Genomic DNA, 102,377 nt, shown 5'->3' with positions numbered 1-102,377 from the left:
CCCCCAGATGGATGCCTCCGAACGCGACCGCCAACTCCGCAACTGGAAGAAAGCCGTCACCAAAACCCTTGACTGGGTAGACGAGGACGTGCAGTAACCCCACGCGCATCCCCTGAGCCGCGATCCGCCAGAAATCCTTCCCCGACACCCGGGAGAGGAGGATTACTGGCGGGTCGCGGTTCTTCTCTTTCGACGGGTGTGGTGTCACAGTGGAGTCACTTGCACTTCGACCGTGATCGGGGACACAGATGAGCGACCGCCCGAACGACGACCTGCCGCCCTTTCCGGTTCCGGAGGAGCCCGAGACCCCCGCAGCGGGCGCGGGCGACGCGGATGCGCCGGCACCGGATGCGCAGGCCACGACGAACGGGCTCCCCGCGTTCCCGCCCGGCGGGGCGGGGGCACCTGCGGCTCCGCTCACGCCGCCGGCTCCGCCGCCCCAGACGCTGCCGCCCACGCAGGTGCTCTCCCAGCCACCGGCGCAGCCCACGCAGCCCACGCAGGTGCTCAACCAGCAGCCCAACGGCAGGCACCCCGGCTACGGCCCGAATCCCGGCCAGACCCCCGCGCCGCAGGCGGGGCAGGGCGGCCGCGGCCCGCTCGTGCCCGGCGGCCCCGGTGGACGCCCACCCGGCGCCGCCCCGAAGAAGAGCCGGCGCTGGATCTGGATCACCGCCATCATCGCCGTGCTCGCCATCGCCGTGATCGTGCTCGCGGTGATGCTCTTCACCCGTGGGAGCGGCACTCCCGTCGTGGCCACGCCCACCGCATCCGCTTCACCCAGCCCCACGCCGACACCCACCCCCACGCCGACCATCACCCCCACCCCGACGGCGACCACGCCCGTCACCCCCGACGAGCCGGACACCCCCGACCAACCCGACACCCCCGACCAGCCGCCGGCGGGCCCCGCCCTGGCCATCACCTCGTTCTCGGTGAGCCCCGGCACCGTCACCTGCTCCCGCCCGCAGCCCGACGCCCCCGCATCCGGGTTCACGAGCACCCCGCTCACCATCTCGTGGTCGAGCACCGGCGCCATCAAGGGCTGGATCGGCATCGACACGAGCGACGCCCAGGCCGCGCCCTACCAGGAGGTCAACGCCGCCTCGGGCACCATCACGATCGACTACACCTGCTACGACGACCACGTCTACACGCTGACCGTCATGGCCCAGGACGGCACCACCACGAGCTCCACCCTCCCGGTGAACAACGTGGGCGACCGCTGATGTCCGGCCCGGCCCGCCGCTATCCGCGGGGCGTGTCGTGCTGGGTCGACACCGAACAGCCCGATCCAGTGGCCGCGAGCGGCTTCTACGGAGCGCTGTTCGGATGGGAGTTCGAGAACGCGATGCCCCCGGGGGCACCGGCCGTGTACCTCATTGCGACGCTCCAGGGCAGTGACGTCGCGGCCATCGGGTCGGCCTCTCCCGAGGCGGGCGGGGCCGGCTGGAACACCTACTTCGCCGTCGACGACGCCGACGCCGATGCGACCGCCGTGGTGCACGCGGGCGGCACGCTCGTCTCGGCCCCCGAAGACGCCGGGCCCGGCGGCCGGGCCGCCGCCGGGCGCGACCCGCTGGGTGCCGAGTTCGGCCTGTGGCAGGCCAGGCGCCGGCTCGGCGCGCAACGGGTGAACGAGCCGGGCAGCTGGAACTTCAGCAACCTGCGCAGCACCGATCCGGCGGCGTCGAAGGCGTACTACGCCGAGCTGTTCGGGTGGAGCTACCTCGACCTCGGAGACACCGTCGAGGCCATGATCGCGGTCGACGGCTACGGCGATCACCTCGCCGCGACCGTCGATCCGGGCATCTTCGACCGCCAAGCCGGTGCACCCGCCGGGTTCGCCGACGTGATCGGAGCCGTGCAGCGGGCGGCCGACGGCGAGACCGACCACTGGGAGGTCGTGTTCAGCGTCGCCTCGCGCGCCGAGTCGCTCGCGCGCGCCGAAGGGCTCGGGGCCACCGTGGTCTCCACCGTCGACACCCCCTGGAGCCTGCTCGCGCGCATCCGCGACCCCCAGGGTGCCGAGCTCACGCTGAGCGAATTCCGCGACCCGCGCTGAGCGCGCGACCCGCACCAGCGCCCTCAGCTGAGCAGCGTCAGCAGCTTCTTTCCGGTCGCCGCGAAGCCGCGCGAGGCGAACTCGCGGGCGACGGCGGCGCGCTCGGCGGTGGGCCGGCCGTAGGTGGTGGTGCGCTGCACCGGCGTGCGGCCGATGCGGCGGATCATGCTCTCCAGATCGTCGACCGTCTTCTCCGAGCCGTTGTCGGCGCCCGCCATGCGGCTGATGGTCTCCTCCATGAGGGTGCCGCCGAGGTCGTCGGCACCGCCCTGGAGCATCTGCTGCGTGCCGCCCTCGCCGAGCTTCACCCACGAGGTCTGCACGTGATCGATGCGCCCGTGCAGCATGAGCCGCGACACGGCGTGCAGCGCCCGGTTCTCCTGCAGGGTCGGGCCCGGTCGTGCCACGCCCGCGAGGTACACCGGCGCGTTCATGTGGATGAACGGCAGCAGCACGAACTCGGTGAACCCGCCGGTCTCGTCCTGGATGCGCGAGAGCGTGCGCAGGTGCCCCACCCAGTGGGTGGGGTTGTCGACGTGCCCGTACATCATGGTCGACGACGACCGCAGCCCCACCTGGTGCGCCGTGGTCACGATCTCGATCCACTGCGCCGCCGGCAGCTTGCCCTTCGTGAGCACCCAGCGCACGTCGTCGTCGAGGATCTCGGCGGCCGTGCCCGGGATGGTGTCGAGCCCCGCCGCCTTGGCCTCGGTGAGGAAGTCGCGGAACGACAGCCCCGTGCGGGCCGACCCGTTCACGATCTCCATCGGGCTGAACGCGTGCAGGTGGATCTCGGGCTGCCGCTCCTTCACCGTGCGCGCGAGGTCGAAGTAGGCGGTGCCCGGCAGGTCGGGGTGGATGCCGCCCTGCATGCAGATCTCGGTGGCGCCGATCGACCAGGCCTCGTCGACCCGGTCGCCCACCTGCTGCATCGACAGCGTGTACGCATCCGCGTCGTTGCGCCGCTGCGCGAAGGCGCAGAACCGGCAGCCGGTGTAGCAGACGTTGGTGAAGTTGATGTTGCGGTTCACCACGTAGCCGACCTCGTCGCCCACGGTGTCGTGCCGCACCTGATCGGCCAGGGCCGCCAGGGCGTCGAGGTCGCGGCCGTCGGCCCCGAGCAGGGTGAGGTACTCGGCGTCGGTGAGCCCGGCGGGGTCGACGGATGCGCGCCGCAGCGCCGCCCGCACGGCCGGGTCTCCGGCGACGCGGGTCTCGTTGGCCGCGTTCGCCCCCACCTTCTCGCGGAGCTCGGCCCAGTCGCCGTAGACATCGTCGAAGTCGCTGCGGCGGTCGCCCGTGCGGCCCACGGTGTCGATCTCGGTGTGCAGCTCGGTGCGGCCCGAGGAGGCTCCCCAGTCGGGCTCCTGCCAGGGCGAGCCGACCGGGATGCGGCCCTCCACCGCGAGCCCGTCGGCGTCGGCCAGGGCGCGCACGTGGGGCATGACGCGGGGGTCGATCCAGGGCTCTCCCGCGCGCACGTAGTGCGGGTGCGCGGTGAGCCGTTCGCGCAGGGTGAAGCCCGCCTCGGCGGTGAGCCGGGCGAGGTCGTCGATGTGCGGCCACGGCCGCTCGGGGTTCACGTGGTCGGGCGTGAGCGGCGAGACGCCGCCCCAGTCGTCGATGCCGGCGCGCACCAGCAGGGCCAGCTCCCGCGCATCCGTGAGGTTCGGCGGGGCCTGGATGCGCGCCTTGGGCCCCAGCACCAGCCGGCTCACGGCCACGGCGGCGGCGTACTCCTGGGTCTCCAGGTCGTCGGCGCCCATCATGGCGGTGGCGGGCTTGGCACGGAAGTTCTGGATGATGACCTCCTGCACGTGCCCGTGCCGGCGGGCCGCCGCGCGGATGGCGAACAGGCCGTCGACGCGCTCCTCGTAGTTCTCGCCGATGCCGAGCAGCAGCCCCGTGGTGAACGGCACCGTCGACCGGCCGGCGTCTTCGAGCACGCGCAGGCGCAGCGCCGGATCTTTGTCGGGCGAGCCGAAATGGGCGTTGCCCTTCTCGGCCCACAGGCGCACCGAGGTGGTCTCGAGCATCATGCCCATCGAGGGCGCCACGGGCTTCAGCCGCTGGATCTCCTCCCAGCTCATCACGCCGGGGTTCAGGTGCGGCAGCAGCCCGGTCTCTTCGAGCACCCGGATGGCCATCGCCCTGAGGTAGGCCAGCGTGGAGTCGTAGCCGTGCGCATCCAGCCACTCCCGCGCCGCCGGCCAGCGGTCCTCCGGCCGGTCGCCGAGGGTGAACAGGGCCTCCTTGCAGCCGAGCGCCGCGCCCTCGCGGGCGATCGCGAGCACCTCGTCGGGGGAGAGGTAGGGAGCCTTGCCCTGCTTGGCGAGGCCCCCGGGGGTCTCGACGAAGGTGCAGTAGTGGCAGCGGTCGCGGCAGAGGTGGGTGAGCGGGATGAACACCTTGCGCGAGTAGGTGATGACGCCGGGCCGGCCCGCGATCTCGAGCCCCGCATCCCGCACCCTCGAGGCGGCCGTCAGCAGGCGCTCGAGGTCGTCGCCGCGGGCGTGCAGCAGCGTCTCGGCCTCGGTGGCGTTGAGCGCGACACCCTCGTCGGCGCGCTTGAGGGCGCGGCGGATGGCCGAGGCGTTCGGGATGAACGACTGCACCACCGGCTGCGGCTCACGCTTGCGGCGGGTGGGGATGGGCAGATCTTCGGGCACGGGGAGACCTCATCGGAACGTGGAGCGTCGTCAACAGGAGAGGAGGGCCCAAAGCCAGACCCGGAATCGAAGTACCCCGAGCCTACCCCCTCCTTTGGGGCGGTCCGTGCAGGTCCGGTGCGAGGCGGCCCTGTGGGACGATTGCGGCACAGACCGAAATAAGGAGTTCCTCCGTGGGCACGAAAGCAATTCGCGGCACCTTCCTCGACTTCATCGACGACCCCTGGAAGCACGTCGGCGACGAGGCCGCGGCGACCCGGTTCCACCGCGACGGACTGCTCGTGATCGAGGACGGCATCGTCGCCGACTTCGGTGTCTACGACGAGGTCGCGCCCCGCCACCCCGGTGTCGAGATCACCGAGATCCGCGACCGCATCATCCTCCCCGGCTTCATCGACGGGCACATCCACCTGCCGCAGACCCGCGTGCTGGGCGCCTACGGCGAGCAGCTGCTGCCGTGGCTGCAGAAGTGGGTCTTCCCCGAGGAGCACCGCTACTCCGAGCGCGCCTACGCGGAGGAGGGCACGAAGCACTTCTTCGACAACCTGCTGGCCTCGGGCACCACCACCGCGCAGACCTTCACCACCGGCAACCTCACCTGCAACGAGGTGTTCTTCGAAGAGGCGAGCAAGCGCAACATGCGCATGATCGGCGGGCTCACCGGCATCGACACCCACGTGCCCGACTACTTCGCCAACACGCCCGAGCAGTTCTACACCGACTCGAAGGCACTCATCGAGAAGTGGCACGGCACCGGCCGCAACCTCTACGCCATCACGCCGCGCTTCGCGTTCGGCGCCTCGGTGGAGCTCATGGAGGCCTGCCGCCGGCTGAAGCAGGAGCATCCCGACCTCTGGGTGAACACCCACATCTCCGAGAACCCCGCCGAGATCCACGGCGTGCTGGCCCTCCACGACGACTGCACCGACTACCTCGGGGTGTACGAGAAGTTCGACCTCGTGGGGCCCAAGTTCACCGGCGGTCACGGTGTGTGGCTCTCGAACAGCGAGTTCCGCCGCTTCAGCGAGAAGGGCGCCGCCGTGGCGTTCTGCCCCTCGTCGAACCTCTACCTCGGCTCGGGCCTGTTCCGGCTGGGCCGGGCGCTCGACCCCGAGCATCGCGTGCTCATCTCGGTGGGCACCGACATGGGCGGCGGCAACCGCTTCAGCCTGCTGAACTCCCTCGAAGACGCCTATAAGGTCGGGATGCTGCAGAACACCATCCTCGACGGATCGATCGTGCCGAGCGATCAAGACCTCGAGGAGTCCGAGCGCAACAAGCTCTCCTCGCTCCGCGCGTTCTACCTGCTCACCCGCGGAGGTGCGGAGTCGCTCTACATCGACGACAAGGTGGGCACCTTCGACATCGGCAAGGAGGCCGACTTCGTGGCGCTCGACTGGACCGCCGGCCCGCCCGCGGCCCCGTGGCACGCGTCGCTGCTGCTCGAGAAGGGCGGCGACGAGCTGTCGCTCGAGACCGTCACCGACCTGCTCTTCGGCATCATGATGGTGGCCGACGAGCGCGCCGTCGACCAGACCTGGGTGATGGGCGAGCTCGCCTACCAGAAGGCCTGACGCCCGTGACCTCCACAGCGGGCGCTCCACCCGCCCTGGGCCAGGTGCCCGGGGCGGTCTCCCTCGTCGTGCACCGGCGGCTGGCCGAGTCCAGTTACGCGAAGTACGCCGCGTGGCAGGAGAAGGTGGGCGCGCGCATCTCGAACTGGCCGGGCTATCTCGATCGCCAGGTCATCCCGCCGAAGCCGCCGCTGCAGGTGGACTGGGTGATCGTGCAGCGCTTCCGCGACGTGGAGTCCGCCCGCGGCTGGCTGCAGAGCGCGGAGCGGGCGCGGCTGATGAACGAGATCAAGGGCGAGTTCGTCGGGAACGACGACGTGCACCTGTTCACCGAGGAGGCGAAGCACCCCTCCGAAGCGGCGTCGGTGCTCATCTCGAGCCGGGTGCCGGCCGACCAGGAGGAGGAGTTCCTCGACTGGCAGCGGCAGATCATGGCGGCCGAATCGCGCTTCGACGGTTTTCTCGGCCACAAGATCGAGCGTCCCGTTCCCGGGGTGCAGGACGACTGGGTGGTGGTGCTGAGCTTCGACACCGAGGAGCACCTGAACGCCTGGATCGACTCGCCCGAGCGGCGCGAGCTGCTCGACGAGGGCAAGGCCTACAACGAGCAGCTCACGCTCACGAAGGCCAGCTACGGCTTCGGCTTCTGGACCGGCAACCGCACGGCGCTGCCCGACCCCATCTTCAAGAGCAATCTGCTCGTGCTGCTGATGCTCTACCCGATCGTGTTCCTCTGGGGCTACTTCATCGCCGACCCGCTGCTGGCCAACCACGGGGTGCCGTTCTGGCTGTCGCTGTTCATCGGCAACGTGGTGTCGACCCAGCTGCTCGGGTGGATCCTCGTGCCGTGGGCGTTCAAGCTGTTCGGCTGGTGGGTGAAGCGCGACCGGCCGCCGCGCGTGCACTTCTACGGCTACGCGATCGTGGTGGCGCTGTACGCCGTCTCGATCGCCGTGTACGCCTGGCTCATCTCGCTCGGGCCCGTCTGGTACAGCTGAGTGACCGTCGCGGCGTCCGTCTGAGGGACAGTCCAAGTATCCGTCGCGCGGGGGATGCGCTGCTCGCGCGCCCGTCGTAGCGTCGGGGTGTGGGACGACTGCAGAGATTGCTGGAAGGCGACCGGCGCGACCCCCGGGTGGCGCTGGCCGAGATCGAGTGGCCCGAGGGCGACGCCGACGCGTTCGCGTGGGGTCGCAGAGTGCTCGCCGAGAGGCGGGTGGATGCGCGCCGCGAGACCGTCGCGGCGGTGCGGGCCCTGCGTGAGGCCGAGCCGCGGCTCGAGCTGAAGCCCGCGACCTATCTCGCCGAGAGGCTCGCGGCGGGAGCGGGGGCGGGCGCCTCCGCCTAGCGCGGCACCCGGGCCAGCGCGAGGGCGTCGGCGGCCAGCTGCGCGCTCGTGTCGGCATCGCGCATCCACAGGGGAACCGCCCGTGTGGGCAGGCCCGATGCCTCGAGCACCGGCACCGCCACTGCATCCGCCTCATCGACCAGCCACCCGTCGAGCAGGCCGCCGCGGGGGCGCGCTCCGTAGTGCTTCGCCACGGCCACCGCGCTGGTCTCCACCCCGATCGCGGTGAGGCAGGCGTCGGCGTAGCCGCGCACGGCGGCACCCGAGATGATGGGGGAGACCCCCACGATCGGTGCCCTCGTCGCCCGGAGCGCCTCGCGCATCCCGGGCACCCCCAGGATGGTGCCGATCGACACGACCGGGTTGGACGGGGCCAACAGCACGACGTCGGCGTGCGCGATCGCACTCAGCACCTGGGGTGTGGGATGCGCCGCCTCGACTCCGACCTGGATGAACCGCTTGGCCGGAACGGCGGCGCGGTGCTTCACCCACCACTCCTCGAAGTGCACGATGTGCCGCTTGCCGTCGAGCATGAACTCCACGTGCGTCTCCACCGGCTGGTCGCTCATCGGCAGGAGTCGCACGCCCGGGTTCCAGCGTTCGCAGAGGCGCGCGGTGGCCTCGGTGAGCGTGAGCCCGTCACGGAGGAAGCTGGAGCGGGCGATGTGCGTGCCGATGTCGAGGTCGCCGAGCGTGAACCACGGCCAGCCGATGCCGTAGGCGCTGAGTTCGGCGCTCACCCGTTCGGTCTCGCCGGCGCGGCCCCAGCCGCGCTGCTCGTCGTTGCCGCCGCCGAGGGCGTACATGATGGAGTCGAGGTCGGGGCACACCCGCAGGCCGGTCAGCCACATGTCGTCGCCGGTGTTCACGACCGCGGTGATCTCGGCGGTCGACCCGCCGTCCCCGTTCGGGTACGCCCTCCGCAGCTCGGTGCGGAGCCCCTTGAGGAACCGTGCACCCCCGACACCACCCGCGAGAACCGTGACCTTCACGGTCCCCATTCAACCGCATCCGCGGCGGTCACCCCGCCGTCTGCCGCTCCACCACGGTCGCCACGATCGCGGGAAGCCACTCATCGGGCCCCTCGACCGAGATCCAGGCTCCGTCGAGGGCGAGGTCGACCCGGGAGGCGCCGTCGCCGATCACCGTGAGGTAGGCGTCGCCCGGGTAGTCGGGTGCGGGAGCCGAGGGCAGGTCTGAGCGTGTGAGCCCCTCGGCGAGGTACGCCGCGCCGCCGGGCAGGACGGCGACTCCGGTGGGCAGCGGTTGCTCGCCGGTGAGGTAGCGGCAGTAGTAGGCGCCCACCTGACCGGAGCTGGCGAACGGAGCGATCGTGTTCTCGCCGCCCTCCTGCCGGTAGACGCCAGCCACGTCGCCGGTGATGGACTGGAGCTCGCTCGGCGTGATCAGTCCGTCGCAGTCGACGGCACCGGCCACGCCGGGGCCGTCGGGCTGCCAGAGCGGTGCGGGCGGGTCGAAGTTCGAGGCCGCATCGCGTGCGGCGACGAACACGTCGCGGAGGAGGGGCTGCGCGGCCAGCAGCGTCGCCGGATCGGCGCCGGCCCAGGCCGTGACCCCGTAGCCGTTCACCCGGCCGAGGTAGCTGCAGAACGACAGCGTGCCATCGCTCGGCGGGCACGAGCTGTACGTCTCCGGGCCGATCGACGCCTCGACGTTCTCGGGCCCGAGGTAGGCTCCGTCTTTCTGCACGGTCTGCTCGAACTGCTCGTCGGAGACGCCGGGCACGATCTGCACCGACACTGTGGCGTAGCCGTCCCCGGGCTCGCCGGTCGAGAACCAGCATCCGAGCCCGCCGACGCGCTCCAGCGTGAAAGTCAGCGGGTTCGGTGGACCGTTCGTCTCCGCGTCCGGGATCGTCGACTGGAGCGGCACCCCCAGGATCTGCTCGGCGGTCGCCTGCGGCAGCACCTCATCGCAGCTCGTCGGGACCCGGCTCGGCTGCTCGGTCTCGTCGGGCGCGCTGGTGGGTGTCGGCTCTGCCGGGGTCACCGACGCGGTCGGCACCGCCGTCGGCCCGGTCGGCGCTGTCGCCGGCCCACCGAACAACCCGCCTCCGGTGAAGGCGACCACGATCGCCCCGACCACCACCACTCCCACGAGCGCCGCCAGCACGACGGTCACGACCACTCGCCCGCGCCGCGACCCCTTCGGGCCCCCGCCCGCGCCCTGCTCACTCACCCTGCCAGTCTGCACCCCTTCGGCCGTCTCCCCACGGATTCACGACCTCGACGCCGTCGTGGTCGAAATGGGCGGTGTTGCGAGTGGCGATGGTGGCGGAGTGCAGCTTGGCGATCGCGGCGATCTGCACGTCGGGCTCGTCGCACGGTCGGCCGATCGCGACGCGGCGGGCCTGGAGGTCGCCGAACTCGACGGCCGCCAGGTGGTCGTAGGGCAGGATGCGGCCGCTGAAGGCCTCCGTGAGGATCTCGGCGAGGGTGGCCGCGTACTGGGCCCGGCGGCGGCTCGCGGGAAGCCGTGCCACCCCGTAGGCCAGTTCGCCGATGGTGATGGCCGTGGTGTAGAGCTCGTCGCGAGGCTGCCGGTCGAGCCACTCGGCCGCGGCGCTGGTGGCGTGATCGCGACCGAGCTCGGAGATGACGTTCGTGTCGAGGATGATCACGGGCTCGGCTGTGCGCCCGGGGCTGACGCCCGCTGCTGTTCGAAGTACCGCTCGGTGGCCCGCGGAGGGATCTGGTCGACGACCTCGTCGATGAACCCGATCTCGGCGAACATCGAGCGGATCTTCGTTCCGAGCCCGGAATCGTCGGAGGGCTCGGCGGCGACGGCGTGATCGAGGATCGACCTCGCCTCCGCCTCCATAGAGCGGCCGTTGCGCGCCGCTCTGACGCGCAGCTTGTCGCGAGTCGCGTCGTTCAGGTCTCTGATGGTGATGGTGGCCATGTCCTTCCTCGTCTCTCGTCGCGATGATGCTAGCAATGCTGTCGACGCTTCACAAGGGGAAAGAGAAGAATGCTCAGGTGGCGCGTACCGCGGCGGCGAGGAGGGCCGCGAGGTCGTCGAAGTCGTCGCGCACGCGCCCCGCGGTGAGGCGCAGGTGCGGTGCGAGCGACCCGTCGGGCGAGGCGTCGAAGGTCGACCCGGCCGCGGCCCGCACGCCCCCCGCGGCGAGCGTGAGCATCGACGCCTTCTCGTCGGCGACCGGGATCCAGGTGTTGATCCCGTCCGACACCGTGTGCTCGACACCCTGCCGCACCAGTGCCTCCGCGAGCAGCCGCTGCCTGGCCTGATAGATGCGCCGCGCGTCGTGCACGGCGGTGAGCGAGGGCGTGGCGGTGAGCAGCTCGAAGAGGATGGTCTGCAGCATCCTCGAGGTCCAGCCCGGCCCGAGCATCCGCCTGGCCACGATGCGGTCGACGAGCGCCTCGGGCCCGCCGAGTGCCGCGATGCGGAGGTCGGGCCCGTGCGACTTCGCGTAGCTGCGGATGTGCAGCGTGCGCTGCGGCAACCAGGTGCCGAAGCTGTGGGCGGGCGCGCTCGAGATCTCGCCCGAGTGGTCGTCCTCGATGACGACGGGGGCCCCGATGTGCTCCGAGGCGCGCAGCACCCGGGCGAGCTCCCGCGCCCGGTCCGCGCTCATCGAGATGCCGGTGGGGTTGTGCGCACGCGGCTGCAGGATGATCGCGACCGGCTCCAGCCGCAGGGCCCGGGCCAGCTGCCCGGGCACGAGGCCCTCGCCGTCGACGTCGACCGGGATGCGCGTAACGCCGAGGTGCTCCAGCAGGTCGAGGAACGGCGGGAACCCGGGGTTCTCCACCACCACCCGGTCGCCGAACCGCACGAGCGAGTCGAGCGCCCGCGACACCGCGTCGAGGGCGCCGTCGACGATGGTGATGGCGCCGACGGCATAGGGCCAGGACGCGCGCAGGTGGAGTTCGAGATCGGGGAGGACGGGGGAGCTGAGGTAGCTCGCCGTGTCGGCCCGCGTGGGCGCCTTGGTGAGCGCGGCCGAGAGGTCGGGGAGCAGTTCGGGGTCGGGAGTACCGGTGGAGAGGTCGAGCCTCGCCTCGACGTGCGAGCCGGCGAGCCCGCCGAAGTGGGGCGGCATCCAGGTGGTGGAGGCCTGCAGCACGAAGCTGCCGGCGCGGCCGCGCGAGGTGATGAGACCCACACCGGAGAGCGCCTGCCAGGCGTTGCTCACGGTGGCGGGGCTCACGCCGAGCGAGGCGGCGACGTCGCGCACCGTGGGCAGCCGGTCGCCCGCGCCGAGCGCACCGGTGCGGATGAGGCGGGAGACGGCGGCCGCGATCCCCTCCGGTGTGCGGATGTCGACGGCAGCGGTGATGCGGTCGAGCACGATGCCCCCTCTTGACATATTTACTCTCGCGTCACACGCTGAAACACACGAGAAATGTTCAAGCCGAATAATAACAAAACCGGTGAGGAAGGACATGAGCCGATGACGACAGTACGAGCCGCGATCACGCAGGCGACCTGGACGGGCGACAAGGAGTCCATGATCGCCAAGCACGAGCAGTTCGCGCGCGACGCGGCCGCTCAGGGCGCCCAGGTCATCAGCTTCCAGGAACTGTTCTACGGCCCCTACTTCGGCATCACGCAGGACAAGAAGTACTACGCCTACGCCGAGGCCGCCGACGGCCCCATCGTGCAGCGCTTCGCGGCGCTCGCGAAAGAGCTCGGCCTCGTGATGGTGCTCCCCATCTACGAGGAGGACCAGCCCGGCGTCTACTACAACACCGCGGTGGTGGTGGATGCCGACGGCACGATCCTCGGCAAATACCGCAAGCACCACATCCCGCACGTCGATCGGTTCTGGGAGAAGTTCTACTTCCGCCCGGGCAACCTCGGCTACCCGGTGTTCGACACCGCGGTCGGCAAGATCGGCGTCTACATCTGCTACGACCGGCACTTCCCCGAGGGGTGGCGCGAGCTCGGCCTGAACGGCGCGCAGATCGTGTTCAACCCGAACGCCACGAAGCCCGGCCTCTCGAACCGCCTCTGGGAGATCGAGCAGCCCGCCGCCGCCGCGGCCAACGGCTACTTCGTGGCCGCGCCCAACCGCGTAGGCCGGGAGGACAACGAGTACGGCGACCTCGCCGTCACCTTCTACGGCACGAGCCAGTTCGCCGATCCGCAGGGCAACATCGTGGGCGGTTACGCCTCCGGCGACGCCGAGGAGCTGGTCATCCGCGACCTCGACCTCGACATGATCCGCGCGGTGCGCGACGATTGGCAGTTCTACCGCGACCGCCGTCCGGAGTCGTACACGAGCATCCCGAAGCCCTAGCGCCGACCACCACCACCGACCACCCAGCTGAACGGAGCGACAACATGGCGAAGACCCTCATCACCGGTGGCACCGTGGTGAACGCGACCGGAACGGCCGAGGCCGACGTGCTGCTCGACGGCGACACGATCGCCGCAGTGCTCGCCCCCGGCAGCACCCTGCTCGGGTTCGACGTGGCCGCGAACGTCGACGAGGTCGTCGACGCCACGGGCAAGTACGTCATCCCGGGCGGCATCGACGCGCACACCCACATGCAGATGCCTTTCGGCGGCACCGAGGCCAGCGACACCTTCGAGACCGGCACGCGCGCGGCCGCACACGGCGGCACCACGAGCATCATCGATTTCGTGGTGCAGTACGCAGGCGAGAACATCCTCGACCAGTACCAGCTCTGGCACGAGAAGGCCGCCGGTCAGTGCGCCGTCGACTACGGCTTCCACCAGATCCTCTCCGACGTGCAGGACTCTTCGCTCACCGCGATGGACGAGCTCATCAACGAGGGCGTCACGAGCTTCAAGCTGTTCATGGCCTACAAGGGCGTGTTCCTCAGCGACGACGGCCAGATCGTGAAGGCCATGCAGAAGGCCAGCGACAACGGCTCGCTCATCATGATGCACGCCGAGAACGGCTCCGTCATCGACCTGCTCGTGCAGCAGCACCTCGAGCGCGGCGAGACCACCCCCTACTACCACGGCATCTCGCGACCCTGGCAGGCCGAGGAGGAGGCCACGCACCGGGCGATCATGCTCGCGAACCTCACCGGTGCGCCGCTCTACATCGTGCACGTGAGCGCGAAGCAGGCGGTGGAGCAGATCGCGGCGGCCCGTGACAACGGGCAGAACGTGTTCGCCGAGACCTGTCCGCAGTACCTGTACCTCTCGCTCGAAGACCAGCTGGGCGCGGTGAGCGAGCAATGGGGCGACTTCGAGGGTGCGAAGTGGGTGTGCTCCACGCCGCTGCGCTCGAAACACGAGGGCCACCAGCACCACATGTGGCAGGGGCTGCGCACCAACGACCTGCAAGTCATCTCCACCGACCACTGCCCCTTCTGCATGAAGGGCCAGAAAGACATGGGGATCGGCAACTTCGCGAAGATCCCCAACGGCATCGGCTCGGTGGAGCACCGCATGGACCTCATCTACCAGGGCGTGGTGATGGGCGAGATCTCGCTGCCGCGCTGGGTGGAGCTCACCTCCACGACTCCGGCGCGGATGTTCGGCATCCACGGCAAGAAGGGCGTCATCCAGCCCGGTGCCGACGCCGACGTGGTGATCTACGACCCGAAGGGCCACACCTCCATCGGCGTCGACAAGACCCACCACATGAACATGGACTACTCGGCCTGGGAGGGCTTCGAGATCGACGGCCACGTCGACACCGTGTTCTCGCGCGGACGCAAGATCGTCGACGACAACGCGTATCTCGGCCGCAAGGGCGACGGCGCCTACTTCAAGCGCGGCCTCAGCCAGTACCTCATCTGACCCATCCGCCCCGCACCAAGGAGACACAGCATGGAATTCGGCGCGGTCGTGCAGACCAATCCTCCCGCAGCCCGGACGGTCGGGCTCGCGAAGCTCAGCGAGCAGTACGGTTTCGACTACTTCTGGACCTTCGACTCGCACCTGCTCTGGCAGGAGCCCTACGTCATCTACAGCCAGATCCTCGCCGAGACCCACAAGATCAAGGTCGGCCCGATGGTCACCAACCCGGCGACCCGCGACTGGACCGTGACGGCGTCGACCTACGCCACCCTCAACGAGATGTACGGCAACCGCACCATCTGCGGCATCGGGCGCGGCGACTCGGCGGTGCGGGTCACCAACGGCGCGCCCACCACGCTGAAGACACTCCGCGAGTCGATCCACGTCATCCGTGAGCTCGGCAACTCGCGCCCCGTGGAGTACAACGGCTCCACCCTGCAGTTCCCGTGGAGCCACGGCTCGCAGCTCGACGTGTGGGTGGCCGCGTACGGACCTCTCGCCCTGAAGCTCACCGGCGAGGTCGGCGACGGCTTCATCCTGCAGTGCGGCGACATCGACATCGCGAAGTGGATGATCGACACCGTGCGCGCGGCGGCGGTGAACGTGGGCCGCGATCCCGACGAGATCGCCTTCTGCGTGGCCGCGCCGTTCTACATCGGCGACGACTGGGAGCACATGCGCGACCAGTGCCGCTGGTTCGGGGGCATGGTGGGCAACCACGTGGCCGACATCGTGGCGAAGTACGGCACCGAGGGCGCCGTACCGCAGGCGCTCACCGACTACATCAAAGACCGCGAGGGCTACGACTACAACGAGCATGGCCGGGCCGGCAACAGCCACACTGCGTTCGTGCCCGACGAGATCGTCGACCGCTTCTGCGTGCTCGGCACCGCCGAGCAGCACATCGAGAAGCTCAAGCAGTACGCCGAGATCGGGGTGACCCAGTTCGCGGGCTACCTGCAGCACGACAACAAGGAGGAGACCCTCCGCGTGTACGGCGAGACGGTCATGCCCGCGCTCCGCGACCACATCACGGCGAAGGCGTAACGCGCGTGCGGAAGGTCCTTCTCGGCGCGGGCGGCATCGTGCTGCTCGTCGTCGTCTGGGAGCTCTACAAGGCGCTCGGCCCGGCCACGGGTGTGATGATCGGCGACCTCACGGTGCTGCCGCGCACCACCGACCTGGCCATGCCGCACGTGTGGGACATGGTGGCGCGCCTGTTCGAAGAGGGCGGCACCGGCCGCAACCGGGCGCCGATCTGGCTGCTGGTGGGTCAGGCCGCCGTGTTCACCCTCGGGGTCGCGGCCGTCGGCTGGGTTGTCGGCGTCGTCGTCGGCCTGGCGCTCGCCGTGCTCATGCAGCGCTTCCGCACCGCGGAGTCCGCCGTGCTGCCGTGGATCATCCTCAGCCAGACCGTGCCCCTCATCGCCATCGCCCCGCTGGTGCGCCGCTGGGGCTCGCAGATCGAGCTCGGCGACTTCACCTGGGAGAACTGGATGTCGGTGGCGGTCATCGCCTCCTACCTCGCCTTCTTCCCGGTGTCGATCGGGGCGCTCCGCGGCCTCAACTCGCCCGACGCCATCCACGTGGAGCTCTTCCGCAGCTACGGGGTCGGCTGGTGGCGAACCCTGTTCACGCTGCGGTTCCCCGCCAGCGTGCCCTACCTGCTTCCCGCGCTCCGGCTGGCCGCCGCCAACGCGGTCATCGGCACGGTCGTCGCCGAGGTGTCGATCGGCCTGCGCGGCGGCATCGGCCGCATGATCATCGAGTTCGCCCAACAGGCCTCGGGCGACCCCGCCCGCACCTGGGCGCCGATCTTCGGCGCCATCGCCGTGGGCCTCGTGGCCGCCGGCTTCATCGCCCTTCTCGGAGTGCTGCTCCGTCGCTACCGCAGAGGAGAGGTGCCCGCATGAGCGACGCATCCGCCGCATCCGTCCCCGCCCCCCAGGTGCCCGCCGTCGAGGTGAAGGGCGTCGACAAGCTCTTCACGGCCAAGCGCAAGCCCACCGTCACGGCGCTCCAGGCCGTCGACCTCACGGTCGCGCCCGGCGAGTTCGTCTCGCTCATAGGCCCCTCGGGCTGCGGCAAGTCGACCCTGCTGCGGCTCATCGCCGACCTCGACACCCCCAGCACCGGCACGGTGAGCGTGTTCGGCAAGACCGCCAAGCAGGCGCGCATCGACCAGGAGTACGGCATCGCCTTCCAGCAGGCGGGCCTCCTGCCGTGGCGCACCGTCACGAAGAACATCGAGCTGCCGCTCGAGCTGCACGGGATGAGCGGGGCCGCCCGCAGCGCCCGCTCCGCCGAGCTGCTCACGCTGGTGGGGCTCTCCGACTTCGCCGAGAGCTACCCCGACCAGCTCTCCGGCGGCATGCAGCAGCGGGTGGCCATCGCCCGCGCGCTCGCCGAGAGCCCGCGGCTGCTGCTCATGGACGAGCCGTTCGGTGCCCTCGACGAGATGACGAGAGAACGGATGCAGACGGAACTCGTGCGCATCGCCGGCGAGACCGGCGCGGCCGTCGTGTTCGTCACCCACTCCATCCCTGAGGCCGTCTTCCTCTCGAACCGCGTCGTCGTCATGTCGCCGCGGCCCGGGCGCATCCGCGACATCCTCACGGTCTCGCTCGGCAGCAGCACCGAGCGCGGCGAGGCCCTGCGCGAGGACGAGTCGTTCTTCGAGAACGTGAGCAAGGTGCGCGAGCTGCTGCACGGCGAGGCGCCCGTGGGCATCAAGGGGGTCGAGAACCGATGAGGTCCACGCGCGCGAACCCCGTGCGCACCGTGCTAGCGCCGGTGCTGCTCGGCCTCGTGGTGCTCGCGCTGTGGCAGACGGCCGTGGTGGCCTTCGACATCAAGCCGTTCATCGTGCCCGGGCCCGTGGCCATCGGCGGCGAGTTCGGTGCGAACATCGCCACCGTCGTGCAGGGTGCCCTCGTCACCGGCGGCAATGCGCTCGTCGGCCTCGTGCTCGGGGGAGTCGCGGGAGTGCTGCTGGCCATCCTGGCCGCCCTGGTGCGGGTGATCGACGAGCTCAGTGCCGCGATCGTCGCCGCCATCGCGGTGGTGCCCATCGTCGCCCTCGCGCCGGTGCTCTACAACATGTTCGGGGCCGGAGCCGAGACCGCACGCCAGCTGGTGGCGGCGATCGCCGTGTTCATCCCGGTCTACATCAACACCCTCCGGGGCCTGCGGCAGGTGCGGCCGGTGCATCGCGACCTCATGCACGTGTACGCGGCGACGCCCTGGCAGCTCACGCGTACGGTCACCGTGCCCGGGGCGCTGCCCTTCATCTTCACGGGCCTCCGCATCGCCTCGAGCCTCGCCGTCATCTCCGCTCTCATCGCCGAGTACTTCGGCGGGCCCGTCGGCGGGCTGGGCAAGTCGATCACCTCGGCCGCCTCCAGCTCGAACTACAACCTCGCCTGGGCCTACGTGCTCGGCGCCATCATCGTCGGCCTCGTCTTCTACTGCGCGACCCTCGCGATCGAGACCGTCGCCACCCGGCACTACAAGCCGGCCACCTGACCCGCACCACCTTCCCCGTCCACGCACCACCTCATCGCACATTCAGGAGGAGCACACATGAAACACAGCACCAGGCTCATCACCGGCGTCGGGGCGCTCGCCGTCACGGCGCTCGCCCTCGCGGGCTGCTCGAGCGGAGGCTCGGGCGACACCACGTCGACCGACTCGGCCGACAGCGGAGAGCTCACCCCCGTTACCCTGCAGCTGCAGTGGTACGCCCAGGCGCAGTTCGCCGGCTACTACGCCGCGATCGACCAGGGCTTCTACGAAGACGAGGGACTCGACGTCACCATCCTCGAGGGCGCGGCCGACATCGTGCCGATCGACGTGCTCACCGGCGGCGACGCCGACTTCGCCATCTCGTGGGTGCCGAAGGTGCTCGGCTCGATCGAGCAGGGCGCGGCCGTCACCGACATCGCGCAGATCTTCGAGCGCTCCGGCACCACGCAGGTCTCGTTCAAGGACCAGAACATCACCACCGCGGCCGACCTGGCCGGCAAGACGGTGGGCAGCTGGGGCTACGGCAACGAGTGGGAACTCTTCGCCGGCATGAACAAGGCCGGGGTCACCCTCGACGACATCTCGCTCGTGCAGCAGGCCTTCGACATGACCGGCCTCCTCTCCGGCGACATCCAGGCCGCCCAGGCGATGACCTACAACGAGTACGCGCAGGTGCTCGAGACGGTCAACCCCGCCACCGGCGAGCTCTACACCGAAGACGAACTCAACGTCATCGACTGGAACGACGAGGGCACCGCCATGCTGCAGGATGCCATCTGGGCCGACAGCGACCGCCTCGCCGACGACGCCGACTACGCCGACACCGCGGTGAAGTTCATCAAGGCCTCCATCAAGGGCTGGGCCTACGCCCGCGACAACCCCGAAGAGGCGGCGACCATCGTCACCGACGCGGGATCGCAGCTCGGCGAGAGCCACCAGCTCTGGATGACCAACGAGGTCAACAAGCTCATCTGGCCCTCCACCTCCGGTGTGGGCACGATCAACCAGGACCAGTGGGACCAGACGGTGGAGATCGCGATGGACACGCCCAACGAGACGGGTGCGACGGTCATCACCGAGGAGCCGCCGGCGTCGGCGTTCACGAACGAGTACGTGGAGAAGGCGTTGGCTGAGCTCGAGGAAGAAGGGGTCGATGTGAAGGGGGCGGACTTCGCGCCGATCACGGTTGAGTTGAAGGAGGGCGGGGTCTAGGTCCTGTCCGGTGACTTCAGGGGGTTCTCGCCCCCAGCCTAAGGGTTGAGCGGAGCTCAAAGGCGGCTGGGGTCGAGAACCCCCTGAAGTCACCTCCGAGAGATACATGCGGTACTGAGAGAACGGCAAGAAGATGGCACTGGATGCTGCGGATCAGCAGTTGGCGTTGGAGCTCGATCGGGCTCATGTGTTTCATTCGTGGTCGGCGCAGGGGGCGTTGAAGCCGATGGTCATTGCGGGGGGCCTCGGGTCTACCGTGTGGGACTTCGAGGGGAATGAGTGGCTCGATTTCTCGTCGATGTTGGTGAATACGAATATCGGGCATCAGCATCCGGCGGTGGTGGCTGCGATCAAGGAGCAGGCGGAGGTGCTGACCACCGTGGCGCCTGCTCACGCCAATCTGACGCGGGGTAAGGCGGCTCAGCGCATCCTCGATCGGGCCGGCGGGTCGTTCAGCAAGGTGTTCTTCACCAATGGGGGTGCGGATGCGAACGAGAACGCGATCCGGATGGCGCGGTTGCACACGGGGCGGGACAAGGTGTTGTCGACATACCGGTCGTATCACGGCAACACGGGGGCTGCCGTGGTGGCGACGGGGGACTGGCGGCGGGTGCCGAATGAGTATGCGCGGGGGCATGCGCACTTCTTCGGGCCGTTCTCGTACCGGTCGGAGTTCTGGGCGGAGTCGCCGGAGCAGGAGTGCGAGCGGGCGCTGCACCACCTGGAGCGGGTGATTGTGTCGGAGGGGGCGGCGTCGATCGCGGCGATCCTCATCGAGACCGTGCCGGGCACGGCGGGTGTGCTGGTGCCGCCGCCCGGGTACCTGGCGGGGGTGCGGGCGCTGGCCGACAAGTACGGCATCGTGCTCATCTTCGACGAGGTGATGGCCGGGTTCGGTCGTACGGGTGGGTGGTTCGCGTTCCAGTCGCTGGCCGAGCAGGAGGGCGGGCTCGTGGAGCCCGATCTCATCACCTTCGCCAAGGGCGTCAACTCGGGCTACGTGCCTGCGGGTGGCGTGATCATCTCGCCGGCGATCGCCGAGGACTTCGACGACGCCGTGTTCCCCGGCGGGCTCACCTACTCGGGGCACCCGCTGGCGATGGCGGCGATCGTGGGCACGCTCGACGCGATGGCCTCGGAGGGCATCGTCGAGAACGCGGCTCACGTGGGTGCCGACCTGCTGGCGCCGGGGCTCGCGGAGCTCGCGGCGAAGCACCCGATCATCGGCGAGGTGCGAGGGCTCGGCGTGTTCTGGGCGCTCGACCTCGTGAGCGACCCGTCCACTCGGGAGCCGGTGGCTGCATCCGTCGTCGGTGCGCTGAAGTCGGCGCTGTTCTCACGGGGGCTGCTGCCGTTCGTGGCCGACAACCGCATTCACGTGGTGCCGCCGTGCGTCGTCACCGACGCCGAGGTCGAGAAGGCGCTGGCGATCTACGACGAGGCGTTCTCGTCGGTGGCGGTGGGCACGGGGCGGTAGCCGTCGCGGGCGATCTCGACGACGGTGGCGATGACTCCGGATGCGGCGAGTGCGCCGGCGATGACGAGTACGGTGATCATGTGCCCACCGTGGCAGCGCCGGTAGTGAAGATCAATCGCAGAGATCTGTGGTGTCGATGTAGTATTTCTTCATGGATGTGCGCAGGCTCGAGCTGCTCCGCGAACTCGCGGAGCGTGGCAGCATCACCGAGGTCGCCCGGGCCACCCATCGCACGCCCTCGGCCGTCTCGCAGCAGCTGAGGGTGCTCGAGCGGGAGGCCGGGCTCCCGCTCACCGAGAGGGCCGGGCGCGGCATCGTGCTCACCGATGCCGGCCGGGCGCTCGCCCGGAGCGCCACCGACGTGGCCGTGGCCATCGAGCACGCCACGGCCCTGTGGGACGAGTTCCGCAACGATCCGACCGGCGAGGTGTCGCTGGCCACCTTCCCGACCGGCGGGCAGATGCTGCTGCCCGGCGTCGTGAAGCGCCTCGACGCCGTCGGAGGACTGCTGCTGCACTGCTCCGACCGCGATCCCGAGAGCGACGACTTCCCCGACCTCACGGCCGACTACGACATCGTGCTCGCCCACACGCCCACGCCCGCCGCCACCAACTGGGGCGAGCGCGACGTGGTGATGGTGAAGCTCATGACCGAGCCGCTCGACATCGCCCTGCCGCCCGGACACCGGCTGGCCGGCAAAGACCTGCTCGACCCCGAAGACCTCGTGGGGGAGCGCTGGATCGGCGTGCCCTGGGGGTACCCGTTCGAGCGCACCATCCACGACATCTCGGCGGCGGCCGGCTCGCCGATGAACGTGGTGCAGCGGTTCGGCGACACGCGGGTCACCGAGGCGTTCGTCGCCGCCGGGCTCGGCATCGCCATCCTGCCCTGCTACACGGCCGGTGGCGCCTACCGCAGCGAGATCGTGCTGAAGAACCTGCGCGGTGTGGTGGCCGAGCGGCACATCTTCGCGCTCATGCGGCCCGACCGGGCCGAGCGGCTGGCGGTGCGCACGGTGATCGACGCGCTCCGTGCCGAAGCTGCGGCTGTGGTGGAGGCCAACGCGCACCGTAACCCGCCCGCATCCTGAGCATTCCGGGCCCCGCGCATCCTGACCCGCGCATCCTGACACCGGTGCGCCCGGGCGCGAGTACACTCTCGTGGTGAGCACATTCAAGAAGACCCCTTACACGGTCAACGTGCGCGACCTCATCCACAAGCCCGGTGAGATGCGGGAGCACTCGCTCGACATCCCGGTCACCGAGAAGCTGGGCGAGGGTCTCATCGCCGTCGAGAAGGGCGAAGAACTGCACGTCGAGCTGCGGCTCGAGTCGGTGCACGAGGGCGTTCTGGTGAGCGCCGAGGTCTCCAGCGAGGCCGTCGGAGAGTGCGGCCGGTGCCTCCGCGACATCCGCGAGCCTGTCGAAGTCGAATTCCAGGAGCTTTTCGCGTATTCTTCTGACGAAGCTTTCGATCATGAGGTTCACGACGACCATGTCGATCTCGAACCGCTGATCAGGGATGCGGTGGTGCTGTCACTGCCGTTCCAGCCGGTGTGCACGCCGGATTGCCCAGGCCTCGACCCGGTGACGGGGGAGCGTCTGGTCGATCGTCCGGTGGCCACCGTGGCCGAGCCGATCGACCCGCGATGGTCGGCGCTGGCAGGCCTGGCTGCCCCGGAGGGTTCGGGAGCTTCCGAAGACACGGACACGCAGGGCGACAACCCGGTGTCATGACCGCCGGTGCCGCGCGAGAGCGCGGCCCGACAGAGAAGAAGAGAGAGACACATGGCTGTTCCGAAGCGGAAGAAGTCTCGGTCGAACACCCACGCGCGCCGTTCGCAGTGGAAGGCCGAGGTCCCCACGCTCGTCAAGACCGTCGAGAACGGCAAGACCACCTACAGCCTCCCGCACCGCGCCAAGGTCGTGGAGGACTCCGCCGGCACCGCTCTGTTCCTGGAGTACAAGGGCCGTAAGGTCGCCGACGTCTGAAAAACGCCTGAAAGGTGCGACCGTGACCTCTGAATCCGGAGATGTGCGGTCGCACCTTTTGGCGACCCTGCAGATCGAGCTCGACGCCGATCTGCTCGACCTCGCGCTCACGCATCGCTCGTACTCCTACGAGCACGGCGGCGTGCCCACCAACGAGCGTCTCGAGTTCCTCGGCGACTCGGTGCTGGGGCAGGCCGTCACGGTGATGCTCTACCGCGACTTCCCCGACCTCGGGGAGGGTGAGCTCGCGAAGCGGCGGGCCTCCCTCGTGTCGACCGTCGCGCTCGCCGACATCGCGCGCGGCATTGGCCTCGGAGAGCACCTCAAGCTCGGCCGCGGCGAGGAGCGCACCGGAGGCCGTGACAAGGCCTCCATCCTCGCCGACACCATGGAGGCCGTCATCGGGGCGACGTACCTCGATCGGGGCCCCGAGATCGCGACCGCACTCGTGCTGCGCCTCGTCGCTCCGCTGCGCAACGACCCGCGCCGGTTCGGGGTCTCGATGGACCCGAAGACCTCCCTGCAGGAGCGCGCCGCACTGAGCGGCTATGCCGCGCCCGTCTACCTCATCGCCGAGAGCGGGCCCGATCACCGCAAATCGTTCTCGGCCACGGTCACCGTCACTCCGGCGCCCGGGGCGAAGAAGTCGCTGGTGGAGCTGTCGTCGAGCGGGGAGGGCTCGAGCAAGAAGCAGGCGGAATCCGTGGCCGCCGCGGAGCTGTTCGAGAAGCTCGCGCCGTTCGTGCCGTCGGCGCCGCTCGCGCCGTGAGCGCCCGTGCCTGAACTGCCCGAGGTCGAGGTGGTGCGCTCGGGACTCGACCCCGCCGTCACCGGTGCCGCCATCCACGGCGTGGAGGTGTTCGACCGCCGTTCCCTCAAACGGCACTCGCCCGTCGAGGGCGACTTCGAACGACTGCTGCAGGGCCGCACGGTGCTCGGAGCGGTGCGGCGCGGCAAGTTCCTGTGGTTTCCGCTCTCGGAGTCACCGCAGTCGGGCCCTCAGGCGCTGGTCGCCCACCTCGGGATGAGCGGCCAGGTGCTGCTGCGCACGCCCGGGTTCGAGGAGGCGGGGCTGTTGCGCATCCGGTTGCACATCGAGCACCCGCAGCACGGGGAGTTCTGGGTGAACTTCGTCGACCAGCGCATCTTCGGCTCGATGGCCGTCGACCGCCTGGTGCCGACCCTCGACGGAGCACCCGCCGGCTTCGCGGGAACGGCGCGCACCGCGGCCGCGCTGGTGCCGTCGCAGGTGGCGCACATCGCGCGTGATCCACTCGACCCGGCGTTCGACGAGCGCGCGTTCTTCGCGGCGCTCGCGCGCAAGCGCACCGGCATCAAGCGGGCCCTGCTCGATCAGACGCTGGTGTCGGGCATCGGCAACATCTACGCCGACGAGGCGCTCTGGGCGGCCCGGCTGCACTACGAGCATCCGGCCGACCGGCTCTCCAGGCCGCGCGCCCGCGGCCTGCTCGCCGAGGTGCGGCTCGTGCTCGAGAAGGCCCTGGCCGAGGGCGGCACCAGCTTCGATGCGCAGTACGTCAACGTCAACGGCGCCTCGGGCTACTTCTCCCACAGCCTCAACGCCTACGGGCAGCAGGGAAAGCCGTGCGCGCGCTGCGGCACCCCGCTCGTGCGCGAACAGTTCATGAACCGCGGCTCGCACCTCTGCCCCCACTGCCAGCGCCGTCCCCGCGCGCGCCCCGTCGCTCCCGTCGAGTAGTCGCGAATGGTCGGATTGCGGGCCTCGAGGCGGCAGTTTGCGCCTACTCGAGGCGCGCACTCCCGGTGCGAGCGCCCGGAGCGCCCTCCAGTCGTCTAGCTCGCGGCGGGGGTCTCCGCGGCTGTGGCGGGGGTCGCGTGCTTGACGTGGGCGGCGATGTGGCCGAGGAGGGCGGCCAGGAGTGTGATGATCGCGGCGGCGGCCACGCCCCATCCGATGTGCAGGAGCAGCAGCAGCGCGCCGACGGCCGCGCCCGCCGCGATGAGCACGATCGCGGCACCGCGGCGGAACCACGGCTGCCCCTTGCCGCCGGCGAGACGCGAGTCGGCGGCGAAGCCCGTGATGGTGGAGGTGACCACCACCGTCGTCACGTCTTTCACGGCGATGTGGCGCGCGGTGGCCGCCTGCAGGCCCATCGCGGCGGCGAGGAAGAACGTGACCACGAGCTCCCACGGCTGCGGCGGCCGCCCCGCCGTGACGAACAGGGTGACCGCCAGCGCCGCGAGCACGATCCCCACGACGAGGAAGAGCCAGGTGGTACGAGTGGTCCAGCCCGCCTTGACGGGGCGCAGCACCCGCCCGCCGATGACCGCGCCGAACATGAACGCGAACAGCGCCAGCAGCGGCCCGACCCAGGGCAGGTCGTCGGCGCCGGCGATGGCCATGCCGAGGATGACCACGTTGCCGGTCATGTTGCCGGCGAACACCTTGTCGAGCCCGAGATACCCCACCGCGTCGACGACGCCGGTGGAGAAGGTGAGGGCGAGCATGAGGGCCAGGTGGAGGTTCTCGCGATTCGCGCGGAGGTTGGTGAGCACGGGATCACGATACCCTCGCACCAGGGCGGTGCTCGCTCGCACCCGAGCGGCGCCCGCCACCTGACGACCTTCGAGATGGGACACGATGTCGATGCTGGCCGCTCTGCAGCCCGGCGCGGGGGAGATCCGCGCCACCGAGTACCTCGCCGCCACCCGGGACAACGTGCTCTGGGGCCGGCTGCCCTGCGCCACCGACCGGCCGGTGCTCGAGATCGACCCGGGCACCGAGGTCACCATCGACACCATCAGCCACGAGGGCGTGCTCGACGACCAAGGCCGCGACCCGATCGCGTTCTTCGCCGCCCACGGCGTCGACCGCGACTTCGTGCTCGACGACGCGGTCGCGCTCGCCGCCCACCACCCGCGCGCCGCCACCGACGGCCCCCACGTCATCACCGGCCCCATCGGGGTGCGCGGCGCGATGCCGGGCGACCTGCTCAAGATCACCGTGCTCGAGACCTCGCCGCGCGTGCCCTACGGCGTCATCTCCAACCGTCACGGCAAGGGCGCCCTGCCGGGCGAGCTGCCCGCGGTCGACGGCACGGTGAGCGTCTTCGCCGAGCTTCAGGATGCGCTCGACGGCACCCGGCACGGCACCCTCCCGCTCGTGCCGGGAGGTGAGCGCTCGGTGCGCTTCCCGCTCAACCCCTTCCTCGGCATCATGGGCGTCGCGGTGGCGGGCGATGAACGCCCGCACTCCGTGCCGCCCGGCGCCCACGGCGGCAACATCGACATCAACCTCCTCACCGTCGGGTCGTCGCTCTACCTCCCGGTACAGGTGCCCGGCGCGCTCGCCTACGTGGGCGACCCGCACTTCGCGCAGGGCGATGGCGAAGTGGCGCTCACCGCGATGGAGGCGTCGCTGCGCGTGACGCTCCGCTTCGAGCTGCTGTCGCAGGCGGATGCGCTGAACGAGTTCGGCTCCGTGGCAGGCCCTTTGGCCGAGACCAGCGAGTTCCTCGTGCCGACCGGGCTCGACGAAGACCTCGACGTGGCCGTGCAGAACTGCGTGCGCGCATCCCTCGCCCTCCTCGAGGCGCGCTACGGCATGGACCGTGCCATCGCCTACGCCTACCTCAGCGCCGCCACCGACTTCGACATCTCGCAGGTCGTCGACATCGTCAAGGGCGTGCACGCCCGCATCCGCGTCTCGGACTTCGCGGGGGTGCGCCGTGGGTAGGCACTCCGCACCGCTCGGCGTCACGAGCATCGACGGCGAGCTCGACGAGAACGTGCTGCTCGAACTGCTCGACGCCTTCCACGGCTACGAGGCCGCGCTCATGAGCAACGACCTCGAGGCCCTCGACCTCTACTTCGCGCCCGGGCCGTCGACGCTCCGCGGCGACCCGTCGGCGTTGCTCGTGGGTCACGACCGCATCAGCGCCTTCCGGGGTCTGCGCGGGGGCGTGCCGCCGCGCACGATCACCGAGGTGCACCTGCGGGTGGTGGCGGGGTCGTCGCCGCTCGCCGTGCTGGTGGTGTCGGTGAGCGTGCCCGCCAAGGGCGGCTCGGGCCTGCAGACGCAGCTCTGGACGAGAACGGCGGATGCGGAGGAGCGCGCCGCCGACACCGCCGGTGCGATCGCGGCGGGGCCGGCCTGGGTCATCTCCGCCGCCCACGTGCACGGGGCGACACCCGCCGTCGACGGGCGGGTGTGGCGGGTCGCGGGTGCTCCGCTCGTGCCGGCCGCCGCATCCGGACCCCTCGACGGAGCGACCGTGGCCGTGAAAGACCTGTTCGCCGTGGCCGGGTTCGCTATCGGCGGCGGCGTGCCGCAGTACCTCGCCGAGGCGCCGCTCGAGACGGTCGACGCCGACGCGGTCGCAGCCCTGCGGAGGGCGGGAGCCACTGTGGTGGGCATCGCGCAGACCGACGAGTTCGCCTACAGCATCGCGGGGCGCAACGTGCACTCGGGCACGACGCCCAACCCGGCCGTGCCCGGAGCCATCGGCGGCGGGTCGTCGAGCGGCCCCGCCTCGGCGGTGGCGCTCGGGCAGGCCACGATCGGACTGGGCACCGACACCGGGGGGTCGATCCGGGTGCCGGCGTCGTATCAGGGGCTGTGGGGCATCCGCACCACGCACGGTGCGGTGTCGGCCGAGGGTCTGCTGCCGCTCGCGCCCAGCTTCGACACGGTGGGGTGGCTGACGCGCACGCCTGAGATGTTGCGGGCGGCCGCGGCGGCCACGCTCCCGTCGGGCGCGGGGGCCGCGCTCGACGCCCGCTTCGTCGTGTCGCACGACCTGGTGGCCTCGTGCGCGCCCGAGGTGCAGGAGGCGTTCGACGAGCTGACCGACGAACTCGTGTTCGGGCTCGTCGAAGACGTCGACCTGGGTGACCTCGACGAGGTGTTCGCGGCGTTCCGCACGGTTCAGGGCGCCGAGGCGTGGCGGGTGCACGGCGAGTGGATCACGGCGCACCCGGGGGTGCTCGGGCCCGACATCGCGGAGCGCTTCGAGCTCGGCTCCCGCATCACCCCCGACGCCGAAGCCGCAGCGCGTCAGGTGCTGGCCGCGGCGCGTGACCGTTTCGACGAGGTGCTCGCCGGCCGCGTCCTGCTGCTGCCCTCGGCCTCGTCGGCCGCCCCGCAGCTCACGGCCTCGGCCGACGAGATCGCCACGGTGCGGGCGGCCACGCTCCGCATGACGTCGGTGGCCGGTGCCGGAGGCTTCCCCGCCGTCTCGGCGCCGCTCCTGCGGGTTCCCGCCCCCGGCGGCACGGCACCGGTGGGCCTCTGCCTCGTCGGCCCCCGGGGCTCCGACCTCGCCCTCATCGACCTCGCCACCACCGTCGCCGCCCAGATCACCGCCTGAGGCTGCCGCCCGCGCCGGTGCGCGGAGACCCGGTCTCCACGCACCGGTCGGCTCATGCGGCGGTGACGGTGAACGTCACGGTGACGACGTTCGACGCGGCTCCGGCAGGACCGCTCAGGCGGTAACGGAAGCTGTCCGTGCCGACGTACCCGGGGGCAGGGGTGTACGTGAACCGCCCTGTCTTCGTGTCGAGCGCCAGTGTTCCGTGCGCCGGCGGGGTGGTGCCCTGTTGGATCATCCATCCCTCGGTGGGTGGCACCGCGTCGTTGGCCAGGATGCTCGGCGCGGTCGTGAGGCTGGTGCCGGACACCACGGTGTACGCATCGTCGGAGGCCTGCGCCTGAGCGACGATGTTCACGGGAATGGTGGCCGGCGCGCTCGTCGCGCCTCCCGATCGCGCGTGAGACACGACCGAGACGGTGTCGGGCCCGATGTACCCGGCGGTCGGCGTGTAGGTGACCCATCCGTAGTCGTCGACCGTTGCCGTGCCATGCAGTGCAGTCGCCGACATGGGCAGCCCACCGGCGTTCTTGCACAAGCGGGTGAGCTTCGTCGCCGTGCCGGTGAGCACGTTCTGATCGGACTCCGTGCCCGGGAGAACGGTCGCACCCGGCGCGGTCTCCGTGACGCACACCGGAGTCGTCGGCGCCTCTTCGATCACGACCGGCGCCGGCCGCACGAGCGAGTAGAGGTTGGTGATGGGGCGAGCCAATCTCTGGGTGCGTACGAGACCTTCGGTGAACTCGATAGGTGTATCCGCCAAGCCGAGATTGGAGACCGTGACGGGGAGTTCTGCGTCGGCAGCCACACCGGGTTTCGCTCTGGCGGTGAACAGGAATGACCTCGTCGCACCTCCGTCGAGGGCGCCCACCGAGCACTTCTCGATCGCTCGAGCCGCGAGGTCGCACTCGGCATCTCCGGGAATCGAAGCGATCGATTCCAGGTCGAACGCGCCGCCGAACTCGGCGAGAACCTCGGCGGGTGTCGCAAGCGCGCCGGCAGGATTGGTGAGGTCGATGCGCACGAAGTATCGATCGCTCGATCCCGGGATCGGAGTGAGTGAGCCTCTGGTCTCCAGCCTTCCCAGCAGTGGTGTAGTGGGCGCGCCGGGCGCGGCGAGGTGCTCGCGCACGTCACCGGACCCTGACGGCGCCGTTGCCGGAGTCGGTTCGATGTAGGTGTATCCCGTTCCGCACGGCTGCGTGGACGAGTAGATCGCCTGGCTGACCTTGCCGCCCTCGTAAAGCGAATAGATCATCAAGAAGGAGATTCGACCGTCTTTGAACTGACGATAGAACTGGAGCGATCCGTGCAAGCGATTGTTGAGGTAGTTGCGAACCGTCGTCGTGCCGGCACCGGTTGCGTGATCGACCCAGTTCGAATAGCTGGTGCTGTCGCCCCGCGTAGCGTTCTCAAGGAAGAACGGGGGCAGCAGGTTCTGGTGAGGCTGACAGTTGGTCCCGTTCTTCGAACCTCCGCTTCCGCTTGAACCGGATGAGCCTGTCGAAGAACCGCTGCCGCCTGATCCTCCCGAGCCGATGCACTTCGTACCCGGGGCGCCGCCAGCGTCGATGAAGTCCTTCAAGCCCGGGCTGTAACTGCAGTCGATCTGGAGTGCTGAGGCAGGCCCTGCCGGCGCCGCGAGAGCAGGGAGGGCCGACAAGGAGAGTGCGGCCGCGGTGATCACGGCGAGCCTTCGCCAAGGGGAGGTGGTGCGGGATGGATTCATGGGTATGGTCCTTGGGTCACAGGGAAACCATGTGAGAATACGTCAGCTTGCCGCGGTTGTCGACTCGAAACACGGTTGAAACACGCGTTTCGTAGGGTGGGGGGAGAGAAACAGCGATTTCGAGGAGCCGTCATCAGCGCGCAGCCCATCAACCCGCCGCCCCGCCTGCTCATGGGCCCCGGTCCCATCAACGCCGACCCGCGTGTGCTGCGCGCGATGTCGGCGCAACTGGTCGGTCAGTACGACCCCGCGATGACGGCGTACATGAACGAGACCATGGAGCTCTACCGCACCGTCTTCCAGACCCGCAACGAGCAGACCCTCCTCATCGACGGCACGTCCCGCGCCGGCATCGAGGCGGCCATCGTGTCGCTCGTGGCCCCGGGTGACCGCGTGCTGGTGCCGATCTTCGGCCGGTTCGGGCACCTTCTGCGCGAGATCGCCGAGCGTGCAGGAGCCGAGGTGCACGTGATCGAGCGCGAGTGGGGCACCGTCTTCACCCTCGCCGAGATCGAGGCCGCCCTCGAGAGCGTGAAGCCGAAGCTGCTCGCCGTGGTGCACGGCGACACCTCCACCACCGTCGCGCAGCCGCTCGAGGGCCTCGGCGAGCTCTGCGAGAAACACGGCGTGCTCTTCTACACCGACGTCACCGCGAGCCTCGGCGGCAACGCCTTCGACACGGATGCGCTCGGCCTCGACGCGGTCACGGCCGGCCTGCAGAAGTGCCTGGGCGGGCCGTCGGGCTCCGCGCCCGCCACCTTCTCGGCGAAGGCGGTCGAGGTGATCGACAGCCGCAAGAGCATCGAGGCGGGCATCGCCGGTGACGCCTCCGAGATCCATGCCACGCGCATCCGGTCGAACTACTTCGACCTCGCCATGATCTTCGACTACTGGGGCGAGAAGCGCCTCAACCACCACACCGAGGCCACCTCGATGCTCTACGGCGCGCGCGAGTGCGCCCGCCTGCTCGTGGAAGAGGGCATGGGCGCCGCCGTCGAGCGGCACCGCCTGCACGGCGCGGCGATGCTCGCCGGGGTGCAGGGACTCGGGCTCGCCACCTTCGGCGACCTGGCGGTGAAGATGAACAACGTGGTCGCGGTCGTCATCCCCGACGGCGTGAACGGCGACGCCGTGCGCGGCGAGCTGCTGAATGATTTCGGTATCGAGATCGGCACGAGCTTCGGCCCGCTGCACGGGAAGGTGTGGCGAATCGGCACCATGGGCTACAACGCCCGCAAGGATGCGGTGCTGACGACGCTCGCGGCGCTGGAGCAGGTGCTGAGGCGGCAGGGCGCCGCGGTCACCGGTGGCGGGGGAGTGGGAGCGGCCTACGAGGTGTACGCCGACGAGTCGGCCGCATCCGAGCCCGCCGCATCCGTCGCTGCCGCATCCGTCACCGCCCGACCCGAGGGGAGCATCCGATGACCGTGCTCGAGACCACCAGCGCCCGCACCCTGCTCGACCGCTGCGACGAGCTCGCCACGCATTCCTCCATGCCTGACGGGCTCATCGAGCGCGTCTACCTCTCGAAGGAGCACGCCGAGGTCAACGCCATCGCGGCGGTCTGGATGGAAGCGGCCGGCATGACCACGTGGCAGGACGCCGCGGGCAACCAGTGTGGCCGCCTCGAAGGAGCCGTTCCCGGGCTGCCCGCGCTGCTGCTCGGCAGCCACCTCGACACCGTGCCGGCGGCGGGCCGCTACGACGGCATCCTCGGGGTGCTCAGCGCGATCGCGGTGGTGGAGCGCATCCACGCCTCGGGTCGCGCGCTGCCGTTCGCGCTCGAGGTGGTGGCGTTCGCCGACGAGGAGGGCACCCGCTTCGGCCGCGCCCTGCTCGGCAGCCGAGCGCTCGCGGGCACCTGGGATGACGCGTGGTGGCAGCTCGAGGGCGAGGACGGCGTGAACCTGCGCGATGCCTTCGTGGCCTGGGGGCTCGACCCCGAGCGCATCGGCGAGGCCGCGCGCAAGCCCGAGGAGCTGATCGGCTACCTCGAGGCCCACATCGAGCAGGGCCCCTACCTCGAAGACGAGAACAAGGCGCTCGGCATCGTCTCGTCGATCGCGGGGGCACGCCGCTTCATCATCACGGTCACGGGCCGTGCAGGGCACTCGGGCACCCCTTACGAACGGCGACGGGATGCGCTGGCCGGCGCCGCCGACGCCATCGTCGCCATCGAACGGCTCGCGCGCTCGGCCCAGCTGATCGCGACCGTCGGGCACCTGCAGGTGTTCCCGGACGCGGTCAACGTCATCCCGGGCAAGGTCGAGTTCAGTCTCGACCTGCGCGGCGAGTACGACTCGGAGCGCGACCGCATCTGGACGGTCATCCAGGGGCTGCTCACCGATATCTGCCGTCAGCGGCGGCTGCGCTGGGAGAGCGTGGAGACGCACAACGCCCCGGCGGCCGCGTGCTCGGCGAGGCTCCGCGGTGTGATCGCGGAGGGAATCCGCTCGACCGGCGACCGGCGGCCGATGTCGCTGTTCTCCAAAGCGGGGCACGACGCGATGGCGGTGGCCGAGATCTCCGAGATCGGGATGCTGTTCGTGCGCTGCGAGGGCGGGGTGAGCCACAACCCCGAGGAGCACGTGACGGAGGACGACGTGGCGGCCACGATCGACGCGTTCGAGCGGGCGGTGCTCGCCCTCGCCGACGCGCACGAGGCGGAGGCCGCGGCCGGGAGATGAGGACCACCGACGTCGCCGCACCTTCTGCACCCTCAGGTCGCTCCGCCCCGCTCAGCATCGGGCAGCGTATCGACCGCTCCTACGGCGAGCTGTCTCCGCAGGAGCAGCGGGCGGCCGACTTCATCCTCGACCACCTGAGCGACCTGGCGGTGTACTCCGGCACGGAGCTGGCCCAGCGCAGCGGGGTGTCGAAGGCGACGGTCTCGCGGTTGTTCCGGCGCCTCGGGTTCGAGAACGCGCAGGAGGTGCGGGAGCACGCCCGGTCGCTCCGGTCGTCGGGGGTGCCGGTGGGGGGAGGGCCCGCGGGGGCTTCTGCGGATCTCTCGGCGCACCTGGTGCGCGAGGTCGAGAACCTGCGGCGCTGCCTCGACGCGCTGACGCCCGAGCGGCTGGAGCAGGCGGTGAACCTGCTCGTGCGGGGGCGGACCGTGACGGTCGTCGGACTCCGCAACAGCTACTCGGTGGCCGTGCACCTGCGGGAGCAGCTCGCTCAGGGTCGCGACGGCGTGCTGCTCGCCCCGCAGCCGGGCCAAACGCTCGGCGAGGAGTTCGCGGGCCGGGATGCGCGCGACACGGCCGTGGTGTTCGGCTTCCGTCGCCGTCCGGCCGGGTTCGGGCGCCTCGTCGCCGGTATCGCCGCGCGCGGGGTGTCGGTGGTGCTCATCGGCGACCCGTCGGCGCGCCGCTACGCCGAGTTCGCGTCGGTGTGGCTGGAGTGCCCCATCGACAGCGTCTCGCCGCTCGACAGCTACGCGAGTGCGATGAGCCTCGCGAACGTGCTCGCCTCGGGGGCGCTCGCCGCCCGCCCCCGCGAGGCCCGCACGCGCATCGCCGCCATCAACACCCTCTACGACTCCCTCGGCGAACTCGAGCCTTCAACTCCCTAGCGTTCGCCCGCCGCCGCGAGCTTCGCCGGGATCTCGGCCGCGTTCATCCGAACCACGTAGGCGGGGCGGTCGCGCTCGAAGCGCCAGCTGTCGTCGAGCCCTCCCGCGTCCACCGCGTCGAAGCCGAACTCGTCGAGCAGGGTCGCCACGGTGGCCTTCGCCGCCGCGTCGTCGCCCGCGATGGGCAGCGCGCGCCGGTCGGCCGACCCGGCGGGCGACCCGGTGGTGGTGAGGTCGGCGGCCATGATGTTGTTGAACGCCTTCACGACCGAGGCTCCCGGGAGGTGTGCCTGCAGCAGCCCGGAGACGGTGGCCTCGCCGGCGTCGAGCACCGGGATGCGGCCGTCGCGCTCGAAGTAGTAGTTGTTCGTGTCGATCACGATCTTCCCTGCGAGTGGTGCGGCGGGAACGGCTTCGTAGGCCTTCAGCGGCACCGTCACCACGACGAGGTCACCGGCCGCGGCCGCCTCCTCGGGCGTGGCCGCGCGCGCCTGCGGCCCGAGTTCGGCCACGAGCGCCGCCAGCGTCTCAGGCCCGCGGGAGTTGCTCACCACCACGTCGTAGCCGTGCGCCACCGCCAGCCGCGCCAGCTGCCCGCCGATGTTGCCCGAGCCGATGAATCCGATCGTGGAAAGTCCTGTTGCAGTCATGTCCGATGCAACCGGCGGCACCCCTCAGCTGTTCCCGGATGCGGGGTGGAAGGTGTCGACGTCGTCTCCGCCGCCGAGGTCGGTGCAGTCGATCGCGAGGGCGGCGTGGGTGCGCAGGTAGGGGCGGGCGCCGCGGTCTCCGTGGAGGGTCGCCTTGAGCGCGCCGACATGGTCGGAGCCGATGAGTACTGGATGCCCGGGCCGGCCGTCGTAGGTGGCCTGGGCGAGGGCGGTGGCCGGGCGCTGGGCCGTCGCGAGCACGCGGGCGACCGATGCGGCGGTGAGCCCGGGCAGGTCGACCAGTGTGACGAGCGCTGCGGCGGCGCGCATCCGCTCCGCAGCGTCGAGACCCGTTCGCAGCGAGGCGGAGAGGCCGTCGGCCCAGTCGGCGGCAGTCACGGACGTCACCGGGGCCGGGCCGAGTTCGGCGAGGAGCGCGAGAGCCCGGTGGGCTTCGGCCCCGAGCACGACCACGACCTCGTCGCACCCACCGGAGAGGAGCGTGCGGACGCCCTGGTGAAGCCAGGGAACCCCGGACTCGGGGTCGCTCACGAGGGCTTTCGGCCGCCCCATCCGCCGCCCGGCTCCCGCGGCGAGCAGCATCCCCACGACCGGCCGCGCTGGGCGCTCGGCGCCGGATGCGGGCGCGGGATCGGGCATGCTCACATCGTAGACTGGGGATCATGAGCGAGAGCCCCGAGCCCGTCGACAGCCCGGAGTTCCGGGAGGCCCTGCGATCGTGTCTCGGGGTGGAGCGCTTCGTCGACGAGGTGGCCGCGGCGGCGCCGTTCGGCAGCCGCGCCGAGTTGCTCGAGACGGCCAGCCGGGTGGCTCGCACGCTCACTCCCGCCGAGGTCGACGCTGCGCTGGCCCACCACCCCCGCATCGGCGAGCGGGCCAGCGGCGAGGGTCGGGCCCAGCGTTTCAGCCGCTCCGAACAGTCGGCCGCCGACGCTTCAGACTCCGAGCTCGCCGCGGCGATCGCGGCCGGGAACGCCGCTTACGAGGAGCGGTTCGACCGGGTGTTCCTCATCCGGGCCGCCGGCCGGGGCCGGCCCGAGATCCTCGCGGAGCTCACCCGGCGCCTCGAGCTCGACGACGCGACCGAGGCCGCCACGGTCGCCTCCGAGCTGCACGACATCACCCTGCTGCGGCTGGGGTCGCTGTACCCCGACGGCGACGACACCGCCGAGTCGCCCGCATCTGACGCATCCGAAGGAGCCGCATGAACGCCCACTCCCGCAGCAAGGTCACCACCCACGTGCTCGACTCGAGCATCGGCCTCCCTGCCGCCGGCGTGCCCGTGCGGCTCGAGCACGACGAGCTCGGCAATTGGGTGATGATCGCCTCCGCCGAGACCGACGCCGACGGCCGCGCCTCGGCGCTGGGCCCGACGGAGCTGCCCGAGGGCCGCTACCGGCTCACCTTCGACACCGCGGTGTACTTCCACGAGCAGGAGATCCGCGCGTTCTACCCCGAGGTGCAGATCGTGTTCGAGCTCACCGACCCGGCCGCGCACTACCACGTGCCGCTGCTGCTCAGCCCCTTCGCCTACAGCACCTACCGCGGCAGCTGACGGAGCCGCCTGAGGGAGGCGCGCCCGCCGAGCGGCGCGTGCCGGCCGAGCGAGGTGCGCCGCCCGCGCGGCCTACGCGAAACCGCCCGCGATGTCCCACGCCGGGCCCGCGTCGGGGGCGTCCGACCGCAGTACCGAGGCCTGGATGAGGCCGTAGGGCCGGTCGTCGGCGTTGAAGACCTCGTTGTCGTTGGCGACTCCGAACGGCGACAGGTCGTAGAGGAAGTGGTGCTTGTTCGGCGCCGACAGCCGCACCTCGCCGATCGCGGGGAAGCGCTCGAGCACGGCCTTGCCCATCTCATAGAGCGTCTGCTGCAGGGCGAGCGAGTGCAGCGTGGCGAACACCTCGATCATGGTCTGCTTGATGCCCGCGTAGGTGCCCTCCCAGTCGAAGCCCTCCCACGCCGCGGCCCCGGTGGCCCCGCCCTCGGTGGGCGTGATGAAGCGCCACTTCGCCACCAGCGACGTCGCCATGATGCGGTCGCTCGTGGGCTGCAGCACGGTGTACTCGTCTTTCAGGAAGCCGTGGAACTCCGACCCGGTGGTCTTCAGGATGACGAGGTCTTTGAGACCGCCCACCACCCACGTCTTCTGCTCGTCGCCCTTGCCTTCGACCGTGATGGCGGCGGTGCGCACCTCCTGGCCCTTGCGCACGAACGCGAAGTCGTGCTCGGCGCCGTCGACCACGGCGCGCTCCCAGGCGTACTCCTCGATCTCGATGCGGGCGCCGCTCACGGGCTCCACGTCGTCGACGAAGTGAGTGCCGAGCTCGAGTCCGTACTTCTCGATCGAGGTGAGGCCCTTCTCCTTCGCGTAGGAGTAGGCGGTCTGCTTCTGCGTGTCGGTGGGGAGCACGGCACCCTGGTCGCCGACGAGGTGCGCGGGATCGAACGCGCCGCGCAGCGCCGTCGACACGTTCACGTCGTGGATCTCGTGCCGTGGCGAGTCGCGGTACACCCGCACGATGCGGTTCTCGGCTTTGCCGTACTGATGAGGTCCGAGCACGATCGACATGGTTTCCCTACTCACTGCGCGGGTCTGACTGGGGCGCGCGACACCAGTCTCCCGCCCCGCGCGGAGACGGGTGAACGGATGCGCGGGGCCGGCCCCGGAATTTACGATCTGTTTACGTGGCCGGTCACCCGGTGGAACGGCTCAGCAGCTTTCCGGCCGGCGCACCCGGCGCCACGCCGAGCTGGTGCACGACCGTGCCGCCGAGCCACGTGGTGTGCACCACGCCGTGCAGGGTGCTGCCGTCGTAGGCGCTCACCGGGTTCTTGTGCTCGAGTGCCCGGGCGTCGACCGCGAACGACTCCTCCGGCGCGAACGCCACGAGGTCGGCGTCGCCGCCCACCTCGATGGAGCCCTTCTGCCCCAGACCGACGAGTGCGGCGGTCGACGACGCCATCCAGCCCAGCACCCGCTCGAGCGGGATGCCCCGCTGCCGCGCGCCGCTCCAGACGGCGGGGAAGCTCAGCTGCAACCCCGAGATGCCGCCCCACGCCTCCTGGAAGTCGCCGTCGCCGGCGAACTTGAGTTCGGCGGTGGAGGGGGAGTGGTCGCTCGCGACCAGGTCGATCGTGCCGTCGAGCAGGGCCTCCCAGAGCAGTTCGCGGTTGGCCTCGTCGCGGATGGGCGGGCAGCACTTGTAGGCCGTGGCCCCGTCGGGGATGTGCTCGGCCGAGAAGCTGAGGTAGTGCGGGCAGGTCTCAGCCGTGATCGGCAGCCCTTCCGCCTTGGCGGCGCGGATGGCCTCGAGCGCCCGGCCGCTGGAGAGGTGCAGGATGTGAGCCCTGGCCCCGGTGGCGCGCACGCCTTCGATGACGTGACCGATCGCATCCTGCTCGGCCAGCTCGGGGCGCGACGCGACGAACGCGGCGTAGTCGGTGCCGCCCTGGTTGACGGAGGCCTCGAGCACGTCGGGGTCTTCGGCGTGCACGATGAGCAGGCCGCCGAAACCCGCGATCTCCTCGAGGGCCGCCCGCAGCTGCGCGGTCGACAGGTGCGGGAACTCGTCGACGCCCGAGGGGGAGAGGAACGCCTTGAACCCGAACACCCCCTCGTTCCACACGGGTTCGAGCGCGCCGAGACTCGCGGGGACGGCTCCGCCCCAGAACCCCACGTCGACGCTCGCCTGCGGCGAGGCGGCCTCGCGCTTGACCGCGAGCCCCTCCACGGTGGTGGTGGGCGGGATGCTGTTGAGCGGCATGTCGACGATGGTGGTGACGCCACCGGCGGCGGCAGCGCGGGTGCCGGTGCCGAAGCCCTCCCATTCGGTGCGCCCCGGTTCGTTCACGTGCACGTGCGTGTCGACGATGCCGGGGATGAGCACCTGACCCTCGGGCAGGGTGACCACCTCGTGGGCGGGCACCTCCTCGTCGTAGTCGGCGACGGCGGCGACGATCCCGTCGCGCACCGCCACGGTGGCCGGCCGCCATCCGCCGTCGACGAACACGGATCGGGCGCGCACGGCCAAGTCGTAGCTGGTCATGCGACCACCCTAGACGCCGCCGCCGACAGCGGTGCGCGCCTGAAACACCCCCGACACTCACCGTGGATAGCATGTGCGGATGAGCGTGACACTCGAGCGCCGCACCGCCTGCCCGAAGCACATGGAGTACGGCCCCTGCGGCGGGGTCGACTTCGACGGCAGCTGCGAGGTGGGCGACTTCCGCTGCGTCTTCCTCGACACGCCCACGGTACTCTGGCACGGAGTCGCACCTCCTGTGCGCGACGCCTCCACGGTCACGGGCGATTCCTCTGCCTCAGGGATCGAGGTGCACCACCTCGGCGATGCGCACGAGATCGCGGTCGCGCCGCAGCCCGGTGCCGCCCGCCTGCGTGAGCTCCTCGCCACGCGCCAGATCGTCATCGCCGACTTCCCCGGCCGGCCCCTCGACCGCGCCTCCCTCGCGGAGTGCGCCGACGCCCTGGCAGGCCGGGTCGACGCGACCCTCGCCGGCGACTCAGGCCGGAGCCGCGTGCAGTTCCCGCCGGCCTACCGCGCTCTGCTCATCCAGGAGCGCGGTCTCGCCGTCTGGACCGGCCTGAACTGCCGCGACCGCAACCGCGTGGCCCTCGAGGGCGAGCTCGCCGGGCTCGCCGACGTGGGCGTGGCCGGTGTGCACTGCGTGACGGGCGACCACACCGCCACGGGCAACCGGCCGGATGCGCTCCCGGTCTTCGACCTCGACAGCACCCAGGTCGCCGCTCTCGCCCGCCAGGCCGGCCACCTCGTGTCGGTGGGCGAGTCGCCCACCACCCCGCCCACCGACCGCCGGGCCGCCCGTCTGGCCGAGAAGGTGCGGGCCGGGGCCGACCTCTGCTTCGTCAACCACGCGGGCGGGGTCGAGCCGGTGCGGCGCTTCATCGCGGAATCGCACGATCTCGGGGTGGCGCCCGGCTTCATCGCGTGCGTACCGATGGTGGTCGACCACGGCAGTGCGGCCCTGCTGAAGTCGTTCACCACCCTCGTGCTGCCGGAGGGGTATCTCGACGGCATCCTCGCCTCGGCAGACCCGTTGCGCGCCGGCCTCGACGCGGCCACCCGGCTCTGCGAGCAGCTGCTCGAGCTCGAGGGCGTCGTGGGCGTCGACCTCTCGGGGGGTGCGAACCCGGGCGCCGAGGTCGCCTTCGCCGAGGCCATGGGCACGGTCGCCGAACGCCTCGCACTCCAGTCGTGACCGCCGACCCCGGCGGTCGCCCATCAGCGCCACAAGCGCTCCGTCCTCGAACGAAAGGCTGACGGCATGACCGACCAGCACACCACCGCTCCCACCGCACCCACCGTCACGGTCGGCCAGTACCTCGCCACGCGTCTCGTGCAGCTCGGCGCCGACCACGTGTTCGGGCTCCCGGGCGACTTCAACCTCAGCCTGCTCGACCAGATGGTGACGGTCGACGGCTTCACCTGGGTGGGCACGGCCAACGAGCTCAACGCCGCCTACGCCGCCGACGGCTACGCCCGCCTCACCCGCGGTATCGGCGCGCTCGTCACCACCTTCGGTGTGGGCGAGCTCTCGGCCATCAACGGGGTGGCCGGCAGCTACTCCGAAGACGTGCCCGTGGTGAAGATCACCGGCATGCCGTCGACCAGCGCCAAGGCGGCCGGCCTCCACCTGCACCACACCCTTATCGACGGCGACTACGAGCACTTCTACCGCGCCTACCGCGAGGTCACCGCCTCGGCCACCCTCCTGCGCGCGGCGTCGGCCACGCGCGACATCGACGCGGCCCTCATGACCGCGCTCCGCGAGTCGAAGCCCGTCTACCTCGGCATTTCCGCCGATGTCGCGATCGCGCCGGTGCACGCCGCCAACCTGCGCACCCCGCTCGTGCCCGCCCGCTCCGACCTCGGCGAGCTGGAGCGCTTCACCGAGGCGCTCGCCGAGGCCGTGGCCGCGCAGTCGCGGGTGACCCTTCTCGTCGGACCGCAGGTGCACCGCACCGGACTGGAACCGCTCATCCGTTCGATCGCCGACCACGACGGGGTGTACGTGGCCGCCCAGAACATGTCGAAGGCGGTGCTCGACGAGTCGCACCCGGCCTCGCTCGGCACCTACATGGGTGCCTTCACGCGCATCGACGAGGCTCGCGAGGCGGTCGACGACGCGCCCCTGCTGGTGCTCGCCGGCACGGTGATGAGCGACTTCCTCACCGGGTTCTTCACCCAGCGCTTCGACGAAGACGCGGCGATCGAACTGGGCCTGACCACCGCCCGCATCGCCGACACCACCTATTACGGGGTGCGGCTCACCGACTCGCTGGCGGCCCTGCACCGGGTGCTCGGCGACTCCCACCGCCCGGCGGTCGAACCTGTCGGCCACCCGCCCGTGCCCGAGGCGCCCGAGGTGGTGCCGGGCCGCGCACTCACCCAGGCCCACTTCTGGGCCGCCGTGCAGGAGTGGCTGCAGCCCGGCACGACGGTGGTGGCGGATGCGGGCACCTCCTTCTACGGCGCGCTCGACCTGGTGCTGCCCGACGACTCCGCCCTGCTCGGCCAGCCGGTGTGGTCGGCCATCGGCTACACCATCCCCGCCACGCTCGGCGCCTGCGTGGCCCAGCCCGACCACCGCGCCGTGCTCTTCGTCGGCGACGGCGCGGCGCAGCTCACCGTGCAGGAGCTCGCGACCATCCTGCATCGCGGCCTCACCCCGGTGGTGTTCGTGCTCAACAACGACGGGTACACGGTCGAGCGCAAGATCCAGAGCCCCGAAGCGGTCTACCAGGACATCACGCCCTGGAACTGGACCCTCGTGCCGGCGGCGTTCGGGGCGGCCGACCGGATCGTGACGGCCACGGCGCGCACCGACGACGAGCTCGCGGCCGCACTCGCCACGGCACAGGAGACCACGGGTAAGGCGGTGTTGATCGAGGTCGTGCTGCCGGCGCTCGACTCCCCGCGCCTGCTCACCGAGCTCACCCAGGCGATCTCTGCCGCTGCAGCGAAAGCGGCGTCTGTCAAGCCCTAGAATCGCATCCGGGGGACCGATTCAGGAACCCGGGGGAGCACCCGCACCCGACCGTGGGCGCACTGAAAGGTTCATCATCATCATGAGCTTCTGGGGCAATTTCTGGGACGTCATCGGCTGGTTCCTGTGGGCGTTCGTGTTCATCGCCTACCTGATGGCGCTGTTCGCGATCATCGGCGACCTGTTCCGCGATCACAAGCTGAACGGGTGGTGGAAGGCGCTGTGGATCCTGTTCCTCATCTTCGTGCCGTTCCTCACCGCGCTGGTCTACCTCATCGCGCGTGGTCGCGGCATGGCCGAGCGCCAGAACAAAGAGGTGAAGCAGGCGCAGACCGCCGCCGACGACTACATCCGCACCGTGGCGGGCTCGAGCCCGTCTGACGAGATCGCCAAGGCGAAGTCGCTGCTCGACGCGGGCACCATCACGCAGGACGAGTACGAGCTGCTCAAGGCGAAGGCGCTGGCCCACCAGGCCTGATCGCGAGGCGCACCCGGGGGTGCGGGGTCGTCCGGCTCAGCCGGCGATGACCCCGCACCCCCAGCTGTCTCCGGCACCGGATGCGCGGGTGAACTCGGTGCGGATGCCCGCGGTGTCGGGACGGCCCTCCCAGAACGTGATGCGCACCGGCGAGACCACGAAACCCGCCCAGGTGCCGGGGGCTTCGAGTGAGCCGTCAGGATGCTGCTCGCCGAAGGCCGCCCAGGTGGCGAGTCGCTCCTCGAGCGGCAGCGCCGCGAAGTCGTCGGTGTTGAGCCACGCGAGCATCTGCAGGTAGCGCGAACGCCGCCCGTAGGCCGCGGTCTGCTCCTCGGCGGAGGCGCGCGACACGTCGCCCTGCACCACGAGCTGTCGGCCGGGCCACACCATCGTCAGCGCCGCACGCGGCGTGGCCGTGACGTCGAGCACCTTGCGCGATCGCGAGTCGGTGTGGAAGTACAGGCCCTCGGGGCCGAACTCGCTCAGCAGCACCGTGCGCGCATCCGGATACCCGCTCGACGCGACGGTCGAGAGCGTCATCAGGGGGCGCGCGGGGTCGTCGTTGGCGGGCAGCCAGTCGGCGAGCAGGGCGAAGGGGTCGGGCGCCATACCGGTCGACGCGGCCTCGGCCGAAGGGCTGCGGGTGACGACGGGTGCCGCGGTGGTGTCGGCGAAGACGCCGGCGGCACCGGGACGCGGGGTGTCCGTCGCCTCGCCGCTCATCGGGCGCTCCCGTCGTGGCTGAACCGGGCGATCTCCTCGAACGCGGCCACGGCCTCCACCACGGCGGCGTCGAACAACTGCTCGCCGTAGGCCGCCGTGGCACCCGTGGGGTCGCCGAGCGTGCCGTTGGTGCCGAAGTCGTTCGAGAGCCAGCCGAAGGTCACCCGCTTCTTGAAGCCGATGTGTTCGAACTCCGCGAGGTGCTCGGGCACGCTGCGCTCGGCCAGGCCGAGGTCGACGAGCTCGGGCCGGAGGTGCATCACGAGCGAGGTCTCGGCGTGCCCGGCGTGGATGCCGAGACCGAGCTCCTCGGGTCCGTCGTGCGATCCAGCGGGGACGGTCGCGCCCATGAGGAAGGTCTCCAGCCCGAAGCGGCGGCGCAGCTCGCGGCACGCCACCTGCAGCAGGGCCACGTTGCCGCCGTGGCCGTTGAAGAAGACCAGCTTCTTCGCGGGCGTCGCGGCGATCGAGTTGCCGAGCTCCACGACCGTCTGCATGAGGGTGTCCCAGCTGATCCACATCGTGCCGGGCGCCCAGTGGTGCTCGTCGGACTTGGTATAGGCGAGGGTCGGGAGGATCCAGACGTCCTGCCCGGCGGCGGCCGCGGCGTCGACGGAGGCGTTGGCGATGCTGTCGGCGATGAGGAAGTCGGTCATGAGCGGCAGGTGCGGGCCGTGGAACTCGATCGCTCCGGTGGGCAGCACGACGACGGAGTCAGGCGAGAGCGCTGCGGCGGCGGCGGTGCCGGAGAGCTCGACGAGGCGGCGGCTCATGCCTTCTTCCCCGCGGTCGACTCAGTGCCGGGCTCGGGCAGCTTGCCCGGGTTGAGCAGGCCCGAGGGGTCGGTGGTGGCGGCGAGGTCGCGGGTGCGCTCGACGTTCCAGTCGACGAACCACTGGTGCGGGCTGTGGTAGCCCACGTCGATGGCGGTGAGGCGGTCGAACCCGGCGTACACCTCCTCGGGGCTCACGTAGGGGGCGGCGAGCATCCCGATCGGGTGGTCGCGCTGCGCCTCGATGTGCAGCATGGCGCCGGGGTAGGCCTGATGCACTTCGTCGAGACGCTCGACCAGGGCGGCACCGGACACCTCCACGTGGAAGTACGTCTGGTCGGAGGACTTCTGCAGCCACTCGATCGGGTGGTTGTAGCTGATCATCGAGATCTTGACGGTGGCCTGCGGGCCCTCGCGCACCTCCTCCACGCGGCCCCCGGCGCCCTCGACGAGCGCCGTGGCGGCCTCGATCGTGGCGGGGTCGAGGATGGCGCGCAGCGACGCGCGGTCCTTCGGGATGGCGGTGTCGGCGGGGAGGGCGTTGGCGATGGTGGGCAGGTCGGCCGAGACCAGGCGCGGGGTGGGCTCGAGCCAGCCGATCTGGCGGATGACGCTCGTGGCGTCGTCGAAGGCGGGGAAGCTGGCGTAGAAGCCCACCCACTCCTGCAGGGGCTCCAGGGCGATGGTGGCGCGCGCGATGATGCCGGCGGTGCCGTAGGTGTGCACGTAGGGCTGGGCCTCTTCGCCCTCCACGTGCACCAGGCCGGGCTCGCCGTCGGCGTAGACGACGTCGAGGGCGAGCACGTAGTCGCCGCTCATGTTGCTGCCGTGCTTGATCGAGCCGGTGCCGCCGGAGCCGCCGGAGAGGAATCCGCCGATGGAGGACTGTGCGGTCGAGGGGTACATCAGAACCTGCTGGCCCGCGTCGCGGGCGGCCTGCTCGATGGTGATCATGGGGGTGCCGGCCTCGGCGGTGAGGTAGCCCTCGCCCACCTCGACGATGGCGCGGGCCTTCGACATGTCGAGCACCAGGCCGCCCTGCATCGGGATGGCCTGGCCGTAGTTGCCGGTGCCCTTGCCGCGCGGCGTGACCGAGACGCCGTGGCGTACAGCGGCGGCGACGGTCTGGGCGATCTGCTCGGCGTCGGCGGGGAAGGCGACCAGGTCGGCGAGCCCCAGGGGGAGCTGCTCGGCGAGGATGGGCGACATCTTCGCGCCGTCGACCGACGCCTTCTCGCGGCCCCGGAGTTCGGTGGTGACACCTCGCGGTCCGAGGATTCCGGCGAGTTCCTCGGCGAGTGCGGCGATCTGGTCGGCGGTGGCGGTCATGGCGCTTCCTTTGGTACGGGTGGTACGGGGTGGTGCGGGCTGATGCGGATGGTGCGGGCTCTCGTGGAGCGAGGCACCGGCTCACGGGGAGCCGATGCCTCGCTCACGGGAATCGGACTACTGGAGGCCGATGGAGGTGTCGATGAACTCGTTGGTGTAGAGGTCTTCGGCGGTCAGACCCTCGGCCGGAGCGGTGCCCAGACCCTCGAAGATCGGAACGACCTTGTCGAAGAGCTCGGAGACGCGGGCGTCTTCGAAGTCACCGATGGTGTCGTTCGGGCCGTTGCCCACGATGCCCTCGGAGAGCATGGTCTCCACCGAGTAGTCGGCGACGCCCTGCGAGTACACCCAGCCGGTGTCGAACTGGTCGACCAGGTCGAGGATCAGCGCGTTGGTCTTGGCGGGGTCGGCGAAGTAGTCGACCTCGGCCTGCTGCAGCACGGGCACGAGAGCCGAGAGGCACTCGCTGTTGGCCTCGAGGTCACCGGTGCGGGTGACCATCGACGACATGTAGAAGGGGTAGCCCGTGTCGTTGATGAGCTCGTAGTTGACGGGCTTGCCCCAGTCGGCGACCTCGTTCTCGTAGATGTACGGCTCGGCGGAGGCGAAGCCCTGCTGCGCATCCTTGCCGCCCGCGGCCACGAAGGAGGCCGGGGTGCCGTCGTACGAGCCGTCGGCCTGAGCCTGCGGCACGATGCCGGCGGCGAGGAGGTACTCCATGTAGGCCGAGCCGCTGAAGTAGCGGATGACGGCGCCGTCGGCGACGATGTCCTGCACGGTCTCGGCGTCGGGGTAGGTGGCCGGGTCCCACATGATCATCAGCGGGCTGATGTCGAGGGGCGCGAACACGGCGGTGGTGGGCATGTCGGCCGACAGCTGGATCGACTCGTCGGTGGAGACGTAGCCGAGCAGGATGTCGTCGTCGGTGTAGAGCTGGCTCGACACGGTCTGGAAGCCGATGGCCGGGCCGCCGGAGCGGATCTCGACGTCGACGCCGGTGTACTCACCGGCCGACATCAGCGGGCCGGAGACCAGCTTGTTGTCGGCGTCGATGGTGTAGTCGTCACCGAGCATCTGGTACAGGTGACCGTGCTCGGCCTCCGGGTTCCAGTCGGTCTGGATGACCACGGTGGCCGGACAGCCGGCGGCCGCCAGGTCGACCGAGCCCACGGTGAGGTCGGCGGATGCGGTGGACTCGGTGTCGGCCGAGGTGCCACTGCTGCAGGCGGTCAGTGCGACCGCGGTCGTGGCGACCAGTCCGGCTGCGAGGACGAGCCGGCTTCGGGTGCTGCGCATGTCATCTCCTTGAGATCTGTGATGCAGGAAGGGTGGTGCGGGGTGATGCGGGATGGAACTGCTGTGGGCGGTTCCGGACGACCGTCAGCTGGCGCTGAAGTCGTACCACTTTCCGACGACTCGCTTGCCGAGCCAGCCGAAGAAGATGAAGATCACGACGCCGAACAGCGACGCGGTGATGATGGCGGCGAACAGCTCCGCCGACTGCACCCGGGACTGGTAGTTCGAGATGAGCGAACCCAGGCCCGGCTCTCCACGACGGAAGAAGTAGTCGCCGACGATCGCGCCGACCACCGCGAGTCCGGCCGAGATGCGCATGCCGGCGAAGATCGCGGGGAGCGCGGCGGGGAACTCGAGCTTGCTGAGCACGGTCCAGCGGCCGGCCTTCTGCAGCTGGAACAGCTCGCGCTGGCCCTTGTCGACCGACTGGAGGCCGAACAGCGTGTTCGACACCATCGGGAACAGCGCGATCATCACGCACACGATCACACGGGCCGGGTAGTCGAAGCCGAACCAGAAGCCGATCAGCGGCACGAGCGCGAGGATCGGGATGCACTGGAGGATGACGGCGTAGGGGAAGGTCGAGCGCTCGATCCAGCGGGCCTGCGACATGGCGACCGCCCAGGCGACACCGATGACGATCGCGATGGCGAGACCGACCAGCGCGACGATCGCCGTGCGGCCGAGGGCCACCATGATGTCGCCGAACACGTCGGGCTGGAAGAAGGCCTCGGTGAACACCTCGTGGGGCGGGGGCAGCAGGAAGCGGCGCTGCGCGTCGAGCACGACGTAGGAGACGAAGTACCAGATGGCGATGATGCCGAGGGCGACCAGGATGGGCGGAACCCAGGTGGCCGACTTCTTGCGGGTCGACTTGACCGTCGCGGGCCGCATCAGGGTGCGGTTCTTCGGGGGAGCGGGAGGCGTGGTGGTCATCAGTGGTGTCCCTCTCGGAGAGCGTGGGAGACCTGGCCGCAGAGCTCGGCGAACTCGGCGGTGAAGCGGATCTCGGGGTCACGGGGGAAGGAGAAGTCGACCGGGAAGGTGTCGACGATCTTGCCGGGGCGACCCGACATGACGACGACCTTGGTCGAGAGGTAGACGGCCTCGGAGACCGAGTGCGTGATGAAGAGGCCGGCGAACTGCTGCTCGGTGAAGAGCTTGATGAGCTCGTCGTTGAGACGCTCGCGGGTGATCTCGTCGAGCGCGCCGAACGGCTCGTCGAAGAGGAACAGCTCGGGGTCGAGGGTGAGGCTCCGTGCAAGGCTCGTGCGCATCTTCATACCGCCCGAGAGGGTCTTCGGCAGGTGCTTCTCGAAGCCGGAGAGGCCGACGAGGTCGATCGCCTCCTTCGCCGTCTTCTTGCGGGTGGCCTTCGGGATGCCGTTGAGCTCCGCGAGCAGCTCGACGTTCGACTGCACGTCGCGCCAGGGCAGCAGCGTGGCGTCTTGGAAGACGTAACCGATGCGGCTGGTGTCGACCTGGGTCACGCCCTCGGAGGCGGGGGTCAGGCCGGAGGCGATGCGCAGCAGCGTCGACTTGCCGCAGCCCGAGGGGCCGACGACGGTCACGAACTCACCGCGGTTGACGGTCAGGTTGACTCCCGAGAGCGCCGTCGTGCCGTTCGGGAACGTCATCGCGACATCCTCGAAGTGCAGCAGCTGATCGGTCTTCGTAGAAGGAGCGACAGGGCTGGTGGCGATGGACATGGAGCTTCTCACCTCGTTTCGAAAAGGGGCTCGGTGGTGGACAGGTTTCCGGATGCGGCGGCCGGTGCGATCCACCGGGTCACCTCGCTCTGCGCGACCAGCCGCCCGCCGTGGATGACGTAGCGGTCGGCCGGCGCGTTCGCGATCACGTCGGACAGGTTCGAGCCGCGGACGGCCAGCAGTTCGGCCTTGGCGCCGACGGCGACCCCGGCCGGTGGAAGACTCATCACACGGCGCGCCCCGTCGCTGACAGCAGTGTAAGCCTCGTCGAGGGTGAGGTGCCCCGCGGTCACGAGCAGCGACGCCGTCTCGAGGGCGTCGCTGCGGCCCACGGGGTTGAACGGGTCGCGCACGTTGTCGGCGCCCGCGCCGAGCTTCGCGCCCGCGTCGAGCAGCGCCCGCACCGCGGTGAGCCCGCGCGGCGTCGACACCGGGTGCTCCCAGCCCTGCAGGTAGAGGTTGGTGATGGGGAGCGTGACGATTCCCACGCCCGCGGCCACGACGGCGTCGACGATCTCGTCGAGCTCGGCCCGCTCGAGGGTGCCGAGCCGCACGCAGTGGCCGGCGGTGACAGGCTGGCTCTCAGGCCAGTCGCGCACGATCTCGGCGAGGAGGCCGAGGGTGATCGCGCCTCCGAGGCTCTCGTCGGTGTGCAGGTCGGCACCGATGCCGCGCTCGGCGGCCACCGCGAGCAGGCGCCGCAGGTCGGCCTCGGGGTCGTCGGCCATGTGCGGGGCGCCGCCCACCAGGTCGACGCCGAGGTCGATCGCCTCGAGCAGGTGCTCGGTGGGGGAGTGCGGGCCGTTGAGGGCCGTGAGCTCGATGTCGACCAGCCCGCGCAGCTCGTCGCGCACCGCGACCAGGGCGCGCACCCCGCGCATCGGGTCGCCGCCGTGCAGCACGTCGACGTGGCACCGGATGCTCGTGGTGCCGTTCGCGAGCATGGCCAGCGCCTGGCGCCGGGCGCGGTCGGCGATGTCGTCGGTGGTCGTGATGGCCGAGTAGGCCTTCCACGACTCCACCGCGAGGTCGAGGTCTCCCATGGGCGGGTTGATGACGTCCCACGAGAGCGCCTTGTCGAGGTGCGCGTGGGGCTCGGCGGGAGCGGTGAGCAGCAGGAAGCCGTCGAGGTTGATCGTCGATTCGGGCGCTGCCGTGAAGTCGGTTCTGGCCCCGTCGGCCGCCGCGGGCGAGACCGAGACGACGGTGTCGCCCGCGATCTCGACGTCGACGCGGGAGCCGTCCGGAAGCGTCGCATCCGTGAGCCTCGTGATCGGGCGGGGGAGAGCGTTCATGCTGCGGATCTCCCTGCTTCTTGGCATGCTCGGATGTTGATGGGCTCAACATGGGCCACGCTACGGACGGCTCGTTTCGGGCGCGTAACGCAAACATTTCCCTCTGTAAATTTCACCTCGTCGCGATTTCGCACCTGACGTCTGCTGTGGTTACTGTCGGTGTGGATTCCGAGCCGGACCATGATCGAGAGGGGTGCGCCATCACGTCGGGAAGCGTCGCCATCGATGAGCAGACCGTGCGCCTCGGCGCGCGCATCCGCTCGTTCCGTCAGGCGCGCGGACTCACCCTGGTGGAGCTGGCGGGCATGGCCGGACTCTCGCATCCCTTCCTCAGCCAGCTCGAACGCGGGCAGGCGAGACCCTCGATGGTGTCGCTCGAACGTATCGCGCGGGCCCTCGGCTCGAGCCAGATCGAGCTGATCGCCGCGGCGACCGACGACCTGGTGCCCGGCCATGGCACGGCGCGCGTGTCGCTCGTGCGGCAGATGGAGGGTCCTCAGGGGCCGTTCGGCGGCGGTGAGGCGCGCATCCTGGTGCGGGGCGAGGTGAGCTTCGTGCCGATGGAGTTCCGGGGAACGAACCGGTCGCTCGGGGAGTTCTACCGCCACGACGAAGACGAGTTCCTGCACGTCGTGAGCGGGTCGGTGCTGGTCGACCTCGCCGACGAGGGGCAGTACGAGCTGGAGTCGGGGGACTCGGTGCACTACGCGGGCGGCACGCTGCACCGCTGGTGCTCGCGGGGCGAGGGGGAGTACCACCTGTTCATCGTGAAAGAGCGGAGACCCTCGTCATGACCGGCGTGACCCTCACCGAGATCGATGCGATCGTGACCGAGGCGAGGGTGGTGGCGACCGATGTCGTGCTGCTCACCCTGCGGGCCCGCGACGAGTCGCCGCTGCCCGCGTGGACGCCCGGTGCGCACCTCGACGTGGTGGTGCAGCCCGGGGTCGAGCGGCAGTACTCGCTCTGCGGCGACCCGGCGGATCGCACCCGGTACCAGATCGCGGTGCTGCGCGAGCCCGACGGGCGAGGCGGCTCCGAGCACCTGCACGCCCACGTCGTGGAGGGCAGCGAGCTGCGCGTGCGGGGCCCGCTCAACCATTTCGAGCTGTCGTTGCCGCCCGCTTCGACGCCGCTGCTGCCGCACTACGTGTTCGTGGCCGGCGGCATCGGCATCACGCCGATCCTGCCGATGGTGCGCGCGGTCGCCGCGGCCGGGGTGCCCTGGGAGCTGCACTACGCCGGGCGCTCGCTCGAGAAGATGCCGTTCGTCGACGAGCTCGTGGCCGAGTACGGCGACCGGGTCACGGTCTACAGCTCCGACGACGGCCGCCGTGTCGATCTGTCGTCGATCTCGGGAGGTTCGGTGTCGAAGCCGGTGGCGGTGTACTGCTGCGGTCCGGCGCGCATGCTCACCGAGCTCGAGGCGGTGTCGTCGGCGGCGGCCTGGCCGAGCGGCACGCTGCACCTCGAGCGCTTCGAGGCGCGCGAGATGGCCGAGCCCGTGCGGCACGAGGCGTTCGAGGTGGAACTCGAGATCTCAGGGCTCACGCTCGAGGTGCCGCCCGACCGGTCGATCCTCGACGTGGTGGAGGACGCCGGGGTGCTCGTGCTCTCCTCCTGCCGGGAGGGCACCTGCGGCACCTGCGAGACCCCCGTGGTCTCGGGCGAGGTCGACCACCGCGACTCCGTGCTCACCCCCGACGAGCAGGAGGCCAACGAGGTCATGATGATCTGCGTCTCCCGCGCCGCCTGCCCCCGCCTCGTGCTCGAACTCTGACCCCGCGGCGCCCCGCGCTCGCGCATCCCGCCCACCCTCACCCCACCCCACTTCATCGAGTGGGCGCAATCGGTCGCCACCAGCGCGGCGAAGCGACTGATTGCGCCTACTCGAGGGAGAGGGAGGGGGGATGCGCGGGTGGGTCAGGAGGCGCGGCGGGCGGTGAGGAGGGCGTCGAGTTCGGAGGCGACGGCGCGCTGGTCGGCGGCGACGAGCTCGTAGTCGCGCACGACCACGCGGCCCGCGACGACGACGTGCTTGGGGCGGCGGCCGGGGTTGGCCCAGAGCAGGCCGGCCACAGGGTCGGCGACGCCGGCGTCTGCGGCACCGGTCACGTCCCACACGCAGAGGTCGGCCGCGGCGCCGGGGCGCAGGTGGCCGAGCTCTGTGCGGCCGAGGCCGAGCGCCGACCCTTCGCTCGCCATCGACAGGATGCTGCGGGCATCGATCGGAGGGCCGGCCAGCGGGGCGACCTGCATCGCCAGGCGCGCGTCCGCCAGCAGGTGCCCGGCGTCGTTGCTGCCGCCGCCGCTCGTGCCCAGGCCCACCGGGATGCCCGCGGCACGCAGCGCGGCGACCGGGGCGATGCCCCAGCCCATCGGCAGGTCGCACCCGGGCGCGTGGGTGGCGGTCACGCCGCGCGCCGCGAGGAGCGCGATCTCGTCGTCGGTGACGGCGCAGAGGTGGGCGAGGGTGACGTCGGAGGCGAGCCAGCCCCACTCCTCGAGCAGCTCGATCGGACGCTTGCCGTACTTCTCGAGCGCGATCGCCACGTCGACCTGCTCATTGGCCTGGGTGCGGCGGCGGAGTCCGCGACGGGCCGCGACCTCGCCCAGCAGGCGGAAGGTCTGCTCGCTGTCGCTGTGCACGCCCGCCGGGCCGACCGCGAGCTGCAGCAGGCCGTCGGCGCTGATGCCGCCGGGCGCATCCGGAACCAGCGCCTGGGCGATGGCCTCGGCCGAGGCCGCGGCCTCTTCGGGGTCGTCGCGGGCCGAACCGCGCACGAAGGCGAGGCGGCCGCCGAGCTCGCGGGCCGCCGTGGCGGTCGCGGTCGCGATGCCGACGGTGTCTGAGCCCGAGGGCCAGGTGAGGTGGTGGTCGGCAACGGTGGTGACGCCGCTGAGCAGGCCCTCCGCTACGCCGACGAGGGCGGCCGCGCGGGCGAGCTCGGGGTTTATGCCGATCGCGGCATATTCGGCGGCCATGGTGGGCAGCCACACGTGCATGGGCACGCCGCGGGTGCCGGGAAGGGTGCGGAACGCGCTCTGCAGCAGGTGGTGGTGGGCGTTGACGAGCCCGGGGGTGACGACGCAGCCGGAGGCGTCGAGGCGGTCGACGGGAGTGCTCGCACCGCTCTCCGCCGCCTGGGCGGAGGCGGCCTGCTCGGGGGTGAGAACGACGTCGGAGACGGCGAGATCGGCGTCGCTCGCCTCGGTGGTGGAGTCGATGACCAGGTGGGCGGCGTCGTGGATCAGGAGCATGGTGCAGTTCTAACACTTTCATGTGTCAGGCTGATGACGCAGACGTTCGACGGAGGGAGGGGCCGGTGCTCGAGCTCGCCGCGCCACTGCTGACGACTCTCGCCGACGGTCGCAGGCTCGCTGTGGCCACGGTGATCGAGGTCGACGGCAGCGCCCCGCGCGCCCTCGGCACCTCGATGGCGGTCGACTCGGCCGGGAGCGTGATCGGCAGCATCTCGGGCGGGTGCGTCGAGGGTGCGGTCTACGACGCCTGCACCCGGGTGCTCGAGAGCGGCGACGCCGAGGTGTGCTCGTTCGGGTTCAGCGACGACGACGCCTTCGCGGTCGGGCTCGCCTGCGGCGGCCGCATCACCGTGTTCGTGCAGGAGCTGGGGCTGCCGGGAGAGCGGGGCGAGCTGTCGTCAGAGGTGCGGGACGCGCTCGAGCGCGCGGCGGCACGGCGCGCGGCCGGCCTGGCGCTGGTGCTCGACGACGACGATTCGGTGCGCATGCTGACCCCGCACGAGTTCGCGGTGACCGACGGGCCCGCTTTGCACGACGTGGCGGTCGCGCTCGACGGCGCGCTCGCATCCGGTCGCCCGCAACGGCGCGAGCTCTCCTGCGACGGCGCCCTGCGCACCGTGGTGCTGCTCGTGAGCGCTCCGCCGCCCCGGCTCATCCTCTTCGGCGCGGTCGACTTCTCGGTGGCGCTGTCGGCGGCCGCCCAGCTGCTCGGCTACCGGGTGACCGTGTGCGACGCGCGGCCGGTGTTCGCCACGGCCGAGCGTTTTCCAGGTGCCGAGGTGGTGAACCGCTGGCCCGCCGACTACCTCGCCGAGACCGAGGTCGACGAGCGCACGGTGGTGTGCATCCTCACCCACGACGACAAGTTCGACGTGCCGCTCATCGAGACCGCGCTCGCGCTGCCGGTGGCCTACGTGGGCGCGATGGGATCGCGGCGCACGCATGATCGTCGGGTGGCGGCGCTGCGGGAGCGGGGACTGGGTGACGACGCCCTGGCATCGTTGCACTCGCCCATCGGGCTCGACCTCGGGGCCTCGTCGCCCGAGGAGACGGCGGTGTCGATCCTCGCCGAGGTGCTCGCGACCCGCACGGCGTCGTCGGGCCGCCCCCTCCGCTCCGTCGAAGGACCCATCCACCGCCTCGCCGCCGCACCGGCCGGCCGACCCACCCGGAGCATCCCGTGACCCCTGTCGTCCGCACCGTGATCGAGAACGCCTACGTCGCCACCGTCGACCCCGCCGGCACCGAGCATCCGACGGGACACGTGGTCGTGGAGGGGACGGACATCGTGGCCGTCGGTGCCGGACCTGCACCTGCCGCGCTGCGCGACGACGACGACGGCGGCGGACGCGTCGCGATCGAACGCGTCGACGGCACGGGCCACCTGCTGACGCCGGGGCTCATCAACACCCACCACCACCTCTACCAGTGGCTCACCCGCGGCATCGCGCAAGACGCCATCCTGTTCGACTGGCTCACCGCGCTCTACCCCACCTGGTCGCGTATCACCGCCGACACGGTCGGGCCCGGCGCGCTCGGTGCGATGGCCGTAGGGGCGCTCTCGGGCTGCACCACCATGGGCGACCACCACTACGTGTTCCCGCGCGGTGGGGGCGACATCCTGGGCTCGATCGTCGACGCGGCCTCCACGCTGGGGCTCCGTCTGCACGCCACACGCGGCTCGATGGACCTCGGAGCCTCGCAGGGCGGCCTGCCGCCCGACTTCGCCGTCGAGACCACGGCCGAGGCGCTGCAGGCGAGCGCGGATGCGGTGGCCCGCTTTCACGACCCCTCGCGCGAGGCGATGGTGAAGATCGCGATCGCGCCGTGCTCCCCGTTCTCGGTGACGGATGAGCTGCTGCGCGAGTCGGCGGTGCTCGCCCGCTCGCTCGACGGCGCCGTGCGACTGCACACCCACGGCTCGGAGACCGTCGAAGAAGACGCCTACTGCCTGGAGAAGTTCGGCCGCACCCCCACCCAGTACCTCGAAGACCAGGGGTGGCTGGGAGACGACGTGTGGATGGCGCACTGTGTGCACCTCGACGATGACGCGATCGCGCGGTTCGCGGCGACCGGCACGGGCGTCGCGCACTGCCCGGCGTCGAACGCGCGACTCGCGGCCGGCATCGCACCGGTGCCGCAGCTGCTCGCGGCGGGGGTGCCGGTGGGGCTCGGGGTGGACGGCTCGGCGTCGAACGAGTCGGGTGAGCTGGGCACCGAGATCCGCATGTCGGTGCTGGTCAACAGGCTGCGCGGTGGGGCGGGGGCGATGAGCGGGCGGGATGCGCTCTACGTCGCCACGCGCGGGGGTGCCCGGGTGTTGGGGCGCGAGGCCGAGCTCGGATCGATCGAGGTGGGCAAGCTGGCTGACCTGGCGCTCTGGCGGGTCGACGGCGTCGCGCACGCCGGGATCGCCGACCCGGTCGCCGCGCTCACGCTGGGTGCGCAGCCGCCGCTGTCGCTGCTGCTGGTGAGCGGTTCGCCGGTGGTGCGGGAGGGGCGGCTGGTGCGGGCCGACGAGCGCGAGGTCGCGCGCGGGGTGGAGCGGGCGGTCGCGACGCTGCTCGGCTGAGGCGCAGGATGCGCGGGGCGGGCGGTGCCGCGGTGCGGGGGCGCGGGGCCGCCCTTCTCAGAGGCCGAGCAGCAGCGAGACCGCTATGCCGGCCATCACCACGGCGATCACGGCGTCGAGGATGCGCCAGGCCGCCGGACGGGCGAACACGGGTTGGAGCAGGCGCGCGCCGTAGCCGAGCGCGGTGAACCACAGCACGCTGCCCACGGCCGCGCCCGCGCCGAACAGCCAGCGGGAGTCGCCGTGGGTGTTGGCCACGGAGCCGAGCAGCACGACGGTGTCGAGGTAGACGTGGGGGTTGAGCCAGGTCAGGGCCAGGCACGCCAGCACGGTGGCGGCGAGCCCGGGGGAGGCCTGCGGGTCGCCGGCCTCGAGCGCGCGCGGGCGCACTGCCCTCCGGGCGGCGAGCACGGCATAGCCGAGCAGGAACGCGGCTCCTGCGATGCGCACCGCGGTGGTGAGCCAGGGGATGGCGGCGAACACCACGCCCGCGCCGGCGATGCCGAGCAGGATGAGCACCGCATCCGACGCTGCACACACCACGACGACCGCCAGCACGTGCCGGCGAAGCAGACCCTGCCGCAGCACGAAGGCGTTCTGCGCGCCGATGGCGACGATGAGGGAGAGGCCGAAGCCGAGGCCCGCGAGGGCTGCCAGAGGGTCGAGGGTCACCCTGCGACCATAGGAGGAGCGATCGCGCCCAGTCCAGCTAATCTTCCTTAGGAATCATTAGCATGACTGCATGGAATTCGACCCGCACCGACTCGCCGCCCTCCGCGCTGCCGTCGAGACCGGAACGCTCGAGGCCGCGGCACGGTCGCTCGCCATCACCCCGTCGGCGGTGAGCCAGCGCATCAAGGCGCTGGAGCTGCAGACCGGCCGTGTTCTCGTGCGCCGCACGAGACCCGTGGAGGCGACCGAGTCGGGCGAGGTGCTGCTCCGCCTGGCGCGTCAGGCCGATGCACTCGCGCGCGAGGCCATGGTCGCCCTCGGAGCCGGCGCGGGTGCCACGGGTGATCGCTCCGCACCCCGGCTGGAGCCGCTTCCGCTCGCGGTCAACGCCGATTCGCTCGCCACCTGGCTGCTCGCCGCACTCCGGCCGCTCGCGGGCGAGATCGCGTTCGAGCTGGTGCGCGCCGACGAGAGCCGCACCGCCGAGCTCCTGCGCCAGGGGTCGGTGATGGCGGCCATCACGACGGAGCCCACCGCCGTGCAGGGGTGCTCCTCCCTGCTGCTCGGGGCGATGCGCTACCGCCCGATGGCGTCGGGGGAGTTCGTGCGGCGGAGGTTCGGGGCGGATGTGCCTTCGGCCGCCGCGCTCGCGGTCGCTCCCGTCGTGGTGTTCGACCGCGCCGACACGCTCCAGCACCGCTACCTCGAGTCGCGGGGAGTCGACCCGGCACTCCCGCCGAACCACCACGTGCCCTCCTCCGCCGACTTCGTCGACGCGATCAGGCTCGGCTTCGGGTGGGGGCTGGTGCCCGAGTTGCAGCTCCGTCAGCACGACGAGCTCGTCGACCTCGACCCCGGCGGCGCGATCGACGTGCCGCTGCACTGGCAGCAGTGGCAGCTCGACACGCGCCCGCTGGCACGCACCGCCGCCGCGGTGGCGGCCGCCGCATCCGCTGCCCTGCGCGCGCCGGCCGCCCTCCGCTCGCCGGTCAGCTCGTCAGCCACTCCAGGTTGAACCGCACCACCCGCAGGGCCGCACCGGGCGATCCGTTCTGCATGAACACCACGACGATGGTGCCGTCGTCGGTCACCGCGACGTCGGAGTAGCGCGCGGAGGGCGCCGATCCGGTGATGTTCTTCTCGTTCGTCCAGCTCACGCCCTCGTTCGCGCTGAGCCGCGCGTAGAGCTGGTTCGACCGCGATCCGGTCTGCAGCAGGCGGGTGCCGTCATAGCGCGAGAACCCGATGTTGAAGTCGGCCCCGAAGGTGTGGTTCACCGTGGCGGCCTGCTGGTAGAAGTCGGCCAGGCGCGCCTTGCCGATGCGGCCCGAGGTGGTGGAGCTCGTGCGCCACGGAGCGAGAGCCGTGCGCGAGATGGCCCCCGAGAGGAAGTACGGCACGGTCTTGGTCTCGACGTTGCCGAGGATCTCGGGCGTGGCCGTCCAGCTCGCACCGCCGTCGTCGCTGTAGAGCAGGCAGTTGCGCCCGGGTGCCACCACCCGCCCCGTGGGGAACTGGAAGCCCTTGCCACCGTTGGTGGGCAGCCCGTTGTCGTGGGCCGAGGTGATGACGGGCGTCGAATCGGCTCCCCAGGTGTCGCCGCCGTCGGGGCTGAAGCGCTGGTGGGGCTCGAGATCGGTCACCGCCCAGTCCTGCGGTCCGACGGTGTGCAGGATCGACAGCTCCCCGTCGATCATCGTCACCACCGGCGCGTACCCGCAGTCGCCGGTGGTGCCCGAGGTCTGGTAGACGTAGCGCATCGGGCCCCAGGTCGCCCCGCCGTCCGTGCTCCGGAAGGTCACGATGTCGGCGGCGCCCTTGTCGGGGTGCACGCCGCTCGCGACGGCGCGGCGGCGCTGGGCCGCGATCACGAGCGTCGATCCTTCGACGTGGATGATCGTGGGCAGGTGGTGCACATCGTTCGACACCACGCCGACGTCGTCGAACAGGGGTGCGGCGGATGCGCGGGGGCCGTTCGCGAACGAGAGCCCGGTGAGCGCTGCGGCGCCGAGCCCCGAACCGAGCGCGATGAAGCCGCGTCGGGTGAGGCCGGCCGGGGCGAGGGCGGTGGGTGGCTGGTGTTCGGTCATGATTCGTCTCCTTCGACGAGATGGTTCGGTGCCGGATCGAGGGCCACGCGGGTCAGCACCAGGTTCCACAGGCGTGTGCGGGGATCGGTGACGCTGAGCGCGAGGAGCCCGCCGTCGGCGCGGGGGAGCATCGCCGGGTAGTGGAACCAGCGATGGGTATCGTCGAAGAGCGTGCGGCCGGGCGACCAGGTGCGGCCGCCGTCGGCGCTCATCGACGTGGTGAGGCGGGTTCGGGCACCGGCCAGCACGGCGTGGGCATCGAAGCCCGGGTTGTGAATGAGTGCCACACGGCCTCCGCCGCGGTGCACGAGGATGCACGGGGCCGAGGGGGCGACGACGTCGAGCGGCTCCGGTGCGGACCAGTGCTCGCCGGCGTCGTGGGATCGTGACGCATGCACCCGCCCCGTGGCCGTGCGCCCGGCCAGCAGTAGGTGTCCGTCGTCGAGCTCGACCACCGAGGCCTCCCAGAGCCCGTGCTGGTGGCCCGCGCCGCCACCGCCGCCGTGCAGGGCGATCGGGTCGGACGCGACCCAGCTCCGGCCGTCGTCGTCAGAGAGGGCCACGACCGTCTGGAGCTCGTCTCCGAGAAGACGGTGGCAGGGCTGCAGCAGCCGGCCCGTCCGCAGTCGCACGAGGCGGTGGTGGGCGGCCGTCACGTAGCCGGGGTCACCCGTCATGTCGACGGGCTCCGACCAGGTCCGCCCTCCGTCTTCGCTGGTGGCGAAGAGTCGGCGCGCCCGGCTCGGGGAGTCCCGGACCGACCAGCTCAACCCGAGACGACCGTCGGCCAGGCCGATGAACGCCGGCTGCATCGTGTTGATGCCGCCCGAGTCGGCGACCAGCAGCTCGGGCTCCGACCAGGAGAGGCCGCCGTCGCGCGAGCGGAGGAGCCGGATCTCGGCGGCGTTGTTGTCGCGCGAGAACTCCCACTCCCGCGCGGCGGCGCCGGTCGCTCCTCGAGCGCGGGAGCTCGCCGAGAACGCCGACCAGGCCAGGAGCAGCTCGGGTGTGCCGCCCGCGTCGATCTCGATGAGGCTGGGCTCGCTGTGGCGAGGCTCGCGGGCATCGGCGAGGGCGATGGCGAGAGGTTCGGGCCGAAGACGGCGACAGTGCGGGTCCACGCAGGGATCATATGAGTGGGGAAGTGATCAGATCAATACTCTTGACTCATCTGATCTCTTGATCGTAGGGTGGGCGGCACACCGAGTTTCGAGGACGACGATGCCGACACCCAAGTACCGCGAGGCGCAGCTGCGGCTGCGCAGCTACATCTCCGAGAAGGGCCTCGCCGCGGGCGACCAGCTCCCCGCCGAGGCCGATCTGGCCGCGAGCTTCGGCATCAGCCGGCTCTCGTTGCGCGAGGCCATCAAGGGCCTCGAGACGGTGGGCGTGCTGAAGACGCGGCACGGAGGCGGCACCTACGTTGAGCCGTTCTCGTTCTCGCCCATCCTCGAGAACCTGCCCTACGCCATCGAGCTGCAGTCGCGAGACCTGCGCAACCTGCTCGAGGTGCGGGCCGCCCTCGAGGAAGGACTCATCGGCCGCGCATCGGAGTGGATCCGGCGCCGCGATCTCGAGGCGTTGCGCGAGCTCGCCGTGTCGATGGAGACCGCCACGCCGGAACGCATCGCCGAGCTCGACCGGCAGTTCCACCTGAGGCTCTACGAACCCCTCGACAACCCGCTCGTCGACCAGATGATCGAGCTGTTCTGGGAGATCTTCCACCGCATGCAGGAGCAGACGGTCACCTCGGCGCCGTCGGGCGCCGAGCTCGCCCGCCTGCACCTCAACATCGTCGACGCCCTCGCCGACGAGAGCGACGTGGTGCAGGCGATGAGCCGGCACTTCGACGACATCCGCGTGCGCCTCGACCACGAGGCCTGACCCGCGGCCCGGCGCCGCGCCCCCTTCACCCGAGCAGCTCAAGGAGGAGCTCATGAACACCCGCAGACGACTCGCAGCGACCGCGGCCCTGGTCGCCGCATCCGCTCTCACCCTCGCCGGATGCGCCTCGCCAGGCACACCCGCGGAGACCCCGACCGACAACAGCCTCGAGGTGTGGCTGTTCTCGAGCTCGATGCCGGCGGTGATCGAGGACCAGTTCCAGGCGGCGTACCCGGACTACGACGTGGAGGTGGTGGAGATTCCCATCGGGGACATGACCCAGCGCCTGGTGGTCGCCCTGCAGGGTGGCGAGGGTCTGCCCGACGTGGTGCAGTTGCCGCTGCGCGAGAGCGGCGGCCTGCTCTCGACCGGGCAGTTCCTCGACCTCACCGCCGAGCTCGGGCCGATGGCGGACGACTTCCCCGACGGTGCGCTGCTCGGCACGGGCGATCAGATCAACACGTTCACGATGGGGTCGGGCAACATGGGCCTCTGGGTGAACGAGGCCGCTCTGGCCAAGCACGGGCTCGCCGTGCCCGAGAACCCCACCTGGGACGACATCGTCGCGGTCGCCGAGCAGCTCAAGGAGGCCTCAGGGGGAACGCAGTACATGTTCATCCAGCCCCCGGGCGCGAACGGCGCGAACATGTTCAACGCCTTCTTCAACTCGAGGGGCGGCACCTGGTGGGACGAGAACGGCGAGCTGGCCGTCGACGAGGACCTCGCCGCCGACACGCTCGAGTTCCTGGTCGACCTGCACGAGCGCGGTCTCGTCTACGACGGGGTGTGGACCGAGCCGACCTTCTGGGACTCCATCCGCAGCGAGCAGGTGGTGGGCTGGACCATGAACTACGGAGTGGGCAGCACGAACCTGCAGAAGAACGTGCCCGAGCAGTCGGGGCAGTGGCGGCTCATCACCTGGCCCACCTGGGAGGCCGGCGACGAGCAGGCCACCGGCGTGTTCGGCGGCAGCCTCTTCGCGGGCCTGGCCGCGTCGGACAACCCCCAGGGGGTCAAGGACTTCATCCTCTGGTGGCTCACCCCGGAGGGTCTGCAGGCCACGGTCGACACCCTCGGCCTGGTCTCCTACGAGCCGGCCGCCGAGGAGATCGACCTCGACTTCGAAGACCCCTACTTCGGCGGACAGACGGTCATCTCCGACCTGTCGAGCGTGCCCTACCCGCCGTTCTACTTCTTCAACTGGCCCGAGACGGAGGGGGCGGTGACCGCGGCGGTCGACGCGGCCTACGCCGGAACCCTCACTCCACGCGAGGCGATCGACCAGATCGTCGCGGAGCTCGGATCGCTGTGACCGCGCTGCAGTCCCGGCTCGACGTGGAGCCCGGCGCGACGGGGGCGGGGCCGAACCGGCCCGCCCCTGCCGCGCCCGGCCGGCGTCGGCGAGCGCTGCGGCGCCACCCCCGGTCGGCGCCGTACCTGTTCATCGCCCCGTTCTTCGTCGTCTTCCTGCCGTTCGGGGCGGGCAGTGTGCTGCTGGCCCTCGGCATGGCCTTCGTCACCTGGCCGCTCGGCCAGGCACCTGTCTTCGTGGGCGGCGACAACTTCGCCACGGTGCTCACCGACCCGCTGTTCGGCAAGGCGATGGGCAACACCGTCTACATGCTCGCGGGCTTCCTCCTCGCCCTCATGCCCCTGGCGCTGTTCGTGGCGGTGCTGCTCAAGCAGCTGCGCAAGCGCTCGGCGAACATCGTGCAGGTGCTCGTGTTCGCCCCCATCACCATGTCGCTCATCGCGGTGGCCCTGGTGTTCGACCTCATCCTCAACGAGCGGGTGGGCTTCGTGAGCGGAGTGCTCGCGCAGTTCGGGCTCGATCCGATCCCGTTCCTCAGTGACGCCGGCCTGGCGCCGTGGTCGATCATCCTGCTGCGCATCTGGCGGGTGCTGGGCTACTACGCGGTCATCCTGTTCGCCGGGCTGCAGTCCATCCCCGACGAGTACTACGAGGCGGCCGCGCTCGACGGCGCCAACGCCTGGCAGCGCTTCCGCCACATCACCTTCCCGCTGCTGAAACCGGTCACCCTGTTCGTGCTCGTGGCCGCCTCCATCGCCGCGTGGGAGCTGTTCGCCGAGGTCGACGTGCTCACCGACGGCGGTCCGGCACGGTCGACGCTCACGGCGGTCATGTACATCTTCCAGGCCTCCTTCGGTCAGTTCGACCTGGGCAAGGGCGCCGCCGCCTCGGCCGTGCTCGCCGTCGCCATCATCGTGAGCACCCTGCTCGCCAACCGCCTGCTGAGGAGTGACGACCGTGATCGCTGAACGCCTCTCGTCGCGCGTCGTGCGCGCCGTCGTCGTGGTGCTGCTCGTCGTCGTGATCGCCTTCCCGCTGTACTGGCTGGTGATCTCGTCGCTGAAGCCGAGCACGCTCCTCGGCGAGGTGTCGCTCATCCCCTCGCAGCTCACCCTCGACAACTACCGCGCGGCCCTGGCCGGCCCGATCCCCGGGTGGATGCTCAACACGATCGGTATCGCGCTGTGCACCACCGCGCTCGGGGTGACGGTCGCGTCGCTCGCCGCGTTCGGCTTCGCCCGGTACCGTTTCCGCGGTCGCACGATCCTGTTCGGCATCGTGCTGGCGAGTCTCGCCATCCCGGAGTACGCGCTGGTGCTGCCGCAGTTCACCATCATGCGGCAGTTCGGGCTGCTCAACACCTGGGCGGCGGTCATCCTCCCGCTGGCCGCCAACGCGCTGGTGCTGTTCCTGCTGCGGCAGTACTTCGCACAGCTGCCCGAAGAGCTGTTCGACGCCGCCCGCCTCGACGGCGCGGGGGAGCTGCGGCTGTTCTGGACGGTTGCGGTCCCGCTCGTGCGGCCGGGTCTCGGCGCAGCGGCGCTGCTGCTCTTCCTTAACGCCTGGAACGCCTATCTGCTGCCCCTCGTCATGCTCACGAGCTCCGATCAGTTCACCATGCCCATCGGGCTCGCCTTCCTGCACTCCCAGCTCAACTTCTCGATCGTCGAGGAGTCGCCCTGGGGTGCCATCACGGCCGGCACCGTCATCTCCACCGTTCCCCTCATCGTGTGTCTGCTCGTGATGCAGCGCCACTTCATCGGCGGTCTCACCGCCGGTGCGGTCAAGTCATGAACTCGACCGCACCCCTCCCTACCGAAAGGACCTCGCTCGTGCCCCTTCAGCTCTCCGGCATGATCCCGCCCGCCGTCTCACCGCTCACCGCCCGCCGAACGGCCGATCGGGAGGGCATCGGCCGTCTCACGGAGCGATTGCTCGACGGCGGCGCCTCCGGCGTGTTCGTGCTCGGCTCCTGCGGAGAGGGCCCGACGCTGGAGCCGGGGGTCGCGCGCGCGGTCGTCGCGGGCTTCGTGGAGGCGGTCGACGGCCGCGTGCCCGTTCTCGCGGGGGTGGGGGAGACCAGCACCGAGCGCGCCGTCGCCGCGGCGGCCGCCTACGAAGAGGCGGGCGTCGACGCGCTCGTGGTGATGGCTCCCATGTACTTCGACACCGAGACCGACGGCGCCGTGGTGCGCCACTTCGAGGGGGTGGCGGCGCGCACCTCGTCACCGCTCGTGGCATACAACATCCCGCACCTCACGCACTCGCCGATCACTCCGGATGCGCTGGCCGAGATCGCGGGGATCGACGCGGTCATCGCCCTCAAGGAGTCGTCGGCCGATTGGGAGGTGTTCTCGGCGCTCGCCGACACGGCTCGGGAGCACGGGCTGGGCGTCTTCCAGGGGGCCGAGGCGCTGATCGCCCGGAGTCTCGCCGAGGGAGCCGACGGCGCCGTTCCCGGCATCGCGAACCTCGTTCCCGGGCTCGCCTCCCGCCTGGTCGCGGCGGGACTCGCCCACGACACGGAGCAGGCCGCGCGGCTGCAGGCCGAACTCGACGTCGCCTGCGGCATCTACGGTGCCGGGTTCTGGCTGTCGTCGCTCAAGGGGGCGCTCGCCGAGCTCGGCGTCATCGGACCTGCTCTCGGCGAGGCGCTGCCCGCGCTCGAGCCCGGGCAGGCGCGGGTGCTGCGGGAGCGTCTGGCCGCGGTGCCCGGGATTCTCGACGGGGCGGCCGCGTGAGCGGGTACGCGAGCGGTGAGCGGGCCGCGGTCGAGTTGCATGCCGACGTGCTCGTCGTAGGCGGCGGCACGGGGGGAGTCGCCGCAGCGCTCGCCGCGGCCGAGGCGGGGGCGAGCGTCGTGCTCACGGAGCCGACCGAGTGGATCGGTGGACAGCTGACCTCGCAGGCCGTGCCGCCCGACGAGCACCCGTGGATCGAGCAGTTCGGGGCCACGGCGGCCTACCGCCGGTTCCGCGCGGCCGTGCGCGACCACTATCGGCGCTGGTACCCGCTGTCCGGGCGTGCGCGGCGATCGCTGTACCTCAACCCCGGCTCGGGAACCGTCAGCGCCATCTGTCACGAACCCCGGGTCGCGCTGGCCGTGCTCGAGGCGATGCTCGAGCCCGCCCGCCGCGACGGGCGCCTCGTGGTGCTGACCGGCTGCACGCCCACGGCGGTGGAACGCGACGGGGGCCGCCTCGCCGCGGTGGAACTGCGTGACAGGGACGGGTCTGCCCGCCGCGTCACCGCATCCGTGGTTCTCGACGCGACCGAGACCGGTGACCTGCTGCCGCTCGCCGGGGTGCCGTACGTGACGGGCACCGAGTCGCACCACGAGACCGGCGAGCCCGATGCCCCGGAGACCGGCGACCCGCAGATGATGCAGGGTTTCACGGTCTGCTTCGCGATGGACCATCTGGCCGGCGAGGACCACACCATCGACCGGCCTGAGCAGTACGACTACTGGACCTCTCCGGGTGCGCCGGTGCGTGCGTACCCCGCCGTCGGGTGGATGGGGTCGGGCGGGGTGCTCGACCCGAACCCCGACCCGGCGGGAGACGCGGCCGTCGTCGTGCCGTCGAGCCTCGCCGGCAGGTTCGGGCCGCGCACGGTCGACCCCATCGCCGACCTCTGGCGGTTCCGGCGGCTCGTGGCACGCGGCAACTTCGATCCGGCGCCGCCGAGCGACATCACCCTCATCAACTGCCCGGCCAACGACTACGTCGACGGTTCGATCGTCGACGTCTCCGCCGACGTTGCGGCTGCGAGTCTCGAAGGGGCCCGGCAGCAGAGCCTCAGCTTCCTCTACTGGCTGCAGACCGAGGCGCCTCGTGCCGACGGCGGCACGGGATTCCCCGGTTTGCGCCCCCGCGGCGACGTGATGGGCACCGACGACGGACTCGCGATGGCGCCGTACATCCGGGAGGGGCGACGGATGCGCGCCGCGGTCACGATCACCCAGAACGACATCGCGCGGTCGGTGCGCGGCGATCGCGGAGCGACCCGATACCGTGACAGCGTGGGCGTGGGCAGCTACAAGATCGACCTGCACCCCTCGACGAACGGCGGCGAGCGGCGCTACGACGCGGCGTGGCCGTTCGAGATTCCGCTCGGCGCGCTGATCGGCGACGAGGCCGACAACCTGATCGCCGCCGCCAAGAACATCGGCACCACGCACATCACGAACGGCTGCTACCGGGTGCACCCCGTGGAGTGGAACATCGGCGAGTCGGCCGGAGCGCTCGCGGCGTTCTGCGTGTCCGGCGGGCACGTACCCGCGGCGGTGCGGGCCGATGACGGGTTGCTCGAGGACTTCCAGCGGGCGCTGACCGCCCGCGGGGTCGAGCTGCACTGGCCGACGGTGGCGGCGTACTGAGGCCGGCGGCCCCAGGGAGGACACGAGATGGATGGGACGGGGACGGGCGGAGTGAACGGGATGGGCGTGCAGAGTTCGGGGGAGTGGGACGTGATCGTCGTGGGCGGCGGCGCGGCCGGTGTGGCCGCCGCGATCGCCGCGGGGCGGCAGGGAGCGCGCACCCTCCTGCTCGAACGATCGGGATTCGTGGGCGGGATCTCGGCCACGTTGCCGTGGCTGGGGTTCCACGATCAGGACTTCCAGCGGGTGGTGCGAGGGCTGGCTGGAGAGTTCGCCGACACCCTGGCGGCCGAAGGTCATGCCTCGCCGATCACGCTCGACCCGAAGTGCGGATCGCTCGTGGCCGTGCATCCGCACTACTGGAAGGTGCTCGCGCTCCGGCTGCTGCGCGAAGCGGGTGTTACGGTGCTACTGCACGCGCTGTTCGTGCGGGCGATCGTGGAGCGGGTGGAGGACGCGGGCGAGGGTGCACGCGGGGGCGTATGCACCCGCGTCACGGGGGTCGAGGTCGAGAGCAAGTCGGGCAGGACGAGGTTCGACGGCCGGGTCGTCGTGGACTGTTCGGGCGACGGCGACGTGGCGGTCAGCGCCGGGGCGGACTGGGAGAAGGGCCGAACGGGTGACGGTCTCGTGCAGTCGCCCACCCTCGTCTTCCGGCTCGGCGGCATCGACGACGACGCGTTCCGGAAGGCCTGCCAGGATCCATCGTTCGCGTATCGCGAGTGGTTCGTTCCGTACCCCGAGCTGTTCGCCCGACTGGCTGAGCGGCTCGACGAGGTCGACGTGTGGGTGCTCGGTGGATTCGCGGGGCTCGTGGAGCGCGCTCGGGCGGCTGGTGACCTCGACATCCCGCAGAGCCGCATCGTGGGCGTGAAGCTCTCCACGCCCGAGACGCCGCACGAGATCAGTGTGGTCATGACGCGGGTGCTCGGGCTCGACCCGGTCGATGTCGGGTCGATGAGCGAGGCCTACGGGCGGGTGTACGAGCAGATCCCGCCGATCGTGCGGTTCTTCCGCGACTACGTGCCCGGATGCGCGGACGCCTACCTGGTGGAGATCGCTCCGATGCTGGGGGTGCGTGAGAGCCGGCGCATCGTGGGCGATGCGGTGCTGACGGCCGATGACCTGGTGGAGGGGAGGCGTCACCCCGACGACGTGGCGATGGGCGGCTATCACATCGACATCCACCGACCGAGCGGAACGTGGGTGAGCTCCACCAATGTGCGGGCCTACGGCATTCCGCTGGGGGCCTTGGTGGCGCGGGGGATGAGCGGGCTCCTCATGGCGGGCAAGTGCTTGTCGGCCACGCACGAGGCGGTGGGGTCGGCTCGTGTCATCCCGATCTGCCTGGCGACGGGTGAGGCGGCGGGGACGGCGGCGGCGCTGACTGCTCTGGCCGGGGGCTCGGAGGTGCGGGACATCGACCCTTCGGCGGTGCGCCGAGCGCTGCTCGCTGCGGGTGCCGAGCTCGGGGTGCGGGCGCTCGAGGTGCATCCCGACGCCGAGAAGTGGCCGCGCCTCCCCTTCGACGACGCCGAGTCGGAGCGCGCGGCCGAGTCGGCGACCGCCGCGGCCGACGCCGAGCTGCTGCGCGAGACGGCGTGGCTCGCCGGCGCGTGACCTGTGGCGCGAGGTCAGGCGACGACCGGCACGTGACCGGGTTACCGGGTGACCGGGACCGCCGGCTCGGGCGGATTGCCCAACCCGATCCGGGTCAGGCGTTGATCGACCTCCAGACGCGGTCGCGGGAGATGGGCAGCACGTGCGGGCGGGCGCCCACGGCGTCGCGCACCGCGTTGGCGAGGGCGGGGGCGACCGGGTTGTAGGGCGCCTCGCTCATCGACTTGGCACCGAAGGGGCCGACGCTGTCCTCCGTCTCGGCGAACAGCACCTCGGTGACGGGAACGTCGGCGAACTGCGGCAAGTGGTAGCTGCGGAACACCTGGGTCTTCACCAGGCCCTCGTCGAGGATCATCTCCTCGTAGAGTGTCGAACCGATCGCCTGCGCCACCCCGCCCTCGATCTGGCCGCGCAGCTGCTCGGGATTGAGGATGACGCCGGGATCGGCCGCGTGCACCGAGTGCAGGATGCGCACCTCGCCGGTGGTCGCGTTGACGGCCACCCGGAACCCCTGCACGTTGAAGGCGAGGGAGCGCTTCGCGCCGTCTTCGCTGCCGGAGGCGGTCAGCGTGCCGCCCGCGGCGGCGGCGATGTCGGCCAGCGGCACGAGGCGCTCGCCGATGGTCACCCCGTCGGGGCCGAGGTGGCCTTCGCTCCACTCGCCCGCGATCTCGGAGGCCGTGCGCAGGATGGCGGCTTTGAGCGACAGCGCCGCCGAGTAGAGCGCCTTGCCCGCGACCACGCTCCCCGCCGAGCCGAAGGCCCCGGTGTCGTGACCCGACGCATCCGTGTCGGACTGCCGGATGCGGATGCTCTCCGCCGCCGTGCCGAGAACACTCGACGCGATCTGCGTGTGGACGGTGGTGGTGCCGTTGCCGAACTCGGAGGTGCCGACGGAGGCGAGGTAGCCGCCGTCGGACTCCAGCGTCATCGAGACCGTGGAGAAGTGGCCGCGCGGCGGCATGGTGGCGATCATGGCCGCCGCAATGCCCGTTCCCACCGACCACTCCGTGCCGTGCGGCACGGGCAGTGATGCGCCGTCGCGGGCCAGGGCGGACTCGACGAGGTCGAGGCACTGGTCGAGTCCGTAGCTGCCGAACACCAGGTCGTCGCCCTCGACGTGCGAGGCCACGAGGGGATCGCCGGGCCTCACCGCGTTGATGCGGCGCAGCTCGAAGGGGTCGATGCCGAGCTCGCGGGCGAGCTCGTCGAGGGCCGACTCCACGCCGAAGAGCACCTGCCCGAGACCGTAGCCGCGGAACGCTCCCGAGGGGATGTTGTTGGTGTACACCACCTCGGCGTCGATCTTCTTGTTCGCGGCGTTGTAGAGGCTCACCGTCTCGCCGACGCTGTGGAACATGACGCCCGGCCCGTGGTTTCCGTAGGCCCCCGTGTCGCTCAGCACATCGAGCTCGATCGCGGTGAGGTGACCGTCACGGGTGGCTCCGAGTGCCACCTTCACCCGCATGGGGTGACGGCACGGCGCGATGCTGAACTCGTCGCTGCGGGTGAACTCGAACTGCACCGGGCGGCCGGTGGCGAGCACCGCCGCGGTGACGACGTCTTCGGTGAGGATCTCCTGCTTTCCCCCGAAGCCGCCGCCGACCCGTGCGGTGTAGACGCGCACCGCCGCGGGGTCGAGCGCGAAGATGTGGGCGAGTTCGTCGCGCACGAGGAACGGCACCTGCGAACTGGTGCGCAGCACGAGCCGGCCCTGCTCGTCGAGCCAGCCCACCGAGCCGTGGGTCTCGAGGGCGGCGTGCGACACACGATGGGTCTGCCAGGTGCCCGCGACCGTCACATCGGCCTCGGCGAGGGCGGCCTCGACGTCACCGATCTCGCTGTGCACCGAGGCGATGACGTTGCGCTCGGGCTCTGCGATGCGCGACGCGGTGGGCGACTTGTCTGCGTGCAGCAACGGGGCGCCCGGCTGCCTGGCGGCCTCCGGGTCGAACACGGCGGGGAGCACCTCGTACTCCACCTCGATGAGCCGGCACGCGGCCTCGGCGATGCCGATGCTGTCGGCCACCACGGCGGCGACCCGCTGTCCGCGATAGCGCACCACCGTGTCGAAGAGCGTCGTGTCGTCGGGGTCGTCGGTGCGCCACTGGTGCCGCGCCGTGGAGTAGAGGGTGGCGGGCGAGTCGGCCGCCGTGAGCACGGCGTGCACCCCCGGCAGGGCTTCGGCGGCGCTGGTGTCCATCGAGAGCACCCGTGCGTGCGCGTGGGGGCTCTGCAGCAGCTTGAGGTGCAGCACGCCCGGCACCGCTGTGTCGAGCGTGTACTCCTCCCGGCCCGTCACGATGCGCCGGGCGGCCGGCGGCCGCACCGAGGTGCCGACCGTGACGGTCGCAAGCTCGCTCGCGGGCGACTCGGTGAGCAGCGCCACGCGTTCGGCGCTCGCCACGCCCTCGGCACTCGCCGCCTCTGCGGTCGTCGCCGACTCGCTCGCGCGGGACTTGCCTGTGGCCCGCACCGCTCCGTGGGAATCCGACCCGCAGATCCCCGCGCATCCGGAGCCGGGCCCGTCGTCGTGACCGCCGCCCTCCGCCGCGCGCGCCGACGCGCACACGCCCTGCCGGATCGACGCCTCGACCGCCCGGTACCCTGTGCACCGGCACAGGTTGCCCTTCATGAGCCGGGGCAGGTCGCCGAGCTGCTCGGGCTTCAGCGTGGTGGCCGTCACCACCATCCCCGCGGTGCAGAAGCCGCACTGGAAGCCGAGGTTGTCGACGAAGCTCTGCTGCAGGGGGCTGAGGTCGTCGGGCTCGCCCAGACCCGCCACCGTCGTGACGATGCGGTTCTCGGCGCGGTAGGCGGGGTAGACGCAGGAATGCACCGGCGTGCCGTCGACGATCACCGAGCAGGCGCCGCAGTCGCCCGCGTCGCATCCTTTCTTCACCTCGAAGTGACCCTGGTCGCGCACGAAGGTGCGCAGGCACTGGCCGGGTGCGGGATCGGCCTCGAGCTGCTCGCCGTTGACGATGAATCTCATCGTGCGGCCTCCTCGGACACGTATCGGTCGGTGGTGTAGTGCGACGGCGGAGCCTCGCCGGGCGGGGCCGCGAGTTCGTCGCGGATCTCGAGCGCGAGCGCCGTCGACACCGCCCGCCGCCAGTCGGCGGCGCCGTGCGGGTCGGTGAACCAGGTGGTCACGGCCTCCACGGCGGCAGCGAGCTCCCCGGCGCCTGGCAGGCGGTCGAACCGCAGTTGCTCGGGCTTCACCGTGGCCCCCGACACCGTCAGCATGAACGACCCGTCGGCGCGCAGCAGCCCCACGATCACTGCACCCGACCTCCCGAGCGGCGACAGCGCGATCTTGCGGTAGGCGGTGCGTCCCGTGAGCGAGGACTGCGGCACCTGCACCGACCGCAGCACGTCGCCCGGCCGCAGCACGTTCGACCCGTTGCCGGTCACGAACTCCGCCACCGGCACCCGCTCGTCGCCACCGTCGGCACGCCAGACCAGGGCCGTCGCATCGAGCGAGGAGAACAGTGACGTCATCGGGCCCGCGGGGAGCGACGCGCAGATGTTGCCGCCGACGGTCGCCACGTTCCAGACTTTGAACGACCCCAATAGGGCGGTGCAGCACTGGTAGAGCACCGGATGCGCGGGCCAGCCCTGGTCGTCGGGCAGCGCGGCGAGCTCGGCGAAGGTGCAGGTGGCGGCCACCTCCAGACCCTCGCCTGAGACCACGAGCGACGGCCAGCCGAGCGCCATGAGGTCGACCAGCGAGGTGAGGTGGTTCTGCGGCTCCGAGAACAGCCACGACCCGCCCGCCAGCGGAGCGCTCCCGGCGCCCAGGGCGGCGAGGTCGGCGCGGGTGCGTGCCGGGACGATGGCGGTGATGGTGGTGAGATCCACGTGGTTCTCCGTTCCTGTGGTGCTCCCCTCAGTGAAGCGCAGGTTTGTGTCCCGGATGTAACGAAACCCCCGTTTTGGGGATAACCCGGCCGCTCGAGAAGTTGTGCAGGACAGGTCTGAGGTCAGCCGAGTGAGGCCACCCACTCCGAGCTGCCGTCGTCGAACGACTGCTCCTTCCAGATGGGCACGCTCGCCTTCACGTCGTCGATGAGTGCGGCGCAGGCCGCGAACGCCGCGGCCCGGTGGGCCGACGCGACCGCCGCCGCGAGGGCGAGGTCGCCCACCACGAGATCGCCCACGCGGTGCACCACCGCGATCGACACCTCGGGATGGGCCTCGGCGACGCGTTCGGCCGAGGCCCGCAGGGCTGCCTCCGCCTCCGGATGCGCGGTGTACGACAGTGCGGCCACGCCGCGGCCCTCGTCGTGGTCGCGCACCACCCCCGCGAAGGTCACCACGGCACCCGCCGCCGCGCTCTCGACGGCCCGCTCGCACTCCTCCAGCGCGATGGCGGTCTCGGCGATCCGCGCGACCCGCACCCGGGTCACCCCGGGCTCATCCGATGCGGACATGATCGCCTCCCGCCACCTGGTCCACGAGATGATCGAGCACTTCGCCGAGCACCTCGAGCCCGTCCCGCACGCCGCCGCGCGATCCCGGCAGGTTGACCACCACGGCCGCCCCCGAGACGCCCACCACGCCCCGCGACAGCAGCGCCAGCGGCGTGTGCGCCGCACCCCGACGGCGCAGCTCCTCGGCGATTCCGGGCACCTCGAAGTCGAGCAGCGCCCGGGTCTGCTCCGGCGTGCGATCGGTGGGGCTCGCCCCGGTGCCCCCGGTCGTGATCACGAGACGGGCTCCGGCCTCGACGGCGCCGCGGATCGCCTCGCCGACCTGTGCCCCGTCGGGCACGACCTCGACCGAGGCGCTCCATCCGCGCTGTTCCAGCCACTCCGCGATCACGGGCCCGGTCGTGTCGTCGTACACGCCCGCAGCCGCCCGGCTCGACGCGACCACCACCCGTGCCGCGCGCTCCCCGCTCATGCGGGCACCTCCCTCGACCACTCGCCACTCGCCCCGCCCGACTTCGCGACCACCAGCAACTCGCCGATCACCGCCCCCCGGTCGACCGCCTTGATCATGTCGTAGAGCGTCAGCGCCGCCACCGACGCCGCGGTCAGCGCCTCCATCTCCACCCCGGTCACCCCGGTCGTCTTCACCGTCGCCACGATGCGCACGCTCGACTCGGCGGGCTCGAAGTCGACTTTCGCCGACGAGATCGGCAGCGGGTGGCACAGCGGAATGAGCGACGAGGTCTGTTTGGCTCCCAGGATGCCCGCCACCCGTGCCACCGCGAGCGCCTCGCCCTTGGGCAGCTCGCCCGCCACGAGCAGCCGCATCACCTCGGGGGTGGTGGAGAGCACCGCCTGCGCCGTCGCGATCCGCTGCGTGACCGCCTTGGCCGACACGTCGACCATGCGCGCCGATCCGTCGGCGCCCACGTGGGTGAGCTCGGTTCCGTCAGCCATCGATCCTCCAGTAGTCCAATCGGTCGCCCGCCGCGACCGTGGTGACGCCGACGGGCACGTGCACCAGCACGGTCGAGGTCGCGTACGAGTGCAGCAGGTGGCTCGACGGCCCGCCCACCAGCTCGAGCGCCCCCTGGTCGTTCAGCACCCCGCGCCGCAGCTGGTGGTGCGTCGGGGGCGAGTCGAACGGATGCGCGGCCGGCGCGCTCCGGAGCTCGCGCAGCGGTGCGGTCAGACCCTGTGCGCTCCGCAGCGCGGGTCGCAGGAACGCCTCGAACGACACCAGCGCGCTGACGGGATTGCCTGGAAGGCACACGGCGGGCAGCGCCACCGGGGCCCCTTCCTCGTCGTCGAGGCGCAGCATCCCGAACCCCTGTGGGCCCCCGGGCTGCATCGCCACCTTCATGAACGCCACCCCGCGCGGCCCGAGGGCATCGCGGACCACCTCGCGCACCCCCGCGCTCACACCGCCCACCGTCACGAGCAGGTCGTGGTCGGCGGCGTGTTCGGCGAGGAGGCCGAGCAGATCGGAGGCGTCGTCGGAGCGGCACGGCAGCGGCGTGACCGCGCACCCCGCGGCCTGCAGCGCGACGGTGAGGGCGACGGTGTTCGCGTCGTAGATCTGGCCGGGGGCGAGGGCGGTGCCCGCATCCCGGATCTCGTGGCCCGTCGACACCAGCAGCACCCGCGGCCGCCGGCGCACCTCGATCTCGGTGGCCCCCGTGCCCGCGATCACGCCGTACTGCGGCCCCCGGAGCTCGCTGCCCGCCGCCAGCAGCAGCTCGCCCGCCGCCACGTCACTGCCCGCGGGGCGCACGAAGGTACCGGGTGCGACGGCAGCGGCGAAGGAGACCGTCGCGGTCTCGCCGTCTGCCGGGAATCGGGAAGGGATCGCCCGCTCGATCTGCACCACCGCATCCGCCCCCTGTGGCACGGGTGCACCCGTCATCACGGGGGTGGCCGTGCCCGACCGGTGCGTGGCGCCCGGGTCGCCCGCAGCGATGCGAGGGGCCACGGCGAGCCGCACGGGCGCGGCCTCGGTGGCGCCGGTGAGCTCGGCCGCGACGACGGCGTATCCGTCCATCTGCGAGTTGTCGAAGGCGGGGAGCGCCGAGGGGGAGACGAGATCGGCGGCGAGCACGCGATGCGCGTACCGCGCCGGGTCGGTGGCGATCGCCGCGCCCGACACGGGCAGGGTCTCGGCTTCGAGTCTTGCCGCCAGAGGGGCGAGCAGGGCGGTGACCTCGCGGAGGTGGTCGTCGATCGTGCGCACGGCTCCCATCCTGCCCCACCGGATGCGCGGGGGCGCCCTCGAGACGAACCTCAGCGGGGGCGGCCCAGACGGCAGCCTGTTCCCGGTGAGGTTCGTCTGAGCCGGCGTCGCCGGCCGACGGCCGCCGTAGAGTGAGGGGATGAGCGTCGCACTCGGCATCCCCGGACGCCGCCCCGGCGCGCCCGCAGACGCCGGCGCCTCAGCCACGACCGCGATGGCGACAGCGCCCCGCACCGTGGTGCGCCTGCCCGCCGATCGGCCGCGCGCATCCGCTCTTCTCGACCGCTTCGGGCGCACCGCCACCGACCTGCGCATCTCGCTCACCGACCGCTGCAACCTGCGCTGCACCTACTGCATGCCCGCCGAGGGCCTGCCGTTCCTGGCGCCGCCCGCTCTACTGTCGCTCGACGAGATCACCCGGCTGGCGCGCATCGCGGTGACGGAGTTCGGCGTGCGGCAGATCAGGTTCACCGGCGGTGAGCCGCTGCTGCGGCGCGACCTCGTCGACATCGTGCGGGCCGTCGCGTCGCTCGACCCGAGGCCCGAGATCTCGCTCACCACGAACGCCATCGGCCTCGCCTCACGGGCGCAGGCGCTCGCCGACGCGGGGCTCGACCGGGTGAACGTGTCGCTCGACTCCATCCACCCCGACACCTTCGCGGCCATCACCCGGAGGCCCTTCCTCGACCGGGTGCTCGCCGGCATCGACGCGCTCGGGGCGGCGGGGCTCTCCCACACCAAGATCAACGCCGTGCTCATGCCCGGCATCAACGACCACCACGCCGTCGACCTGCTGGAGTGGGCGCTCGCGGGCGGGCACCAGCTGCGCTTCATCGAGCAGATGGCCCTCGACGCCGATCACGGGTGGAGCCGCGACAGCATGATCACGGCGGCCGAGATCCGGGCGCGGCTGGGAGAGCGGTACCTGCTCACGCCCGACGACGCACCGCGCGACGGGGCGCCGGCCGAGCTGTTCCAGGTGCGGGCCCTCGAGGGGTCCGACGGGGGCGGCGACGGTGGCCCTGGGGGCCGGATGCTCGGGCTGGTGGGCATCATCGCGAGCGTCACCGAGCCCTTCTGCAGCGACTGCCGGCGCACCAGGCTCACGGCCGAGGGAGCCGTGCGCAGCTGCCTGTTCTCGCACGTGGAGACCGACCTGCTCGGCCCGATGCGCGCCGGGGCCGACGACGCCGAGGTGGCCGACCTGTGGCGCGGAGCCATGTGGGACAAGCCCGCCGGGCACCAGATGAACGAGATCGGTTTCGCGCAGCCCGCGCGGCCGATGAGCGCGATCGGCGGCTGATGGGCGTCGCGATCCGGTACTTCGCCGCGGCGAAGGCCGCCCTCGGCACGGGCGGGGAAGAGCGGACGGGCGGCGTCACGATCGCCGAGGCGCTCGCGGAGGCGGCGGTTGCGGCGCCCTCGCCCGAGGTGGCGGCCGCGGTGCTCGCGCGGTGCTCGTTCCTGCACAACCGCGTCGCCACGACCGACCGCGCGATCACGCTCGCCGACGGGGACACCCTCGACGTGCTGCCTCCGTTCGCCGGCGGCTGACGCCTCGCGGGGTGCCGCGGGGTGCTGCGGCCGTTCTCAGTAGCGCGGGACTGTGGGGTCGATCTCGCGCGACCAGGCGTCGATGCCCCCGCGCACGAACACCACGTCCTCCCACCCGGCGGCCCGCAGCTGGGCGGCCGCGTACTGCGAGCGCGACTCGTGGTGGCAGTGCAGGATCACGCGTTCCTGCGGGGGCAGGATCTCGCGGGCCGCGTCGGTCAGGATGCGCGACAGCGGCACGAGCTCGGCACCCTCGATCGAGGCGATCTGGTACTCGTAGCCCTCGCGCACATCCACCAGCACGAAGTCGGCCTCGTCACGCTCGCGCGCCTCGAGCAGCTGCTTCAGCTCGGCCACCGAGACGCTGTCGGGGGAGGAGGGTTCGGGATGCGCGCCCTCGGGTGTCAGCGATGTCTGCGCCGCGTCGCGCGCATCCGGAGCCTCGGCCGCCTGTCGGTCGAACAGCCTCGTCGCGGGCCCCGCGGCACCCGCACCCTGCACCGACGGACGATACGGCTCACCGATGTTGGCGGCCCCGCGCGTCGACCCCGGCGTGCCCGCCCGCGTCGGCGCCGCGCCGAACTCCACCTCGCGCGTCGACGAGTCGAGGGCGTCGAGCACGAGCAGCCGGCCGAGGAGCGGTTCGCCCCAGCCGCCCAGCAGCTTCAGCGTCTCGGTGGCCATGACCGCGCCGACCGAGGCGCACACCGCACCGAGCACACCCGCGACGGCGCAGCTCTCCGCCGGGTCGGCGGCGGGCTGCTCGGGGTAGAGGTCGGCGATCGTGCGGGCGAGCGGTGCGGGAGCGGTGGCCCAGAACACCGTCACCTGCCCGTCGAACCGCAGCACCGAGCCCCACACGACGGGCTTGCCCACGAGGGCGCAGGCCGCGTCGACCACGTACTGCACCTCGAAGGTGTCGGTGCCGTCGACCACCACGTCGTACTCCGACACCAGTTCGAGCACGGTCGAGGGGCTGATCTCGACGTCGTGCTCGATCACCTCGACGAAGGGGTTGAGCGTGCGCACTGCCGCGGCGGCGCTCGCGGTCTTGCGGGTGCCGACCGCCGCATCCGCGTGGACGATCTGACGGTGCAGGTTCGAGGTCTCGACGGTGTCGTGGTCGACGATGCCGAGTGTGCCGACGCCCGCGGCCGCGAGGTACTGCAGCACCGGTGAGCCGAGGCCGCCCGCGCCGAGCACGAGCACCCGCGACTCCTTCAGTCTGCGCTGGCCGTCCACGCCGATCTGCGGCAGCGAGATCTGGCGGGCGTAGCGGGCGAGTTCGGCGCGCGTGAGTTCGGCGCCGGGGGAGACGAGGGCCTGGAGCGGCATCGGGATCCTTTCCTGCACAACCAGCGTAAGCGAACCGCGCTGTCCACAGGTCACGGCGAAGGGGCTCCCGACCCGGTACCGTAGTCCCACCAGTTCGCTCCTGTCCGACCGAGAGGCCTCCGTGTACCTGAAGAGCTTGACCCTCAAGGGATTCAAGAGCTTCGCCAACCCCACCACCTTCGCCTTCGAGACCGGAGTCACCTGCGTGGTGGGCCCGAACGGCTCCGGCAAGAGCAACGTGGTCGACGCCCTGGCCTGGGTGATGGGCGAGCAGGGCGCCAAGACCCTCCGCGGCGGCAAGATGGAAGACGTCATCTTCGCCGGCACCTCCACCAAGGGCCCGCTCGGCCGGGCCGAGGTCACCCTCACCATCGACAACACCGACGGCGCGCTGCCCATCGACTACAGCGAGGTCACCATCGCGCGCACGCTGTTCCGCAACGGCGGCAGCGAGTACGCCATCAACGGCGAGGGCTGCCGGTTGCTCGATGTGCAAGAGCTCCTCTCCGACTCCGGGCTCGGCCGCGAGATGCACGTCATCGTCGGTCAGGGGCAGCTGGATGCGGTGCTGCACGCGACCCCCGAGGGCCGGCGCGGCTTCATCGAAGAGGCGGCGGGCATCCTCAAGCACCGTCGGCGCAAAGAGAAGACCCAGCGCAAGCTCGAGGCCATGCAGGCCAACCTCACCCGCCTCAGCGACCTCGCCGGAGAGATCAGGCGGCAGCTGAAGCCGCTGGGGCGTCAGGCCGAGGTGGCGAAGCAGGCGCAGTCGATCGCCGCCATCGTCCGCGACGCGCGGGCGAGACTCCTCGCCGACGAGATCGTCGGCCTGCGCACGGCGCTCGACGCCCACACGCGCAGCGAGAGCGAGCGGCACACCGAGCGCATCGTGCTGCAGGAGCGGCTCGAGCAGCACCGTCTGCGCATCGCCCGCCTCGAGCAGGCCCAGGTGGGCGACGCCGTCGATCAGGCCCGGCGCACCGCCTTCGGGCTGGAGCAGGCGCAGGAGCGGCTCCGCAGCCTGCACAACCTGGCGGGTCAGAGGCTCGCGCTGCTCGGCGGGGAGGAGTCCCTGCCCGACACCGCGCCCGGCGTCACACCCGGCATGGTCGCCGACTCGCGCGACGAGGCGGTCCGGCTGCACGGCGAGGTGGGGGCGGCCGAGGCGGCCTGGGAGACCGCGCGCCGCGCCACGCAGACGGCGCGCAACTCGCTCGACGCGCTCGACGAGCAGATCGCCTACCAGAGCTCGCTGGTGTCGAAGCACGACCTCGAGCTGTCGAAGCTCACGGGGCAGCTCGAGTCGGCCAACTCCCGGTTGGCGGCGGTGCGCGGAGAGGTGTTGCGCCAGCAGAACGCGCTCGACGCGGCCGAGAGCCGCCGGGCCGCGGCGGAGGCCGAGTACGCGGTGGCCGAGGCGGAATCGGTCGAGAGCGGGGTCGACGCCACCGAGCTCGACGAGGCCTACGAGTTCGCCCAGTCGCAGGTGTTCGAGGCCGAGGCCGAGATCGAGCGCCTGCGCGACGAACTCCACACCCACGAGCGCGAGCGCGACGCCCTGGCGGCGCGGTCGAGCGCGCTCACGATGGCGCTCGACCAGCGGGACGGCTCCGCCGAACTCGTCGCCTCGCGGCCCGCGGGCGTGCGGGGGCTCGTGGCCGAGCACGTCAAGGTGAAGCCGGGATTCGAGGCGGCCGTGGCCGCGGCGCTCGGCACGCTCGCCGAGGCGGTGCTGGCCGACGACGTCGAGGCCGCGGTGGCCGCGGCCGGCGCGGCGGCGGCGGGTGACATGGGCCGCGTGGAGATCGTGATCGCCGAGCCGGCCGCCGAGATGCGCGCGCTCACGCTCCCCACCGCCTTGCTCGCGGTGCCCGGGGTGGTGGCCGCCGTCGAGGTGGTGAGCGGTCCGCGTGGTCTGCTCGGGGTGCTCGGAGGCGTGGCGATCGCCGACGACCTCGAGGCCGCGCAGCGTGCGTGGAGCGAGCTCGACGCCGCCCAGGACGGTGCAGCCGGGGCCGCGGGCGCCGTCTCGCACGACGCCGTCACCGTGGTCACGAGGGCGGGAGACGTTCTCACGCGATTCGTGCTCCGCGGAGGGTCGGGCGCCACACGGTCGCGCATCGAGCTGCTCGCCGAGCGCGACTCCGCGGCCGCCCTCCTCGACGAGGAGACCTCGGTCATCGAACGCGCCCGATTCGCTCTCGCGGAGCAGCGCGAGAGCGTGCAGCAGTCGAAGCAGCAGTCCCAGACCGCGCTCACCGCGCTCCGTGAGCACGACGCCACTCTGGCCTCCCGGTCGGAGCGTCTCAGCAGGCTCAAGGCGCAGGTCGAGGCCGGTGTGGGCGAGCGGGAGCGGCTGGGTCGCTCGCTACAGCTCGCTCAAGACACGGTCGCCCAGGCGGAGCAGGCAGCCGAGAAGTCGCGTCGCGAACTCGAGGTGGCACGGGAGCGCCCTCGCCCGGTGCTCGATGTGAGCGCGCGAGACGGACTGCTCGCCGAGCTCGAGACCGCGCGCGAGCACGAGGTCGAGGGCAGGCTGGGTGTAGAGACGGCGCGCGAGCGCGTGCGAGCAGAACAGGCTCGCACGGCCTCGCTCGAACGGCAGCTCGAGGCCGACCGGGCGGCGGCGGAGGCGGCTGCCCGGCGCGCGGTCATCCGGCGCCGGCAGCTCGCCGCGGCCACCGAGGTGGCGGAGGCGCTGCCCGCGGTGCTCGAATCGGTCGATCGGTCGGTGGCCGAGGCGCGCATCCTGCTGTCGCAGCGCGAGGCCGAGCGCGCCGAGCAGAACGAAGAGCTCGTGGCGCTGCGCCGCGACGAGTCGGCCCTTCGCGAGCGGCTGCAGGCCATCACCGAGAACGTGCACGGACTCGAACTGCAGATCTACGAGAAGAAGCTGCACCTGTCGAGCCTGCTCGAGCGCGTGGCCTCCGAACTCGGGCTCGTCGAAGACGTGCTCGTCGCCGAGTACGGCCCCGACCAGCTCATCCCCGACGACGACCGCGTGGCCCTCATCGACACGAGCGACGAGGCGGTGGCCCAGGCCACGGCCCAGCTGGCCGCCGACCGTGCCGCCGCCGAAACCGAACCCGCCGACGGTTCCGGTGTCTCGCGCGCGGCTGATGGTCCCGATGTCGGGCCCGACCCCACCGACACCATCGCCCCCGAGGCCGACATCCCGATCGACGAGCCCACCGGTCGCCCGTTCGTGCGGGCCGAGCAGCAGCAGCGCCTCAGCCGGGCCGAGCGCAAGCTCGCCGAGCTCGGCCGCGTGAACCCGCTGGCGCTGGAGGAGTTCGACGCCCTGGAGCAGCGCCACCGCTTTCTCACCGAGCAGCTCACCGACCTCACGAACACGCGCAAAGACCTCGTCACCATCATCGAGGAGATCGACGAGCGCATGCAGGCCATCTTCGAGAGCGCGTTCGCCGACACGCAGGAGGCCTTCACGAAGGTCTTCCCCGTGCTCTTCCCCGGCGGAACGGGTTCGATCTCTCTCACCGACCCGGGCGACATGCTCACCACCGGCATCGAGGTGAGCGTCAAGCCCGCGGGCAAGAAGATCGAGCGCCTCTCGCTGCTCTCCGGCGGCGAGCGCTCCCTCGCCGCGGTGGCGTTGCTCATCGCCATCTTCAAGGCCCGCCCCAGCCCGTTCTACATCATGGACGAGGTCGAGGCCGCCCTCGACGACGCCAACCTCGGCCGCCTCCTCACCATCTTCGAAGACCTGCGCGAGACCAGCCAGCTCATCGTCATCACCCACCAGAAGCGCACCATGGAGATCGCCGACGCCCTCTACGGCGTCTCCATGCGCCAAGACGGCGTCTCCGCCGTCGTCGGCCAGCGTGTCGTCCCCGAAGCCGCCACCGCCTGACCCCGCCCGGCCGGCCCGAGGGCCCCGCCATCACCTCACGCCTTCTCGCACTCACTGCAGGCGCGGCCGGGACACCCAGCAGCAATCGACCCGTCGCAAAGTGCCCATTCGCGTCGAAAAGGGGGCACTTTGCGACGGGTCGACCGCGGTGACGGGCGCGAGGGGTGTGGGTGTGAGGTGGAGGCGAAGCGCGCGTCAGGCGCAGCGCGCGTGGGCGGCAGCGCGCGTGGGCCGCAGCGCGCGGGGGGTACAGCGCACACGGGGCGCGCCGCGCGGCGCCGTCGCGTCAGGAGTCGAAGCCCATGCCCACGGCGTCGAGCGTCTTGAGGAAGAGGCCGCGACGGCCCTCGCGGTGGTCGGCGCGGTTCATCGCACCACGCACCAGCGAGATCCCCACCGAGGCAGCCGGCTCCGGCGGGAACGGCAGCGGCCGCTCACGCACCATCCGCGACGCCGTGCGCTCCGTCGCCGACCCCGACAGCAGGTCGAGCATCACGTCGGCCCCGAACCTCGACGCCCCCACCCCGAGCCCGGTGTACCCGGTCGCGTACGCCACCGACCCGCCCCGCGCCGTACCGAAGAACGCGCAGAACCGCGAGCACGAATCGATCGCCCCCGCCCACTTGTGCGTGAACCGCAGCCCCTCGAGCTGCGGGAACGTCGTGAAGAAGTGCGACGCCAGCCGCGCGAACGACTCCGGCCGGTCCTCGTACGACGACCGCACCTTCCCGCCCGGGTAGTACACCGCGTCGTACCCGCCGAACAGGATGCGCCCGTCGGCGGTCTGCCGGTAGTAGTGGAACTGGTTCGCCAGGTCGGCGAGCCCCTGCCGCCCGTCCCAGCCGATCGACGCCCGCTGCGACGCGCTCAACGGCTCCGTCACCAGCACGTAGTCGTACACGGGCACCGTCATCAGCCGGTTGCGCCGCAGCAGTGACGGGAACACGTTGGTGGCCAGCGCGATCTGAGACGCCCGCACCCACCCGCGCGTCGTGGTCACCACCCCGTCGCCGAGCGCCGTCACCCGCGAGTGCTCGTAGATCTCCACCCCGAGCGACACCGCCACCCGGGCGAGCTCGAGCGCCAGCTTCGCGGGATGCACGAGCGCCGTCCCCGACTCCTCCCACGACCCCGCGAGGTACGTGGGCGAGTCCACCAGCGCACGCGTCGCCGCCGCGTCGCGGAAGTCGGGCTCTTCGCGCAGCCACTCCACTTGGTGCGGCTCCACCGCGACCGACAGCGTTCCGGTGCGCTCGAACTCCACGTCCATGCCGTACCGCTCGACGGTCGCCGCGATGTCGTCGAGGTTCTGCAGCCCCCACGCCTCGAGCGTGTCGATCTCGTCAGGCCACCGCGAGACGCCGTTCTCGTGCCCGTGCGTAAGCGACGCCTCGCAGAACCCGCCGTTGCGGCCCGACGCCGCCCATCCGATGGTCGATGCCTCGAGCAGCACCACCGACCGCGACGGGTCGCGCTCCTTGGCCCGCACGGCCGTCCAGAGCCCGGTGTAGCCGCCGCCCACGACGACGAGGTCGGCGGTGCGGTCGCCCACGAGCGACGGATGCGCGGTGCGGAACCCCGGGGGCAGGCCGTCGGAATCGAGCCAGAACACCGACTGCCGAGTGCCCCTGAGCGCCTCCGAGACGACTCCGGGCGCGGGCGGCTGCCGCTCGAACACCGTCGACCCCATGTCCATCCCCTCTCAGGCCGCCGCGCGCATCCGCGAGGTCCCGCTCAGTGCGTCGACGGCTCCGTCTCGACCTCGGTGCGGTCGCCCGACCAGAGGGTGTGGAAGGTGCCGGGCTTGTCGACCCGCTTGTAGGTGTGCGCGCCGAAGAAGTCGCGCTGACCCTGCACGAGGGCGGCCGGCAGGCGCTTCGTGGCGAGCGAGTCGTAGTACGACAGCGCCGCGCCGAAGCCCGGGATCGGCACGCCCGAGAGCGCCGCGGTCGACACCACGCGGCGCCACGCGGCCTCGCCGTCGGCCACGGCCGAGGCGAAATACGGGTCTTCGAGCAGGGTCGCCAGCGACGGGTTGTTCTCGTAGGCCTCGACGATGCGGTTGAGGAACTGGGCGCGGATGATGCAGCCCGCACGCCAGATCTTCGCCACGGCGCCCTTGTCGATCTCCCAGCCGAACTCCTTCGCGCCGGCGATGATCTCGTCGAAGCCCTGCGCGTAGGCCACCACCTTCGAGGCGTAGAGGGCGGCGCGGATGTCGTCGGCGAACGAGTCGACGTCGACCTCGACGACCGCCGGCCGCGAGGTGACGACGGCCTGCACGGCCGCGCGCTGTTCGGGCTTCGACGACACCGACCGGGCGAACACCGCTTCGGCGATGCCGCCGACCGGCACGCCGAGGTCGAGCGCGTTCTGCACGGTCCAGGCGCCGGTGCCCTTGGCGCCGGCCTGGTCGAGCACCACGTCGATGAACGGCTGACCGGTCTCGGCGTCGACCTGCTTGAGCACCTCGGCGGTGATCTCGATGAGGTACGACTCGAGGTCGCCGGAGTTCCAGGTCTCGAACACGGAGGCGATCTCGGCGGGCGTGCGCTTGGTCACGGCGCGGAGCAGGTCGTAGGCCTCGGCGATGAGCTGCATGTCGGCGTACTCGATGCCGTTGTGCACCATCTTCACGAAGTGGCCGGCGCCGTCGGTGCCGATGTGGGTGACGCAGGGCTCTCCCTCGGCGACCGCCGCGATGGAGGCCAGGATGGGGCCCAGGGTCTCGTAGGCCTTGGCGGTGCCGCCGGGCATGATCGACGGGCCCTTCAGCGCGCCCTCCTCGCCGCCGGAGATGCCGGTGCCGACGAAGTGGATGCCCGTGGCCGACACGTCTTTCTCGCGCCGGATGGTGTCGTGGAAGTTCGCGTTGCCGCCGTCGACGATGATGTCGCCCGGTTCGAAGCGCTCGGCGAGCTCGGAGATGACCGCGTCGGTACCGGCGCCGGCCTGCACCATGATGATCGCGGTGCGGGGCTTCGCCAGCGAGGCGACGAAGTCGTCGACCGACTCCGAGGCCACGAAACCGGCCTCGGGGTGCTCGGCGACGAGCTTGCGGGTGCGCTCGGGGGAGCGGTTGTACACCGCGACGGTGTTGCCCTCGCGGCTGGCGAGGTTGCGGGCGAGGTTGGAGCCCATCACCGCCATCCCGACGACTCCGATGTTGGCGGTTCCAGCGGCTGATGACATGAACAAGCTCCTCGTAGGTCGAACCCCTCCAGCGTAGTGGAGCGGATGCGCTAGACTGCCTGACTGTACTTCGGCGAGGGATGCACGAGCATCCGTTATCGACGCGGTGGGTGAGTCTTCGCAGGTCTTTCCTCCCGCTCACGCGGTCGAGTTGAACACCAGACGAAAAGAGAGAACACCATGAGCGACGACAATAAGGTCTCCGCAGAGATCCGCACCGAGTTCGGCAAGGGCGCGGCCCGCCGCATCCGTGCCGCCAAGAAGATCCCCGCCGTCATCTACGGCCACGGCACCGAGCCGCAGCACATCACCCTGCCCGGTCACCAGACCTCGCTCATCCTGCGCAAGGCCAACCAGGTGCTCGAGCTCGACATCGACGGCAAAGAGCAGCTCGCCCTGGTCAAGGACGTGCAGAAAGACCCCGTGCTCCAGCTCATCGAGCACATCGACCTCATCGTCGTGCGCAAGGGCGAGAAGGTGCAGGTCGAGGTCCCGATCCACCTCGAGGGCGAGTCGTTCGGCGGCACCATCGCCACGCAGGACGCCGCGGCGATCCTGCTCGAGGTCGAGGCCACCCACATCCCGGAGCGCCTCGTCGTGTCGATCGAGGGCCTGGAGGACGGCACCCTCATCCACGCCAAGGACGTCGAGCTGCCCCGCGGCGCCGTGCTCGTCACCGACGCCGACACCGTCGTCGTCGGCATCTCGGTGCCCGCCGCCGTCGAGAGCGAAGAGAACGCCGAGGCGGCCGCGGAGGCCGCTGCGGGCGACGCCGAGTAGGCGACCCCTCCGCACACACACCACCCGCATCCGCAGCACGAGCCAGGGAACCGAGGTCTGATCGCATGAGCAGCTCGGATCCCTGGCTCGTCGTGGGTCTGGGCAACCCCGGCGCGCAGTACGCCGCCACCCGCCACAATGTGGGGCAGATGGTGGTGGCCGAACTGGCAGAGCGGATGCGCGGGGCGTTCAAGCCGCACAAGGCCAACGCCAGGGTGGCCGAGGGGCGCGTCGTGCCTGGCGGTCCCCGCTGTGTGCTCGCCCTGCCGAACACCTACATGAACGTGTCGGGCGGTCCGGTGAACGGGCTGCTGAAGTACTTCGGTCTGCCTCCGGAGCGACTCATCGTCGTGCACGACGAGCTCGACATCCCGTTCGACGCCCTCAAGCTCAAGCAGGGCGGCGGCCACGGCGGCCACAACGGCCTGCGCGACATCATCGCCGCCACCGGCTCGAACGACTTCGTGCGCGTGCGCGTCGGCATCGGGCGGCCGCCCGGCCGGCAGCAGGCCGCCGACTTCGTGCTGCAGCCCTTCTCCTCGACCGAGCGGCAGACGCTGCCGAACCTCGTGGTCGACGCCGCCGACGCCGTGGAGCTCATCGCGGCCGACGGCCTCACCGCCGCGCAACTGAAGGTGCACACCGCGGGCTGACCCCGCGCATCCGACACCGCGCGGCCTCGGTGTCGGTGGTGGCCGGTAAACTCGTGGGTATGCTTCAGGGCTTGATTCCTGCGCTTTCGCGCGCCTCCACGTTCGAACGAGCCCTGGCCAACGCCGGTCGCGACAGCGATTTCTCGCTGCCCGAAGGCGTCCGCGCCCCCTTCCTCGCCGCGATGATGCAGCGCCGGGTGGAGCGGGGCCTGCCCGCGGCGATGCTCGTGGTCACCGCCACCGGTCGCGAGTCCGAGAAGCTGCGCGAGTCGCTCGTGAGCTACCTGCCCGAGGCGCAGATCGTCGAGTTCCCCGCCTGGGAGACGCTGCCGCACGAGCGGCTCAGCCCGAGCGCCGAGATCGTCGGCCGCCGCATCGACGCGCTGCGCAGGCTCGCCGCCTGGCAGCGCGACGCCGATGCCGCCGCGGCCGGGAAGGGCGCGCATCCCGCCCCCGTCATCGTGGTGGCCTCGGTGCGTGCCGCCCTGCAGCCCATCGCGGCGAACCTCACTGAGCTCGAGCCCGTCGAGCTCACCAAGGGCGCGCGCGGCTTCGACCTCTCGCAGCTCTCGCTCACGCTCGTCGAGCTCGCGTACTCGCGCGTCGACATGGTCACCCGCCGCGGCGAGTACGCGGTGCGCGGCGGCATCCTCGACGTGTTCCCGCCCGTCGCCGACCACCCCTACCGGGTCGACTTCTTCGGCGACGAGGTCGACGAGATCAGGGCGTTCTCGGTGGCCGACCAGCGGTCGCTGCCCGAGCCCGTCGAGGGCATCGTGCTGCCGCCGAGCCGCGAGCTGCTGCTCGGCGAGCCGGTGCGGCAGCGGGCGCGCGAGATGCAACACGAGTTCCCGAGCCTCGCGGGCATGCTCGAGAAGATCGCCGCGGGCATCCCGGTCGAGGGCATGGAGTCGCTAGCGCCCGCGCTGCTCGACGAGTTGGTCACGCTCGCGCACTATCTGCCGGAGGCCTCCGCCATCGCCGTGGTGTCGCCCGAGCGGGTGGCCACTCGCGCCATCAACCTCGCCGAGACCAACCGCGAGTTCCTCGCCGCGGCCTGGACGGCCGCGACCGCAGGGGCCGAGGCGCCGATCGACCTGGCCTCGGGCGAGTTCATCAGCCTCACGCAGCTGCGGCACGCCGCGGGCACCGGGCGGCCGTGGTGGACGCTGAGCGAGTTCCAGCTCGGCCCCGACGATGCCGAGGTGCTGCCCGAGCATCGTGAGCTCGAAGAGCACCTCACCCTGCGCATCCAGGCCGACGCGGTGCCGACCTTCCACGGCAACGCCGACGGTGCCGTCGCCCACGTGGCGTCACGGTTGGCCGCGGGATGGACCGTGGCGGTCGTGGCCAAGGGCCAGGGCCTGGTGGAGCGCGCCTCCGACGTGCTCGCCGAGCGGGAGGTGCCCGCGCGCATCGCCGACGACTTCCCGGCCGACCCCGACTCCGGGGTGGCCTACCTGCTGCTCGGCGCCGTCGAGCACGGCTTCGAGCTGCCCGAGCTGCAGCTAGCCGTCATCGGCGAGACCGAGTTCTACGGCCGCACCGTCGGCTACGAGACGCGGCAGGTGAAGAAGCTCGCCAGCCGCCGCAAGAACGTGGTCGACCCGCTGCAGCTGAAGGCCGGCGACTTCGTGGTGCACCAGACCCACGGCATCGGAAAGTTCCTCGAGCTGGCCCAGCGCGAGGTCTCCTCGGGCGGTCGCAACGCGATCAAGACCACTCGCGAATACCTCGTCATCGAGTACGCGCCCTCCAAACGCGGCTACCCGGGCGACAAGCTCTACGTGCCCACCGACCAGCTCGACCTGCTCAGCCGCTACGTGGGCGGCGAGGCGCCCGGCCTCAGCAAGATGGGTGGCAGCGACTGGGCGGCGGCGAAGGGCAAGGCGCGCAAGGCCGTGCGCGACATCGCGGTCGAGCTCGTGAAGCTCTACTCGGCGCGCATGGCCTCGAAGGGCCACGCCTTCGGGCCCGACACCCCGTGGCAGCACGAGCTTGAGGAGGCCTTCCCGTTCCAGGAGACGCCCGACCAGCTCACCGTCATCGACGAGGTGAAGGCCGACATGGAGCGGCCCATCCCGATGGACCGGCTGCTGAGCGGCGACGTGGGCTTCGGCAAGACCGAGATCGCGGTGCGCGCCGCGTTCAAGGCCGTGCAAGACGGCAAGCAGGTGGCGATGCTCGTGCCCACCACGCTGCTCGTGCGGCAGCACCTCGAGACCTTCCAGGAGCGCTTCGCCGGGTTCCCCGTGCACCTCAAGGCGCTCAGCCGCTTCCAGACCGAGAAGGAGTCGCGCGAGACCATCGCGGGGCTCGCCGACGGCACCGTCGACGTCGTCATCGCCACCCACCGCATCCTGAGCGACAACGTGTCGTTCAAAGACCTGGGTCTGCTCATCATCGACGAGGAGCAGCGCTTCGGCGTCGAGCACAAGGATGCGTTGAAGAAGCTCAAGACCAACGTCGACATCCTCGCGATGAGCGCCACGCCCATCCCGCGCACCCTCGAGATGGCGGTCACGGGCATCCGCGAGATGTCGACGCTGGCGACCCCGCCCGAAGACCGGCACCCCATCCTCACCTTCGTGGGCCCGTACTCCGACAAGCAGGTGGCGGCCGCCATCCGGCGCGAGCTGCTGCGCGAGGGGCAGGTGTTCTTCGTGCACAACCGGGTGTCGAGCATCAACCGGGTGGCGGCGCAGATCGCGGAGCTCGTGCCCGAGGCGCGGGTGGCCGTGGCGCACGGGCAGATGAACGAGCACGTGCTCGAGCAGGTGATCGTCGACTTCTGGGAGCGCAAGTTCGACGTGCTGGTGTCGACCACCATCATCGAGACGGGCATCGACATCGCCAACGCGAACACGCTCATCGTCGACCGGGCCGACAAGTACGGCCTGTCGCAGCTGCACCAGCTGCGCGGGCGCGTGGGCCGAGGGCGGGAGCGCGCCTACGCCTACCTGCTCTTCGACGAGCACAAGCCGCTGTCCGAGACCGCGAACGACCGCCTCTCCACCCTCGCCGCCAACAACGAGCTCGGCTCGGGCATGCAGGTGGCGCTGAAAGACCTCGAGATCCGCGGGGCGGGCAACCTGCTCGGCGGCGAGCAGGCCGGTCACATCGCCGGCGTCGGGTTCGACCTGTACCTGCGCATGATCGGCGAGGCGGTGTCGGCGTTCCGCGGCGACGTGGCCGAGGGGCAGACCGAGCTGCGGCTCGAGCTCCCCGTGGAGGCGCACATCCCCGAGAACTACGTCGACAGCGAGCGTCTCCGGCTCGAGGCCTACCAGAAGCTCTCCACGGCCAGCGCACCCACCGCCTCCGACGACTCGATCGATCGCGTCATCGAGGAGCTCACCGACCGCTACGGCGAGCTGCCGGAGCCCGTGCAGAACCTCGTGGCGGTGTCGCGCCTGCGCCGCGCCGCCCAGAAGTCGGGCCTCAGCGAGGTGGTGGCCATGGGGTCGAACCTGCGCGTCGCGCCCGCCGAGCTGCCCGACTCCATCCAGGTGCGGCTGAAGCGCATGTACCCGGGCGGCAAGTACTTCGCCCAGACCTCCTCGGTCTCGGTGCCCCTGCCCGTCGTCGACGGCCGCCCCGTGGCCGACGCCGACCTCATCGCCTGGGTGCAGAACCTGCTCGACGCTCTCTTCGCCCCCGCGAAGGCCGCCACCCCCGCCACCCCCGCCCCCTGAGGCCGCCTCGCGCCGCGCTCCCGCCGCATCCCGTCGCGCTCCCGCCACCTAGACTCGGGGCATGGTGGACGTGCCGGAGGCGGGGAGCGAGCTCGAGCGACTGGTGGCGGTGACGGCGCTGCTGCGTGCGCCGGGCGGGTGCCCGTGGGATGCGGAGCAGACGCACGAGTCGCTGGTGCGGTACCTCACCGAGGAGACCCACGAGCTCATCGACGCGATCGAGTCGGGCTCCCGCGAAGAGCTCCTCGAAGAGCTCGGCGACGTGCTCTACCAGGTCGTCTTCCACGCTGACATCGCCGCCCACACCCCAGGCGAGGACTTCACGATCGAAGACGTCGCCGCCCACATGACCCAGAAGATGGTCGGCCGCCACCCGCACGTGTTCGGCGACCTCGACCTCAGCACCGCCGGCGACGTGGAAGGCGCCTGGGACTCGTTCAAGGCCGCCGAGAAGCCGTCCCGCTCGAGCGTGCTCGACGGTGTTCCCCTCGGCATGCCCGCGCTCGCACTCGCCGACAAGCTGCTGGGCAAGGCCGGGAAAGTGGGCGTGACGGTTCCGGATGCGCCGGCCGCAGCCGACGTCGACGACGAGGGCGAGCTCGGCGAGCTGCTGCTCGGCATCGTCGCCTCGGCCCGAACCCGCGGCCTCGACCCCGAACGCGCCCTCCGCACCACCCTCCGCACCCTCCGCGCCGACGTCGTCGCCGCCGAGACCCGGGCGGCCGCGTCCCTCGCCGCCGAGGCGGGCGCGCGCGACGGCTAACCTGGAGGGCATGGCTTCACCCGTCTCACCCCCGCGCGGCATGCGCGACTTCCTCCCCGCCGACAAGGCCAAGCGTGAACGTGTGCTCGGCGTCATCCGCTCGGTGTACTCCCGGCACGGCTTCGACGAGATCGAGACGCCCGTGGTGGAGGACTTCGACCGCCTGCACGCCGGCCTCGGCGGCGACAACGAGAAGCTCTCCTTCAACGTCATGAAGCGCGGCCTCTCCGCCGCCGACCTCGCGGCGGCGGCCGGCGCCGACGCCCCCGACGAGCTCGCCGACCTGGGCCTGCGCTTCGACCTCACCGTGCCGCTGGCCCGGTTCTACGCCAGCCACCGCGCCGAGCTGCCCCAGGTGTTCCGGGCCGTGCAGATCGCCCCCGTGTGGCGCGCCGAGCGCCCGCAGAAGGGCCGCTACCGCCAGTTCGTGCAGTGCGACATCGACATCATCGGCGAGGCCGGCCCGCTCGCCGAGATCGAACTGCTCACCGCCACCCTCGCCACGCTGGCCGAGCTCGGGCTCACCGGCTGCCGCATCCGCATCAACGACCGCCGCATCCTCTTCGGCATGCTCGCCGCCTTCGGGTTCGCCGCCGACGAGCACGCCTCGGTGCTCATCACGGTCGACAAGCTCGACAAGGTCGGCACCGAGGGTGTGGTCGCCGAACTCCGCGCCAAGGGTGCGACCGCGACCGCGGTCGACGCGCTCGAGGCCTACTTCGCGTCGCAGCCGCCCGCATCCGCCCCCGGCGACGCCGTCGCGGCCGAGTCGACCGCGCTCACCGCCGACGCGGTGGCTTCGGTGCTCCCCGACGGGGTGGCTCCGGATGCGGTGGCCGCGCTCGCGGGCATCGGCTCGGCCCTCGAGGCGGCCGGGGTGCGCGGTGAGCTCGTGTTCGACCCCTTCCTCGTGCGCGGCATGGGTTACTACACCGGCACTATCTTCGAGATCGAGCACCCGGATTTCGGCTTCTCGCTGGGCGGCGGCGGCCGCTACGACGGCATGATCGGCCGCTTCCTCGGCGAAGAGGTGCCGGCCTGCGGGTTCTCGATCGGCTTCGAGCGCATCATCGATCTCGTCGACGACCCGGCGGCGGCCGACGACCGCTCCCTCGTGCTCGTGCACGACAAGGCGCTCGCGCCCGAGACCTTGCTCACGCTCAAGCAGTCGCTCGTGGCCGACGGCTACCGCGTGCGGCTCGAGCGGCGCACGAAGAATCTCACGGCCCTCCTCGAGCGGGCCGAGCAGGCCGGATTCGGCGGGTTCGCGATCGTGAGCCGCGACCACACGCCGGGTGAACCCCTCGAGATCAAGAGATTCGGCGCGGAGTGACCGATCGATAGTTTGGCTATGTAAACTAGTTGTCCGTGACACACGACACGACAACCACCACACCCGAACTCTCCGCCCTGCTCTCCGACCTCGTCTCGGTCACGCATCGCCTCACCCGCATCGCCGCGCAGGCGACGGGGGAGACCACCTCACCCGCCACCTGGCGCACCCTCAGCGTGCTCAGCTCCTTCGGGCCCATGCGGCTCGGCGAGCTGGCGAAGCAGAGCCGCGTGAGCCAGCCCACCATGACGAAGATCGTCGCGAACCTCAACGAGGTCGAGTGGATCCGCCGCATCGCGGTGGTCGACGACGCTCGCGGCTGGCAGATCGCGCTCGCCCCGAAGGGCATCAAGGCACTCGCGGAGTGGCGCGACCGCCTGGGCGAAGCGCTCACCCCGATGTTCGACGACCTCGACACCACCGAGATCGACATCATCAGCCGCGCCGTCGACCTGCTGCACGAGTGCACCGAGTTGCGCTCGGGCGCGGCCGGCGCCGCCTCGGAGGGTTCCGCCGCGAGGGCCGCCTGATGGCCCACGGCACCGGCACCGGCACCGGCACGGGCATCGGCCCAGCCACCGGCCACGGCCCAGCCACCGGCCAGAGCGCCGGCTCCTCCATCCTCCGCCAGCCCAAGGCCGTCTGGGCCGTCGCCTTCGCCTGCGTCATCGCCTTCATGGGCATCGGCCTGGTCGACCCCATCCTCCCCGCCATCGCCGAGAGCTTGCACGCCTCGCAGACCCAGACCAGCCTGCTCTTCACGAGCTACCTGCTCATCACCGGCTTCGCGATGCTCTTCACGAGCTGGCTCTCCACCCGCATCGGCGCCCGCAAGACCCTCCTCGTGGGCCTCGCGCTCATCGTGGTGTTCGCGCTGGCGGCCGGCCTCTCGGGCACGGTCGAAGAGGTCATCGGCTTCCGCGCCGGCTGGGGACTCGGCAACGCCCTCTTCATCTCGACCGCGCTGGCCACCATCGTGGGCGCCGCGAGCGGGGGAGCGAGCTCGGCGATCATCCTCTACGAGGCCGCCCTCGGCCTCGGCATCGCGATCGGGCCGCTGCTCGGCGGCCTGCTCGGCTCGATCAGCTGGCGGGGCCCCTTCTTCGGCACCTCGGCGCTCATGGCCATCGGCTTCATCGCCATCTTCGTGCTCATGAAGAAGGAGACCCAGCAGCCCACGCCCACACCGCTCTCGGCGCCCTTCAAGGCGCTCACCCGCCCGGCACTCGCCGTGCTCGCGGTCACGGCCCTGTTCTACAACGTGGGCTTCTTCATCCTGCTCGCCTACACGCCCTTCCCCCTCGGTCTCGACGCGATGGGCCTCGGCCTCACCTTCTTCGGCTGGGGCATCGCGGTGGCCGTGACCTCGGTGTGGCTGGCCCCCTGGCTCACGGCCCGCATGCCGCGCACCCGGGTGCTCTGGGTGGTGCTCGCCCTCCTCGCCCTCGACCTCGTGGCGGCGGGGCTGTTCGTCTCCTCGACCGCGGGGCTCATCACCTGCGTGGTCGTGGGCGGAGCCCTGCTCGGTGTGATGAACACCGTCCTCACCGAGTCGGTGATGGCCGCCACCGATCTGCCGCGCCCGGTCGCCTCGTCGGCCTACTCGGCGGTGCGCTTCATCGGCGGCGCCGTCGCCCCGCCCATCGCGTCGCTCGTGGCGGCGGCGGTCACGGATGCGGCGCCCTTCTATCTGGCGGCCGGCTCGGTTCTCGTCGCGGCCCTCATCTCGGTGCTCGGCCACCGTGCGATCGCCCACATCGACCACGAGGAGGAGAGCGAACTCGCCGAGGCCGAGGCCATCACGGCCGGCGAGTCGCTCTGATCGCGCGAGAGCGCTGATCGTGCAGTGACTGCGAATCTGCACGCGGTGCAGTAATTAGTTGATCTTCGTCAACCAAGAGAGTATGGTTGACGAAGATCAACTTCTTACCTCTTTGGAGAACCGTGTCCCTCACCTCCGACGCGCCGGCCCTCGCCGACGCCTCCCCGAAGAGCCGGCGCGACGTGCTCGTGCCGCTCTCGGGTCTCCTCCTCGGCATGTTCGTGGCCCTCCTGGCCAGCACCGTCGTGTCGAGTTCGCTCCCGAAGATCATCGGCGACCTGGGCGGCACCCAGGCCGGTTACACCTGGGTGGTCACCGGCACCCTGCTGGCCACCACAGTCTCGACGCCCATCTGGGGCAAGCTGGCCGACCTCACCAATCGCAAGCTGCTCATCCAGCTCTCCCTGCTCGTGTTCGTCATCGGCTCCGCCCTCGCCGGGCTCAGCCAGTCGACCGAGATGCTCATCTTCTTCCGGGTGCTGCAGGGTCTCGGCGCGGGAGGCCTCACCGCCCTCGTGCAGGTCGTGATGGCCGACATCATCCCGCCCCGCGAGCGCGGCCGCTACATGGGTCTGCTCGGTGCGGTCATGGCCGTCGCCACCGTCGGCGGTCCGTTGCTCGGCGGTGTCGTCACCGACTCCATCGGCTGGCGCTGGAACTTCTACATCGCCGTGCCCTTCGCGATCGCCGCGCTCATCGTGCTGCAGCGCACCCTGCACATCCCGACCCACAAGCGCAAGGTCACCATCGACTACCTCGGTGCCGTGCTCATCGCGGCGGGTGTGTCGCTGCTGCTCATCTGGGTGAGCCTCGCGGGCAACGACTTCGAGTGGGGCTCCGTGACGAGCATCGGCATGGTGGTGGGCGCCGTCGTTCTGCTCGGCCTCGCCGTGCTCACCGAGCTCAAGGTGAAGGAGCCCATCATCCCGATGACGCTCTTCAAAAACCGCACCTTCTGGCTCGCGGTCATCGCCTCCATCTCGGTGGGTGTGGCCATGTTCGGCACGAGCGTCTTCCTCAGCCAGTACATGCAGCTCGCCCGCGGCAAGACCCCCACCGAGTCGGGGCTCTACACCATCCCCATGATCGGCGGCGTGCTGCTGTCGAGCATCGTGATCGGCCAGGTCATCAGCCGCACCGGCAAGTGGAAGCGCTACATGGTGCTCGGCTCCGTGCTGCTCACCATCGGCCTCGCCCTCATGGGCACCATCCGCTACGACACCAGCTTCGCGCTCGTGTTCGTGTACATGTTCGTCATGGGCGCCGGCGTCGGCATGGTGATGCAGAACCTCGTGCTCATCGTGCAGAACGCGGTCGACCCGAGGCAGATCGGCACCGCGAGCGCCTCGGTCGCCTTCTTCCGCAGCCTCGGCGGCACCATCGGCGTGAGCGTGATGGGCGCCGTGCTCGGCAGCCGCATCACCACGCTCGTGACCGAGGGGCTCACCAAGCTCGGCGTCGACCCCTCGCAGACCGGCGGCCTCGAGGGCGGATCGATCCCCGACCTCAGCACGCTGCCCGACCCCATCCGCATCCTGGTGGAGTCGGCCTATGGCGAGGCGGTGGCCGATGTGTTCCTCATCGCCGTGCCGCTCGCGGTCATCTCCATCATCGCGATCGCCCTGCTGCCCAACCGGGCGCTCGGCACCAAGACCTCGGTCGAGCAGCTCGCCGAGCGCGAGGCGGCCGGCGCCACGGCGATCGCCGTCTCGAGCGCCGAGATCGCCGGCGACACCGAGGGCGTCTCGCTGAGCATCGACGAAGAGGATGCGGAGGAAGCGCAGCGAGTACAGTCCGGCTCCGCGCCGGCTTCCGAACCGCGCGGGGGTGCAGGAACCCGCGCATGACACCCGATACCCTGGAGGCTGTGAGCGCCCCCGCCCCCGAGACCAGCACCTCCGGTCGTTCCGAGGCCATCCTCGGCGTCGAGGGGGAGATGACGAAGGTGCTGCGCGCCGTGCGCACCATCGTGCACCGCAACGCGGGCCTGTTCTCGGAGGAGCTCCAGCCTTCGGGGTATCTCGTGCTCGGCCACATCGCCAAGCATCACCCCACCGCCCCGGGCGACATCGTCGCGCGCATGGGCATCGACAAGAGCGCCCTGAGCCGCCAGCTGCGCACCCTCAAGGAGCTCGGTTTCGTCACCAGCGAGGCCGACCCCGCCGACGGGCGCTCGAGCCTGTTCTCGCCCACCGAGGAGACCGTCCGGCGCCTCGCCGAGATCAGGGAGCGCACGCACACCGTCTACGAGGAGCTGTTCGCCGAGTGGAGCGACGGCGACCTCTCCGAGTTCGTGCGGCTGCTGGGCATGTTCACCGAAGGGCTGGAACGCCGGTGACCGCCATGGCCGGGGCAGCGCGGCCCTCCCTCCGGGAGCGCAAGAAGAGCGAGACGCGGCAGGCCATCCATGAGGCCGCGCTCCGGCTCGTGGCCGAGAACGGCATCGCCCATGCCTCGGTCGACGCCATCTGCTCCGAGGCCGGGGTCTCCTCGCGCACCTTCTTCAACTACTTCCCCTCGAAGGTCGCCGCCATCGTGGGCCTGTCGTCGTTCCGGGTGACGGATGCGGGACGCGCGGCGTTCCTCACCGGCACGGGGGAGACGGGGCTGGTGCGCGACCTTTGCATCCTCGTCTCCGACATCATGAACCAGACCGTGCGCGAGGGTGCCGACCGCGAGGCCGTGCGCGACCTGCTCGCCGCCCGGCCCGAGCTCGCGGCCGACGTCATCCGTTTCGCCGGCGAGCTGCGCAAGGAGGTCGTGGCGCTGGCCGCGCTGCGCACCACGCCCGAGCGCGCCGGGCTCGCGGTGGCCCTCGTGATGGGTGCCGTCGACTGCGCGCTGCACAGCCCGCAGCAGGTCGAGATCGGCGACGGCCCCGAACAGTTCACCGAGTGGTTGCTCGCCGCCGTCGACGCCATGCGGGGCCTCGCGCGCGAATCGTTAGACTAGCCACCGGTGGCGCTGAACGCGCTCCCCCCTTCCTGACACCAGAGGAGATACCACCCGTGGCATTGATCGAAGCCGTTGGCGCCCGCGAAATCCTGGATTCCCGGGGCAACCCCACCGTCGAGGTCGAGGTGCTGCTCGACGACGGCGTCGTCTCGCGCGCGGCCGTCCCGTCCGGCGCCTCCACCGGCGCCTTCGAGGCCTACGAGCTGCGCGACGGTGACAAGGGCCGTTACCTCGGCAAGGGCGTGGAGAAGGCCGTCGACGCCGTCATCGACGAGATCGGCCCGGCCATCGAGGGCATCGACGCCACCGACCAGCGACTGGTCGACTCCGCGATGATCTCGCTCGACGGCACCGACAACAAGAACCGTCTCGGCGCCAACGCCATCCTCGGCGTCTCGCTCGCCGTGGCCCGCGCGGCGGCCGACTCGGCCGACCTGCCGCTGTTCCGCTACGTCGGCGGCCCCAACGCGCACACCCTGCCCGTGCCGCTCATGAACATCGTCAACGGCGGCGCCCACGCCGACACCGGCGTCGACATCCAGGAGTTCATGGCGGTGCCGCTCGGTGCCGACACCTTCTCCGAGGCGCTTCGCTGGGGTGTGGAGACCTACCACTCGCTGAAGTCGCTGCTGAAGTCGAAGGGCCTGTCCACCGGCCTCGGCGACGAGGGCGGCTTCGCCCCCGAGCTGCCGAACAACCGCGAGGCGCTCGACCTCATCCTCGAGGCCATCGCGCAGGCGGGCTTCACCCCCGGCCGCGACGTGGCCCTCGCGCTCGACGTGGCCTCCACTGAGTTCTTCGCCGACGGCGCCTACTCCTTCGAGGGCAAGTCGCTCTCGTCGGCCGAGCTCTCCGCCTACTACGCCGAGCTCGTGGCGAACTACCCCCTCGTGTCGATCGAAGACCCGCTGGCCGAAGACGACTGGGAGGGCTGGACCCACCTCACCGCCGAGCTCGGCTCGAAGGTGCAGCTCGTGGGCGACGACCTGTTCGTCACCAACCCCACCCGTCTCGCCGACGGCATCGCCAAGAAGGCCGGCAACTCGATCCTCGTGAAGGTCAACCAGATCGGCACCCTCACCGAGACCCTCGACGCCGTGTCGCTGGCCCAGCGCTCCGGCATGACGGCGATCCTCTCCCACCGCTCCGGCGAGACCGAGGACACCACGATCGCCGACCTCGCCGTCGCCACCGATGCCGGTCAGATCAAGACCGGTGCGCCTGCCCGCAGCGAGCGCGTGGCCAAGTACAATCAGCTGCTGAGGATCGAAGAGGAGCTGGGCGAGGCCGCGCTGTACGCGGGCCGCACCGCGTTCCCCCGGTTCTCCGCCTAGCAACCCCGGCACTCGGCCGGGAGCACTCCTCCGAGGTGGTCTCCATGCGGCAGCGCGAACCGTCATCACGCCCTGAGCGGGTGCCGGTCGCGCTGCCGCAGATCGTCTCCGGCCCGGCCGCGTGGCTGCGCAGCAGCCGGCTGTCGGGCTTCACCGTGCTGATGTTCGTGGTGGTGGTGATGTTCGTCATCATCGTCGCGCCCGGCCTCCGGGTGTTCATCGAACAGCGGCAGCAGCTGGCCGAGCTGCAGGCCGCGGTCGACGACCGCAGCGCCGAGAACGACAGGCTCACCGCCGAGGTGGCCCGCTGGAGCGATCCCGCCTACATCAAGGCCGAGGCGCGCGACCGGCTCTATTACGTGATGCCGGGGGAGATCAGCTTCCTCGTCATCGACGACGCGCCCGCCGCATCCGGCGACGCCGCCGCGGTGAGCGACACCATCACCGCCACCCAGGTGGATTGGCTGTCCTCGCTGCTCGTCTCGGGCGTGACGGCCGGGCTGTCGACCCAGACCCCCGAGCAGCTCGAGAATGACGGAGCCGTGCAATGAGACCCCCGTTCGAGCAGCCGACCGAGCGCGACCTCGCCGTGGCCTCTGCCCAGCTGGGCCGCACCGTGCGCGGCGTCGTGGGCATCGCGGCACGCTGCGTGTGCGGCAACCCGACGGTACTCGCCACCACTCCGCGACTGCCCGACGGCACGCCCTTCCCCACGTTCTACTACCTCAGCCACCCGGCGGCGACCGCCGCGATGAGCGACCTCGAGGCCGAGCACGTGATGGTGGAGTTCCAGGATGCTCTGGCCGACGGCGAACTCGCCGCGTCGTACCTCGCCGCGCACGAGTCCTACCTCGCCGACCGTGCGCTGTTCGGGGAGGTCGCCGAGATCGCGGGCATCTCGGCGGGGGGCATGCCCACGCGGGTGAAGTGCCTGCACGCCCTCGCCGCGCACGCGCTCGCCGCGGGCCCCGGTCTCAACCCGGTGGGCGATCTGGCGCTGGCCAGAGGCGACTGGTCGCCGGAGGTCTGCGAGTGCGTCGCGTACCCGATCGAGCCGTGACGGGCGGGCGCCGGCGTCGCGCCGTGGCGGTGGCCGTGGGCGTCGTCGTCGCTCTCGGGCTGCCTGCGGCGGTGGCCGCGCCCGCGCGGGCGGACTCGATCCGCGACATGGAGTACTGGCTCGACGACTACGGCTTCTACGACGCCTGGGACACCACGCTCGGCGAGGGTGCGACGGTCGCGGTCATCGACACCGGTGTCGACGGCAGCGTGCCCGAGCTACAGGGGGTGGTGGTCGACGGTGCCGACATGTCGGGGATGGGGTCGGCCGACGGTCAGACGCCGGTGGGGGAGAACTCCCAGCACGGCACGATGGTGGCCTCGATGATCGCCGGTCGCGGCACGGGGGCCGGCAGCGGCGTGATCGGTGTCGCGCCGGAGGCATCGATCCTGTCGATCTCGGTGGCGCTCGGTGACGGAGCGCCCGGCTCCGACGATCAGATCGCGGATGCGGTGCGCTGGGCCGTCGACCACGGGGCCGATGTCATCAACATGTCGCTGACCCGCAACAGCATCGACTGGCCGGAGAGCTGGGACGACGCCTTCAGCTACGCCTTCGACAACGACGTGGTGGTGGTGGCAGCCGCCGGCAATCGCATCAACGGCACCGACGAGGTGGGGGCTCCGGCGACCATCCCCGGCGTGGTCGCCGTGGCGGGGGTCGACGCCGAGGGCGACGCCAGCTTCGACGCCAGTTCGCAGGGCATCACGATCGCGGTGGCCGCCCCGAGCGAGCAGCTCGTGGCCGTGGTGCCGGGTGGTGGCTACGTCATCTGGGACGGCACCAGCGGCGCGGCCCCTCTGGTGAGCGGGCTCGCCGCTCTGGTGAAGTCCGCGCATCCGGAGCTCGACGCCGCCAACGTCATCAACCGCATCATCGCCACGGCCACGCCGAAGGGGGAGCCGGTGCCCGGCCCCATCTACGGCTACGGCCTGATCGACGCCGAGGCGGCCGTGACCGACGAGGTGCCGGCCGTGTCGGCCAACCCGATCGGCGATCTCGCAGCGTGGATCGCGACCTATCGCCCCTCGTCGGGGACGGTGTCGGTCGACACGCTCGTCATCCCTCCGCCCACGGCCACGCCCTCGCCCACGGCGGTCGCGGCCCCGGCCCCGCCCAGCACCGAGGTGTATGATCTTGTGCACTGGGCGGTGCCGCTGGGGCTCCTGCTCGGATTCCTCATCCTCGTCGCGACATTCGTCCTGGGAGCGGTGGCCCAGTTCAAGCGACTGCTCCGCAAGTAGTAGCCTGTACGTGGCCACCTGTCCTGAGGAGATCGTTTCACTGTGCCCAAGATCCTGATTGTCGGCGGCGGTTACGCCGGGTTCTACACCGCGTGGAAGCTCGAGAAGTGGCTCCGATCCGGCGAGGCCGAGGTCACGGTCGTCGACCCGCTGCCGTACATGACCTACCAGCCCTTCCTCCCCGAGGTCGCCGCCGGCTCCATCGAGCCGCGTCACGCCGTGGTGGGCCTGCGCCGTCACCTCAAGAAGACCCGCGTCATCGCCGCGAAGGTCACGCACATCTCGCACGCCACCAAGACCGCGACCATCACGCCGGTCGAGGGCGCAGGAGAGCCGTGGGAGGAGCAGTATGACATCATCGTCGTCACCGCGGGTGCCGTGTCGCGCACCTTCCCCATCCCGGGCGTGGCCGACGAGGCCATCGGGCTCAAGACCATCGAAGAGGCGACCGCCATCCGCGACCGCATCCTCACCAACTTCGACAAGGCGGCGCTGCTGCCCGACGGCCCCGAGCGCGACCGGCTGCTCACCGTCGTCGTGGTCGGCGGCGGTTTCGCGGGCATCGAGGTGTTCGCCGAGCTGCGCTCGTTCGTGTCGGCGCTCATCGAGAGCTACCCCGAGATCGCGTTCGAAGACACCCACTTCCACCTCATCGAGGCGATGGGCCGCATCATGCCCGAGGTGAGCCTGCCCACCTCGCTCTGGGTGATCGAGAACCTCAAGCAGCGCGGCGCCACCGTGCACCTCGAGACCCAGCTGAAGTCGGCCGTCGGCGGCGTCGTCGAGCTCTCCACCGGTGAGAGCTTCGAGAGCGACCTCATCATCTGGACCGCCGGTGTCATGGCCACGCCCGACATCAAGAACTCCGACCTCCCCATCGAGGAGCGCGGTCGCCTCCGCGTGCGCGCCGACCTGCGGGTCGAGGGCGACGACGGCATCGTCGAGGGCGCCTGGGGCGCCGGCGACGTGTCGGCCGTGCCCGACCTCACCGGTGGCGGCGTGGGCGGCTACTGCGTGCCCAACGCCCAGCACGCCGTGCGTCAGGGCAAGCTGCTCGCGAAGAACATCGTCGCCGAGCTGCGCGGCGAGGGCGTCAAGGAGTACTACCACAAGAACATGGGCGCGGTCGCGGGCCTCGGTCTCGGCATCGGCGTGTTCCAGTCGGGCAAGCTCGCCCTCAAGGGCCTGCTGGCCTGGTTCGCGCACCGCGGCTACCACGGCCTGGCCATGCCGTCGTGGGAGCGCAAGTTCCGCGTCATCTGGGGCTGGGTGAACAACTTCTTCCTCGGCCGCGACAACGTGTCGCTCGAGGCCCGTGTGCACCCGCGCGAGGCGTTCGAGAAGTTCGCGGCGCGCCCGCGGCCGGCGGCCCCTGCTGCTGCGCCCGCCGTCGCCGCGGCGTCCGCGTCCGCGCCCGCCGCGGCCGCCGAGAAGGCCGCCGAGCCACAGCTCGTCGGTGCCCCCGCGTCGGCCCCCGCCCCCGAGGCCGCCGTCGACGGCAAGGCCGAGGCTCCCAAGAAGGCGCCGCGCACCACCAAGCCCCGCGCGACCAAGGCTGCGGCGTCCGACGCCGCCCCCGCCGCGGAGTAACCTCTCACGGGAGGCCGCCCCGCGCATCCGTGCCCGGTGACGGCCCCCGCCCCCATAGCCCAATCGGCAGAGGCAGACGACTTAAAATCGTTTCAGTCTGGGTTCGAGTCCCAGTGGGGGTACGTCAGATCTGCGAGCGAGATCGTTGAAACGGCGCGGATCTCAGGGTGGGGGACATCCGAGCTAGGCGCTCCGCACCCACGAGATACCCACGAGCGCCTGTGACCGAGCCGCATCCAAATGCGTACCCACGGCGTCGAGGTCGTCGTCGAACAGGTCTGCGTAGATGTCGAGCGTCATCGCGGCGGATGCATGACCGAGCATCTTCTGCACGGCCTTCACGTTCGCACCAGAGGACACGGCCAGGCTTGCGGCCGTGTGCCGCAGGTCGTGGAGCGTGAGCCTCGGGAACGTGGCATCCGCAGCCTGCGCACGCAGGATCGCCGCGCGATACCACCCGTCGCGAGTGGAGGGCGTCCGGACGTGCGCGTCACCCGACCCGAACACGAGCTGAGTCTGCGACTTGCCCTCGCACTGCGCAGTGAGCTCCTCGGCGAGGAAGGCCGGGAAGGGCACGCTGCGCGCCTCGTGATTCTTTGGAGTGCCGACGATGATCTTCCCGTTCACGAGCACGGCATTCTGCCGGACATTGGTTCGTCGGCGTGGCATGTCGAGATCCATGACCCGCTGCTCGACAGCCTCTCCCCACCGCTCGCCCGTGTACGCCAGGAACCGCACGAGCGTGCCGTGTTGCTTCGCTGAGAGCGCCAAGAGCTCGACCTGGGAGTGGGTGAGGTACGGATGAGCCCGCTTCGCCTTCCGAGGCAGTTCGACGCCACGAGCCGGATTCGAGGCGATGCGACGGTCCTTCACGGCGACGTCGAGGATCGCGGCCAGGATGCCGTACGCCCGGATCACATGCGTCGCGCTCCGCGTGCCAGGCTTCGTGTGCTTCGTCGTTGCGGTGCCGGCGGCAAGCTCCGCGACCCACTGCTGCACCTCAGAGTGTCGGATCGAAGCGACAGGCCGCGTACCCCACTGCGGTTCGACATAGAGGCGCCAGGTTGACTCGAGGGGTGCGAGGGCGGAGGGCTTGAGCCCGACCTTCGTGGCCAACCAGTGCTCTCCCAGGGTCCCGATCGGAGACCGGGCCGCGCTCACGTCGATGAACTCCCCGCGATGCTTCGTGGTCTCCTTGGCGTGCAGGAAGATCTCGGCCTCGCGCCGGGTGCGGAAGCCGCGCTTGTCGGTCGACTTGTTGTCGGGCTTCCGGTAGCGAACCATGTAGCGCCGATCGGCGTCACGCGGGCGCCCGCTCTTCGTGAGCTCTCCCTTGACGTAGTACGTCTCGATGCTCGCCATCAGCCGCTGTCACCCCGTTCCGATTCTGGTGTCCATTCTGCATCGGGCAGGGTACGAATCTTTGGTCCCTCTAGGGGGCGAGTCTTTGGCCCCCTTAGGGGACCAATTATTTGTCGTACAGGGGGCCAATTATTCGTCCCTTTAACAGGAAGGAACAGGACAGAACAAAACTAGAGCAGTACGCGCGAGCGATTTTCCTCCGAAGAATCGGGGCTCTGCTGGGTGTTCCCGTGGGTATTCCCCGAGCCAGAATAGGCGGCGGAAGGGTCTGTGGCTCTTCTCGCCTGCACCACTGCCACCCCCGCGCAGGGCGCGCTTCCCAACCTCCCCCAAACTTCGTTGCAGTTTGACGGAGGTTGGGAAGTAAAGGGGTGGCAGTGGTGCAGGCGAGAAGAAGAAAGTGAAAAGTGGGGCAGAGAGTGGGATGAAGAATTGAGGGTGGCGAGGGTCACGGAGCAGCTAGCGGTGTCGTCAGCATTGATGAGGCGATGAGTCGCGCGACAGATTGTTGCGCGCTTGGGGTCAGCCGATCAGGTTGACGAAGCGTTGCAGTTCGCGAGCGTGGCGTGGATCGTCGGGATTGACGCCCCGATCCAGGATTGCAGCGATGCGTGCCATGGGGAGCTGGAAGCTGATGAATGGTCCACTGGGTAGGTCATCATCGGGAGCGAGATCGTTGTCGTCGAGTTCGATTCGGTATACCCATCCTCGACCGCGTCCGGGCTCGCGTCGGTGGCGTCCCGTGTGGTGGTGGAGATTCCGACCGGGTTGCCGGCGTCGTGGACGTGGGTGAG

Annotated in this window: 93 protein-coding genes and 1 tRNA gene; 59 read left to right on the top strand and 35 right to left on the bottom strand. The window is 70.9% G+C overall.

Going from position 1 to position 102,377, the window contains the following annotated elements:
- Nucleotides 1-248: 248 nt before the first annotated feature.
- Together N1031_RS19545 and N1031_RS19540 are read left to right on the top strand one after the other, a co-directional pair.
- On the top strand, nt 249-1,229 hold the full coding sequence (locus N1031_RS19545) for a hypothetical protein (RefSeq protein WP_259481611.1): 981 nt from the start codon (nt 249-251) through the stop codon (nt 1,227-1,229).
- Nucleotides 1,229-2,065 carry a VOC family protein gene (locus N1031_RS19540; RefSeq protein ID WP_259481610.1) on the top strand — a complete coding sequence of 279 codons (837 nt, stop codon included), beginning with the start codon at nt 1,229-1,231 and terminating at the stop codon, nt 2,063-2,065. Before N1031_RS19545 ends, N1031_RS19540 begins: the two co-directional genes overlap by 1 nt.
- 23 nt (nt 2,066-2,088) lie before the next feature.
- Here N1031_RS19540 and N1031_RS19535 read toward each other — a convergent pair whose 3' ends face one another.
- The gene (locus N1031_RS19535; RefSeq protein WP_259481609.1) at nt 2,089-4,734 is read right to left on the bottom strand and encodes a bifunctional FO biosynthesis protein CofGH; all 2,646 of its coding nucleotides are present in this window, start codon (nt 4,732-4,734) and stop codon (nt 2,089-2,091) included.
- Between the two features lie 173 nt (nt 4,735-4,907).
- Between N1031_RS19535 and guaD the strand changes: the two genes are divergently transcribed.
- The 3 genes from guaD (at nt 4,908) to N1031_RS19520 (ending at nt 7,656) form a co-directional block, all read left to right on the top strand.
- A complete protein-coding gene (guaD, locus tag N1031_RS19530) occupies nt 4,908-6,308 on the top strand; it encodes a guanine deaminase (protein ID WP_259481608.1) in 1,401 nt (466 codons plus the stop codon).
- 5 nt (nt 6,309-6,313) lie between these two features.
- Entirely contained in the window at nt 6,314-7,306 is a 993-nt protein-coding gene (locus N1031_RS19525) for an antibiotic biosynthesis monooxygenase (protein ID WP_259481607.1), read from the top strand.
- Nucleotides 7,307-7,395: 89 nt separating this feature from the next.
- On the top strand, nt 7,396-7,656 hold the full coding sequence (locus tag N1031_RS19520; RefSeq protein ID WP_259481606.1) for a hypothetical protein: 261 nt from the start codon (nt 7,396-7,398) through the stop codon (nt 7,654-7,656).
- Here the strand turns inward: N1031_RS19520 and cofD are convergent.
- From cofD to N1031_RS19495, 5 genes are all read right to left on the bottom strand, one after another.
- Nucleotides 7,653-8,648 (bottom strand): 2-phospho-L-lactate transferase, encoded by a 996-nt coding sequence (gene cofD / locus N1031_RS19515; protein ID WP_259481605.1) that lies wholly within the window; start codon nt 8,646-8,648, stop codon nt 7,653-7,655. The genes N1031_RS19520 and cofD overlap by 4 nt on opposite strands.
- A 28-nt stretch (nt 8,649-8,676) precedes the next feature.
- Nucleotides 8,677-9,855 carry a hypothetical protein gene (locus N1031_RS19510; protein WP_259481604.1) on the bottom strand — a complete coding sequence of 393 codons (1,179 nt, stop codon included), beginning with the start codon at nt 9,853-9,855 and terminating at the stop codon, nt 8,677-8,679.
- A complete protein-coding gene (locus N1031_RS19505; RefSeq protein ID WP_259481603.1) occupies nt 9,848-10,297 on the bottom strand; it encodes a type II toxin-antitoxin system VapC family toxin in 450 nt (149 codons plus the stop codon). The genes N1031_RS19510 and N1031_RS19505 overlap by 8 nt, the downstream gene beginning before the upstream one ends.
- Nucleotides 10,294-10,578 (bottom strand): FitA-like ribbon-helix-helix domain-containing protein, encoded by a 285-nt coding sequence (locus N1031_RS19500; protein WP_259481602.1) that lies wholly within the window; start codon nt 10,576-10,578, stop codon nt 10,294-10,296. Before N1031_RS19500 ends, N1031_RS19505 begins: the two co-directional genes overlap by 4 nt.
- A 73-nt stretch (nt 10,579-10,651) precedes the next feature.
- Nucleotides 10,652-11,992 carry an aminotransferase class I/II-fold pyridoxal phosphate-dependent enzyme gene (locus N1031_RS19495; protein ID WP_259481601.1) on the bottom strand — a complete coding sequence of 447 codons (1,341 nt, stop codon included), beginning with the start codon at nt 11,990-11,992 and terminating at the stop codon, nt 10,652-10,654.
- A gap of 102 nt (nt 11,993-12,094) precedes the next feature.
- Between N1031_RS19495 and N1031_RS19490 the strand changes: the two genes are divergently transcribed.
- The 8 genes from N1031_RS19490 (at nt 12,095) to N1031_RS19455 (ending at nt 20,638) form a co-directional block, all read left to right on the top strand.
- Nucleotides 12,095-12,943, top strand: coding sequence for a nitrilase-related carbon-nitrogen hydrolase (locus N1031_RS19490; RefSeq protein WP_259481600.1), 849 nt, complete (start codon nt 12,095-12,097; stop codon nt 12,941-12,943).
- Nucleotides 12,944-12,987: 44 nt separating this feature from the next.
- Nucleotides 12,988-14,424 carry a dihydropyrimidinase gene (gene hydA / locus N1031_RS19485; protein WP_259481599.1) on the top strand — a complete coding sequence of 479 codons (1,437 nt, stop codon included), beginning with the start codon at nt 12,988-12,990 and terminating at the stop codon, nt 14,422-14,424.
- A 30-nt stretch (nt 14,425-14,454) separates the two neighbouring features.
- Nucleotides 14,455-15,471 carry a TIGR03842 family LLM class F420-dependent oxidoreductase gene (locus N1031_RS19480; RefSeq protein WP_259481598.1) on the top strand — a complete coding sequence of 339 codons (1,017 nt, stop codon included), beginning with the start codon at nt 14,455-14,457 and terminating at the stop codon, nt 15,469-15,471.
- 5 nt (nt 15,472-15,476) lie between these two features.
- Complete coding sequence (locus N1031_RS19475) at nt 15,477-16,337, top strand: ABC transporter permease (protein ID WP_259481597.1); 861 nt, start codon at nt 15,477-15,479, stop codon at nt 16,335-16,337.
- The gene (locus tag N1031_RS19470) at nt 16,334-17,176 is read left to right on the top strand and encodes an ABC transporter ATP-binding protein (protein ID WP_259481596.1); all 843 of its coding nucleotides are present in this window, start codon (nt 16,334-16,336) and stop codon (nt 17,174-17,176) included. The genes N1031_RS19475 and N1031_RS19470 overlap by 4 nt, the downstream gene beginning before the upstream one ends.
- Nucleotides 17,173-17,949, top strand: a complete 777-nt coding sequence (locus N1031_RS19465; RefSeq protein WP_259481595.1) for an ABC transporter permease — start codon at nt 17,173-17,175, stop codon at nt 17,947-17,949. The genes N1031_RS19470 and N1031_RS19465 overlap by 4 nt, the downstream gene beginning before the upstream one ends.
- 57 nt (nt 17,950-18,006) lie before the next feature.
- Nucleotides 18,007-19,161: an ABC transporter substrate-binding protein gene (locus N1031_RS19460; protein ID WP_259481594.1), complete on the top strand. Its 1,155-nt coding sequence runs from the start codon at nt 18,007-18,009 to the stop codon at nt 19,159-19,161.
- Between the two features lie 133 nt (nt 19,162-19,294).
- Nucleotides 19,295-20,638: an aspartate aminotransferase family protein gene (locus N1031_RS19455; RefSeq protein ID WP_259481593.1), complete on the top strand. Its 1,344-nt coding sequence runs from the start codon at nt 19,295-19,297 to the stop codon at nt 20,636-20,638.
- On the opposite strand, the gene N1031_RS19450 is transcribed toward N1031_RS19455, so the two are convergent.
- The gene (locus N1031_RS19450; RefSeq protein ID WP_259481592.1) at nt 20,593-20,718 is read right to left on the bottom strand and encodes a hypothetical protein; all 126 of its coding nucleotides are present in this window, start codon (nt 20,716-20,718) and stop codon (nt 20,593-20,595) included. The two genes, N1031_RS19455 and N1031_RS19450, sit on opposite strands and share 46 nt — an antisense overlap.
- Before the next feature lie 71 nt (nt 20,719-20,789).
- Here N1031_RS19450 and N1031_RS19445 point away from each other — a divergent pair, with 71 nt between their 5' ends.
- The 5 genes from N1031_RS19445 (at nt 20,790) to mutM (ending at nt 24,349) form a co-directional block, all read left to right on the top strand.
- Nucleotides 20,790-21,728 (top strand): LysR family transcriptional regulator, encoded by a 939-nt coding sequence (locus tag N1031_RS19445; RefSeq protein WP_259481591.1) that lies wholly within the window; start codon nt 20,790-20,792, stop codon nt 21,726-21,728.
- A 139-nt stretch (nt 21,729-21,867) separates the two neighbouring features.
- Nucleotides 21,868-22,374, top strand: a complete 507-nt coding sequence (locus N1031_RS19440) for a YceD family protein (RefSeq protein ID WP_259481616.1) — start codon at nt 21,868-21,870, stop codon at nt 22,372-22,374.
- Nucleotides 22,375-22,425: 51 nt separating this feature from the next.
- Entirely contained in the window at nt 22,426-22,629 is a 204-nt protein-coding gene (rpmF, locus tag N1031_RS19435) for a 50S ribosomal protein L32 (protein ID WP_259481590.1), read from the top strand.
- Nucleotides 22,630-22,651: 22 nt separating this feature from the next.
- Nucleotides 22,652-23,398: a ribonuclease III gene (gene rnc, locus N1031_RS19430; RefSeq protein ID WP_259481589.1), complete on the top strand. Its 747-nt coding sequence runs from the start codon at nt 22,652-22,654 to the stop codon at nt 23,396-23,398.
- A 6-nt stretch (nt 23,399-23,404) separates the two neighbouring features.
- Nucleotides 23,405-24,349, top strand: coding sequence for a bifunctional DNA-formamidopyrimidine glycosylase/DNA-(apurinic or apyrimidinic site) lyase (gene mutM, locus N1031_RS19425; protein WP_259481588.1), 945 nt, complete (start codon nt 23,405-23,407; stop codon nt 24,347-24,349).
- A 95-nt stretch (nt 24,350-24,444) separates the two neighbouring features.
- Here the strand turns inward: mutM and N1031_RS19420 are convergent, their stop codons facing one another.
- Nucleotides 24,445-25,251, bottom strand: a complete 807-nt coding sequence (locus tag N1031_RS19420) for a YoaK family protein (RefSeq protein WP_310795723.1) — start codon at nt 25,249-25,251, stop codon at nt 24,445-24,447.
- Between the two features lies 1 nt (nt 25,252).
- Between N1031_RS19420 and N1031_RS19415 the strand changes: the two genes are divergently transcribed.
- Both N1031_RS19415 and N1031_RS19410 read left to right on the top strand, forming a co-directional pair.
- Nucleotides 25,253-26,347, top strand: coding sequence for an acetamidase/formamidase family protein (locus N1031_RS19415; RefSeq protein ID WP_259481587.1), 1,095 nt, complete (start codon nt 25,253-25,255; stop codon nt 26,345-26,347).
- Nucleotides 26,340-27,980: an AtzH-like domain-containing protein gene (locus N1031_RS19410; protein WP_259481586.1), complete on the top strand. Its 1,641-nt coding sequence runs from the start codon at nt 26,340-26,342 to the stop codon at nt 27,978-27,980. Before N1031_RS19415 ends, N1031_RS19410 begins: the two co-directional genes overlap by 8 nt.
- Nucleotides 27,981-28,032: 52 nt before the next feature.
- On the opposite strand, the gene N1031_RS19405 is transcribed toward N1031_RS19410, so the two are convergent.
- The gene (locus tag N1031_RS19405; RefSeq protein WP_259481585.1) at nt 28,033-29,565 is read right to left on the bottom strand and encodes an Ig-like domain-containing protein; all 1,533 of its coding nucleotides are present in this window, start codon (nt 29,563-29,565) and stop codon (nt 28,033-28,035) included.
- 240 nt (nt 29,566-29,805) lie between these two features.
- Here N1031_RS19405 and pucG point away from each other — a divergent pair, with 240 nt between their 5' ends.
- Genes pucG through N1031_RS19390 form a run of 3 tightly spaced genes read left to right on the top strand, consistent with a single transcriptional unit; the run spans nt 29,806 to nt 33,283 of the window.
- A complete protein-coding gene (pucG, locus tag N1031_RS19400; RefSeq protein ID WP_510729642.1) occupies nt 29,806-31,134 on the top strand; it encodes a pyridoxal-phosphate-dependent aminotransferase family protein in 1,329 nt (442 codons plus the stop codon).
- Nucleotides 31,131-32,396, top strand: coding sequence for an allantoate amidohydrolase (locus tag N1031_RS19395; RefSeq protein WP_259481584.1), 1,266 nt, complete (start codon nt 31,131-31,133; stop codon nt 32,394-32,396). The genes pucG and N1031_RS19395 overlap by 4 nt, the downstream gene beginning before the upstream one ends.
- A complete protein-coding gene (locus N1031_RS19390; RefSeq protein WP_259481583.1) occupies nt 32,393-33,283 on the top strand; it encodes a MurR/RpiR family transcriptional regulator in 891 nt (296 codons plus the stop codon). The genes N1031_RS19395 and N1031_RS19390 overlap by 4 nt, the downstream gene beginning before the upstream one ends.
- Here N1031_RS19390 and N1031_RS19385 read toward each other — a convergent pair.
- Both N1031_RS19385 and N1031_RS19380 read right to left on the bottom strand, forming a co-directional pair.
- Entirely contained in the window at nt 33,280-33,933 is a 654-nt protein-coding gene (locus tag N1031_RS19385; protein WP_259481582.1) for an NADPH-dependent F420 reductase, read from the bottom strand. The two genes, N1031_RS19390 and N1031_RS19385, sit on opposite strands and share 4 nt — an antisense overlap.
- A gap of 24 nt (nt 33,934-33,957) precedes the next feature.
- Nucleotides 33,958-34,593 (bottom strand): nucleotidyltransferase family protein, encoded by a 636-nt coding sequence (locus tag N1031_RS19380; protein WP_259481581.1) that lies wholly within the window; start codon nt 34,591-34,593, stop codon nt 33,958-33,960.
- A 23-nt stretch (nt 34,594-34,616) separates the two neighbouring features.
- Between N1031_RS19380 and uraD the strand changes: the two genes are divergently transcribed.
- Nucleotides 34,617-35,162: a 2-oxo-4-hydroxy-4-carboxy-5-ureidoimidazoline decarboxylase gene (gene uraD / locus N1031_RS19375; protein ID WP_259481580.1), complete on the top strand. Its 546-nt coding sequence runs from the start codon at nt 34,617-34,619 to the stop codon at nt 35,160-35,162.
- Nucleotides 35,159-35,509, top strand: coding sequence for a hydroxyisourate hydrolase (uraH, locus tag N1031_RS19370; protein ID WP_259481579.1), 351 nt, complete (start codon nt 35,159-35,161; stop codon nt 35,507-35,509). The genes uraD and uraH overlap by 4 nt, the downstream gene beginning before the upstream one ends.
- A 72-nt stretch (nt 35,510-35,581) precedes the next feature.
- Here uraH and pucL read toward each other — a convergent pair whose 3' ends face one another.
- Nucleotides 35,582-36,523: a factor-independent urate hydroxylase gene (gene pucL, locus N1031_RS19365; RefSeq protein WP_259481578.1), complete on the bottom strand. Its 942-nt coding sequence runs from the start codon at nt 36,521-36,523 to the stop codon at nt 35,582-35,584.
- A 124-nt stretch (nt 36,524-36,647) separates the two neighbouring features.
- A complete protein-coding gene (gene allB / locus N1031_RS19360; RefSeq protein WP_259481577.1) occupies nt 36,648-38,000 on the bottom strand; it encodes an allantoinase AllB in 1,353 nt (450 codons plus the stop codon).
- A gap of 79 nt (nt 38,001-38,079) precedes the next feature.
- Here allB and N1031_RS19355 point away from each other — a divergent pair, with 79 nt between their 5' ends.
- The 3 genes from N1031_RS19355 (at nt 38,080) to N1031_RS19345 (ending at nt 41,458) form a co-directional block, all read left to right on the top strand.
- On the top strand, nt 38,080-39,192 hold the full coding sequence (locus N1031_RS19355; RefSeq protein WP_259481576.1) for a methylenetetrahydrofolate reductase C-terminal domain-containing protein: 1,113 nt from the start codon (nt 38,080-38,082) through the stop codon (nt 39,190-39,192).
- 66 nt (nt 39,193-39,258) lie between these two features.
- On the top strand, nt 39,259-40,980 hold the full coding sequence (locus N1031_RS19350; RefSeq protein WP_259481575.1) for an alpha-keto acid decarboxylase family protein: 1,722 nt from the start codon (nt 39,259-39,261) through the stop codon (nt 40,978-40,980).
- A gap of 82 nt (nt 40,981-41,062) precedes the next feature.
- Nucleotides 41,063-41,458, top strand: a complete 396-nt coding sequence (locus N1031_RS19345; RefSeq protein WP_259481574.1) for an SHOCT domain-containing protein — start codon at nt 41,063-41,065, stop codon at nt 41,456-41,458.
- 36 nt (nt 41,459-41,494) lie between these two features.
- On the opposite strand, the gene N1031_RS19340 is transcribed toward N1031_RS19345, so the two are convergent.
- The 7 genes from N1031_RS19340 to N1031_RS19310 form a co-directional block, all read right to left on the bottom strand.
- Entirely contained in the window at nt 41,495-42,181 is a 687-nt protein-coding gene (locus N1031_RS19340) for a pyridoxine/pyridoxamine 5'-phosphate oxidase (RefSeq protein ID WP_259481573.1), read from the bottom strand.
- Nucleotides 42,178-42,954, bottom strand: a complete 777-nt coding sequence (locus tag N1031_RS19335) for a creatininase family protein (protein WP_259481572.1) — start codon at nt 42,952-42,954, stop codon at nt 42,178-42,180. Before N1031_RS19335 ends, N1031_RS19340 begins: the two co-directional genes overlap by 4 nt.
- A complete protein-coding gene (locus N1031_RS19330; RefSeq protein WP_259481571.1) occupies nt 42,951-44,282 on the bottom strand; it encodes an FAD-binding oxidoreductase in 1,332 nt (443 codons plus the stop codon). Before N1031_RS19330 ends, N1031_RS19335 begins: the two co-directional genes overlap by 4 nt.
- A gap of 117 nt (nt 44,283-44,399) precedes the next feature.
- Nucleotides 44,400-45,578 carry a substrate-binding domain-containing protein gene (locus N1031_RS19325; RefSeq protein ID WP_259481570.1) on the bottom strand — a complete coding sequence of 393 codons (1,179 nt, stop codon included), beginning with the start codon at nt 45,576-45,578 and terminating at the stop codon, nt 44,400-44,402.
- Between the two features lie 84 nt (nt 45,579-45,662).
- On the bottom strand, nt 45,663-46,514 hold the full coding sequence (locus N1031_RS19320; RefSeq protein WP_259481569.1) for an ABC transporter permease: 852 nt from the start codon (nt 46,512-46,514) through the stop codon (nt 45,663-45,665).
- Nucleotides 46,514-47,287: an ABC transporter ATP-binding protein gene (locus N1031_RS19315; RefSeq protein WP_259481568.1), complete on the bottom strand. Its 774-nt coding sequence runs from the start codon at nt 47,285-47,287 to the stop codon at nt 46,514-46,516. The genes N1031_RS19320 and N1031_RS19315 overlap by 1 nt, the downstream gene beginning before the upstream one ends.
- An 8-nt stretch (nt 47,288-47,295) precedes the next feature.
- Nucleotides 47,296-48,582 (bottom strand): amidohydrolase family protein, encoded by a 1,287-nt coding sequence (locus tag N1031_RS19310; protein ID WP_259481567.1) that lies wholly within the window; start codon nt 48,580-48,582, stop codon nt 47,296-47,298.
- Nucleotides 48,583-48,743: 161 nt separating this feature from the next.
- Between N1031_RS19310 and N1031_RS19305 the strand changes: the two genes are divergently transcribed.
- The gene (locus N1031_RS19305; protein WP_259481566.1) at nt 48,744-49,376 is read left to right on the top strand and encodes a helix-turn-helix domain-containing protein; all 633 of its coding nucleotides are present in this window, start codon (nt 48,744-48,746) and stop codon (nt 49,374-49,376) included.
- Nucleotides 49,373-50,362 carry a PDR/VanB family oxidoreductase gene (locus N1031_RS19300; protein ID WP_259481565.1) on the top strand — a complete coding sequence of 330 codons (990 nt, stop codon included), beginning with the start codon at nt 49,373-49,375 and terminating at the stop codon, nt 50,360-50,362. The genes N1031_RS19305 and N1031_RS19300 overlap by 4 nt, the downstream gene beginning before the upstream one ends.
- A 143-nt stretch (nt 50,363-50,505) precedes the next feature.
- Here N1031_RS19300 and N1031_RS19295 read toward each other — a convergent pair whose 3' ends face one another.
- Nucleotides 50,506-51,843 carry an amidohydrolase family protein gene (locus N1031_RS19295; protein WP_259481564.1) on the bottom strand — a complete coding sequence of 446 codons (1,338 nt, stop codon included), beginning with the start codon at nt 51,841-51,843 and terminating at the stop codon, nt 50,506-50,508.
- Between the two features lie 65 nt (nt 51,844-51,908).
- Here N1031_RS19295 and N1031_RS19290 point away from each other — a divergent pair, with 65 nt between their 5' ends.
- Both N1031_RS19290 and N1031_RS19285 read left to right on the top strand, forming a co-directional pair.
- The gene (locus tag N1031_RS19290) at nt 51,909-53,030 is read left to right on the top strand and encodes an XdhC family protein (protein WP_259481563.1); all 1,122 of its coding nucleotides are present in this window, start codon (nt 51,909-51,911) and stop codon (nt 53,028-53,030) included.
- Nucleotides 53,027-54,418 (top strand): 8-oxoguanine deaminase, encoded by a 1,392-nt coding sequence (locus tag N1031_RS19285; protein ID WP_259481562.1) that lies wholly within the window; start codon nt 53,027-53,029, stop codon nt 54,416-54,418. Before N1031_RS19290 ends, N1031_RS19285 begins: the two co-directional genes overlap by 4 nt.
- A 57-nt stretch (nt 54,419-54,475) precedes the next feature.
- On the opposite strand, the gene N1031_RS19280 is transcribed toward N1031_RS19285, so the two are convergent.
- Entirely contained in the window at nt 54,476-55,090 is a 615-nt protein-coding gene (locus tag N1031_RS19280; RefSeq protein WP_259481561.1) for a LysE/ArgO family amino acid transporter, read from the bottom strand.
- Between the two features lie 70 nt (nt 55,091-55,160).
- On the opposite strand from N1031_RS19280, the gene N1031_RS19275 reads away from it, so the two are divergent.
- On the top strand, nt 55,161-56,105 hold the full coding sequence (locus N1031_RS19275; protein ID WP_259481560.1) for an ArgP/LysG family DNA-binding transcriptional regulator: 945 nt from the start codon (nt 55,161-55,163) through the stop codon (nt 56,103-56,105).
- On the opposite strand, the gene N1031_RS19270 is transcribed toward N1031_RS19275, so the two are convergent.
- The gene (locus N1031_RS19270; protein WP_259481559.1) at nt 56,080-57,180 is read right to left on the bottom strand and encodes a sialidase family protein; all 1,101 of its coding nucleotides are present in this window, start codon (nt 57,178-57,180) and stop codon (nt 56,080-56,082) included. The two genes, N1031_RS19275 and N1031_RS19270, sit on opposite strands and share 26 nt — an antisense overlap.
- Nucleotides 57,177-58,301, bottom strand: a complete 1,125-nt coding sequence (locus N1031_RS19265) for a sialidase family protein (RefSeq protein WP_259481558.1) — start codon at nt 58,299-58,301, stop codon at nt 57,177-57,179. Before N1031_RS19265 ends, N1031_RS19270 begins: the two co-directional genes overlap by 4 nt.
- Before the next feature lie 100 nt (nt 58,302-58,401).
- Between N1031_RS19265 and N1031_RS19260 the strand changes: the two genes are divergently transcribed.
- Genes N1031_RS19260 through N1031_RS19230 form a run of 7 tightly spaced genes read left to right on the top strand, consistent with a single transcriptional unit; the run spans nt 58,402 to nt 66,374 of the window.
- On the top strand, nt 58,402-59,064 hold the full coding sequence (locus tag N1031_RS19260) for a FadR/GntR family transcriptional regulator (RefSeq protein WP_259481557.1): 663 nt from the start codon (nt 58,402-58,404) through the stop codon (nt 59,062-59,064).
- 52 nt (nt 59,065-59,116) lie between these two features.
- Complete coding sequence (locus N1031_RS19255; RefSeq protein ID WP_259481556.1) at nt 59,117-60,376, top strand: ABC transporter substrate-binding protein; 1,260 nt, start codon at nt 59,117-59,119, stop codon at nt 60,374-60,376.
- Nucleotides 60,373-61,344: a carbohydrate ABC transporter permease gene (locus N1031_RS19250; RefSeq protein WP_259481555.1), complete on the top strand. Its 972-nt coding sequence runs from the start codon at nt 60,373-60,375 to the stop codon at nt 61,342-61,344. The genes N1031_RS19255 and N1031_RS19250 overlap by 4 nt, the downstream gene beginning before the upstream one ends.
- Entirely contained in the window at nt 61,334-62,170 is an 837-nt protein-coding gene (locus N1031_RS19245) for a carbohydrate ABC transporter permease (protein WP_259481554.1), read from the top strand. Before N1031_RS19250 ends, N1031_RS19245 begins: the two co-directional genes overlap by 11 nt.
- A gap of 38 nt (nt 62,171-62,208) precedes the next feature.
- Complete coding sequence (locus N1031_RS19240; protein WP_259481553.1) at nt 62,209-63,117, top strand: dihydrodipicolinate synthase family protein; 909 nt, start codon at nt 62,209-62,211, stop codon at nt 63,115-63,117.
- The gene (locus tag N1031_RS19235; protein ID WP_310795722.1) at nt 63,114-64,754 is read left to right on the top strand and encodes an FAD-dependent oxidoreductase; all 1,641 of its coding nucleotides are present in this window, start codon (nt 63,114-63,116) and stop codon (nt 64,752-64,754) included. Before N1031_RS19240 ends, N1031_RS19235 begins: the two co-directional genes overlap by 4 nt.
- Before the next feature lie 27 nt (nt 64,755-64,781).
- A complete protein-coding gene (locus N1031_RS19230; protein WP_259481552.1) occupies nt 64,782-66,374 on the top strand; it encodes an FAD-dependent oxidoreductase in 1,593 nt (530 codons plus the stop codon).
- A 94-nt stretch (nt 66,375-66,468) separates the two neighbouring features.
- On the opposite strand, the gene N1031_RS19225 is transcribed toward N1031_RS19230, so the two are convergent.
- From N1031_RS19225 to N1031_RS19200, 6 genes are all read right to left on the bottom strand, one after another.
- Nucleotides 66,469-69,369 carry a molybdopterin-dependent oxidoreductase gene (locus N1031_RS19225; protein ID WP_259481551.1) on the bottom strand — a complete coding sequence of 967 codons (2,901 nt, stop codon included), beginning with the start codon at nt 69,367-69,369 and terminating at the stop codon, nt 66,469-66,471.
- The gene (locus tag N1031_RS19220; RefSeq protein WP_259481550.1) at nt 69,366-70,238 is read right to left on the bottom strand and encodes an FAD binding domain-containing protein; all 873 of its coding nucleotides are present in this window, start codon (nt 70,236-70,238) and stop codon (nt 69,366-69,368) included. The genes N1031_RS19225 and N1031_RS19220 overlap by 4 nt, the downstream gene beginning before the upstream one ends.
- A 122-nt stretch (nt 70,239-70,360) precedes the next feature.
- On the bottom strand, nt 70,361-70,810 hold the full coding sequence (locus tag N1031_RS19215; protein ID WP_259481549.1) for a molybdenum cofactor biosynthesis protein MoaE: 450 nt from the start codon (nt 70,808-70,810) through the stop codon (nt 70,361-70,363).
- Nucleotides 70,794-71,282 (bottom strand): MogA/MoaB family molybdenum cofactor biosynthesis protein, encoded by a 489-nt coding sequence (locus tag N1031_RS19210; protein ID WP_259481548.1) that lies wholly within the window; start codon nt 71,280-71,282, stop codon nt 70,794-70,796. The genes N1031_RS19215 and N1031_RS19210 overlap by 17 nt, the downstream gene beginning before the upstream one ends.
- On the bottom strand, nt 71,279-71,767 hold the full coding sequence (moaC, locus tag N1031_RS19205; RefSeq protein ID WP_259481547.1) for a cyclic pyranopterin monophosphate synthase MoaC: 489 nt from the start codon (nt 71,765-71,767) through the stop codon (nt 71,279-71,281). Before moaC ends, N1031_RS19210 begins: the two co-directional genes overlap by 4 nt.
- A complete protein-coding gene (locus N1031_RS19200) occupies nt 71,760-73,040 on the bottom strand; it encodes a molybdopterin molybdotransferase MoeA (RefSeq protein ID WP_259481546.1) in 1,281 nt (426 codons plus the stop codon). The genes moaC and N1031_RS19200 overlap by 8 nt, the downstream gene beginning before the upstream one ends.
- A 139-nt stretch (nt 73,041-73,179) precedes the next feature.
- Between N1031_RS19200 and moaA the strand changes: the two genes are divergently transcribed.
- Together moaA and N1031_RS19190 are read left to right on the top strand one after the other, a co-directional pair.
- Nucleotides 73,180-74,343, top strand: a complete 1,164-nt coding sequence (moaA, locus tag N1031_RS19195) for a GTP 3',8-cyclase MoaA (protein WP_375163661.1) — start codon at nt 73,180-73,182, stop codon at nt 74,341-74,343.
- Nucleotides 74,343-74,594, top strand: a complete 252-nt coding sequence (locus N1031_RS19190) for a MoaD/ThiS family protein (protein ID WP_259481545.1) — start codon at nt 74,343-74,345, stop codon at nt 74,592-74,594. Before moaA ends, N1031_RS19190 begins: the two co-directional genes overlap by 1 nt.
- Nucleotides 74,595-74,630: 36 nt before the next feature.
- On the opposite strand, the gene N1031_RS19185 is transcribed toward N1031_RS19190, so the two are convergent.
- Complete coding sequence (locus N1031_RS19185; RefSeq protein ID WP_259481544.1) at nt 74,631-75,929, bottom strand: ThiF family adenylyltransferase; 1,299 nt, start codon at nt 75,927-75,929, stop codon at nt 74,631-74,633.
- Between the two features lie 121 nt (nt 75,930-76,050).
- On the opposite strand from N1031_RS19185, the gene N1031_RS19180 reads away from it, so the two are divergent.
- Nucleotides 76,051-79,800, top strand: a complete 3,750-nt coding sequence (locus N1031_RS19180; RefSeq protein WP_259481543.1) for an AAA family ATPase — start codon at nt 76,051-76,053, stop codon at nt 79,798-79,800.
- Between the two features lie 286 nt (nt 79,801-80,086).
- On the opposite strand, the gene N1031_RS19175 is transcribed toward N1031_RS19180, so the two are convergent.
- Both N1031_RS19175 and gnd read right to left on the bottom strand, forming a co-directional pair.
- Nucleotides 80,087-81,490: an NAD(P)/FAD-dependent oxidoreductase gene (locus N1031_RS19175; protein ID WP_259481542.1), complete on the bottom strand. Its 1,404-nt coding sequence runs from the start codon at nt 81,488-81,490 to the stop codon at nt 80,087-80,089.
- A gap of 44 nt (nt 81,491-81,534) precedes the next feature.
- Nucleotides 81,535-82,992: an NADP-dependent phosphogluconate dehydrogenase gene (gene gnd / locus N1031_RS19170; RefSeq protein WP_259481540.1), complete on the bottom strand. Its 1,458-nt coding sequence runs from the start codon at nt 82,990-82,992 to the stop codon at nt 81,535-81,537.
- 180 nt (nt 82,993-83,172) lie between these two features.
- Between gnd and N1031_RS19165 the strand changes: the two genes are divergently transcribed.
- The 16 genes from N1031_RS19165 (at nt 83,173) to N1031_RS19090 (ending at nt 100,343) form a co-directional block, all read left to right on the top strand.
- The gene (locus N1031_RS19165; protein ID WP_259481539.1) at nt 83,173-83,772 is read left to right on the top strand and encodes a 50S ribosomal protein L25/general stress protein Ctc; all 600 of its coding nucleotides are present in this window, start codon (nt 83,173-83,175) and stop codon (nt 83,770-83,772) included.
- Between the two features lie 65 nt (nt 83,773-83,837).
- Nucleotides 83,838-84,425: an aminoacyl-tRNA hydrolase gene (gene pth / locus N1031_RS19160; protein ID WP_259481538.1), complete on the top strand. Its 588-nt coding sequence runs from the start codon at nt 83,838-83,840 to the stop codon at nt 84,423-84,425.
- Nucleotides 84,426-84,484: 59 nt separating this feature from the next.
- On the top strand, nt 84,485-88,120 hold the full coding sequence (gene mfd / locus N1031_RS19155) for a transcription-repair coupling factor (protein ID WP_259481537.1): 3,636 nt from the start codon (nt 84,485-84,487) through the stop codon (nt 88,118-88,120).
- A 61-nt stretch (nt 88,121-88,181) separates the two neighbouring features.
- On the top strand, nt 88,182-88,883 hold the full coding sequence (locus tag N1031_RS19150; RefSeq protein ID WP_259481536.1) for a nucleoside triphosphate pyrophosphohydrolase: 702 nt from the start codon (nt 88,182-88,184) through the stop codon (nt 88,881-88,883).
- A 10-nt stretch (nt 88,884-88,893) separates the two neighbouring features.
- Nucleotides 88,894-90,216: a histidine--tRNA ligase gene (gene hisS / locus N1031_RS19145; protein ID WP_259481535.1), complete on the top strand. Its 1,323-nt coding sequence runs from the start codon at nt 88,894-88,896 to the stop codon at nt 90,214-90,216.
- 35 nt (nt 90,217-90,251) lie between these two features.
- Nucleotides 90,252-90,746, top strand: coding sequence for a MarR family winged helix-turn-helix transcriptional regulator (locus N1031_RS19140; protein ID WP_259481534.1), 495 nt, complete (start codon nt 90,252-90,254; stop codon nt 90,744-90,746).
- The gene (locus tag N1031_RS19135) at nt 90,746-92,038 is read left to right on the top strand and encodes an MFS transporter (RefSeq protein ID WP_259481533.1); all 1,293 of its coding nucleotides are present in this window, start codon (nt 90,746-90,748) and stop codon (nt 92,036-92,038) included. Before N1031_RS19140 ends, N1031_RS19135 begins: the two co-directional genes overlap by 1 nt.
- Before the next feature lie 122 nt (nt 92,039-92,160).
- Nucleotides 92,161-93,885, top strand: coding sequence for an MDR family MFS transporter (locus N1031_RS19130; RefSeq protein WP_259481532.1), 1,725 nt, complete (start codon nt 92,161-92,163; stop codon nt 93,883-93,885).
- Nucleotides 93,882-94,376, top strand: a complete 495-nt coding sequence (locus N1031_RS19125; protein ID WP_259481531.1) for a MarR family winged helix-turn-helix transcriptional regulator — start codon at nt 93,882-93,884, stop codon at nt 94,374-94,376. The genes N1031_RS19130 and N1031_RS19125 overlap by 4 nt, the downstream gene beginning before the upstream one ends.
- Nucleotides 94,377-94,381: 5 nt before the next feature.
- Nucleotides 94,382-94,990, top strand: coding sequence for a TetR/AcrR family transcriptional regulator (locus N1031_RS19120; protein WP_259481530.1), 609 nt, complete (start codon nt 94,382-94,384; stop codon nt 94,988-94,990).
- Between the two features lie 56 nt (nt 94,991-95,046).
- A complete protein-coding gene (gene eno / locus N1031_RS19115) occupies nt 95,047-96,327 on the top strand; it encodes a phosphopyruvate hydratase (protein WP_259481529.1) in 1,281 nt (426 codons plus the stop codon).
- Nucleotides 96,328-96,371: 44 nt separating this feature from the next.
- Nucleotides 96,372-96,878 (top strand): FtsB family cell division protein, encoded by a 507-nt coding sequence (locus tag N1031_RS19110; RefSeq protein WP_259481528.1) that lies wholly within the window; start codon nt 96,372-96,374, stop codon nt 96,876-96,878.
- Nucleotides 96,875-97,387 (top strand): DUF501 domain-containing protein, encoded by a 513-nt coding sequence (locus tag N1031_RS19105; RefSeq protein WP_259481527.1) that lies wholly within the window; start codon nt 96,875-96,877, stop codon nt 97,385-97,387. Before N1031_RS19110 ends, N1031_RS19105 begins: the two co-directional genes overlap by 4 nt.
- Nucleotides 97,384-98,631, top strand: a complete 1,248-nt coding sequence (locus N1031_RS19100) for a S8 family serine peptidase (protein ID WP_259481526.1) — start codon at nt 97,384-97,386, stop codon at nt 98,629-98,631. The genes N1031_RS19105 and N1031_RS19100 overlap by 4 nt, the downstream gene beginning before the upstream one ends.
- A gap of 42 nt (nt 98,632-98,673) precedes the next feature.
- Nucleotides 98,674-100,221 (top strand): NAD(P)/FAD-dependent oxidoreductase, encoded by a 1,548-nt coding sequence (locus tag N1031_RS19095; protein ID WP_259481525.1) that lies wholly within the window; start codon nt 98,674-98,676, stop codon nt 100,219-100,221.
- A gap of 48 nt (nt 100,222-100,269) precedes the next feature.
- Nucleotides 100,270-100,343 (top strand) — tRNA-Leu (locus N1031_RS19090).
- 61 nt (nt 100,344-100,404) lie between these two features.
- Here the strand turns inward: N1031_RS19090 and N1031_RS19085 are convergent.
- Nucleotides 100,405-101,583, bottom strand: coding sequence for a tyrosine-type recombinase/integrase (locus tag N1031_RS19085; protein WP_259481524.1), 1,179 nt, complete (start codon nt 101,581-101,583; stop codon nt 100,405-100,407).
- A 530-nt stretch (nt 101,584-102,113) separates the two neighbouring features.
- Nucleotides 102,114-102,377, bottom strand: a 264-nt coding sequence (locus tag N1031_RS19080) for a hypothetical protein (RefSeq protein WP_259481523.1), incomplete at its 5' end; no start/stop codon positions are given.

Source organism: Herbiconiux moechotypicola, assembly GCF_024979255.1.
Lineage (GTDB): Bacteria > Actinomycetota > Actinomycetes > Actinomycetales > Microbacteriaceae > Herbiconiux > Herbiconiux moechotypicola.
Note: the sequence above shows the minus strand (reverse complement) of the source record. Positions and strands in the feature narration are given on the sequence as shown.

Coding starts and splice junctions, on each gene's coding strand:
- N1031_RS19300 (WP_259481565.1), top strand. CDS start 49,373: ATGACCGGCGTGACCCTCACCGAGATCGATGCGATCGTGACCGAGGCG.
- N1031_RS19460 (WP_259481594.1), top strand. CDS start 18,007: ATGAAACACAGCACCAGGCTCATCACCGGCGTCGGGGCGCTCGCCGTC.
- moaC (WP_259481547.1), bottom strand. CDS start 71,767: ATGGCTGACGGAACCGAGCTCACCCACGTGGGCGCCGACGGATCGGCG.
- N1031_RS19275 (WP_259481560.1), top strand. CDS start 55,161: ATGGAATTCGACCCGCACCGACTCGCCGCCCTCCGCGCTGCCGTCGAG.
- N1031_RS19355 (WP_259481576.1), top strand. CDS start 38,080: ATGAGCGTGACACTCGAGCGCCGCACCGCCTGCCCGAAGCACATGGAG.
- N1031_RS19345 (WP_259481574.1), top strand. CDS start 41,063: ATGAGCTTCTGGGGCAATTTCTGGGACGTCATCGGCTGGTTCCTGTGG.
- N1031_RS19190 (WP_259481545.1), top strand. CDS start 74,343: ATGGGCGTCGCGATCCGGTACTTCGCCGCGGCGAAGGCCGCCCTCGGC.
- N1031_RS19260 (WP_259481557.1), top strand. CDS start 58,402: ATGCCGACACCCAAGTACCGCGAGGCGCAGCTGCGGCTGCGCAGCTAC.
- N1031_RS19440 (WP_259481616.1), top strand. CDS start 21,868: ATGCGGGAGCACTCGCTCGACATCCCGGTCACCGAGAAGCTGGGCGAG.
- N1031_RS19445 (WP_259481591.1), top strand. CDS start 20,790: ATGGATGTGCGCAGGCTCGAGCTGCTCCGCGAACTCGCGGAGCGTGGC.
- pucL (WP_259481578.1), bottom strand. CDS start 36,523: ATGTCGATCGTGCTCGGACCTCATCAGTACGGCAAAGCCGAGAACCGC.
- allB (WP_259481577.1), bottom strand. CDS start 38,000: ATGACCAGCTACGACTTGGCCGTGCGCGCCCGATCCGTGTTCGTCGAC.
- N1031_RS19120 (WP_259481530.1), top strand. CDS start 94,382: ATGGCCGGGGCAGCGCGGCCCTCCCTCCGGGAGCGCAAGAAGAGCGAG.
- N1031_RS19545 (WP_259481611.1), top strand. CDS start 249: ATGAGCGACCGCCCGAACGACGACCTGCCGCCCTTTCCGGTTCCGGAG.
- N1031_RS19455 (WP_259481593.1), top strand. CDS start 19,295: ATGGCACTGGATGCTGCGGATCAGCAGTTGGCGTTGGAGCTCGATCGG.
- N1031_RS19255 (WP_259481556.1), top strand. CDS start 59,117: ATGAACACCCGCAGACGACTCGCAGCGACCGCGGCCCTGGTCGCCGCA.
- N1031_RS19270 (WP_259481559.1), bottom strand. CDS start 57,180: ATGACCGAACACCAGCCACCCACCGCCCTCGCCCCGGCCGGCCTCACC.
- N1031_RS19490 (WP_259481600.1), top strand. CDS start 12,095: ATGACGACAGTACGAGCCGCGATCACGCAGGCGACCTGGACGGGCGAC.
- N1031_RS19185 (WP_259481544.1), bottom strand. CDS start 75,929: ATGCCGCTCCAGGCCCTCGTCTCCCCCGGCGCCGAACTCACGCGCGCC.
- N1031_RS19310 (WP_259481567.1), bottom strand. CDS start 48,582: ATGAACGCTCTCCCCCGCCCGATCACGAGGCTCACGGATGCGACGCTT.
- N1031_RS19215 (WP_259481549.1), bottom strand. CDS start 70,810: ATGTCCGCATCGGATGAGCCCGGGGTGACCCGGGTGCGGGTCGCGCGG.
- moaA (WP_375163661.1), top strand. CDS start 73,180: ATGAGCGTCGCACTCGGCATCCCCGGACGCCGCCCCGGCGCGCCCGCA.
- hydA (WP_259481599.1), top strand. CDS start 12,988: ATGGCGAAGACCCTCATCACCGGTGGCACCGTGGTGAACGCGACCGGA.
- N1031_RS19325 (WP_259481570.1), bottom strand. CDS start 45,578: ATGCGCAGCACCCGAAGCCGGCTCGTCCTCGCAGCCGGACTGGTCGCC.
- gnd (WP_259481540.1), bottom strand. CDS start 82,992: ATGTCATCAGCCGCTGGAACCGCCAACATCGGAGTCGTCGGGATGGCG.
- N1031_RS19385 (WP_259481582.1), bottom strand. CDS start 33,933: ATGACTGCAACAGGACTTTCCACGATCGGATTCATCGGCTCGGGCAAC.
- N1031_RS19340 (WP_259481573.1), bottom strand. CDS start 42,181: ATGAGCGGCGAGGCGACGGACACCCCGCGTCCCGGTGCCGCCGGCGTC.
- N1031_RS19165 (WP_259481539.1), top strand. CDS start 83,173: ATGAGCGACGACAATAAGGTCTCCGCAGAGATCCGCACCGAGTTCGGC.
- N1031_RS19335 (WP_259481572.1), bottom strand. CDS start 42,954: ATGAGCCGCCGCCTCGTCGAGCTCTCCGGCACCGCCGCCGCCGCAGCG.
- N1031_RS19175 (WP_259481542.1), bottom strand. CDS start 81,490: ATGGGGTCGACGGTGTTCGAGCGGCAGCCGCCCGCGCCCGGAGTCGTC.
- N1031_RS19395 (WP_259481584.1), top strand. CDS start 31,131: ATGACCGTGCTCGAGACCACCAGCGCCCGCACCCTGCTCGACCGCTGC.
- uraD (WP_259481580.1), top strand. CDS start 34,617: ATGAGCGAGAGCCCCGAGCCCGTCGACAGCCCGGAGTTCCGGGAGGCC.
- N1031_RS19105 (WP_259481527.1), top strand. CDS start 96,875: ATGAGACCCCCGTTCGAGCAGCCGACCGAGCGCGACCTCGCCGTGGCC.
- N1031_RS19295 (WP_259481564.1), bottom strand. CDS start 51,843: ATGCTCCTGATCCACGACGCCGCCCACCTGGTCATCGACTCCACCACC.
- N1031_RS19380 (WP_259481581.1), bottom strand. CDS start 34,593: ATGCCCGATCCCGCGCCCGCATCCGGCGCCGAGCGCCCAGCGCGGCCG.
- N1031_RS19350 (WP_259481575.1), top strand. CDS start 39,259: ATGACCGACCAGCACACCACCGCTCCCACCGCACCCACCGTCACGGTC.
- N1031_RS19465 (WP_259481595.1), top strand. CDS start 17,173: ATGAGGTCCACGCGCGCGAACCCCGTGCGCACCGTGCTAGCGCCGGTG.
- N1031_RS19450 (WP_259481592.1), bottom strand. CDS start 20,718: ATGATCACCGTACTCGTCATCGCCGGCGCACTCGCCGCATCCGGAGTC.
- uraH (WP_259481579.1), top strand. CDS start 35,159: ATGAACGCCCACTCCCGCAGCAAGGTCACCACCCACGTGCTCGACTCG.
- rpmF (WP_259481590.1), top strand. CDS start 22,426: ATGGCTGTTCCGAAGCGGAAGAAGTCTCGGTCGAACACCCACGCGCGC.
- N1031_RS19150 (WP_259481536.1), top strand. CDS start 88,182: ATGGTGGACGTGCCGGAGGCGGGGAGCGAGCTCGAGCGACTGGTGGCG.
- pth (WP_259481538.1), top strand. CDS start 83,838: ATGAGCAGCTCGGATCCCTGGCTCGTCGTGGGTCTGGGCAACCCCGGC.
- hisS (WP_259481535.1), top strand. CDS start 88,894: ATGGCTTCACCCGTCTCACCCCCGCGCGGCATGCGCGACTTCCTCCCC.
- N1031_RS19470 (WP_259481596.1), top strand. CDS start 16,334: ATGAGCGACGCATCCGCCGCATCCGTCCCCGCCCCCCAGGTGCCCGCC.
- N1031_RS19210 (WP_259481548.1), bottom strand. CDS start 71,282: ATGAGCGGGGAGCGCGCGGCACGGGTGGTGGTCGCGTCGAGCCGGGCG.
- N1031_RS19135 (WP_259481533.1), top strand. CDS start 90,746: ATGGCCCACGGCACCGGCACCGGCACCGGCACGGGCATCGGCCCAGCC.
- N1031_RS19540 (WP_259481610.1), top strand. CDS start 1,229: ATGTCCGGCCCGGCCCGCCGCTATCCGCGGGGCGTGTCGTGCTGGGTC.
- N1031_RS19500 (WP_259481602.1), bottom strand. CDS start 10,578: ATGGCCACCATCACCATCAGAGACCTGAACGACGCGACTCGCGACAAG.
- N1031_RS19415 (WP_259481587.1), top strand. CDS start 25,253: ATGTCGATGCTGGCCGCTCTGCAGCCCGGCGCGGGGGAGATCCGCGCC.
- N1031_RS19125 (WP_259481531.1), top strand. CDS start 93,882: ATGACACCCGATACCCTGGAGGCTGTGAGCGCCCCCGCCCCCGAGACC.
- N1031_RS19110 (WP_259481528.1), top strand. CDS start 96,372: ATGCGGCAGCGCGAACCGTCATCACGCCCTGAGCGGGTGCCGGTCGCG.
- N1031_RS19225 (WP_259481551.1), bottom strand. CDS start 69,369: ATGAGATTCATCGTCAACGGCGAGCAGCTCGAGGCCGATCCCGCACCC.
- N1031_RS19320 (WP_259481569.1), bottom strand. CDS start 46,514: ATGACCACCACGCCTCCCGCTCCCCCGAAGAACCGCACCCTGATGCGG.
- N1031_RS19085 (WP_259481524.1), bottom strand. CDS start 101,583: ATGGCGAGCATCGAGACGTACTACGTCAAGGGAGAGCTCACGAAGAGC.
- mfd (WP_259481537.1), top strand. CDS start 84,485: ATGCTTCAGGGCTTGATTCCTGCGCTTTCGCGCGCCTCCACGTTCGAA.
- N1031_RS19230 (WP_259481552.1), top strand. CDS start 64,782: ATGGATGGGACGGGGACGGGCGGAGTGAACGGGATGGGCGTGCAGAGT.
- N1031_RS19390 (WP_259481583.1), top strand. CDS start 32,393: ATGAGGACCACCGACGTCGCCGCACCTTCTGCACCCTCAGGTCGCTCC.
- N1031_RS19330 (WP_259481571.1), bottom strand. CDS start 44,282: ATGACCGCCACCGCCGACCAGATCGCCGCACTCGCCGAGGAACTCGCC.
- N1031_RS19315 (WP_259481568.1), bottom strand. CDS start 47,287: ATGTCCATCGCCACCAGCCCTGTCGCTCCTTCTACGAAGACCGATCAG.
- N1031_RS19480 (WP_259481598.1), top strand. CDS start 14,455: ATGGAATTCGGCGCGGTCGTGCAGACCAATCCTCCCGCAGCCCGGACG.